A 115343-nucleotide genomic window follows, 5' to 3' on the forward strand; every position below is an offset into this window, starting at 1 on the left:
TATGCCGCAAACCGAGGACATGATAGCATTGCCGTTTACCAAATCAATCAAGAAACAGGCAAACTGGCATTCGTGGAACTGGTTTCAACCGAAGGACATTGGCCACGTGATTTTTCATTGGACCCTAGCGGAAAATTCCTGATCGCTTCTAATGAACAATCAGGAAACTTGACACTATATGCCCGGAATGAACATGACGGAAAATTAACATTATTGCAAAAAGATGTTCAAGTTCCCTTCCCTGTTTGCGTAAAATTCTTATAATCCATAATAAAAAAGGATTGAAGCTTGTACTACAGCTTCAATCCTCTTTTTTATATCCTTCTTTAATTCCATTTCTCCGCCATTTCGGGAAAATCTATATATGGGTTACGATTACCCTGCATTTCATGTATAGCGAGGTTTCTATGTTTTTCATATGTGCTGACGGGAAAAAGCCTATGCCATTCCAAAAGGAGTGCCAGGTCGATTTTGCCGCTATCGATGATTCCCTCATATCTGAGTAAAAAATACAAAGTTGCCCTCGCCACGATTCCTTTTCCGTATTCAGGCTCGAATTTACCATCGTCTGATTTCCCGCAACCCACTTTTATATCGGCAGCCGATCTTTCAGGGGTATACTCCTCAAAATCATGGTATGGATAGTTACTCCGGCTGCTATTACACGTTGGTTCACAGGCGAACAAATGATGCAAATCCCCCCTCATAGGTTCTTTTTTATCGAACCATGATTGAGGCACTACATGTTCACAATTAAGGAGAATGTTTTCCGAATTTGTTGATTCAATATCTCTTGACAATACATCCAGTATACGGATATCATCCTCAATCACTTGTACTGGATCCATCCCTTTACCGGAATACAGACTTTTCAGCTGGCCATTTTCCTGTAAGTCCACCCATGGGTAAACATGACGATGCGGTGAGTAGTTCAGCTGGTTTTTATGGGTTGCCACAAGTAGGTCCTTCATTCCTTCCCGGTCCAAGGAACCATCTTTGTAGTATGCTAGCTTAAGTTCCTGATCTTTGGTTTCATCATAGTATTCGCGGTTTTCATTGAAGTTGACCAGTGCAGCCATTGCCATTTCCCGTTCTTTTTCAAGTACTTCAAAACTATACTTCATCCACTCATCCCCCCGTTTCTATTAAAAACCTAACTTTTACCATAATAAAAGCTTAATAGAAATAGACCGAAAAAAAAAGGTGCTTTAGAAGGGTCTAACGAAGAATTTCAATAAAATGGGTAAGGATTTTTGCCGTCATTCCCCAGATTACCCTGCCATTATATAAGTAAAAATATTCTTCCATCTGTTTCGGCTGCCATTTATAGTTCTCCCCGCCAACGACTAAATCATGGGGGAAGTTTTCATGCGGTTCCACTTTATATTCGACATGGTAAATTTCTGGCGGTTTTTCCATGAAAAAGGATAGCGGGACCGTAAAAATGGTTTCTACCTCAGCTGGATTAGGTACTATCCGTTGATGGTTACGAACAAATCCTGCATAAGGATAGACGATCATCCCAAATGGAGATACCAAATAATCGATTGGAAAGACATTATCGATATCTTCTTTCCGCAAATTAAGTTCCTCATATGTTTCCCTTAGGGCAGCCGCCTGTTCATCATGATCCAGCTTGTCTACTTTCCCGCCCGGAAAACATATATCCCCCGGCTGCCTCCTCAGTTTGTGTGAACGCTCTTCGAAAAGAACATGTATTCCATCTTCTTTCTCTATAAGCGGTACCAATACAGCATACTTTGAAAAATTCCCACTCCCTAAAATTTCAGGGATATGTAATGTTAGTTTTTTTGTTATATCTTCATTATTCATGTCCCTCACCTCTTCTGCCGGTTAATAATGATTTTCTACCACTCCTCCTTATCATTCCATTTTCGAACATCTGCTATAACTAAGCAAGGAAAACGATTCCAAAACCTTGCCTTTAATTCATACTAGATTCCTTTACCGCTTATTCTTCCTTGATCATAGAAAAAGCACCGTTCAAAGTTCTGAACGGTGCTAAAACTGAACGCAGCTGTCTCATTTAAAAAGCATATTATGTGTATCAACTGGTACATAATGAATTTGATTGAATATTCAGGTTTTCATCCTTATTTTCATAGTTCTGCTAGCGTTCGCTTTACCGTCGTTATGATGAATGAAAAATCCTCTTCCGTTATACTAAGTGGTGGAGCAAGAGTCAGGACATTATTGAAACCAGCTACTGTATCGCCATTTTTACCTATGATCAGCCCCTTTTCTTTGCATGATGCAATCACTTTATTGATTTTAGAAATTTCGATCGGTTGTTTTGTCAGTTTATCTTCCACTAGTTCAATGCCTACCAACAAACCTTTCCCACGTATATCCCCAACATTGGGATGAGATTTGATTTCTTCAAACTCTTGCAGAAAGCGTAGCCCTAACTCCTTGGACCGTTCTATTAGTTTTTCATTTTCATATATTTCAATATTCTTCAAAGCGACGGCACAGGCAGCCGGATTGCCGCCAAATGTATTTACATGCCGAAAGCGGTCATAAACGTCTGAGCCAATATACGCTTCATAAATTTCACGTTTGACAGCTGTAGCGGATAATGGCAAATAAGCGCTCGTGATTCCTTTAGCCATTGTTACGATGTCTGGTTTTACATCATAGTTCATAAATCCGAATTTCTTACCAGTACGGCCAAACCCGCAAATGACCTCATCCGAAATGAGAAGGACACCATTTTTCTCACAAATTTCTTTGACACGTTTCATATATCCATCGGGCGGCATCAAAATTCCGCCCCCAGTGATGATTGGTTCCATGATGACCGCAGCCACCGTTTCGCTCAGCTCCCAAGTAATGGTACGTTCAATTTCCGCCGCACTTTTTTCACCGCTTTCATCCTCTGGATTTCGGTAAGAATCTGGCGGTGATACATGAAGAAATCCTGGGGCGAGAGGTTCATATTTATACTTTCGCTGCGCCTGCCCGGTTGCCGATAGGGCTCCCATTGAATTTCCATGATAGCCGCGATAACGGGAAATGAATTTATAACGTCCATGTTCACCTTTTTGCTGATGATACTGCCGTGCAATTTTAAATGCCGTCTCATTCGCTTCTGAACCGCTGTTCGAGAAGAAAATCACATAATCCCCACCAAGCCACTCATTTAATTTCTCTGCTAGCTTAATAGCCGGGATGTGGCTATTCGTTAATGGGGCATAAGGAAGTTCCTTCAACTGCTCGTAAGCTGCTTCAGCCAGTTCCGTGCGGCCATAACCAACGTTGACACACCATAAACCTGACATCCCATCAAGGAAACGATTCCCATCAACATCCGTAATCCATGCTCCTTGCCCGTTTTTAATCACCATTGCCCCAGGGGTGGGTTCAGCCCCTTTCATATGATGCCACACATATTTACCATCCATCGCTTTAAGATCCTGACCCTGTTTTTCAACCTGCATAAGCTACACTCCTCCTAAATTGATGTATAAAGGAAGGCCGACCACAATTTGCGCCGACCCCCTTTTTCCTATCAGTATCTTGCCGTTAACATTTTCTTTCTAGTGTAAAATTCCACGCCGTCTTTCCCATTGGCATGAAGGTCTCCATAAAACGAACTCTTATATCCGGAAAATGGAAAGAATGCCATTGGCGCAGGTACCCCAAGGTTAATACCAAGCATCCCTGCATCAATTTCTTCGCGAAATTCCCGAATGGCTTTTGCACTATCCGTATAGAGGCAGGCACCATTGGCAAATTCGGATTGATTGGTCAATTCAATTGCTTCTTCAAGGGTATTAACTCGTACTATGGATAAGACAGGAGCAAAAATTTCATCACTCCATATTTTCATGTTTGTTTTAACATGATCAAATAATGTCGGTCCAACGTAATAGCCTTTTTCCTGATCGCCTTCATTCCTGCCGTCACGAATGAGGACAGCTCCTTCTTTTTCCCCGATTTCAATATATTGTTCTGTTCTCTTTTTATGAGTATCACGGATTACTGGTCCCAGGAAAACGTCCTTATCCATTCCATTTCCAATCTTGATGTTATCCGCTGCAGCCTTTAATTTCTCAACGAGCGTATCTCCCACTTCACCTACAGCAACAACCACTGACGCAGCCATGCAGCGCTCGCCTGCAGATCCGAAAGCTGCATTCGTTATGTTCGTTACCGCATTATCCAAATCTGCATCAGGCATGACGATCGAATGATTTTTCGCTCCCGATAAAGCCTGGACACGTTTTTTATTGGCAGCTGCCGTTTTGTATACATACTCTGCGACAGGCTGGGATCCCACAAATGATACCGCTTTAATGTCTTCATGTTCCATAATCCCATTCACGACATCGTGGGCACCATGGACAATATTGACAACACCATCCGGAACACCAGCTTGTGTCAATAGTTCCACAAGACGGTTGGCTAACAGCGGTGTCCGTTCTGAAGGTTTTAATATAAACGTATTTCCACAAGCTATTGCCAGCGGGAACATCCAACATGGCACCATCATCGGGAAATTGAACGGCGTAATCCCGGCAACGACACCCATTGGATAACGATACATGCCAGATTCAATGCCTGGGGAAATATCAGGAAGCTGGCTGCCCATCATCAAGGTAGGCGCACCTGCTGCGAACTCCACGCATTCAATCCCTCGCTGAACCTCACCGTATGCTTCTGTATAGCTTTTTCCGTTTTCGATAGTGACCAGCTTTGCAAGCTCATCCCAGTGTTCTATCAATAATTGCTGGTAACGGAATAAGAAGCGAGCTCTTTTTGGAACGGCGACCTTTTTCCATTCTTTATACGCCTTTTTAGCAACCTGCACCGCTTGGTTTACATCTTCCTTTGTTGAAAGGGGTACGATTGCCAACGCTTCTCCTGTTGCCGGATTAGGCACTTGTTCATGTTTCGAAGTTGTGGAATCCACCCATTTGCCACCGATATAATTTTTCAACGTTTCTACATCATTGATAACTGTCATTTAATAAACCCTCCATTTCAACACGATTTCATAGTTTCATTATATTTTTCAAATCGACTTTTTACATTAGACGTTTTGTATAGTTTTTGATTCAATATTTGCACATATTGTTTGTTTTTGATTTTCCCATATTCATAATAATCTTGATCAGCAATTCAGGCTTTCACAACCGATGTATACTTCCTTATTACTTTCCCTTTAAACAGCTGACTTCAGCCATCACTTTATAATGGAATATAGCTTTAGGTCTTGATGCTTTCCCTTAACAAACATTCCTTTTCTTATGATTCCCTCAAAAGACATACCAGCCTTTTGCATGACTCGCTCTGAACCTGAATTTTCAACAAAGCACCGTGCTTGTATTCGAACTAGGTTCATATTTTCGAAGCCAAAGGCGATTATCTTTTGAGCTGCCTCCGTCATATATCCACTCCCCCAATATTCGGGTGCAAGCACATACCCAATTTCTGCACTATGATGATCAACCTGCCATGAAACAAAATCAATAGTACCAATCAACTTACCGCTTTCCTTGTGTTCTATGCCCCATGGAGCGATTTTCTTATCCTCATAATTTTGTAGGATAAATCGGATAAAATCTTTAGTATCACATAGGGAACGATGGGCTTCCCATGTGACGTAACGGGAAACTTCACTGTTGGATGCATAAGCGAACATGTCTTCGGCATCATTCATGGTGACTTTCCTCATGACCAAACGTTTTGATTCTATAGTAGGCAGCTGTCCATATATTTCTTTCACTTTCATGATTACACCCCATTCCATTGATTATTAGTATTATAGCAAGGTTGTTAAGCAATCGCTTTCCCAATTGAAATATTATCGAAACTTACGTATAATTCAGAAAAATGCACAGGAGGATAATTATGTCAAAAAGAAAACTCGTAATTAGCCAAAATTTGAATGAGCTCTTATTACAGAAGATCCAAGAATTGATCCCCGAGTGGACTGTTATCACTGGAAGATCTCCGGAAAATGGAGAGATCATATTGCCGATGCAGAAGTGATCGCAGGCTGGAAAGCGGAAATGTCTGTATCGATTGATGCAAGCGATGTTAAATGGATCCAGACATGGAGCGCCGGAGTGAATGCCTTACCCCTTGCAAATTTAGAACAAAAGAATGTTCAGATTACAACTGCAAACGGCGTTCATACGTATCCCATTTCAGAAACTATTTTTGCGTTAATGCTTGCCTTAACAAGAAAAGTAGATACATATATTAAGCAACAACAGACAAAGACCTGGCATCACGCACATATGAAGCAAGAAATTCATGAAAAGACCATCGGAATCATCGGTGTCGGAAAAATCGGAAAGGAAACCGCAAAAATTTCCAAGGCTTTTGGCATGACCGTATTGGGAATGCGCCATTCCGGTAAATCAGAAGAATTTGTCGATGAGATGTTCACACAAAAACAATTGAATGACCTTCTTCCTAGGTGTGATTATATTGTCGTGACATTACCTTTGACCCCAGAAACAAGGAATATGTTTGGCAAAAAGGAATTCAAGTTAATGAAGCACTCCGCTTTTTTCATTAATATAGGAAGGGGAAACCTCGTCATTCAAAACGAATTGATTCAAGCGCTTAAGGACAAAGATATTGCAGGTGCTGGTCTTGATGTGTTTGAAACGGAGCCCCTTCCTGAGAATAGCCCATTATGGGAGTTGAGCAATGTAATCATCACGCCGCACACATCCGGAAATACGGAATTTTACGACCAAAGGCTAATTCAGGATATTTTCATCCCGAATTTAAAGAACTATTTAAAAGGTAAAACACCTTCAACAAATTTACTTGATTACAAAAAAGGGTATTAAGAAATGTTCATGGTCTGTGTACATAAATAATCTTCCCTTGTAAGCTTGCAGATTCCGACATTATCTGTTATATTTAAAAAGAATTATTTTTGTTCGGGAAGATTGATAAGTGAAAAACTTTTCGTCTAATGATTGAGCAAGGGTAGTAACACAATGTGTGGATTCACACTAGGAGGCAACAACAATGGAACAAGGTAAAGTAAAATGGTTTAACGCAGAAAAAGGATTTGGCTTCATCGAACGCGAAAACGGAGACGATGTATTCGTACATTTCTCAGCTATCCAAAGCGAAGGATTCAAATCATTAGACGAAGGTCAAGAAGTTACTTTTGAAGTTGAGCAAGGTCAACGTGGACCCCAAGCTACTAACGTTCAAAAAGCGTAATTTTAAATACAATATATAACGGACCCTACTTGTAGGGTCTGTTTTTTTTGATTGAAAAAGCAATCATAAAAAAACCCTATTCACAGGGAATAGGGAACATGAAACAAGTTTAGTAAATGGTAAACCTAGTATAACACACTAAGAAAAGAAACCCTAATTTATCCGAAAAGTAAAAATTATCGCGCACTTCCGAAGCCCTGGATTTCGACCTCACCATTCATTCATTTCTTATCCGCTTCATATGTTCGATCCGTTCCCCATGGATAAAACGGAGGCATATCAGTGCTGCTTTTCATTTTGAAATCAGCTTTCCTTTTTTCGAGAAAAGCTTTGATCCCTTCTAATGCATCAGCTTGTTTTCCGGTCCAATGAATCATTTTCGATTCTATTTTGTGGGATTCAACAGGATGGTTTGCACCGAGCATTGACCACATTAACTGCCTGGATAACGTCACAGAGACGGAAGATGTATTTTCCGCAATGTCTGTCGCAATTTCCATTGCAGCAGACATCAATTCGTCTGGCTCGACGATCTTGTTTACCAACCTTCCCTCATATGCTTCACTGGCCGTAATCATCCTGCCGGTAAAAATCCATTCGGAAGCTTTTCCCATTCCGACAAGCCTAGGTAGGAACCAGCCGCTGCATGCCTCCATCGTTATCCCCCGCCTTGCAAATACAAAACCCATTTTTGCATCTGTTGAAGCAATTCTGATGTCCATGGGTAAAGTCATAGTTATCCCGATCCCGACTGCCGCTCCATTAATGGCCGCTATCATAGGTTTCTTCATCTCAAAAATCCGTAATGACAACATTCCCCCTGCATCGCGATATTCAACCAAAGGAGTGTGATCCATAAACGTTTCTGCACCTTTTTCCAAATCCATTCCGGCACAAAAAGCATCCCCAGCACCAGTTAATATGACGGCTCGTACGTCATCATTTTCATCCGCTTCATTAAAAGCGCGAATCATCTCCTCACACATCTTTTCATTGAAAGCATTCATTCTCTCAGGACGATTAAGGGTAACAATCATGATACGATCGACGATTTCACTAGTTATCGTGGAATACAATAACATTCCCTCCTTCTCTCACAAATTGAAACATTCAACGGAATTTAATTTTTACATATAATTACATATTATATGTTTTATTTTCAGATTCCTAGTTATTTATTTTGACATGCTGATTATTAATTTAAATCTGAAGGATAATCACTCTTTTCTAAAAATATTTTACTTAAATGTGTAAAAAAAGACCAGTCGCATATGCAACTGGTTTTTTTGTTTACCAATATAAATGACAAGCAACGAAATGCCCTGGTTTTTGTTCTTTCCATTCAGGTACAGCACTGGAGCATATCTCCATCGCTTTAGGGCAGCGAGTCCGGAATACACAACCGCTCGGCGGATTGATCGGACTTGGTACATCGCCTTTAAGTACGATTCTTTCCCGTTTAATAGTCGGGTCTGGTATCGGCACTGCGGATAGCAAGGCCTGTGTGTATGGGTGTAGCGGATCTTTCGTTAAAGAATCACTATCCGAAAGTTCCATCATTTTCCCAAGGTACATGACTAAAATGCGGTCTGAAATATACTTGACCATCGATAAATCATGCGCGATGAACAAATAAGTCAATCCCATTTCTTTTTGCAGCTCTTTTAATAAGTTGACCACTTGGGCCTGTATCGAAACATCCAAGGCAGAGATTGGTTCATCACAAACGATGAATTTAGGATTTAATGCCAACGCCCTTGCAATTCCAATACGCTGGCGTTGTCCACCACTGAATTCATGCGGAAAACGAGTGATATGTTCCGGACTTAAACCAACGAGCTTTAACAGGTCTTCCACCCGTTTTCTTCGCTCTTTACCTTTTGATATCCCATGAATGGCAAGTGGTTCCCCAATCAATTCCTCCACCTTCATCCTTGGGTTCAAGGATGCGTAGGGATCTTGGAAAATCATTTGTATTTCACGGCGGATATGTGACATTTCCCCGGGTTTGTAATCGAAAATATTTTTCCCCTGAAAGAGGACTTCTCCATTTGTCGGTTCATAAAGCCGAGTGATCGTACGACCTGCAGTCGACTTACCGCAACCGCTTTCCCCTACAAGACCGACAGTTTCCCCTGGGTAGATTTTGAGATCCAAACCATCTACCGCTTTCAGCGATTGAGAACCAATAGGAAAATGCTTCTTCAGATTCTTTATTTCAACAAGAGGAGAATTTTCGTTGTCTGTCTTTACTTTTACGGCCTTATTTTTCAGTGAAACCATTGGTTCTCCTCCTTTATACATTAGTAGGTTCTTGTACCTGTGCTGCCTTTGCCATTGGGTGGTTCAGCCAGCATGCGGCTGTCTGACCTTCTTCCACTACTTCCAGCTCTGGATCATGGTCTTTACACACTTTCATTGCTGACTCACATCTTGGATAAAATGGGCATCCTTTTGGCGGATCCAATAAATCCGGTGGTGATCCGATAATCGGAACCAATGGAGCCGTTTTTTCCATATCCAGCCTTGGCACCGTTTTAAGCAGACCTCTTGTATATGGATGCTGCGGGTTTGAAAATATAGCTTCTACCGTACCCGTTTCCACGACCTTGCCTGCATACATGACGACTACCCGTTCACAAGTTTCCGCAACCACACCTAAATCATGAGTGATCAAAATGATGGAAGTATCCATTCTTCGTTGGATATCTTTCATCAGTTCCAAAATTTGCGCTTGTATCGTTACATCCAATGCTGTTGTAGGTTCATCGGCAATCAGCAATTTCGGTTCACAAGCAAGGGCCATAGCTATCATCGCCCTTTGGCGCATCCCACCTGAAAACTCATGCGGATATTGCTGCATCCTTTTTTCCGGCTGAGGAATACCTACCAGTTTGAGCGTTTCCAACGCCCGTTCGTATGCATCATTTCGGGACATGTTTTTATTATGCTTTAAAATACCTTCCATGATCTGGCTGCCGATTTTCGTTGTCGGATTGAGCGAAGTCATCGGATCCTGGAAAATCATGCTGATTTCATTTCCGCGAATCTTCTGCATTTCCGTTTCACTCATTTTAAGAAGGTTTTTACCGCCAAAATTTATCGACCCTTTTCCATACTCTGCTGGAGGTGTTTCCAATAATCTCATGATAGATTTCGCTGTAACACTTTTGCCGCATCCGGACTCCCCAACAATGGCAACGGCTTCCCCTTTTTTCACTTCAAAGTTCACACCGCGAACCGCTTGCACTTTTCCTGCATAAGTATGGAAGGTGATTTGTAAATCGTTGACTTCTAAAAGATTCTCCATCATCGTCCCTCCTATTCTAGTAATTTCAAATCTTTATGTTAGATGTTAGGACTCATTTATTTCCTTAGTTTTGGATCTAGGGCATCCTGCAATCCGTCACCCGCCACATTGAACGCGAACATCGTTAAGGAAATCAATATTGCAGGGATTAAAAGTTGGTAGAAGTTCCCTACCAGAATGCTTCCCAGGGCATCACTTGTCAATGTTCCCCAACTTGCCTGAGGCGCCGGCACTCCCAACCCCAAAAAGCTAAGTGTAGCTTCGGCAAAAATAGCAGTGGGTACAGTCAATGTTAAATTGACAAGGATCGGCCCCATTGTATTTGGAATCATGTGTTTTCTTAAAGTCCAGCTCGTATTGGCTCCAGAGATTGTTGCAGCATGGATATATTCATTCTCTTTCAGCTGTAAAACCTGTCCCCGTACCAGTCGCGCCATTGGAATCCACCCCGTAATCGACATCGCAATGATGATCGGCAGAATACCAGGCTTTAATACGACCATCATCAAGATAACCATCAATAAGTATGGGATCGCATAGATTACCTCAGCAAACCGCATCATGATATTATCCGTGCGTCCACCGCGAATGGCTGAAATCCCGCCATAAAGGACCCCTATTAAAAAGTCGATCAGTGCTGCCATCAATCCAATGAACAAGGATATTCTCGCACCATACCAAGCTCGCGTAAATAGATCCCTTCCTGATGAATCCGTTCCAAACCAATGCTCGCTATTTGGGCTAAGATTCTTTTTCTCGAAATCTTGTCCATAATAAGTATATCCGTTAATATACGGACCAAAAATCGCCATCAAGACCAAGAGGATTATAAGAATGAATCCCGTCATCGCCAGCTTATTTTCTTTAAAACGACGCCAGACGTCAGACCAATATGAAACAGTAGGTCTGGCTATTTTTTCGGCTTCCTTAAAGTTGCCTTCAGCGGGTTGGAACATATCTTCGGTTAAATGCACTTTATCTGCCATTATTTCTTCTCCCCCGTCACTTTTATTCTAGGATCAATCAACGTATAGGCTATATCAACTATGAATATCAATAGGATAAGCACCGCACTATACACAATTGTGGAACCAAGAATGACCGGGTAGTCTCTGTTGGATATTCCCTTTACGAACATATCTCCCATGCCCGGAATACCAAAAATACGTTCAATGATGAAGCTTCCTGTCACGATATTAGCCGTAAGGATGCCCAGAATCGTGATAATCGGCAATAACGCATTCCGAATCGCATGTTTGATTATGACACCGCTCCGTTTCAATCCTTTGGCCTTCGCTGTCAAAATGTAATCCTGCCCCATTACTTCCAGCATGCTTGTCCGCATCAATCTCGCGATGAAAGCAAGCGGCATCATCGAAAGGGCAATGGATGGTAAAATGGTATGCTGCCATGTCGCCCATGTAGCAACAGGGAATATATTCCATTGAATCGCAAAATAATTGATTAAAATAGTCGCCAGGATAAAGTTAGGAACGGAAATCCCAACGATGGCAATGACCATTGATAAATAGTCGGGCCATTTATTTCTTTTCAGTGAAGCCACGACACCCAATATCAGCCCAAAGAAGATGGCAATCACCAGTGCTTGTGCCCCTAAGTGCAAGGACACAGGAAATCCCTTCAAAATATAATCATTCACGGAAATGGATGAGGATTTCAATGAAGGACCAAAATCAAATTGAACGACTTCCAATAAATAATTCCCATATTGGGTCAACAACGGCTTGTCCAACCCATAGTGGACTTGAAGGTTTTCATATACAGCAGGAGGCATGGCTCCTTCTTTCGCAAATGGATTTCCCGGAATCGTATGCATTATGATGAACGTTAATGTAATAACAGCCCATAAAGTAATAATCGCCCATTTAAAACGGTTTAATGTATATCTCAACATGGTAATCACCCCAATCATCGATTTTCTAAGAAGTTGAAAACGGAAATGAATTCATGAAATATTCAAATTCGCAATTGAAAAATGGGGTATGTCCTTAATCGGACATACCTCCCATTTCACTTTTATCCTTCCCTTACTTTTTATCCGCGTAAATAAAGTTCGGATATGCGTTAATTGGAGCAAAAACTCCAGTAACATTCGATTTAACCATATATGGTTTTGTATAGAAGTAAATCGGAAGGATCGGCATTTCTTCGATAAGAACTTCTTCTGCTTTATGTAAAGCAGCCATGCGTTCTTTTGGATCCATTGTGGATTTTGCCTGTTTTAATAAACCATCATATTCTTTGTTAGACCAATTTGCATCATTATAGGCACCGTCCGTTTCCCAAAGCATGAAAGTCATTGGGTCAACATAGTCACCAACCCATCCTGCACGGGAAATTTCAAAGTCGCCAGCTTTTTCACGATCAAGCTTAACCTGGAATTCTGCATTTTCAAGTGTCACTTCAACACCCAGGTTATCGCGCCACATTCCTTGAACAGCTTCAGCAATTTTCTTATGAGTATCTAAAGTGTTATACAAAATTGAAAACTCAGGTAATTCTTTCATGCCTTCTTCAGCAAGACCTTCTTTTAACAATTTCTTGGCTTCGGCAAAGTTTTCTTCAAATAGGTTACCTGTATTTTCCTGGAAATCTCCAGTTGCATCAGGAATGCCCGGCGGGATTACTCCATAGGCAGGCTTTTGACCGCCTTGAGCAACATTTTCGGTAATTTTTTTACGTTCGATAGCCATCGAAAGCGCTTTCCTAACTTTTGCATTGTTGAAAGGTTTTACTTCCGTATTAAAGTTGTAATAGTAAACGGCAAGTTCTGCGCCATTTTTGAATTCTTTGTCTCCTGAATTAACCAATTGACCTTGGACGTCCACTGGCAGCGGATAAGCGATATCCAATTCGCCACTCTGATACATTTGCCATGCTGTATTTTCATCTTCAATTAGAGCAAAGTTAACCGCGTCCAATTTGATTTTATCTTTATCGTAGTAATTTTCATTCTTTTCGATTTTCAGGCTTTCTTTATGTTTCCACTCCGTTAATTTGAACGGACCGTTCGATACGTGTGTTTTTGCATCCAAAGCCCATTTTGGATTTTCTTCCTGTACCTTTTTATTGATTGGATAGAAAGTATAGAAAGAAGTCAAGTCAAGGAAATATGGTGTAGGCTGTTCCAAAGTAACCACCAGCGTATGTTCGTCTGTCGCTTTTACGCCCACGTCCTCTTCCTTCCCTTTCTTACTGTTGTATGCTTCCCCGCCTTTAAGGTAATAAAGTTGGTAAGCATAATCAGCAGCTGTTTCCGGTTTCAAAGCATATTTCCAAGCATATTCGAAGTCATTGGCTGTAAGCGGATCTCCATTTGACCATTTCAAACCATCTTTCAATTTGAATGTCCAAGTCAATCCATCTTCACTGATTTCCCATGATTCTGCAGAACCAGGTACGATTTTGCCTTCTTCCGTTTTCTTTGTCAGTCCCTCGAACGTGTGTTCAAGGATCCATGATTCATGAGTTCCTTGAGCATTGGCAGGGTGAAGCGAACCAGGTTCACTTGAATTGTTTACGTTTAATACTTTTGATCCGGATGAGTCACCCGAGCCGCCTTCTTTTTCATTCGAAGTTTCCTTCGAACCGCCGTTGCATGCCGCAAGCATTAGCATGATGGCCATAAGAATAGCAAGCACTGAAAATTTAGACTTTTTCAAAAAATATTCCCCCTCATCTTTGATCTTTCTTAGAATATTCCCATTTAAGAGATTATCCTTCTAACACCTATTAATCTTCCGCATAGTACATATAATGTCAGCGAGGAAAGTTAGAAGCATTCATTGCAGGAATTCACCCAAAACAATTAGCGAACCGTTTGCATAAATCTGAATTTCTACCTAAAAAAAGCAATTAATGCAGTTTACTAGTTAAAAGTCACCTTCATTTCAACCTCGCTAAGGATACTATACCTCGAATTAAAGATGTTGAATTTTAAGTATATTACGAATAAATCAAAAAATCAATAAACCGATGAGTACTTTTTCACAATATAGTAATTAATTGCTAATCAATTAGATCTAGATGCTAGGTAAAAAGAAATGATCACTCATTTTATGTAAAAAGGACTTCCGACTTCCAGTGATTTTTCCAAACACTTCTATATCACTATTCATATAGGTTCTCTCGTCTATTTATTTCTAAATATTCTAATAATTCATGTCAGGTTGGTTACTAAGACAACTATCCTAGAAACCATCCCTGTTTCAATTATATATTTTAGTAGGATAATGCATTACCTCAATAAAATATAGAGTTCTATTTAATCAACTGCCGAATAATGGATATTAACTATATAGGAATAGAGATATTCCGGTTTCTCATCTTTTTGAACGCGTCAAATCCAATGAAAAATGACCCTTCCTCATTTATGATTAAATAAATATAATGACACGAAAAGCAAACAAATTCCGGCCACCTTTTTGGCATCCAATGGGATGCGTATCCCTCCAAATAAACCGAAATGGTCAATGACTGCCCCAATTAATATCTGGCCTGCTATAACCCCGACCAAAGCCGGTGCCACACCAATCTGAGGGACGACCAATACTATCACAATGACATAAATAGCCCCTAACAGTCCACCGATCAATTGCCATTTAGGTACAGACGCGACAGCGGAAATATTTCCATTCCCCGCAAACAAAACAATAAATAATAAAGCAAGTGTCCCGATTCCAAACGAAATGAAAGAAGCTTCAATAACCCCCACTTTTTTCCCTAACCCACCATTGATTTGTCCTTGTATGGCTATGGTGATTCCGCCCAGGACCGCAAGCAACGGAAATAATATCTTCACTATGATTTTCTCCTTTTTATGTCCATCCGGACGATTAATGAATTCGCATATCATTTTAACATGAAAATTATGTATATTGTCCTTTACTGATATAAAATCATCTGCAAATAAAAAAACTGGCACTATCCGCCAGCTGCAATGTTATATACCAAACTACAATCTATATGATCCCTGAACACTTTGATGTCGTAACTGGCAATACTCTGTACTCAACAAGGAAAATACCAGCGCATCATGCGACTGTTCGCGAAGAAATAGATAACTTCGGAGACTGCCTTCCTCTTTGAATCCAAATTTCTTCAAAAGGTTTCTGGATGGAATATTATCCTTGAAAGTTAAAGCTGCGATTCTGTTCAGTCTCAATTCTTCAAAGCAATAGCGCAATACTTCGTTGACAGCTTCCGACGTAAAATGATTCCTCCAATATTCAGGATGGATTTCATATCCTATTTCGGTGCGTTTGTTCGCAAGGCTCAATTGATGCAGGCCAACAGTACCGATGAATTTGCCTGAATCCTTTAAAATGACTCCCCACCGCATCCCACGTTTGTTTATATAAGCACTTTTAAACGAGTCGATTAAGCGGCGGGCATCTTCAACTAAAGTTAAACTTTCTATCCCATCATATTTGGTCACTTCATCTTTAGAGAGAATTTCAAACAGACTCTCAGCATGATGGTGGCCTATTTCGACTAAACGCAGCCTTTCAGTCTCCAATTCCTTAAACCACATCGAAGAATCCCCCCGGTATATTCAGCTGTCTACTCTATTCTATTTATGAAGTAGAGATACCTGTCTTAATTTATAATACTTTTTGAAAAATTCCTTTCCTTATGATAAAATGCCGAGTCCTCATTTCCTCCTTTTGTAATCAAATCCTGATGATTTGGGAAAGGATGACACTGTAAACCGTCCCTACTCCCGCCATAACCTAATAAGAAATAGAATTAGGATGGTTCGGATACATTCCTATTGTCGGTAAACCATCATGGGTCTCACCAAAAAAAGCTCCCCAATAATAATCAGCACAGACCCGATTTTCTAATTCTGGAGACAAATTGACAGGCTGCTTCTATAATTCAAAATCATTGAATCCCTTTTATCTAGATTACCAGTTAATTCATCAAGACCGCCTATGTTAATTTGATTCTCAGGAGTTTTTCTTGCATATAAATAAGGCCGTGCCGTTTCAGAGAATCATCATATTATCATGCCATTTAGCTTCATCGCCCATTTGATTCGTTGCGATGGCATATGAACTGAGAATCACTGCATTTTTATCCTCCACTTCTTCTTGGGCTTCTTACCCAGTTGCGAAGATGACCGCCTGTGCATGTACCGTATGACCGGTTTCGGTAAATAGCTGGGTTTGATTCTCTTTTAATATCTTTCCATTGATTTTCGTATTTGTATAGATACGTACGCCTTTCAAAACAGCCTTTTCAATCAATAAGTGTGCATGTTTATAAGGATTGATTTCAGCAACATTACCTGTAACCCGCGCTCCTGCTTTTGGAAACGAAAGTTTCCGGTTAATATTCAGTATATTATTCAACAGGGAAATTGCGGGATTTTAGATTACTATATTCTTCTTTAAGCTTAGAAACATCCTTCTTATTGGATGCATAGTATAAGCTTTTTCTAATTTTTTAAAATCAAATTTGGAACAACCTCGTTCTAAAAGTGTCCGAATGGCGTCCAAACAAAGCTGAACATGCCGTGTCCCAGCTTCTTCTCCAAAACTATGAATGAGGGAAGTTAATGTTTTATCATTTGAATACTGTAAAAGTCCAGTATTCGCAACCGTACTCCCTTCACTTATATCCCGTTTATCGATCAGGACGACATTCAGGCCAGTCTCTTCCAAAAAATAGGCACAGTGTGCCCCCGATGAACCACTCCCTACTACAAACATCACATGAAAGATCCTCTTCCAACATTGGATATTTTTTAGCTTCAAATGTATCTTTCCAAAACACTTCCCCAGCCTTTAAATCCATACAGCTCCACCCTTGAGATAATTTATTATTCCCATCATTTTTAGTTTCATATAACTATATCGTTTTGATGTACTTATTATTTACCCTGACAAACATGGCCCGCAAACGTAAAATGATTCTTTTTTTTCAGTGAATCCTCCTTCCAATTTATCAAAAAGCCCTATGATTTTGAGTTACCATATAAACTGCCAAGTTATATGGACCCGTATAGTATATGTTCTCCTACGATACCTTTTTCCTATTCAGATAAAAAATGAGAATGAGCTAATTTTACACAAAACTATTTTTATAGGATACTATACTTCCAATCCAGATATTCTACTAGGAGGAATCAAAATGAAGAAAATCATCCTTTTATCAGCACTGACGCTATCCCTTTTATCTCCAAAAGTTGCCTTGGGAGCCAATACTTACGAGGTGGCAAAAGGAGATACCTTAACGAAAATCGCTTCTGAATATGATGTCAGCATTGACGAACTACTTAAATTGAACTCCGCTATAAACGATGCAAATCAAATTCGAATTGGACAAACCATAAATCTTCCCGCATCCAATACCACGGTTAATCGCGAAGAAAGTCAATCTGTTGAACAACAGGTCCTTAGTTTAGTGAACGAAGAACGGGCAAAATCGGGCCTTCCTTCACTTAAAATGGATGCAGCCGTATCCAACGTAGCAATTCTAAAATCTGAGGATATGCGGGATAATAATTATTTCAATCATACAAGCCCCAGTTATGGATCGCCTTTCGAAATGATGAAATCCTTTGGGGTCAGTTACAATTACGCAGGGGAAAATATCGCAGCAGGTCAACCTAGTGCGGATGCCGTCATGAAATCATGGATGAACAGCCCCGGACATAAGGCCAATATCCTTAACAAGAACTATACGCATATTGGAATAGGGCATGTAACAGGAGGGAAATACGCCCACTATTGGACCCAGCATTTCATTGGAAATTAAAAACGTTAGAGACGGCAAATTGCCGCCTCTGATGAACCTCATTAGATTGAAGAAATTTGCGACACTCCTGCCGGATAACTGCCTAGCCGAGACACCATAGACGCTTGCGTCAAGGAGGCCTGGCAGACAGTCGGCGGAAAGGGAGTGGATTTCTGAAACCACTGCAACTTTTTTAAAATAAAAAACTTTAGACTAGCTTCATTTTCATCCAATTTGTCTAAAGTCTGAGAGGCGGCAGATTGCCGCCTCTTTTTATTCATTCTTATATTCCAAGTCTAATGATTGCTATTATCCGTGATTATATACCTTCCTCACTTTATATCGAAAAGACGTCATTTTAGTTTGATCGCTTCAATAAGAAAACGTTCTTGATTATTACTTAGTTGGATGGAACCCAAGGAATACACGTAAAGTAGTTATATCATACTATCTTTCAATAATCTTACTGATAAAAATTAAATTATGTTAAAATAGAATTCTAGACATAGGTACAAAGGGGCAATTGGATGAAAATAGAGGTTGGCTCTGTTATCAACGAATTACGAATAAAACAAAATCTTACAAGAGAAGAACTGGCTAAGGATATATGTGAACCTAATGCCCTGTCAGATTATGAAAGAAGCATCACTTCTCCAACCATTGATGAATTGGCACTTTTTGCGGATAAACTTAAAGTTGACCTGCCGTATTTCTTCACTACCAAAAATGAACCGATTTATAATTACATAGAAATCATTAAACTTTTGATTAACAAATACAAACGGACACGCAATTATGAAGCAATTTATGAAATCGTCCAAAAAGAAATGGCAACTGCACCGGAAAAATCGATATCATTTTATCAATTCTTAAAATGGCATGAAGGTATCTCTTTTTTTTATTTGTACAATGACAAACAAAAGGCTATAGAATTATTGAATGAGGCCATTCAGATTACCATGGGTAAACGGGTCATACTTCATCAACAGGAAATAGAAGTTTTAAATAGTATCGGGATCATCCATTTTAAAACGAAGAATTATGAAGAGGCCATCACCATCTTCAATGAAGCACTGGAATTTATCGAGAATATTCCCCATGTGAATCAAGAAGGTACCATTATCGTGAAGATCATTCATGGATTAGCACAAACATTGACTGAACTTCATTTTTATCAGGAATCATTAAATTATACTCTTAAAGGAATCAACATCTGTAATTCGATAGAATCATTATATTTATATGCGGAACTCCATCTCTTAACTGGTAGGAATCTGGTACAACTGCAACAACCTGAAGAAGGACTGCACTATATAAAGCAATCGAAGAACATTTTCAGTCTTCAAAAAAACGAAGAATTCGTACAAATTGCCGAACAAGAATTGGAAAGCATTATGCACTGCATATGAACATGAAAGATAGAAATTCCTTTAAAAAAGGAATCTCTATCTTTTTTTAGTGTCGTTAGTTCACCCTTACCTTCAATCAATTTCAAATCATTAAAACGATCATTATACTTTCAATAGCCATTCTATGTCAGCTATAATAGAAGAATGTAACCCAACTGGAGGAAAAAAAATTGTCTAATAGATTAGGTTTAGTGCTTGACGTAGAAACAACGGGTTTACGTCCCTCTTCAGATGAAATTATCGAGCTTGCCCTTATACTATTTACATACAGCAGTGAAACAGGGGAAATCATTAATTTTATCGATCAAGAATCATTTTTAAGGGAGCCTCTCTCATATGGAGCAAGAAGGAATTATGATCAAGCATACAGAATTCACGGAATTCCATACAGCGCCGTAGAAGGAAAAAGTTTTCACGATGAAAAAATTAAATCCTTCATTGCCCGTACCGATTCGATTTTCGCACATAATGCATCTTTCGATAGAAGTTTTCTCTACCAAATGTATCCGGAAATCAATGATCAAAAGTGGTTCTGTACGATGCGGAATGTACCTTGGAAGCAATATGGATTTGAGAATAGTAAACTCTTAACATTACTGCAGGCACATAATATCACCAATTTTCAAACACACAGGGCTATGGACGATATATCTTACCTAATGGAACTTATGAGAAAACCAGGACCTTCTGGCCTTCCTTATTTAAAGGAAGTCATTGCAAAAAATCCAATGAAAAAATATGCCCCTGCTTCTCAAAAGACAAGAGTATAGCCGTTTAAATAATTACTTATTGTTCATGGTGCACCAATGTTTTGTCACATACAAACCGCTGCCCATTCCATGGAACAGGAATGCATATCTTTATGATGGTTATAATTTTTGAGGCACTTTTATTTTCCTGCATTTCACTTATTACCTGATATTTTAAAAAAACAGCGACCCGTCTGGGTCGCTGTTTTTTTGATCATTATACAGTTGCTTCTTCCTGTTTTTCATTTATTGCGCCGTTCATTTTCTTATACCGAATAATAAAGTAAAGAAGTGATAATATTAATGCTGCGACGAGGAATATGGCCAATATGGCAAGATTATGCCACATGAAGCTATAATCTCCTGTCGAGATGACAGCACGAAAAGCATTAATGGAATAAGTCATCGGTAGGAACGGTGTGAATCCTTGCAAGAAGCCAGGAACTAATTCATTTGGGAATGTTCCGCCACTGCTGGTCAGTTGAAGAATCAAAATCAATAATGCTATGAACCGGCCTGGATTGTCAAAGGCTGAACCCAGGAACTGAATGATTGCCATGAATGTGCAGCTAGCAAGAATGCTTACTGCAAAAAACAGCGGCAGGCTCGTAACATTGATTCCAAGACCTAAAATTAAAATCGAGTCCACCAATATGGCTTGACAGATTCCTATGAGTGCCATGACGCTGTATTTACTAATAAACCAGCTAAATCCACTCGCAGGTTTAACAGCAGGATCTCTTAACGGGAAAATGATCGTCAGAACGATAGCCCCGATAAATAAACTTAATGAAATTAAATATGGTGCAAAACTAGTGCCATAGTTCGGTACATTATTAATTGGTAATTTATCCACTTTAACTGGGCTTGCAAACATGTCATATATTTCTTCATTGGATTTTATCTTGCCTGCTTCGTTTGCCCCATCATTCAATTCGTCATGTAATTCTGCAGATCCATCTGAAAGTTTGGCGATTCCATCTTGTAACTTGATGGCTCCATTCGCCAGTTCTCCCATGCCGCTAGTAAGGCTGGATGAACCTTCCTTCAACTTATCCGTTCCTGTAACCAGACCTTTCGAACCTTCGGAAATCTGTGAGGTACCACTTGATAATTGCTTGGAGCCATCTTCAAGCTGATCAAGCCCGCTTACCAAGTTATTGCTGCCTTCTGTTAATTGTCCAAGGCCACTCTGCGCTGAATCTATACTATCGCCAAATGTTGTCAAACCAGACACCAATTGACCTTGTCCATTTTTCAGTTCATTCGCCCCGTTGGCGAGTTTATCCTGAGCTTGCTTCAATTGCGTGAAACCGCCGCTTAACGCACTTGTGCCTTCACCTAACTGATTTGCCCCATCACTAAGGCTATTTGAGCCTTTAGCAATTTCGGTTGCACTTGCCGATAGTTTCCCTACTCCTTCAGATACCCCTTTACTACCTTCACTGATGCGGGTTAGAGAAGAAATCACTCCCTCCAAACGCTCTTTCTCTGCAGGATCATCCGTAGCTTCAGATTGTTGTTTCAACCCTGAAATAACCTCATCCAAACCTACGGAAACTTCAGCTGCCCCCGCTTTTGCTTCGTTCGATGCTGCGCTCCATTCAGACAATGAACCTGAAAGCTGAGCGGCACCAGAAGCTACACCATTTGCCCCTTCAGTCAAAGCGGGCAGCTTTTCTTCTATTTGATTGAAGCCCTCTAATGACTGCTGCAATCCAGAGGCCAATTCACCAGTTCCCGCTTCGGATTTCTTTGCTCCTTGCAAAAGCTCGGATTGGCCATCTTTCATTTGCTCAACACCAGAGCTGAACTGTTGTAACCCTTGATTAAGTTCCTTTGATCCTGCAGCTGCAGAACCGACCCCATTTGAAAAGGTCATTGATTTTTCAGCTAATTTTTCGAGGTTTTCATGGATTTCGACAGAACCTGAATGCAGGGAATCAATTCCTTCATCCACTTTTTTGGAACCTTCTTTAGCTGAGATAATCCCTTCACCAAGTTCACTGGAGCCGTTTTTCACTGTATCCGTTCCGTCTTTCAATTCTCCAGCTCCATCACTGGCACTTTTGAGTCCGTCAGCCACTTCGTTCAAATTGTCGAACATTGACTCAGCATAGGTTTTCGTAACGGCTGACGAAACCTCCCCTTTAATTCTCTCCGAAGCTGCGTCACCTATTTTAGTCGATATATAGTTGAACCCTTCATTGGATGTATAAATTAAGTCAAGTTTTTTCGGATTGTCCTCCTGTAGGGTCGTTGCATTCTTCGAAAAGTTTTTCGGAATTTCTATTTTCATGTAATAATCTTGATTTTCCAGTCCTTCATTAGCTTCTTCTTGACTGACGAAATGCCAATCGAAATCCTTCTTTTCCTTTAACTCCTTGACTAAATCTTTTCCTATTGTGAGTTCCTTTTCATTGAACTCCGCACCCTCATCCAAATTGACAATGGCTACAGGCAATTGGTCCACCTTACCATATGGATCCCAAAATGCCCACAGGAACGTGCCGCTATATAATAAAGGTATCAGTATGATCCCTATTATGGAAATGAGTATCATAGGATGTTTTATTATCGCTGAAAATTCACCCTTTAAAGATTTTAACACGCCTACCAAGCCCTCCTATACGACGAATATGCCGCTTATTTAATCTATCTCGGTGAGAACGGATTGAAGAATACAATTAAGTCTATTGCTTTTGCAATAAATATTTAACATTCTTCATCTTCACCTAAATACATATTACTTTTTAAACAATCAATAATTTATGACCAAATTGTTCATTTAGTCATTATCACGAAAATAATATAACATTTATCCTTCTTTTTATCAATATTTTTTCACAGTCTTACATCCTATATTTACTGTTTTTAACGTTAAAACCTATTTAGATTGCCTTTTAAGCTGATTAAGACTTTATCATGAATTAGCTCTGATATTACATGAAAAAAAGGGTATCCATAATGGATACCCTTTTTTTTAGCTATATTAGCATAACTAAATGAAGCGCTTTCATATCATTTTGATATAATTCCTTTTAATTTTTCCGCCTGCCCGGTCAGTTTCTTCAAAGACTCCTGATATTCTTTTTCTAATTGTTTTATGATGCCTGCAGCGGTATCTATTTTTTTAATCGCACCTACACCATGACCTGCTGACCAAATATCACGCCACGCTTTAGATTCAGATGATTTGGACATGCTGTCAAAATCGACTTTTTCTTTTTTGGCCAATTGTTCTGGGTCCAATCCTTCCTTCCTGATGCTCGGTTTAAGCATATTACAATTAACGCCTGAAAATGCATCAGTCAAAATGATGTCATCATGGTCAGAATCGACAAGCATTTCACGATATTCATCATTTGCCCTGCTCTCTTTCGCCACGATAAAACGAGTACCCATATAAGCAAGATCCGCTCCTGCCGCCTGAGCTGCCAAGATACTGTGACCAGTACTGATGGATCCGGCAAGCAAAATGATTCCGTCCCAGAATGTCCTTACGCTGTCCACGAAAGCAAAGCTATTTATCTCACCAGCATGACCGCCTGCTCCCGCTGCAACCAAGATCAATCCGTCCACACCTGAATCCGCAGCTTTTTTTGCAAAATCCACAGAGCTGACATCCGAAAAGACCAACCCGCCATAGCTATGTACGACATCCACCACATGTTTTGGTGAACCTAATGATGTAATGACGATGGGAGGCTGATGTTTTTTGACCAATTCCAACTCTTCTTCAAGCCGGCTATATGTACGGTGAACAACCATATTCATTGCCCATGGAGCTATCTTTGAGCCTGGTTCCTTATCCTTTGCTGCAATCAATGTGTCATTTATATCACCCATCCATTGATCCAGGACCTCTATCGGCCGCGCATTCGGTGCTGGAAAAGAGCCGATCACCCCATTCAAACAGCATTCTTTCACTAACTCAGGACCGGATATTAAAAACATAGGTGCTGAGATAACTGGTAAAGATAATTGATTCCACCACTGTTCAGGCAAACTACTAGTCATCCTTAAACCTCCCGTAATTAATATATTACCAAAATATAACACTACTAGATTATCATACTTCTAAAAGACACAATTTTCAAGAAATTAATTCAGCAGCTAAAATTTAATTGTCATGCAGCTCCATTTCAAAAAAACTGTATATGGAATACGTCCCATATACAGTGTCGATTCAATTTGAAAGCACCCATTTACGAATGGCCTTAGCCACACCATCTTCTTCATTTGTCGCTGTAATCCAATCTGCTTTTTCTTTCACAATTTCCTGGGCGTTTCCCATTGCCACACCCACTTTTGCTTCGGAAATCATCGCAAGGTCATTAAGGCTGTCACCCACTGCCATAACATTATCCATGGTAATATCGAGCAATGAACATACGAGCTTTATCGCTTTCGCTTTATTGACGCCCATGGCATTCACTTCAATATTCGTCGGGCTTGAATTGCTTATTTCAAAGGTTCCTTTTGATACCAGTTCATCCATGATGATTTGGCGGATGTTTTCATCATTTGTATCAAAACCGAATTTAAGCCATTGCGAATCATGGATTTTTTCAGGCATTTCAGCCCTGTAAATATTATCGCAGCTAATTGCCCAAAAATGTGTACCATGTTTTTGGCTTAATTCCCACATCCATTGTATGGATTCACTATCGACGATATTCCTTTCCACCAGTTTTCCTTGATTATCGTAAATTTCGCTTCCGTTTACTGTAATGAGGTATGATTGAAGTTCCATTGACTTTGCAAAATCACTGCATGTCGCATAGGATCTTCCTGTGCTCAATACCACAAAAACCCCTTGATTTTCGGCTTCTTTTATCGCTCTCCGATTTTCGTCAGATATCTCTCCAGCCTTATTGAGAAGCGTTCCATCCATATCAAGTGCAACTAGCTTAATATCTTGTTTCTCCATTCTTATTCACCCTTCCATAATCCTTCTTTATGTAACTAAGTCCATGATAGCTTATAATGCATACCCAAGGAAAGTACGTGATGAATTAAACAGGCATTAACATCAGTGTCATGATTTTATAATCAAACAAATATCCTCATCATGACACTTAGCATTCTGCCATTATTTCTACTCCCTGTCTTTTTTCATTTCATTCAATTCTTTTTTTATCTGACCTTCCCATTTTGGGACACCATCATTTTCATCAAATTCTATAATGACATCCGTTACCCCTCTTTCCTTGAAAATCTGATTAAACAGCCGATCTTTTATGTCGTCCGCCTGTTCGATTGAAATATGGGGATCAAGTTCAACTTCAAGTTCAACATGAAAATCTTCCCCTTCTTTTATTACGGCCAGTTTCTGTATATCCCTTACATCTGGATCATCCATGACCATCGTTCCGATTTTTTGCCGCATTTCAATATCGGCTTCCCCAAGAGCACCTGCAGCATTGTCAAGAAAAACCCTTCCAACAACATAGAACATTCCGAGACCGATCATGACGGAAGCAACTCCTTCCGCTTGGATGAAAGGTGTGAAGTTTGCTAATAAAATGGCAATTATCGCGAGTACTCCGCCACCGGTCGCTACCATATCTTCCATGAATACTAATTTCGTCGCCGGTTTTGCCCTTTTTAAACCAGAGAAGCTCTTGAATATGACGGCTGCTCCTTTAGCTTCGATTCCAGTCTCATGTACCACTTCTTTCATCGCTTTAAATAATACATATGATTCCAGCACAACCGCTAACGAAAGGACGGACAAGTTAATAAGGATACCAGTTGATTCTGCAGGATGCAAAATGTGATGGAACCCTTCTTTAATCGTTTCATAGGACATGATCCCGACAACCAATACTGCCCCTAGTAATACAAGGTTAACCAAACGTCCAAAACCATCTGGGAATCGATCAGTTGGTGACTTTTTACTAAGTGCGGAACCAATGAAGACGAAAAACTGATTCGCAGCATCGCCCAAAGTATGTAAAGTTTCAGCAAACATAGCGACATTCCCCGTCATGAAATAGGCAATCCCCTTTAGCACAGCGATGATACTATTCACACAGGCAGCAATGAACGCCGATTTATTACCTTGTTTCAATAACCGAAATAATTCTTTCATCTAAAAATCCCCCCTAATCTTTTTATTAATTCATTATCATAATGTATTATCCCCAACACTGGAAAATATGAAACCACAAAACTCAAACCCCAACCTATACGATTGGAGAATGGTTATAAGTTGTATCTCCCACAAACGAATATATTCCAGGAGTGGACGCATCTATTCTAATAAGTTCACAATGAAAAGCATTCATTTCTTTAGAAGACTGAATACTGCAACAAAAAAAGGAGTAAGCTGCGGCTTACTCCATATCATCCAATAACTTCAAGCGTTATCCTTCCTTTTTCACTAACTTAGATGGATTATTCACTTTATAGCGTATTTCTTTATTGTATTTTTTGTCGACCACTTTTCCATCAAATTCGATTGCGTCTCCTTCTTCGAGCTCAGCTTTTTTTAATGTCTTGCTATATCCACACCAAGCATCGCCAATAGTCAATTCAGGCTCCGTTGTCACTTTGACATTCTCCAAGAGTATGACTTCATCTTCTTCTCCAGTGAAATGGTTCATCTTCGCAGTGAACTCCTTGACAGTCGCGGTGAAATGCACTTTCTCCGCAGGCAAGTCCAACTTAGGTTTTGCTGTCGTCTTTTTAGTTTTGGTTTTTGCTTTTTTGGGTTCTTCATTTAGCTGATCGGAGTTTTCCGTAATTGGTGCTTCCATCACCTGATCAGTATCATTTGAATCTGCGGATGTTTTGGAAACCGGTCCACTCAACAATTCTTTTCCGAAACTGGAGCTTTGCATTTCCTTTAAATAAGAAGGGTGAATGCAGCTAAGCTTACCATTTTCAAATTCAACGACTATAGTGTCAAGACCATTTCCATATTGTTCATAACCTGCCAATTTGACTTTTGCTTGAAAACTGCCGCTTTTATATAATAGTTCCCTTTTAACCGAACGGGCAGTGAATAATTTCCATTCCAATCCTTTAGCGATATAGTCCGTATCATCTAAAAAAGGGACATACTCTCCTTTTGGTGCAATATAATGAATCAAATCTTCAGCTGGAGTTTCAGCCACAGTCACCACTCCTAATCTTTTCTATAGATTATATTCTAGCAAAGGATTTCAAAGTTGCAAATGAATGAGTATCATAATTGTTCAGAGGGGATGGCAGTCACGGTTACAATCAAGCTTAAATGCCCCCATAAAAGGAAGCAGAAAAAAGCTGCCCACTAAGAGCAGCCTTTTTGTTTGAATAGTCAATCATTTCTTTCTATAATCGGACAAAAACGACTACATCCCTTGCCCTTACTTAACATGAATTTTTTTTAGGTTTCCTTCTTGTTCAGGAGTAATTACGTTTTTCTTATGATAAAACAAAAAGTATGACCCAATAACTAGAATCGTGAGAAGGGTTGTAAGAAAGAATTGCAATCTCATGGAATCAATAAACGCCTGAGCAACGAATATAATAAATAATACGGCAATGGTCGCGTAGGTTAAATAAGGGAAAAGCCACATTTTCACTTTGAGTGTCCCCGGATTTTCTTTTTCCGTCTTTTTCCGTAAATATAGATGAGAAAAGGCGATAAAGATATACATGATCATCGTGACTCCTCCAGAGCTGTTTGCGAGAAAAGCAAACAATTTATCTGGAGAAACAAATTTAAAAGTCGTGAACACATAAGCAAAGAAAACACTTGCCATTAACGCCCAAATCGGGATTCCCCGCTTATTCACTTGGGAAAGGATTTTCGGTGCATCACCTTTTTTTGATAAAGAATATAACATACGAGAGCTTGTATATAGTCCTGAATTCAAAACAGAAAGCAATGAAGTGAAGATTACGATATTCATGATTTGACCCGCTGCCGGCAGGCCTGCCATGTCAAATACGCTTGCATAGGGGGTTTTCAGTAAATCTTCTGCCCCTTGGGGAATTACGAGAACCAACACGGTCACTGAACCAACAAAGAAAAGAAGGAGACGCCATACAACACTGTTTATGGCTCTAATAATATTTTTTTCAGGGTTTTCAGACTCTCCTGCAGCAATGGCAGCTACCTCACTTCCCGATAAAGAGAAAGTAATGAATATCACACTAAGAAGGACAGGCAGAAAACCTTTTGGTAAAAATCCTCCATCTCCAGTAATGTTTGAAAGGCCTGGTGAATCAAATCCCGGAACAAATCCAAATATCATGGCGGCACCCAGGATGAGGAATATTACAATGGCAGCCACTTTCATGAAAGCTAACCAGTATTCAAATTCCCCATAAGCTTTGACTGAATAGATATTCGTAATCATCATTAATATAGGGAAAGATAGACTGGCAGCCCACATAGGTATACCAGGAAACCAATCATGAATCATAGTACCTAATAACGTAGTTTCAATGGCAATGATGATTACCCAGTTGAACCAGTATAACCAGCCGATCGTGTAACCGGCCCAAGGACCGAATGCTTGATGTGCATATGTTGAAAAGGATCCACTATCAGGATTTACCACAGCCATTTCACCCAGCATACGCATAATAAGCACAATCATCAATCCTGCGATTATATAAGATAAAATAGCACCAGGTCCTGCTGAATCAATTATTGTTCCGCTTCCGATAAATAGTCCTGCCCCAATTACCCCGCCAATAGATATCATTGTGACGTGCCTGGTCTTGAGACCATGTTTCAATTCATTTGTTTGAAGTGCCACTATTGTCACCATCCTTTAAAACTGTCAATTTACCGTTTTGTAAGCAGTAAACCACTACTCAAGGGTAACCTAGTAGAAATCTTTCATTCAAAAACAATGTTTACAGTCCTATCCCCGTTTCATTAATAGTTTTAATTAGGCCAAATTCACAATCGTTATATGTATATTGCACAGCGTATATTCTATTAACCGTAATGCTTTTCTATTTATACTCCCTCTTTACTACATCAGCCCCTCAACTAAATACACGGAAAGTACAATGACCTTGTTGATTTTCATTTTCGCTTTTTGTTGAGTGAAGTCCTTTTATGTAAAAATATAGTTACCCAGCTCTATTCTTTCTTTACCTCACTATTCTTTTTTAAAGCACCCTCTCTCACTAAAATTTTATACATATATAATAAAAGCAATATCCATGCCAAAAAAAGGATAGTTATTTTATTAGGGTTTAACGCTTTTATGAATCCAAAACGATTCATTATTGAATCATAAATATATTTATTGATTCATATACTAATTATTGACCCTTTTTGATTCGCAATCGAATTAAAAAATGACAATTTAACTGTTTTCTTTTTTCATTTCGACAAATATACATACTAAAAAATAACAGAGATAAAAAGAAGATGCTAAAAACCAAATTATGATTTCTTGGCATCTTCCATATATTTATTTTCAGTGAGAATGGTTTTATGTAAAATACCGGCAGAGCCGGAATGCCCTTCCCTATTAATCAAAGAGCTGCGTATATGCTTCGAAAAATATCGATATGTATATAATGCTATATGTAAAGTCACTAATGAATAGTATTAAACCCTTATAAATTCATTCTGTACTTTTGGGAAATGGATGCTGAATGTGGTTGAATTTTCATTGGAGTCACAATTCATATATCCATCATTACTTTCAATGATCTTTTTACATACGTATAACCCAATTCCCGTTCCTAACTCTTTCGTTGTGACAAAGGGTTCAAAAATAGATTCGATCAATTCACTGGCAATGGCCGGTCCATTATTTGAAATTCTAATAATTCTTTCATTCGCCTCAATTAAAGAGTTAATTCTCAAAATTCTTGGATGTTCCTTATCCTTTAAGGCATCAATCGAATTTATAAATAGATTCAAGAACACTTGTTTTAACCCATCCTTGCTCGCTGTCATGACGAAGTTTGGATAAATATCTATTTCCACATTAACACTGGCATCCACAATATTTGCATATGTCAGTTCTTGTATTTCTTCAATTAACTTTAACACTGAAATTTCCTCTCTTTGTTCCTCATTAAAATCTGATTTAGAGGTATGGAGGAATTGGGTTATCCTGAAATTCAGCTGATTTAACTCATAATCAATGATATCCAAATATTTTAAGCCCGGGTTCTCCCTCTTCAGTAATTTATTGAAACCCATGATAGCTGTAAGAGGGTTTCGGAACTCATGTACAAAGCTTGATGATATCTGACCGAGTACCGCTAATTTATCTTTGTGGTTTTCACTAATATAAGACTTTTTTTCCTCAATCACTTCATTTGTAAGATTCGTATATCTCGTTACTGCATGGTAGCTGAACGTATCAAAGTGCAAGTTGATGTCATTAATGAATTTCTGCATATAATTAATTGGGACATTTGCCCCAAAGAGATTTCTGATTATGATATTTCTCCCCAAATTGATATTATAAAGAAAATCCCCAATGTTGATATTTGCTTCTAGACGTTCTTTTGCAACCTGGTAAGCCAATTTTATCAGCACATCTTCAGACAGTACCTCCTTGAACGTTTGGATGACCAGTGAGTACATCCCATAACCATTTTCTTTAACCTTTTCTTTGTAGGGGTCTATTTCATTGATCTTAATAGTCTCGTTCCATTCATTTAAAAACACAGATTCATTTTCTTCCAAATATTGAATCAATACATGTTTATACTTCTTATGTTCAGATGACAACTCCATACTATTGACCACACATCCCCTTACGGAATTTTAGATACTATATCAATAACATCATTCTAAATGAGATTTTGATTTCCTGCACTTCATTATTCATTGTTTTTCAGGTGAAATATAGCTTATAAGGAGACAAGGTATGATAGTTACTTGCAATAACAAAGAACCGACCAAATCAGGTCGGGAATCTGAGATTTTCATAAAAAACAAACTCATCATTCATCTTTTTTTATATACTAAGAAACTATTTCCTTTGAAAGTTGATTCCATATTTTTTCATTTTTCTATAAAGCGTATTTCGGCCGATGTCGAGTTGTTTCGCGGCGTTACTGATATTTCCATTTGTTCGTTCCAATGCATGTCGAATAAGTTGGGTTTCTTGTTCTTGAAAATTTCTTGGTTCTCGATCGGCATTTGCCCCTTCCTCATTTGTAATGAAAGAAACAGGACAAAGTGCAACAAACAAGTCTCTTGTAATCGGGCCATTATCAGCTAGGAATGCAGCCTGTCCGAGCACGTTTTGCAATTCACGGAAATTTCCCGGCCACGAATATTCCAAAATGAATGTTTTAGCTTCGTCAGTTAGTTCGGTATGTTCGCTCTTATAAGGTAAATCCGCTAAAATGTATTCTGCTAACAGCAATAAATCTTTACGACTCCTCAGATTTGGAAGTTTTAAAGATAATCCACAAAGGCGGAAAAATAGATCTGCACGGAATTCTCCAGCTTCAATTTCTTTTTGTAAGTCTTTGTTGGTGGCAGCAATGACCCTAACATCGATTGGAATGGAAGCATGTCCGCCGACACGCGTCACGCATCGTTCCTGAAGCACACGGAGCAGAGTCGCTTGAGCTTGAAGTGGCATGTCCCCGATTTCATCCAAAAACAAGGTTCCGCCATCTGCAGCTTCGAACTTCCCCTTATGCCCGCCGCTTTTTGCTCCAGTAAAGGCACCCTTTTCATAACCAAATAACTCACTTTCCAATAAGTTTTCAGGAATTGCGCTGCAATTGATGGCGATGAATGGCTTATCACTTCTTAAGCTATGCCCATGAATGGATTGAGCGAAAAGTTCTTTTCCCGTTCCGCTTTCTCCAGTGATTAGCAGGCTGATATCAAGCGCTGAAGCTCTTTTAGCAATGGATATGGTTTGATTCATTTGCGGATCATTACTTATTATATCGGTAAATTGATAACGATTAGTTGTTAATCCATCAATCAATTTCTGTTTTTTTAACCGCACGATCACGGATGATTGATGTTCTATATTTTTGCCAAGGGTTTGAACCAAGAACTCCTGGTCTTTAATTGAAACTCTCTGTTCTAAAACAAGTGGGTCTATTCCTGATACAATATTCGATACCGGTTTTTCCAGTGTGCCAATAACATGTGACGCCGCTGAATTAAGATCTGTAACCTTCCCCTCTTTATCAAGGGTAATTAACGGATCAGGGTATGAATCATATATAAAATAAAGGTTTTTCTCCCTTTTTTGTGTATGGGACAATAAGAGTGATTGTTTGATGCTATCAGCCACCCTCTGAACTAAGCTAATGGAAAAAGGATGATAATTCTGTTGATGACTGCTTAAGTTCAAAACACCAAGCAGGTGCCCATCTGGGTGATAAATGGGCGATGCGGCACAAGTAAGGAAATGGTTATCCTGATGAAAGTGCTGACTGCCATGAATCAATACAGGGTTTTTCTCCACAATGGCTGTTCCTATTGCATTTGTTCCTTTTGATTCCTCTAGCCAATTGGCCCCTTTCCTTAGGGAAACATTATCTGCATGTCGGATGAAAGCTGGATCCCCAACTGTTTCGATGATATATCCTTCAGGAGCAGCAAGTAATAAAATGGACTCCAAACCATTAATCGAGTGATAAACTTCTTCTAAAATGGGAGAAGAATGGTACAGGAGTTCCGCATATCGATCGTGGTATTCAGCCAACTCAAATGCACCAAGCATATCTTCCTTATCCATCATGCTTGGCTGAAGTCCCTTCGAAATGCACCGCTGCCATGATTCTTGAATAAATGCCGGTATGGTTCCTTTATCCGCGCTTATATTAACAGACATTGAATAATCCTCCCGTATGTATAATCCAGTAAATCGGCTTCTGTTTTTTATTCAATTTCTTTTAAACTCTATGTGATTCAAAGCTTCAGAGCATTCAGGGTTCGTTCATTCTATTTAATTATAACAGAAAATTCAGATATTCACCAAAATGAAAACAGCCTAAAGGGAACTACTAAACTTTTTTTGTTCCATATTGGAACACCTGCCTGCTCCAATATGGAACAGTAAGGCATCTTCCCATATCCCTCTACCATCTTCTTTAGCTGATTTCATCGGTTTTTTGTTTATGGCATAAGTCTTGCATAATTACATGTCGAGAAATTGATTCCTTTTGATAAAGGGGGGAAAGAAATCAAGTAATCCAGATTTAAAAGAGATTCAGAATTGCTGCAAGCCTGTCAAAGGGAATTGTATAAAAAAAAACATAATAGTATGCCTGATCCTTTTACTTAGAGCCATTGTCCAAACAGATATAGAACTTAAAATGCAAATGAAAAGGGGTATTATACATGGAACAAACTATTAAACTTAATCCACGGGTGCAAGAATTCTTGAAAGGCACTAAAAAGCTTTTGATAAATGGGGAATTCGTGGAAGCTGCTTCAGGAAAAACTTTTGAGACTCTCGATCCTTCAAACGGCAAGGTTTTAGCGGTTGTGAGTGAAGCAGGTCCGGAAGATGTAGATAAAGCGGTCAAAGCAGCCCGTACGGCTTTCGACAACGGTCCTTGGAAAAAAATGAGTGCATCGGAACGCAGTCGCCTCATTTATAAACTAGCGGACCTCATGGAGGAACATAAAGAGGCGTTAGCACAATTGGATACCCTGGATAATGGCAAGCCAATTGGCGAAACCACTAATGCCGATGTCCCCCTTGCAATCGAACACTTCCGTTATTATGCTGGATGGACCACTAAGATAGTAGGACAAACAATACCTGTTGCTGGGAATTACTTCAATTATACCCGTCATGAAGCGGTTGGAGTGGTAGGACAAATCATCCCTTGGAATTTCCCTCTACTTATGGCCGCATGGAAATTAGGCGCAGCCCTTGCAACTGGATGTACGATCGTTTTAAAACCAGCGGAGCAAACACCGCTTTCAGCATTATATTTAGGTCAATTGGCGCTTGAAGCAGGTTTTCCTCCTGGCGTTCTCAATGTCATACCTGGATTTGGTGAAACAGCAGGGTCACCGCTTGTAGACCATCCAGAAGTCGATAAAATTGCCTTTACCGGTTCAACCTCAGTAGGAAAAATGATCATGCGCCAAGCTTCGGGAACTGTGAAAAAAATCTCGTTGGAATTAGGCGGTAAATCACCTAATATCATTCTACCGGATGCAGATATGAGTAAAGCCATTCCCGGTGCATTAATGGGCATCATGTTCAATCAAGGACAAGTATGCTGTGCCGGTTCCCGCCTGTACATTCAAAAGAAATCCTATGACAACGTGGTGGCTGACTTAGTGTCCCATGCAAAAAACATTAAACAAGGGGCGGGTCTTGATCCAACTACCCAGATAGGGCCTTTGGTTTCCAGTGAACAATTGGAGAGAGTGGGCAGTTATATTGAAAAAGGAAAGTCTGAAGGAGCTGAGGTGGTTACCGGGGGCAATTACGGACAAGGAGAGGGTTATTTTGTAACACCTACAATATTTGCAGGCGTTGAAGATGAAATGACAATCGCTAAAGAAGAAATCTTCGGTCCTGTTGTAGCTGCCATGCCTTTTGATGATTTGGATGATGTGATAAACCGTGCAAATAACTCAGAATATGGATTGGCTGCAGGTTTATGGACACAAGATGTAAAAAAAGCCCATTATGTGGCTAATGAATTAAAAGCAGGTACAGTTTGGGTAAACTGCTATAACGCCTTTGATGCAGCTTCTCCATTTGGCGGGTATAAACAAAGTGGAATCGGTCGGGAAATGGGCAGTTATGCTTTGGATAATTATACGGAAGTCAAAAGTGTCTGGATTAACTTAAATTAAAAAAAGAGTGAACGCTGCATATGATCATTCGGCTCAGATATCGTGATTGAAATTCATGTTATCGTTCCCTTTAATAATCGCAAAAAGGTGTACCAAAGTGCGGACTTTGGTGCACCTTTTTCTTGTTTTGTAACTTATAGGGCTTAGATAAAAGAAAAGACCTTTCATTTTTGAAAGGTCTTTTTGTATCCATCATCCATTACGTTCGATTTGCATTTTTTCTCTGTTTGCTTTTTCTTTTTCGATATTTTTCTGTCTTGAAGTTCCGGCTACCAGGATTCCAATCACCACTATTGCTTCAAATCCATATTTAATGAAGGGATTTGTAAAGTAGTCGTGCATGAAGGGTTCAGCTACGATCATTTTAGCAGAAGTCCAGCCTAGTATTCCCGCACCAATTATTATGATGACTGGGAAGCGTTCGATCAGTTTCAGGATCAAAGTGCTTCCATACATCACTACTGGAATTGATACAAGTAAACCGATTACCACTAAAGTGAAATTACCATGAGAAGCACCTGCAACAGCTAGGACATTGTCCAATCCCATCAATGCATCCGCAATAATGATAGTTTTTATAGCAGCCCACATCGAGTCTGCAGGCTTCACATCATGTTCTTCTTCATCGATAAGGAGCTTATAAGCAATCCATACGAGGAGTAATCCCCCTATTAAATGCAGTCCTGGCACCTCTAATAGCCAAACAACCAGCAGCGTTGCGATGATCCTTATCACTATTGCCCCGACCGCTCCCCATATTATCACCTTTTTTTGCTGTTCTTTTGGAAGCTTTCTTGCAGCCAATCCAATAAGGATCGCATTATCACCGGCTAGAACCAAATCTATCATAATGATCGCTAAAAGTCCTGAAATGAATTCACCTGTTAAAAAATCCAACACAATTTCCTCCCTTTTACAAAAATAAAGAGACCTCTGCCAAATATGGCAAAGGTCTCGCTAAGCACTAAATGAATTAGGCCAATAAAGCCGGTGGGATTCCCACGTAATGACGACTTTATTTCAGGTTATCCCTGACGCTACTCCCCTTCACGGGAATAAAGAATATGTAATTCTTTAATATCTTTCCATTAGGAAACTACCAAGAAAAAATATCACTAATTCAGTATACCAAAAATACAAATAAAATAAAGAAAAAAATAAGAGATAGGGAGAATATTCATGAAATTAATCTTGCCTAAATCCTTTTAAAGGATAATTTCAGTCAATCATCCCTTCTAGATATTGGCATAATTCGTTTCCAAGGTTCGGGATATCGCTCAAATCCTTCCCCCAAAGATATTGATTACTTAAGGTCGCTTCTATCAATTGTCTAAGCGGGATTTCCCCATTCTCATAACTAAGCCATTGTTCACTGAAAAATTCAATTGTCTTTATATCGTCTTCAACGACATAGTCTTTACCCGCAAAGCTTTTACCAAGATAACTCCCCTTCATTTCATTAACCTTGTAAAATCGGATCAGGCCCGAAAAACCTCGTACGATACAGTCGGGCAGCCTGCCTTTCGCCCTATGATATTCCTCTAAGGTAGGCAGGAGACGAACCTTGAACTTCGAAATGCTATTCAGCGAAATATCGGCCAGGAGGTGATGTACAAAAGGATTCTTAAATCGCTCAAGAACACTTTCCCCATATAGCATCATCTCATTTTGATCAAAAGGTAATGAAGGAATTATTTCCTTTTCGATGGCATTGCTCAGAAATTGGTTGAATTCCGGATGATCGATTGCCTGTTTTACTTCTTCCAATCCAGATAAAATCCCTAAAGGAGCCAACAAGGTATGTGAACCATTAAGTATCCGTACCTTCCTCATTTGATAAGGCGTTAAATCTTTTACCCAACGCACATTCAACCCGGATTTTTGTAAAGGAAGACGTTGATCAATACAAATGTCACCTTCAATAGCCCATAAATGGTAGGGTTCTGCCGTATTTAGCAGAGCATCCTTATATCCCCATGCCGCAAATAGTTTTTCCGACTCATTGGCTGGGAATCCTGTAACGATACGGTCTACCAGCGAGTTAAGGAAGAGGTTGTCCCGGTCCAACCACTCAATGAATGACTTTGGTAAATCCCAATCCCTGCTATGCTTAAGAACACATCGCTTCAATGAATCACCATTTCTCTCTAAAAGCTCACATGGAAGCATGATCAGTCCTTTTTTCGCATTTCCATTGAAATGAAGATAACGATGATACAAAAAAGCAGTCAGTTTTCCTGGAAAAGATTCAATCGGCTTTCCTTCTACCAAAGGAATCGGCTGATATTTAATCCCTGCTTCAGTCGTGTTGGAAACTACAAATTCCAATTCAGGATTTTCTGCTAGTGCTAAAAATTCCATCCATTCTTCATATGGATCAATTGCCTTCGAAAAAACGGAAATGATCTCTGTATGTTCCACTTTCTCCCCTTGGTGAAAACCACGTAACATTAATGTATACAGTCCATCTTGCCGCTTTACTTCCTCTATCTTCCCTTTTCCGGCGGGCCGAGGCTGGGTAACTGCAATGCTTCCCTTGAAATGACCTTGTTTATTACATTCATAAATCATCCAATCAAAAAAGCCTCGAAGAAAATTCCCCTCCCCAATTTGCAATACTTTTATGGGAAAATCCATCATATGTGAATATTTGACAGCTTTTGTATCTTTACTTAGACGCTTTAGTTGACTATTATTTATGTTCATGATCAAGGAACTCCTTTCTTATTGAAATATCCAATTCAGAGTACGATTTAACATCATACCTAATGCTTATATTTCGACAATAGCCTTGATCACTTTAGCTTCAGGAGTTAACCACCCTTCAAACTGATTGATCATTTCATCCATATGTGTGCGGTGTGTAATAAACTGGCTCATATCCAGTTTGTCATTCTTCAGCGTATTCACGACATAATCAAAGTCATCCTTTGTTGCATTACGGCTTCCCATTAATGTAAGCTCTTTACTGTGGAATTCAGGATCATTAAAGGTAATATCCGCTTTAACTAAACCTACATAAATCAATCTTCCGCCGTGAGCAGGATATTTAAATGAGTCCATCATTGACTTAGCATTACCAGTCGCATCAAATACCGCGCTTGGCATATCTCCATTCGTCAATTGGGCTAATTTCTCCAGTGGATTCTCCATAACGTTCAAAGTATGATCGACATTTGCCCATTTGCAAGCAAACGCAAGGCGTTCATCATTTACATCCATTGCGATCACCTTCGCACCCTGTTCTTTAGCGAATGCCATGACTCCCAAACCAATTGGACCAGCACCAATTACTAGCGCAAATTCCCCTTTATGAATAGCAGCGCGGCTAACTGCGTGAGCCCCTATACTTAAAGGCTCTATCATTGCGGATTGATCAAGTGTGAGACCCTCTGTTCTCACCAAATGATTATAAGGAACCGTTATCCACTCACTCATGCCTCCTTCAGCATGTACACCCAACACTTTCATATCCGTACAGCAGTTCGTTTTTCCACTTCTGCAAGCAAGGCATTTTCCACATTCCATATAGGGGATGATCGATACCTGATCCCCGACTTTAAGCCCTGATTCATTTTCCGGTATGGACTCAATAAAGCCGGATAATTCATGGCCAAGTATTCGAGGATAGCTAAAAAAGGGCTGATTACCTCCATAGGCATGAATATCCGTACCGCAAATCCCTATACGCCGCACACGAATCAAAGCTTCCCCTGAGTTTGGAAAAGGTTTTTCCGATTCGATCATCTTAAATTCAAAAGGTTGTTCACAAACGATACTTTTCACTGAATAACACTCCTTTTTTATAACTTAATAGAAACCGTGTACTATTAAAGAATGACACCTTCTTTAAAGATGCTTATCTCCCTATATCCGAATTTTTCATTATTCGTTTTCTTTTTACCGGATGAAAGCTCAAGAATGTATTGGAATAACTCTTCCTTTAATTCCTCGATCTCTTGGCCTTCAATCAACCGCCCAGCATTATAATCAATCCAGTGCTTTTTACGATCGGCTAATTCCGAATTCGTAGCTATTTTTACAGTTGGCACCGGTCCACCAAATGGTGTTCCTCTTCCCGTAGTGAATAGAACGATATGTGCGCCCGCTGCTGCCAAAGCCGTCACCGAAATCAAATCATTTCCAGGGGAATTGATTAAATTCAAACCATGCTTCACCACTCGTTCTCCATATGGTCTTACATCCACTACAGTGGCATGGCCCCCTTTTTGTGTGCATCCAAGTGATTTTTCCTCCAATGTACTTATGCCGCCTTCCTTGTTTCCAGGTGAAGGGTTTTCATAGATTTCTTGATCATGGCGAATGAAATACTGTTTGAAATCATTAATAAGGCCAACGATTTTATTAAAGGTTTCTTCATCTCTTGCCCTGTTCATCAATATCGTTTCCGCTCCAAACATCTCAGGCACCTCTGTCAATATCGTGGTCCCTCCATTTTCTACAATAAGGTCGGAAACCGCACCAACCAGCGGATTTGCTGTAATGCCTGAAAAACCATCGGAACCTCCGCATTTCAAGCCGATTTTCAACTTTGAAACCGGTACGTTCCGGCGTACGAACCCTTCCGCATATTCCACTAATTCCCCCAATATACGTAAGCCGCTCTCCAGTTCATCTTGAACTTCCTGGGCTTTTAAAAATTTAATCCGATTAGGAGGAAATTCACCTATGACTTCTTTAAATGATTCGATTTGATTGTTCTCACACCCTAATCCTACAACTAAAACCCCTGCTGCATTTGGGTGTTGAGCCAATGCTGCCAATAGTTTCTGCGTATGGGTCAAATCATCTCCCAATTGAGAACAACCGTAGGGATGGGAAAAGTGATGAACCCCATCGATTTGACGATCTTTAAACTGCTCATTGCCCATTTTAGCGAGAAGTTCACATGTTTTATTGATGCAACCTACAGTATTGATGATCCAGATTTCATTCCGGATACCCACTTCCCCATTTTCACGGATATATCCTTGGAAGGTATGATTTTGACTTTGCTCTTTTGTATCTTGAATGCTAGGTTGATAGGAATAATCCAATATACCCTGCAAACCGGATGCTAGATTATGTGTGTGAATCCAATCTCCAATGGAGATATCTTCATTAGCTTTTCCGATCGAGTAGCCAAATTTGATTACGTCCTCCCCTCGTTTAACCGGTTTCACTAACATCTTATGCCCTTTGGGAATGTCGTCATTTGCTTTGATATGGATCATTCCCCTGTCTTCTGTTTGAATCTGGAGGCTCTGTCCTTTATGAATTCCCTCCAAGGAAATAACAACATCATCATTTGAATGCAATTGAACAAATTTATTCATTTTGTCCCTCCTTATCATGAGTAAGTCGTCCAGAACCAAATGTCACTTCATTCCGAAAGCCCTTTCATTTTTAAATCTATATAAATTTTAACATCAATTTTTGAAATATAAATTGCGATTTTTGCTGTAAACATACTCATTCTTGTTGTATTATACTTTCAGGAGATGAACAAATGAAAAAAATCCATAATTCATTAAATCATGATTTACTCTTCCCATTTTCTTTTGTCTATCAAGATACGAAAAGTCCCCAGAATGAATTGTCCGATCATATGCATGATCATTATGAAATTGTTTATGTTTATAATGGTAAAGGGACCTTTTTTATCGGTGATGTGTTTTATGATATGCAGCAAGGGGATGTATTCCTGATCCCGAATAATACCATTCATAGGGCATTACCGAATAAGGACGACCCTGTTACTTCCACCATTATCTTTGTCAGTCCTACATTAATATATAAAGATATGGTTGATGATTCTTTTTCATATTTACATTTGTTTGATCTGACAAAAAAGAGTAAGAATTATAAAATATCATTGCCGCAAAAGAAACAAGTAAAGATGGAGGAACAGCTACAACTCATCCTGCAAGAAACAACTAACCAATTGATGGGCTCGAGGCATGCTTGTTTGCTGACCGTTCATCAAATCATACTTGATTTATACCGTACCCGGATAAATGGCAAACAAGATTTATCCGAGGGCAATAGCTATAGTTCAGAATGGATCAAGGATATTTTAATCTATATTAATGAACATATGGATGAACCATTAACGCTGACGATACTTGCACAAAAGGCATTGGTCAGTCCCGCCCATTTCAGCAGGGTTTTTAAGGAAACGACTGGAATTGGGTTAATCGTGTATCTAAACACGAAAAGGATCATCAAGGCAAAGGAACTTTTACTGGAAACGAATCACACCATTGCCCATATTGCCGAAATGTGTGGTTTTGAAAGCATGCCGCAATTTTATCGCACCTTTAAGAAATACACTGAAAAGACACCAGCTACATTTCGAAAAGAAAATCGGATCCGCTAGGCATGCCTATAAACATGAAAAATTTTAAGTCAGTAAAAATGGAAGTGTCTTCCCTTGATATTTCTTTAGGGAGACACTTCCATTCTATCAATCTATTACGCAGGCTTGACTATCGGTCGTACAAAACGGATGACCGCAAGCGATGCAACAACTGCCAATCCACCTGCAAGCAAGAACGCAACTGTGTATGTGCCTGAGGTATCGACAATGTAACCTGTTAACGTCGGTCCGATGATTCCTGCTGTATTTGCCAAGAAATGCATAAAACCTCCAACAGATCCAACATTACCAGGGTCGACAACATCGTTGACGATTGCCCAGTAAATGGCACCAGTCAAATAAAGGAAGAAGACGGAAAGTGCGACAAGCGTTACTGCACTGATCGTTGTGGATACAAGTCCGGCAAAACCGATACATACCGCCGATAAGAACAAACATGTTACAAGCACAAGCTTGCGTGAGAATAAAACACCTTTTTGAGCGAATTTTTTATAGAAGAAATCCGACACGAATCCACCCAAAGCAAGTCCGATGAATCCAAAAATCCAAGGAATCACTGTAATGATACTCATATTTTCTACACTTAGGCCGCGTGCATCGACCAAATAACTTGGGAACCAAGTTAAGAAAAAGAAGAGAATGTAGTTGTAAGAAAAAAAGGCTAGAGCTGTAAATAAAACCGTTTTTTGTTTTAAATAAAACGTGAATTTCAATTTCCCTTCCGATGTTGCCGCTACATAAGATTTTCCCGTATGTTTCTGTTCTTTTGACTCTTCTGGTTTTTCTTTAACAAACTTCCACCAGCAAATCGCCCATATAAGACCAATTATCATTATGGCAATGAAAGAAACTCTCCATCCATATGAGATGGCAATAAATCCAACTATCGGACCTGCAATGGCGCCACCAAGCGGCGTCCCGCTATTCGTCAAACCAACGACTGATGCCCGTTGATTTGCCGGGAACCAGTTATTCACCATTTTATTGATGGTTGCCGAAAGAGGACCTTCGCCCATCCCAAACAGGATGCGGATGACTATCATACTGGCAAAACCGACAGCAAGTACAAGTGCACCGCTGAATACAGACCAAACGATCATCGCCACGAAAAGCGTGAGCTTTGCTCCCCATTTATCGGACGCCATTCCTCCAAGGAAGTTAAATATGGCATAACCAACTGAAAAGCTACTAAAGATAATTCCCATCTGTGTTGCTGTTAAAGATAAATCATCTTGGATGAACGGAGCTGCAATGGACAGTGCAGATCGGTCTAGATAATTTATTACCCCTGCCAAGAACAAGAATACGATAACCATTCCTCTACCATTTGAAAACATAAAGTACCCCCTATAATTTCTGTAAATGCAGCTGCTTTTTTGGAAACGTTTCCATTTAATAACCAAGAGTAAAGCCTATATGACCTATAACTAAATCGGTTTAGAATTCCCGTAAAAAAGCGCTTTCTTTTTCACAGGAATCTTACATCCGTTTCTAGCAAGAATTCCTTGAAAGCAAAGTCGGTTTCAAGCGATGCACCCTTGTATCCTCATTTCCTGTTTTATTAATTTGACTAAGCAGTAACTCCGCTGCCAAGTTGGCCATTTCAATGGCTGGCTGATTAACCGTTGTGATGGTCGGTGTATAGAAACTGGCATATGGTACATCATCGATTCCTATGACCGCTATGTCATCAGGTATATTGATTTCATGCTGTTTCATGTAACGCAATACTTCATTAAGTACGATATCATTTCCTGCCAATATGGCTTGAGGCGGCTTTTCCAATTCGAAAAATTCTGAAAGCGCAAGCGGAATTTCGTCAGCATTCACGGTTTTAATATATTCAGAATTAAATGGTATCCCATGTGACGCGAGTGAATCCTTGTACCCTTGAATGCGTTCGATTCGAGGACTGATATCGCGTATTATTGAAGTGGTTATGATTGCAATGTGTTCAAGACCCTTTTCAATAAACCGATCAATCGCCAACTTGGAAGCAAGGTGGTTATCGAGCATGACTGTAGCAATATTCAATTCCTGGATCGTCCTATCCATGAAAACAATCGGGAATTGATCACTCTTCATACGTTGATATAAATCAAGGTTGTCCCCTGTGGGAAAAATGATGATCCCATCCACTTGTTTAGCTCTTAGCATTTCAATATAATTCTTTTCCTTTTCAGGGTTGTCATCTGCATTGCATACGATAATATGGAACCCTTGTTCATAAAAGTAGTTTTCTATCGCTCTAATAACTTGCGTTGAAAACGTGTGAAGGATATTGGCAACCACTACCCCAACGGTAAAAGTGGACTTTTGTTTTAAACTGCGCGCTATTATATTAGGCTGATAGTTTAACTCTTCTATTGTTTCTTCTATTTTTTTCCTGGTTTTTTCACTCATATATTCGTAGCGTTTGTTCAGGTATTGGGAAACTGTGCTTTTTGATACTTTCGCGTGATTGGCGACATCAGTAATTGTAATGGTTTTCATTTCATTCATTCCTATCGTGTGATTTCAATTCTCTGCCTAACAAAAATGGCTTAGATATATAAGGAATATTCTATTATAATAAGTAAAGCTTTACAATCACCTTCTGATGCAGTAAAAAGTCAATTTCCCATACCATGGAACTAATTTAATCACGGTCACTTGTTTGCCTTTTTATTGGACCTGAATTCAGACGCCTGAGTATGCCATGAAACCACCATCGACCGGTACCGTAATTCCCGTGACAAAGCCCGAGTAGGATTCATCAACGAGCCAAAGCAAGGTACCAAGTAAATCTTCCGGCTGCCCAAAACGCTTCATGGGTGTTGAATTAATGATTTTATTAGACCTTGCTGTAAAGCTGCCATCTTCATTAAGCAGGAGATCCCGATTTTGCTTCGTCAAAAAGAATCCTGGAGCAATGGCATTCACCCGTAAACCTGCTTCGGCAAAATGAACAGCCATCCACATCGTAAAATTATTTATCGAAGCTTTGGCAGCGCTGTATGCCGGCACTTTAGTCATTGGAGCGTAGGCGCTCATGGAAGATACATTTACGATAACTGGGGCTTCCACTTGCAATAATTCTTTCCCAAAAACCTGACTGGCCAAAAATGTACCGGTGAAATTACTGGCAAAAACTTGGGAGAAACCATTTTCATCCAAATCAAAAAAGGATTTCCCAGCTGCTTCTTCCCCATATTTCTCTGGAACTGTAATGGCATCAGGATGATTACCTCCCGCTCCATTTATTAATAGATCCACTCTTCCGAATGTTTCTATTATTTTCCCTCTTGCATTATCCAATGAGGCTCTATCCAAAACGTCTGCCGCAATGGATATCGCAGTGCCCCCTGTTTGTTCAATGAGTTCAACCACTTCTTGCCCTTTTTCGGCCGTTCTGTTCAATATAGCTATCCTGACACCATGACGAGCCAATTCCACAGCCATTTTGGAACATAAAACTCCGCTGCCTCCAGTGATCACCGCTACCCTGTTCGATAAGTTTTCATGGATGGGAATCATGATACCCCACCTGATTTACCAGCTTCATATGCATCCCATAATCCAAGCAAATACATGATTCCCAATGCTCGGTCATATAAACCGTAACCTGGACGGCAATCTTCACCCCATATATGGCGGCCATGATCCGGCCTGACATAGCCAGTATAATTTTGCTTATTCAATTCTTCCACGACGCCCTGTATATTGATGGATCCATCCTGAGTATGATGGGATGTTTCCACAAAGTCACCATTTTCATAAATCTTCACATTTCGTATATGGGAGAAAGGAGAACGGTTTGCATACTTTTTAGCCACTTGGACCATATCATTTTCAGGATTTGCCCCCATCGATCCTGTACACATAGTAAACGCATTCGATGGTGAATCCGAAATCGAGATCAGTTTTTCATAGCTCGATTCTCCGGTGATGATTCTTGGCAATCCAAAAATGGACCACGGCGGATCATCCGGATGAATAGCCATTTTAATGCCGCAAGCCTCTGCAACAGGTAATATTTCTTTTAGGAATATTTCAAGATTCTTCCATAGCTGCTCCTCGTCGACAGTTTTGTAAGCTTCGAATAATTCAGAAATCCGATCCATCTTTTCTGGTTCCCAACCTGGTAAAGTTAAATCTGAAGCTTCCGTCACAGTACGAATCAAATCTTGCGGTTCTAACGTATCCACTTTCGCCTTTTCATAAAATAGGGCAGTTGAGCCATCTTCCAAAGGATGGAACATTTCCGTTCGAGTCCAATCAAAGATCGGCATGAAGTTATAACAAATGACTTTCACTCCAGCTTCCGAAAGATTTCGGATCGTCTCTTTGTATTTCTCTATATATATCATGCGGTCTTCGTTACCCAATTTAATCGATTCATGGACATTTACACTTTCTACTACATCCGTGTGAAAACCAAATGATTGGATATACTCGATTTCTTCTTTAATTTCTTCCTTTTCCCATACCTCTCCAACAGGTTTTTGGTGTAGTGCCCAGACAATCCCTTTCACTCCAGGAATCTGTTTAATGTGCTCCAATGTAACTGTATCATTGTCTTTCCCGTACCATCTAAATGTAATGTTCATCATGCACCTCCGTCATTCCGCAATCTTTTGCATGTATTTTCCGCTTAATTCCACTGCTGCTTCATGGCCGCCATTTATATAGGCTTTGTTCAAGTCACTGCCGATCCCGATTGCTACCGCGCCTGCATTCAGCCAGTCCTTCATGTTATCCAAATTAATTCCGCCGGTTGGCATGATTCTTACATTAGGCAGTGGTCCATTGACCGACTTGATGAAAGAAGGTTCAAAATGGTTTGCCGGAAATAACTTCAAAACATCACAACCTGCTTCCGTTGCCGTTGCCATTTCTTTAATTGTCATGCAACCAGGCATATAGGGAATGCCGTATCGATTACAAAGTTCGGCTACACCACTGACAAAATAGGGACTGACGATAAAATTGGCACCAGCTAAAATCGCATGTCGAGCCGTTTCAGAATCAAGTACCGATCCTGCTCCTAAGAGTGCAGCCGTATTCTGCAGTTCTTTGAAAGCATCTTCAATTACCGGTGTTGTATAAGTCAATTCTATTGCCCGAACACCGCCTTCCACAGCTGCTTTGGACAGTAGTGCCGCCTCATTCGCATCCCGTCCCCGGATAACAGCTACAACTTTCGTTTCCGTTATTCGATGAATGATTGAATGTTTTTCCATAACTCCTGCCCCCTTAATTAAAAACGATGATCGCTTTTCGAACTTGTTCGGGATGATTTTCCACAAAATTAAATGCTTCCTGGATATCATCGAGCGAAAATGTATGGGTAACTAAAGCTTCATGTCTGAGTTTTCCTTCATTTAAAAGTTTAACCACTTTTGGGAACTGATTGGTTTGCAATCTAGATCCTTTAACCGATACTTCCTTTTTAGTGATTGGTAGTTGGGAAATCGATGAAGGACGTTCATCAAAACCGAGTACTACAATCCGGCCCGCCGTTGATACGACATCAAAGGACAATTCAAATGTCATCGGCAAGCATACTGCATCAATGACAACGTTGGCCCCTTCTCCATTCGTCCATTCTTCCACCCTTTTTTGAACATCTTCTTTTCCCGCATGGACGGTGATATCGGCGCCGTTTTCTTTAGCGAATTCCAAACGCTCATCACTTAAATCCGTTATCATAACTGATGCTCCTTGAAGCTTTGCCATCTTTAATATGCAAATCCCAATAGGCCCAGCTCCCTGGATAAGCACCGTTTCCCCTTCCTCCACTTCGCCTCTCCAAACGGCCTGTGCGCCGATGGTGTATGGCTCAGCCAATACTATTTCTTCCCAATCTAAAGAGGAATCCACAACATGCAATTGTTTCTCGGGAAGGACGAACCATTCTCTCATCCCACCATCTTCATGTACGCCAAAAACGGACAGTCTTTCACAAACATTTTGACGGCCCTTGCGGCAGGCGTAACACTTCCCGCAATAACTGATGGGCTCAATAACAACGTGGTCCCCGACTCTTATTCCCTCGACGCCTTGTCCTATCTCCACAACTTCCCCCGCTACTTCATGCCCAACGACTCGCGGCAGCGTAGCAAGAGGATTCGTACCATGGTAAATATGCATATCCGATCCACAAATCCCGACTCTTTTTACTTTTACAAGGACATCCGTCGAGTTCGAAATCCGTGGTTTTTCCACTTCTTGTATGATAAGTTCATGAGCTTTCCGTACTTGAACCGCTTTCATTTCTCCCACCTACTTTGTAAGAAATTCATAAACACTTGATGCAATCGTAATACCTTGTTTCAGGTTTTTTTCTTCATTGATTTGTTCAATCTCACCCGGTACATATACGCGATCAAACCCTGGAGCAGGTTCAACCTGTTGCAGCTCTTCGATCATTTGATCCATTTGCTCTAAAAATATATCAGTATCCGTAAAGAACGAAGGATTAATTACACAAAAATAATGTCCCAGCTTCCGTTTCTTATCAAGATCGTCATACATTTTCCCAATGTGCGGGCCAAATGCCGCACCGGCCAATAATCCAGAAAACACATCTACAATTACCGATAGACCATAGCCTTTTGGGCCTCCGAAAGTGGAAAGGGAAACGACTTTATTCGGATCTGTGACCGCAGCACCATTTTCATCAACACCCCATCCTTCAGGGATTTCCTTTCCCTCTTCACGTGCCTGGAGAATTTTCCCCAATGCAACATTGGACGTTGCCATATCAAGAATAAAGGGCTTCTTCGTTTTAGCAGGAACTCCGTAAGCGATTGGGTTGGTACCAAGAAATGATGTTTTTCCCCCGAACGGGACCACGATTTTATCCGTATGTGACATCGCGATGCCAATCAACTTTGCATCAGCGGCTTTTTGAACGAAATAGCTTAGTGCTCCGCAATGGCTGCTATTAAAAGCAGTCACCATTCCAACGCCATTTTCTCTAGCCATTTCGATTGCATGGTCCATGGCCACGTCACTAATCACATGCCCAAATCCATCATCCCCATCAACTACACCGGTAACGGGCCCTGTCTTTTGGAAGGAAATCTGGGCATCGGGATTTATACCTCCTGCCTGTAAACGGTTCACATAATGCTCTGTTCGCAAAACACCATGGGAATTGACATTTCTGAGATCGGCATGAACCAATACTTCCGCAATTTTTCCGGAATTTTCTTCATTCAAACCCACTTTGGTCAGCTGTTGTATGACTAATCGTTTTGCTTCCTCGGCTTGTATCGTTACTGTTGCCATTTTCTCCCCTCATTTCTTTCAGCCATCTATCTTTCTATTACAGTCTCATTCTGTATGAAAGGCATTACTTCATCCAAATATGGTAATCCTTCATTGTCCCCTGCAACAGTGGTGACAAGAGCTCCTACACCATTTGCGAATGCCAATCTTTCATCAATCGATAAGCCATTAAGGTATCCGTAAATATAACCGGCATCATAACCATCTCCCGCACCAACAGTATCTACAGGTATAACAGGGAAGGCTTCTTTGTCATGCCATTCACTTTTGGTATATAGTTTTGAACCATGTTTCCCGTCCTTAATGACAAGCTGATCAATAGCATTCACCTTTGCAAATTCCGCCAAAGATTCTTTTGAGTCAGTACCGATGATCAATCTTATTTCATCTAAACCTGTAAGCAAAATATCAACATTTGGAAAAATATCATAATAAACTGATCTTGCTTCCTCGATGGACCATAGCTTTAAGCGGATATTCGGATCAAAAGAAACAGGTATATTTTTTTGTTTTGCAATTTCCATTACCCTCTTGGCAATATACACATTTTTCGGATCTATAGCCAAAAAAACTCCAGTAAGGTGGACTATATCAATCTCTTCAAACATCTTCTCTGTTATATCTCCCGGCTCTAAAGTTAAGATGGGAGATTGATAGCGGTAATAAAATGTCTTTCCGGAACCATCCTCCCTAATTTCTTTAAAGTTGAGAGATGTTGGATATCCATTTACATAGGCAACATCTCTCATGTCCACGCCTTCTCCACGAGCGAAATTATAAATAACTTTACCGAACTCATCCTTACCTAAACGGCTTATCCATTTTGCCCGCATGCCAAGCCTTGCACAACCAATCGCAAAATTCAGTTCAGCGCCTCCTACTTTTCGCTCAAAACGGTTAACGAATCTTAAAGGTCCTGTCTCTTCCGGATTTAGCGTAATCATGGCGTCGCCCAGCGTTAAAACACCATATTTTGATGACAATACAGTACCTCCTTCTTTCGAACAATCACAAATAAAAACAAAAACATTTGATCATATCACTTTCATTATGCTTTTAGCTAAATCGATTTAGTTATTTACTAAACCGGTTTGGTAAATCATAAGGAAATTGTAAATGAAAACCCTATCAAAAACAACAGAAAAGTTTGATAATTTATAATTTTATTTTTATTTGATATTTTTCCATATTAAATTTCAGCAAAATATATCATAAAAAACCATATTACGGAAAAACGGAAGGCACTGTTTAACCCTTCTTTATTAATGATTGAGAGTTTCCGATTTTTCCCCCGAGGGCTTTCAATCAAATTTACTCTTTGCTATTAATTTGGAGAAAGTTGTATAATATATCAATTGTTAAATAAGTTTGAAAGGTTGTTTGGAATGAGTTTTTTGAGAATATACATCTTACTTACCGGAATAATGATTACATGGGGGTTAAATGTCTCAGTTATTAAAATTTTAGTTGCCAATACGCAGCCCGTAACGATAACTTCTATGAGAATTTTTACTGCTTCTCTTATAGTCATTATTATCCTGTTCTTCTTTGGACTAATACGACTTCCTAAAAAAAGTGAACTTTTCTACGTTTTTGGAGGAGCGCTTTTGAGTGTGGTTTTTCATCATTATTTTTTAGCTGAGGGATTGACGAAGACTTCCGCCTCGAATGCTGGACTGATTTTGGGCATGGGACCAATATTGACTGTCATCTTGACCATGATTTTCTTTCGAAAAAAACCCACGTTAATCAGGCTTCTTGGCTTTATCTGCGGTGCACTGGGTGTGAGTTTTACCGTTATGGCAGGAAGCGGAGGACTTCATTCTATTAATCTTGGGGATGTGGATATTTTGCTTTCCATTCTTTCACAGGCATTGAGTTTCATACTTATTAATAAAGCCTCAAAAACAATGGATCCACGATTACTAACCGGCTACATGATGCTTATCGGGTCTTTTATTCTTTTTGCCATCAGCTTATGGAAGGAACCAGAGGGCTTATCTTCACTTGCAACGGCACCGCCATCCATCTGGGGAGCTTTCTTTTTCTCCGCTATTTTTGCCACTGCCCTCGGGCACATGAGCTATAATTATGCCATTGGTAAAGTAGGAGCAGCCGAATCTTCCATATTTCTAAACTTAAACACTTTATTCTCTTTGTTAGGGGCAGCATTTTTCCTCAATGAAGCCCTTGTTCCTGCACATTTCATCGGACTTATCTTCATTGTTTCAGGAGTATTGCTTGGCTCTGGTGCAATTGAAATATGGATTCTCCAAAGGAAAAACAAACGTTTATCTGCCTAGGGCCGGAGCAAAACCTAGATTTCTTGACTTTCTATGTAAAAAGCTAAGAGATCCTACGACACTGCCATTCTTAAAAAATGGCTTGTCATGGGGTCTTATTTTTATTGTCCAGCCCCAACCCAACTACAAATAAATAATTGCAGAATAATAATTGGAGATTCATAACCGTTACAAAATACCCCCAAAATTGCATGGACATGTCCATTGAAGTGTGCCTGTAAAGACAAGCTTTTCTGTCAGTTGGGGCCCTTTTCTTTCAGAGGAACCTCCTAGTAGTCATATTGCCGGATTGGTTTGATGAATTTATATAAAAAAGAGACTGTCTATGCGTTTAGACAGCCTAAGATTCTTCCAGTCATGCTTATAAAATAAATCAATTAGCCCAGAGCGCAAACAAGCCTTCTGTTACACCCAATTTGTATATATAATACAGTCCGAATGCAAAACTTATAGCTCCCGCCAGTTTGATGAAGATTCGGTTTAAAACGATGTCCTTTCCATTCAAAGCGAACGGTATGCCTAGTATAGTTGTAAAGCACAGCATGCCAATAATTGTCCCTGCGCCAAATATAATGATATAGATGGATCCTTCGCCTATACCGGTTACGGTCGACATCGTTAGAATGACCATTGCGGCACTGCCCGCGAGACCATGGACGAAACCAATTAAAGCAGACACCAAAAAAGGCCGAAATCTATCTTTGTCGCTCGTGATATCAGGGCAAGCTTTAAATAAACTTCTCGCCCCTAGCATAACGAGCATAATACCAACGCCGAATTCCAACGTCATGCTTAACGAAACTGGAATTTCCCCTTTCATCCAAATGAATAGCATACCTGTTAGAAACAGCGTACATGTATGGCCTATTCCCCAATACACCCCCGTAAGAGTGGAACGTGATAATTTTTTCGTATTTCCTGCCGTGGTTGCTACTGCAATTACATGATCCGGTTCTAACGAATGCTTTATCCCCAATAGGAATCCTAATGTAAGAATCGACACCAAACTCATTTCTCTTCGACCTCCCCGAGACACTTCCAAACTTCTTCATACACCCTTTTAAGAGGTATATTGTTCTGTACGGCAATTTTACGGCAATCTTCATATTCAGGTGCCTGCTGTATGGATAAGCCCTCATGGAACCCTCCCTTTATCGTCACTTCCCCCCATTGTGTATGTACTTGTAAAAAAGATCGTTCAAGCCTGTGCACGGTAAGCGGATAGTAGCGTATCCCGAGAGTCGTCGTTTCAGAAAATAATACCTTCTTAATTTTTGAAATCAACTGTTGTGAGCAGAGAAGCTGCAATAACACCCCCGGTCGATTTTTTTTCATATAGATTGGCGTATAAAATACATCATTTGCTCCTGATTCGAACAACAAATCCATTACATGGCCAAGCCATTCACCGGAAATATCATCTAGATTCACTTCCATTTTCACCATTTGTTCATCAAGATGCTCATGATCAGGCGGGCGGTTCATTGAGTCTCTCCTATGATAACGCGAAGGACGTTCGGATGATTTTCAAATGTTTTTGTGCCGGCACCATAGCCAATCGATTCGACAGTCATGGCTGGAAGCGAGCCGAATGTTTCAGCTAAAACCGAAGCTATGGCAGCACCAGTCGGCGTTGCTAATTCAGAACGAATAACGTTAGAGGCAATCGGTACCCCTTTTAATATTTCAAGCGTGGCAGGAGCAGGAACCGGATATATGCCGTGATCAATATGTATATGTCCAGATCCCGTTGGAATGGCTGATGACTGAACCGATTCAATACCTATCTGATCAATTAAAATCGCTGTACCGATTATATCTATTATCGAATCTACCGCTCCTACTTCGTGAAAGTGTACTTTTTCCAGTGGAAGCCCGTGTATACGCCCTTCCGCTTCACCAATCTTCTTGAAAATGGCGAGTGACATGTTCGTTACCGATTCATTAAAGTTTGCGACTTTGATTGCCTCCACTATTTGTTTGTAAGTACGGCTGTCATGATGGTGATGAAGCACATGGCTATGGCTGTGTTCATGAACGTGGCTGTGTTCGTGTCCTTGACTGTGGCTGTGTTCGTGTCCTTGACTGTGGCTGTGTTCGTGTTCATGACTGTGGCTGTGATCAAATGGTTGCTCTGATTTACTGGTAAGAATGACATCAAATTTAGTACTCGTAATGCCATTTTTGACGACCTTCCTCCAAGACAGAGTATATTCTTCATCCATGTTCAGCTTTTTTAACTCTTTTTCCATTTGTAAAGGGTCTGCACCTGCATCGATCAACGCTCCAATTACCATATCTCCGCTTATGCCGGAAAAGCAGTCAAAATATAATGTCCTCATCATCATTGATCTCCTTTTCATGTACAAGTTTGTAAATAAGCGCTGCATTGTATGCTGCACCAAATCCATTATCGATGTTCACCACACTTACACCTGATGCGCATGAATTGAGCATTGATAAAAGTGCAGATAAACCGTTAAAATTCGCACCGTAACCGATACTTGTCGGCACAGCAATAATTGGATTCGTGACAAGCCCTCCTAAAACACTCGGAAGTGCCCCTTCCATCCCCGCGACACAAACTGATACGGTAGCACTTCTTATCTCGTCTATATTATCAAGGAGGCGATGAAGCCCGGCAACGCCTACATCGTATATACGCCTGACGGGAATACCTAGAGTTTCGGCCGTCACGGCTGCTTCTTCAGCAACGGCCAAATCTGATGTCCCGGCGCATACTATTGCAATATATGCCCCGATGGATTTCGGCTTTTCTTTAACCCAAGCAAGTGTCCGTGCAATCTCGTTATACTCAAAATCACTACATACATTTTGTACAAATACTGCTTTTTCCAGGGAAATGCGAGTCACAAGAACAGAATCATTCCTTATCCGCAGCGATTGGACAATCGTTAAAATCTGTTCGGCAGTTTTACCTTCTCCAAACACGATTTCGGGAAATCCTTGTCTCCTTTTACGATGATGATCGATTTTTACAAACCCTAAATTTTCATATGATTCAAGTTTTTTCTTGGCCTCCACTGCTGTCAATGAACCATTTTGAACCTGCTCCAAAATATCGTCAATCATGACATTTCTTCCTTTTTAAGAGCTATATTCATACTTCCGCTTGTATATCCAGTGAGATCCATTGATACATACTTATAACCAAATTGCTTTAGTCGTTTTGTGATCGCCACATGGTATTGAAGCACTCGCGGCATATCAATGGGTTCAACCTCAATTCTGGCAGTATCCTCTTGCGTCCTGACTCTTACTTGGTGAATATCCAACGATTTTAAGTAAGACTCTGACTTATCCACTTTCGTCAATTTTTCCTTTGTAATGATATCGCCGTATGCAATACGTGATGAAAGGCAAGCAAATGAAGGTTTATTCCAGGTTGGCAATCCGGCTTCCTTGGATAATACTCTTATTTCTTCTTTGAATAAATCGGCTTCTAGAAGTGGTCCCCTGATTCCTTTTTCTTTAGCTGCTTTCATGCCTGGACGAAATTCGTTAGCATCATCAGCAATAACCCCATAAATAATATTATTGAATTCATATTCTTCAAGAATAGGAAGCAGGTTGTCAAATAAACTACTTTTACAAAAATAACAGCGATTTTGATCATTTACAGTGTATCCAGGGATGGCTAACTCCGAAGTTTGAATGACATGATGTTTGGCACCAATCCATTTTGATAGCATAAGGGCTTCTTTTAACTCACTCGATGGATAGGTTTCCGAATCTGCTGTAATGGCTAACACATTTTCATAACCCAAAGTATCGATAGCGACCTTGAGCAAAAACGTGCTGTCCACCCCTCCTGAAAAAGCGACCACAACCGACTCCATTTTTTGGAGAATATCCTGCAGATTTCTGTACTTTTCTAGTAACATAGCACTTTTCCCCTTTCTGGTTTGTCTGAATTTATCCCACTGTCCACAAGCAATAACACCCTTGATGGACCACAAAAAGATTGAAAAGGAGGAAATATCACAGTCGTACTTTCATTTCCGGCTCTTATTGAACTGGTAATCATATAAGCGACGGACGACTTTAGCTTTGTACGATAGCTGAAAATTTTTTTGCCGTTTCTGCCAGCCTGTCGTAATCTTCACCTGTATTCAATTTCGCGGGATTGATCAATGAACCACCGAGTCCCGCCGCGATGGCCCCTGCCTTAAAAAAAGAAGCGAGGTTGTCAAGGTTGACCCCGCCAGTTGGCATTAGAGGGATGTGAGGAAGCGGCCCTTTAAGATTATTAAAATAGCTAACACCAAGTGCATCTGCCGGAAAAACTTTAATAATGTCAGCTCCATGCTCATAAGCAGTCAATATTTCGGTTGGTGTGAGTGCCCCAGGGATACTAATAACGCCATAGCGCTTCGCCATTTTAATCGTTTGGACATTGAAGGTTGGAGAAAAGATGAATTCCGCTCCCGCCATGATGACCGCACGGGCCGTTTCAGGATCCAATACTGTTCCGGCACCCGCAATTATATCATCACCGAACTCCTCTTTTACTCTATCAATTAAACGGCACACTTTGGGTGTTTCTACTGTAATTTCGAGAGTTCGGATGCCTCCTTCCTTCAAGGCTCGAGCGATTGGTATAATTTGATCGGGGCGTGCACCGCGAATGACGGCTACCAGCTTCCCATGTTTAAGCTCTTCTAGTTTAGTCATTTTTTCCACCTTTCTACCTCGTTACATCATCTGTGACGCCACTCATGAACAAATTGAGGTCTGCACGGAACGGCAAACCCTCCACATCGCCATTTACCATCGTAACCATTGCTCCCATGGCATTTCCACGTCTTACGGCTTCATCTAGCGGCAGGCCATCCAGCATGCCTGAAAGTACACCGGATGCAAAAGCATCCCCAGCACCGATGGGATCAATGACCCGTTCAACAAAGAATCCAGGAACGTATGTTTTCGGTACAGACGGGGCAGAAATTAAACAGCCTTCTTTGCCCAATTTAAGTAAGACTGTTTCGACACCGAGTTCATGGAAGTGATCGACAAAATCTTCCGGAGAATGGGAACCGTATAAAAATTCAGCTTCGGTCACCCCAGGCATGACGATATCACTTTCCGAGGCGTACTTTGTTATGATGTGACGTGCTTCATTTTCATCACCCCATATTTTCAAACGAATATTCGGATCGAAGACGATTTTTGTTCCGGTTTCTTTAGCAATGCGGATTGCTTTATCCAAGAGCGACTGACACGAATTCCCCAGTGCAGGGGTAATCCCGGTAATATGGAGATAAGCGGCGTCTTGAATGGCAATTTCCGATAGTAATTCTGCTGTCATTTTGCTAGCTGCCGAGTCTTTCCGGTAATAATAAACTCTAGTATCATTCAGCCGTCTGAATTCTTTAAAAAAAACCCCGGTAGGTGCATCAGGGTCACGAGTTACATATGACACATCAACGCCTTCTCCGCGAATAAACGATTGCATGGCATCTCCAAATTCATCCTCGCCGAGACGGCTTATCCAGCGTGACCTATGACCGAGTCGGCTTAACCCGATTGCAACATTGGATTCCGCACCGCCAAACTTCATTGAAAACGATCGGGCGTGGCGAAGTGGGCCTTCTTCATTCGGGGTAAACACTGTCATTGTTTCACCGATGGTTACAACATCCATATCATCATCCTCTTTCTCTTATCATGCTTTTACGTGATTAGAAAGCGTGCCGATCTTCTCAATGCTAATGTTTATCCGGTCACCATTTTTCAACCAGATTTTCGGATTCCGCCCCATTCCAACGCCAGGTGGCGTACCAGTTGCAATCAAATCACCAGGCATTAGTGTCATGGACTGTGATAAAAATGATATGATTTTCGGAACCGTAAAAATTAGGTTACTTGTATTTGAATCCTGCATAATTTCACCGTTTAATTCAAGCTTAATCGCTAGTTTGTGGGGATCGCCCACTTCATCATGTGTAACGATAACAGGACCTAATGGTGCAAATGTGTCTGCCGTTTTGCCCCTTGACCACTGCCCGTCCTGAAATTGCAAATCTCGCGCACTTATATCATTCATAATTGTATAGCCAAAGACGTATTCAATTGCCTCATCTTCTGATACATGTTTCGCTTCTCTTCCAATGACAAACGCAAGTTCTGCTTCAAAGTCGACCTCGTTTGAATTAATTGGGATTTCAATCGCATCATTATGACCTGCAATCGCATTCGAATATTTTGAAAAAATGACTGGCGAAACAGGCGGCTCCATCCCCGTTTCCTTGCAATGATCAAAATAGTTAAGTCCTACGCAAATGATTTTATCCGGCTTTGCGATTGGCGGCAGGATTTTCACTTCTGACGGTTTGAATATAGCATCCTCATTCATCCGTTGCTCGATTAACTGTTCAGCACGTGTGCGTAACTCGCTGCTTCGTTCTATGAATTTTTTCATGCAAGCAGGAAATTCTTCTGGACCGAGAGCCGTTAAGCTGATAATTTGATCATCTTGAACAAGACCGATGTGCTGTTCGGTTTGCACGGAAAAAGTTGCTATTTTCATATTTTTCCCCTTTCTTAGGTTAATGCGTATGGTGTTTTTTCCCCTTTTAAGACCTGAATGATATTTCTTGCTGCTTTTTGACGAAGTTCAACCATCGCTTCCTCAGAATACCAGGCGCTGTGCGGCGTAATGATGACATTGTCCATTGTGAGTAGCGGGCTATCGATTCGGACCGGCTCATTTTCTGTCACATCAAGTGCTGCACCTGCAATGATCCCTTTTTCAAGTGCATCAGAAAGTGCTTTTTCATCGATTATCGGTCCACGTGCCGTGTTAATGATGACCGCATTTCTCTTCATCTGTTTAAGGCGCTCCTCATTGATCAGGTGGTATGTATCATCAATTAAGGGCACATGGATCGACAAATAATCGGCTTCGCCTATAATTTCGTCGAGATCCATTTTTTGAACCCCGACAGCAGCCATGTCTGCCGCCGATACGAAAGGGTCATAAGCAGCGGTTTTAAAACCGAGCGGTTTCACCTTTTCAATGAAACGGCGCGGAATCCGGCCAAAGCCTAGAACCCCAACCGTTTGTTCGTTAAAACGGTGAATCGGGACACACACTTTGAAGTCCCAGTTACCTTTTTTCACTTCCTTATTTAACAGTGTCACTTTCCGCGCCGACGAAAGTAAAAGTGCCAATGCATGATTCGATACTTCTTCCATGCCATAATCCGGTACATTGGCGACAGTAATCCCCTTTTCTTTAGCCGCATTGAGATCAATTGTATTGACGCCAACCCCATAGCGGGAAATGATTTTGGTGTTTTCAAGCGACTCGATGACTCGCCGTGAAATAGGAGCATATTGATTTAAAATTGCATCCACTTCTTTTGCCTGCTCCGTTACTTCTTCTTCAGTTTTGCATTGCGCTTTGATGAAATCGATTTCCAGACCGCTTTTTTGAAAAATCTCTTCTTCATATTTCAAATGGTCAAATTCGTAATCCGTTAATAATATTTTAAAGGGCATTTGGGCTCAACTCCTTTCTTGTAATACCAGACATCTATTTCGCTGCTGCCTTTTCAATTTTTGCAATACCGAGTCCTTCTGCACCGAGTTTCGATGTTTTGGCTTCTGGAAAATATCGTTCGATCATTTGAATACCAATTGCGGCACGACGTACACGTTCTTGAGCGAGTGAGATGTTCGTACTTTCCCATTGTTTCCCTGATGGGTATACATCCGGGTGATTACGAAGACCGAATTTGATATATACAGGCGCCAATACACGGATAATTTCCGGTATTTCATAATAGCGAAGAAAACCGCCGAAGGTATCCGGAACTTCAACGTATAAATCAATTGGAATGTTTATTGATTGCCGGATTGCTGCAAGTTTAGGCAGCGTTAATGCAGGTGGCACGTTATAGGTATCCGCTCCGATGTCTTCCATTAATTTAACGGATACTGGATTGGATGAACCCATTTGAACCGATACTTTTACAACAAAGTCTTCCGGAAGCTGTCCGAATTTTTTCATTTCTTTCGTTAAAAGGAGGAGTCCTTCATCCGCAACCAACGCACCGCGAAGACCAAGTGCAGCTCCTCTTTTCAAGTCTTCCATGGCATAAACAAGCTGGTCGGATCCTTCATGGCGGATTCCCTGGGATTTTCCTCCTGGCGTAAGCGGTCCTGCGCTGACATCCCATGAACCCCTGGGACCGACAAACAAACTGAGCTCCATGCCGCGCTCTGCTGTCATTTCACACATTTCTTTAATCTCTTCATCCGTTTGAAGCATGATGCCGCTGCCCTGAGATATTCGGTGAATGGTCAAACCGAGTCGGTCAATTTCTTTCAATGTTTCTTTTAGTGCCGCTGGACCTTCTACACTTGGCAGTTCAACGCGGTATTGAGCACCGTCCGGAAATGTTTTCGTTGATGTAGGAAGTTCTTTAAGATCAGTTGATGGGTAGCCTAATTTTTCGAGCAAGTCGCGTGATTCTTTCATTTTTGGACGCCTTCTTTCATATTTATATTTTTTAAAAGAGCAGCTACTTTGTCACTCAAATCATCAGGGTATACATCGCATGGGGCACGGTGTCCAGCCGCAACGTCAAACCAGCGCTGATGAACCGCTTCTTTCATGGCTGTAAAAAATGTCGGACCGTAATTGTACACATCCATCAGTTTTGAAATCACTTGATGATTTTTCTGTGCTTCAGCGAGATCACCTTTATGATACGATTCATATAAATGTACGGATATTTCCGGGGCAAAGACAGCGCTTCCATTAATGCTTCCCGCTGCACCAATCATTTGAGCCGGAAGCAAATGCTCGTCAAACGCGGAGAAGACTCTGAAATCACTGCGAACTTTCTTCACTTCCGCCAGCACTTGACGAAGGTGGCCGAAATCACTGACCGTCTCTTTAATACCTGCAATGTTTGAATGATCTTGGGCTAATTTTTTAATCAATTCGATTGATAAATTTTGTCCGGTCAAGAGCGGGATGTTATAAATGAAAACTTGCAGATTAGTATGATTCGCTACGCTGGAGAAATGTCGATATAATTGCTCGTCAGACAGCTTCCAGTAATATGGGTTTACTACCAGAACGCCGTTCGCTCCATGCTCTTCTGCATATGAAGTCAGTTCTTGCACCTCTTTTAATGCGGTATGCCCAACGCCGACCATAACTGGCACTCGTCCATTAATGTGCTTTAACATTTCACGTACATATAATTTCCTTTCTTCCGTTGTAAGTGATGAGAACTCACCTGAACTACCCATTAACAAAATACCGTCAATATTCCGTGAGATTAATAGGTCGATATACCTTCTGTTCAACTCCATATCCAAGTTCCCCGTTTCATCAAATAAGGTGACTACCGGTGGAATGATGCCATAAAAGTCCATTATTTCCCCTCCTTTTATTACCATTCAGCGATACTCCCATCTTCATTACGCCAAATTGGGTTTTTCCAATCATGTCCAGTCTCTGCTGCCTGCATCACTTTCTCCTCATCGATTTCCACCCCGAGACCCGGATTATCCGGAATGTTCACATAACCATCTTCATAGTCGAATAATTCTGGATTTTTCATATAATCGAGGATGTCCATGCCTTCGTTGTAATGAATACCAAGGCTTTGCTCCTGAATAATGAAATTTGGTGTCGTTGCGTCCAAATGAATGGATGAAGCAAGAGTCATCGGACCGAGCGGGCAGTGCGGCGCAATCGCTACATCATACGCTTCCGCCATTGCGGCAATTTTTTTTCCTTCTAAAATACCACCTGTATGAGACAGATCCGGCTGAATTATATCGACATAACCATCCTGAAGTAGCTGCTTAAAGCCCCAGCGCGTATACATCCTTTCACCCGTTGCAATGGGACACGTAGTATGCCAGGCAATCTCACGAAGTGCTTCATTGTTTTCCGGGAGCACCGGTTCTTCAATGAACATTGGACGGTATGGTTCGAGTTCTTTCACAATCACCTTTGCCATCGTTTTATGAATCCTCCCGTGAAAATCCACACCGATGCCAAAGTCTTTGCCAACCGCTTCCCTAATTGAAGCAACGCGTTCGATGACCGCTTCCACTTTTGAAAAGCTATCTATGTAATTCATTTCTTCTGATGCGTTCATTTTGACTGCAAGGAATCCCTTCTTCTGTTTTTCTTTTGCGGCAGCAACTACATCCATAGGTCGGTCTCCTCCGACCCATGAGTACACTTTAATTTTTTGACGTGCTTTGCCGCCGAGCATTTGGTATACAGGGATATTGAAGTATTTTCCTTTTATATCCCATAGTGCCTGTTCAATTCCGGAAATGGCACTCATTAAAATTGGCCCCCCACGGTAAAATCCACCTCGATATAGCGTTTGCCAGATGTCTTCAATATCGTTTGGATTTCTTCCGATCAAATAATCGGTCAATTCGTTGACTGCTGCTTTAACCGTTTCAGCTCGCCCTTCCACGACAGGCTCTCCCCAGCCGGAAATGCCTTCATCCGTATCGATCTTTAAAAACAGCCAGCGGGGTGGAACTTTGTATAAAGATATTTTTATGATTTTCATCAAGCACCTCGCATAAATTTTTTGGAAGAAAGAGAGATTTTGGAAACCTCTCTTACTCTAGTTAAGAACCTTTAATAAAAACCGTTTTTATGGCTGTATAAAATTCTTTCGCCGCTTCACCTTGCTCTCGCGAACCCGTGCTCGATGCTTTCATACCCCCGAATGGGGCTTGCAACTCTACGCCCGCGCTTTCAGCGTTAATGCGGACAAGACCTGCTTCAATTTCATCAATGAAATCCAAAATTGAGCTAATATTTGATGTGAAGATTGATGCACTCAATCCGTATTTCGTATTATTTGCCAAGTCAATCGCTTCAACAAGATCGGTTGCTTTCATAAGCGCGATAACTGGTCCAAAAATTTCTGCCTGTGCAATCTCCATTTCGGACGTCACGTCTTCAAAAATCGCTGGTGTGATGAAAAAGCCCCTACCATAGTCTCCGCCAGTTAATATCTCCCCGCCATATATGAGTTTTGCGCCCTCCTGCTTACCTTTTTCAATGTACTGCGTCACCGTATTGAACTGACTTTCGCTTGCACAGGGTCCCATCCAAACTCCATCTTGAAGGCCGTTGCCAACCGTTATTTTCGCTGCTGCTTCTACCAGTTTTTGCTTAAAAACATCATAGACCGATGATTCAACAACAACACGACTTGAAGCTGTGCATTTCTGGCCGGAAGAACGAAATCCACCGCTGATGACCGCCTCGACAGCTTGGTCGATGTTTGCATCTTTCGTTACGATGACTGGATTTTTTCCACCCATTTCAAGCTGATATTTTATGCCGCGGGCGGAAGCTGATTTTGCGACGCTCTGACCGACACTTTCAGAACCGGTAAATGTGATCGCATTCAAAAGCGGATGATCGATGAGTCCTTGACCGATGATCGACCCTTTACCGGTAATAAAATTCACAACACCCTCAGGGAAGCCTGCTTTGGTAAAGCATTCCATGACTTTCGCAGCTGTAACGGCTCCCTCCGTAGCAGGTTTCCATACGATTGTATTGCCATAAACAAGAGCTGGAGCCATTTTCCAGATCGGTATTGCAACAGGGAAATTCCAAGGTGTGATTATCCCTACAACACCTAGGGGGGTTCGTTTCGTAAACATTAGGGCATCTTTATCGGATGATGGTATAACATCCCCGTCTTTCCGCATCCCTTCCCCAGCATAGTAACGCAGGATTGCAACACCTCGTGCCGTTTCACCCTTTGCTTCCGGTAACGTTTTACCCATTTCGCGAGTCATGGTTTCAGCAATTTCATCCAGATTTTCTTCCAATATATTGGCCGTTTTATAAAGGATTTGTCCACGTGCAGATTGCCCGAGCCTGCGCCAATCCCTTTTTGCCTTGTGCGCTGCAGCTACAGCTTTGTTCAAGTCATCTTCGGTTGAGCTTTGTACGTAGCCAACCGGCTCTTTGTCCGCAGGATTAATACTTTCGATTGTATTTCCAGAAGATGCATTCACCCACTCATTATTAATGAAATTTTTATATGTTTTCGTTGCAAATGTAGTTGATATCATAATCATTAGCTCCTTTTACGTTTTAGAATGTCGGTCCAATTCTCCAAATACCAAAGTCATGCTGCTTTAATATCTCCGCTTTTGTTAGTTTTCCGTTTGAAACGTGTTGAATTTCTTCCATAATGCGCCTGCCCACTTCATCAACGGTTTCTAATCCATCGACAATCGTACCAGCATTTAGATCCATATTTTCATTCATCTTGTCAAACATTGGTGTATTAGTTGAGATTTTAATGACGGGTGAAATAGGAGAACCTGTTGGCGTGCCTCTTCCACTAGTAAAGAGAACGATTTGGGCTCCGCCTGCGACCATGCCTGTCAATTGCTCAATGTCATGGCCAGGCGTATCCATCCATACTAGCCCTTTTTTTGTGGGCACCTGGGCATAATCAATGACTTCTTCCAATCTTGTTGTACCTGATTTTGTCGCTGCACCCAGGGATTTTTCTTCTAGTGAGCTGAGACCTCCCTCAATGTTTCCCGGACTTGGATTTCCGGTGCGGATGTCTACGCCCATTTGAATCGAGCGGTCTTCCATCATTTTAATAACCGCATAAGCTTTTTTTGCTACCTGGTCGTTTGCCGCCCTGTTTGCGATCAAATGCTCTGCACCGATGAGTTCAGTCGTTTCCGCTAATATTGCGGTTCCCCCTTGCTGAACTACCAAATCGCTTGTACGTCCGACTGCCGGGTTCGCCGATAAGCCGGAGCATGCATCCGACCCACCGCATTCTGTGCCGACAATCAGCTCGCTAAAATCACATAATTCCCGTTGCACCATCGAGGCATCCTGGACCATTTTGACCGCAATTTTAGATACTTCGGCAATTGTTTGAAGAGTGCCGCCATGATCCTGGATCGATACAGTTTCCACTGGCTTACCGCATTTGGCAATTTCATCCCCAATACGGTGCGCCTGATGTGTCTCACAGCCAAGCCCGAGTACTATGACACCATATACATTTGGATTCATTCCCATCCCCGCATAGGTTCTGGCCGTTTGATCATAATCAGTGCCCACTTGCGCACAGCCATGCTGATGAATGAATGTGACGGTTCCGCTCACCAATTCTGTGACGCGCTGTGCTGTTTGAGTTGCACATGTTATCGTTGGCAAAATCAGTACGTGATTCCGTACACCGACGCGGCCATCCGGACGACGGTAGCCCCAAAACTGCACTTTTTCATTCAGCAATTTTGTCACCTCTTCCTCTTTTGCCTTCTAAATTGTGTACATGAACATGTGCACCAGCGGGAATAAAAGCTGAGGCTGCACCTATGACTTCCCCATATTTAATTATGTCTTCTCCTTGTTCGATGGCTTTGACTGCGAACTTATGCCCAAAACGAATCGGTTCAAGAATGGGTACGACAAGTTCTTCAAGGTCTGACTTCACAACAACTGATGTATTTGCAGGGATTTCGGATAAAGCGACAGCTACACTATCTTTCCTACTTAAGTAAAGTGTTTTATATTCGCTCATTTTGTCACCCCTTAAATGGTTTGAACTGCTTTACTTTGGATAACCGGGTTGTTTAATACCCCAATCCCTGGTATTTCGATTTCAATCCGGTCATCGCCTTTCAATGTAAATTCATTTGGCGGAACCACGCATGTACCTGTAAGTAAAACCGATCCATCAAAAATAGTGTTATCTAAAACTAAATAGTCGACAAGCTCTTCCAATTTTCGTTTCAATTGGTTTACTTTCGCTTCACCTTCAAATACTTTTTCTTCATTTCGAAAAATCCGGCACATGATTTTAAGCTCATATGGATCCTGAACAGCCTCTTTTAACAAGATGGCCGGTCCAATGGAACAAGAGTTTTTCCAAACTTTTGCCTGTGGGAGATAAAGCGGATTTTCACCTTCAATATCACGGCAGCTCATGTCATTACCTGCGATATATCCGAGTACCGTTCCCTTTTTATCGATGACAAGACCAAGCTCAGGCTCCGGAATTTGCCACTTTGAATCTGAACGCAAGTATACCGGGTCATTCGGGCCTACGGTTCTTGCTGCAGTCGATTTAAAGAAAATCTCAGGACGCACTGCATCATAAACTTTGTCATAGAAAGTTTGGCGGTCCAGCTTCCCTTGCGTAGCTTCGTAGTTACGTGCTTCCTTGCTTTTCTTATACGTAACGCCAGATGCCCATACTTCCGGTGCGTCGATAGGCGTAGTTAATTGAAGACCTTCCAATGGCTGCTTTTCCCCTTCGGCGACAACTTGTTTTACAATGTCAAACGCAGTTCTGTTTTCATGGCGTGCCGTTGAAATCAACGACATAAAATCCATAAATGGAAGGTCCACCACATTGTTTTCGTTTGTCACGGCAGCAAGTTGTTTTTTGTTTTCATTTACATAGCGAATAATTCTCATTTGCTAGTTCCTCCTAATGGCAGACCTCTTTTTATATTTTTTGATATTCATATCCGAGCTCCTGCGAAATTTTACTGCTGCATTCCTTTAAGAGACGTACATAATACTCATGTGTTTCTTCGTTTACTTTCGAAGCAGGCATCGATACACTCATTGCAGCGATTACCTTTCCTGAATAATCTTTTATCGGTACGGCAAGACAGAAAATGCCCGGTTCATTTTCTTCATTATCTATTGAATACCCATTAATGCGTACTTTTTCGATTTCTACTAAAAACTGCTCCTTGGATCTAATCGATCTTTCTGTCGGTCCCGTATAATCATAGCCTTCCAAGAGCAAATCCAGTTCACTATCCGTTTTCGTTGCAACAAGAGATTTGCCAACTGCACTTGTATGAATTGGAACACGCCGGCCAATACGGGAATACAGGACCGTTACCCCAGTACCTTCCACTTTATCGATATAGACACCTTCCTGCCCGTCCAATATGACAAGGTGCAGCGTTAAATTCGTTGTTGCTGAAACCCATTCAAGATGTTTTCTGGCTACGTTGCGCAAATCGAGATGGGTCACAACAACGCTTCCCCTCTCCATTAACTTTAATCCCAGCGAGTATTTTCCATTTTCTTCACCTTGTGAAATATAGTGATGCTCCTGTAAGGTTTTTAAAAGTGAATGAACCGTACTTTTATGTAAATTCATTCGTTTACTTATCTCCGTGATAGTTAGTTCGCGCTCACGCTCATCAAATAAATCCAATATTTTCAAGGCACGCTCCACCGATTGGATGATAGGCATCGTTCCTCACTCCTTTAATTATTCTGTCTACCTTTATATTATCGGATTTTTGACGAGCATTCCTCACTTTATTTCTACTTTTTTTCCTTGGAGAAAAATATCCTGTTCGTAATCAAGTACTGCATCCTCAATGACAGCGATTGGAACCACACCATTTGCTGCATCTGTATGTCCTAACATCCTGTTGCTGGCCGCAACCATTTTTTGTCTAGCTTTCATCCGTTGCTTGCGTTCAGCTGCTAACGATTGTCTTTCTTTTTTTAAATGATCAGTAAAATCATGAACAACCTTTCCTGAATGAAGTTGAGTAGCATCGACTAAATCAATCCGTCGATCACGAAGTTGAAGGTGAATTACATCCCCTGATTTAAGTAAACCAATTCCGCCACCTTCATACGATTCCGGTGTCATATGTCCTATAGCAGCACCATATGTGACTCCTGAATAGCGGCCGTCGCTTATGATTGTAGCGATTTTTTTCATAACACGATTTGCATTGATGTGTTGCATTGGTGTAAACATTTCCGGCATTCCAAATGCCACTGGCCCCTGTCCTGAGATAATAACCGCAATTTTCAATGTGCCTTCTTCAACCATCCTGTCAAATAACTCCCCATAGGTAGCAGTTTTTAGAAGCGACCATTCAGGCTCATTGTTGTATTTAAGAGATTCGAGCAATAGATTATGTCCGAATAGCTTTTGCTCTTTTATCTTTGAAAGCAGATTAGAATCGAGCAGGCTTTTATTTGCATCATCTTCATTTTCGTAATAAAGGACAAATGCCAGTTTATCATCGAATTGGTCAAGCTGTGGTGTCGGCATTCCGCTGATTTTTACAACGGCGCTTTCAAAAAAGTTTCCTTTTAATACATCAACACCACTGAATCCACGGCGTGGGCTGGATAAAATCACCTGATTTTCCTTTACATTAACCGCTTTTAGGCTTTTTGTAATCGAAAGACGTTCTTTCCAAGTTTTTGCGGCGACAGTCGGTGCATCATGATCCATTGGTACACCATTCTCAATGAGTTCATAAAAAAGTGTTTCCATTCCCCTGCTTGTCCCGCTGCAACACTGCATTGCAAGTGAATAAATGTCCCTACCTTCTGTCAAACTGTAATCAAATAAGTCAGGAATTGGATGTAAATGGTGAATGCGGTCAAGGTCCCATAAACTGAATTTGTATCCCGCATAAAGCATGCCTGCGACAATATGCATCATTAAGTTAGTAGAACCACCCGAAGCGCTGTGAATGCGGATTGCATTTTTTATGTTCGCAGCGACAATGTTGGCCACACCGTAGCGCTCTTCGTTTATCATGCCGGCAAAACTATCAAGTACAGAGTTAATCTGGCGTTGTGTTGGAGGATCGGTTAACAGCTCAACGGCTGGATGGACGAGACCCATGCCTGCCACTAAATGACGTGAACTATTCCCCGTACCATTGAAGGCACATACACCTCCCTGCCCGTCACATGTTGCGACTGCAAGTCTCATTTCAAAATATTTATGCTGTTCCTTCGTCAATATTCCTCGTTCATAGGCCCGTTCAAACACGCCCTGGAATGCAGTATTCGATGAACATTGCAATATATATGCCATCGTATCTCGTAAATCAATGGCTACATCGGCTGCGCCTTTACTTTCCGCATTTTTCGCAAGAGTTTCCAATTCTTCAATCACGTCTTCTGGAATCGAACCGCCTTCTAAAACGTGAGCAGGTGCGAATGTTGCGAAAAATGGTGCTTCACCTCGGTTGCGGCGAACTCGATCAACATGTGCTAGTGCACTTACAACACCAAGAGGCTGCTTATCACACCCTTGAATGACAAATGCACCATGATAACTGTGAGCTTCTAGCTGGTTGACAACCATTTGTGCAACTGCGTTTCGGCTCTGGAGAGAGTAACTCATTCCTTGATTGTTTTGCGCAGTGCCATCACACATTACCGGTGTCGAGAAATGAAACGGCACGCCGCCGTTTTGCCAGATGCGGATTGCTGCCCGTGCCGACGTTTGGTAATCCATTATATGGGCCGGGTGATCGGACGAGCCACCGATAATTGCGATACGCGGGGCATTCCTTTCTAGCCGCAAATAAATTTCTTCAAGCGTCCAATCAGGCTTGCCCCCTTCATATGTGGCTCCAAGCGTCAGCTTCGAGCGGTCCAACAGCCCCGCAACCGTAATGGGTTCATTTGCTTTTCCCTGTACATTATCGCGGTAAGGGTTTATTTCGTTATCAATGAGGGGATATAGGTGTGTCATTTCAGCACTCCTTTTCTGGTTTCAAATGAATTCTTCCGTTCTATAAAGATCAGTTTAAGTCCAGTACCAATTCTTCTGGGTCTGACAAGATCTCTATATCTTTAATTTTTAAAGCTTCTTCCATCATGCTTTCAGAAATCCAAATTTCACCGATTTCAAGAGTGTTTTTAATTCTTACTACTCTCACTTTATTCAAATCGAAGGCATTGCACGTTTTGATGGCTGCTTTTACAGCCAATTCCTGCGTATCCAAAAACATCGGGAGCTTTACTACATCTGTTACTGTGCTGGTGAGTGCATTTGCATACCCTTTTTCCCATTCTATTTCATTCATGACGGCTTTTGTCGTCATATCTGCCATGCCGATGCCGTTAGCATTACCGTGAGTTTTTTCAGTAAGTCCGAGTACAACGGTCCGTTTAACGTCTGGCCCCCCGGTAGCATATGGTGTGGCGAAGTTACCCGTTATATTCGGGTCCATTCCATCCCCCGAAATGTCCTTTCCGAGTTCATTTACAATAAGTACGTCCATCGAATCGAAATGTATTTTCGGCATCAATGATTTTGCTTCAAGCAATAGTCCCGGCTCCACTTCCCCCAGTTCCTCTGCTGGGACTGCGACGATTTTCGCTGGTTTATCATAAGCATTTTCAATCGTCGCGAGACCAAATATGATAGGAGCTTTTGACAAGGAAATCTTCGCCATTTCAGGGACATGTTCCGCCATATACTTAAAGCTGTATGCATGTGCAGCTTCGGCTCCCTTTTGCTTGCCTAAACCGATTGTAATCATTTTCATAAGTCCGCTTTCAACTGGTCCGCGAAATGCCGTATGCGGTTTTATCCGATTAATGACTATGATTTTATCGGATTCATATGCAAGCTTATCAATATAGACAGGGAGGCCATTTGGCAATTCATCCAGTTTAATAACTTCCATCGATGACCTGATTGGCGCTCCAACCGCCTCTTCTGAAATACCCAGCTGAAGCAACACATCGATTTGCCCTTCCGCCGTGGCACCACCATGGCTTCCCATTGCAGGTACGATGAAAGGATTGCCACCAGCCTCCATAACGGCAGCCACCGTTTCTCTTACTAAAGTAGGAAGGTCCGCTACCCCCCTGCTGCCTACTGCAATTGCCACCCTGTCATTATCTTTTATTCTTGATAAGACACCTGCTTCCTTAATCGCTTTCTCCACCTCACCAGCTACATCAGCGATTTGTGGGGTACGAAATTTCTGCCTCACTTTGACCATTTTCGGTAATTTGATTTCACGTAATAGTTCAGAGATGATATCCATTTTCGTTCCTCCAGACAGAATGGATTATTTACCGCGTACTTTTTCAACTTCGCTCATCATTTCTTTTACTAGATCTTGTCCAAATTTCTGAGCATATTCATCCGTCACTGGTTGGATGGCTTTCTTCATTTTTTCCATTTCTTCCGGCTCTACTTCATTGATTTTCATTCCTTCTTCTTTTAGATACTTAAGTGCTTTTTCATTTTCTTTTTGGTTAACTTCCCGTTGATACTTTCCAGCCTCCTGTGCGGCCTCACTCATGATTTTTTGCTCTTGTTCTGAAAGGTCATCCCAGAACTTTTTACTTACAAGGAATACAAATGGTGTATAAACATGATTTGTAAGACTTAAGTATTCCTGCACTTCATTATATTTTTGCGTTTGAATCGTTGCGAGTGGGTTCTCCTGACCATCAACAGTGCCTGTTTCCAAAGCAGTGAATACTTCAGAGAAAGCCATCGGCGATGGATTAACACCCAACTTGGAAAATGCATCTAAATGCACTTCATTTTGCATGGTACGAAGTTTAAGTCCTTTGAAATCCTCAGCCGTTTTAACAGGGTGTTTGCTGTTGGTTAAGTTTCGGAACCCGTTTTCCCAGTATCCCAAACCTACTAAATCATGTTCCGGTAATTTATCCAAAAGCTTTTGGCCTACTGAACCATCAAGTACTGTATAAGCTTCCTCTTCATTATTAAAGACAAATGGGAAATCATAAATTCCAAATTCCTTAATCATACCGACAAGTGGAGAAGTTGAAGGTACTGTTACTTCCTGTAAACCGCCTTGAAGTGCTTCTGTCATTTTCTGATCATCTCCAAGGGTGGCATCAAAAAAGTTTTTGACTTTCATTTTCCCGCCGCTTTTTTCTTCAAGGAGTTCTTTAAATTTTTCCATCCCCTGCCCTTGTGGGTGCATTTTACTATTTCCGATTCCTGCTTTAATCGTTCTTTCCTGTATACCATCAGCTGTGGCGCTTTCATTTTGTCCGCTTCCGCAAGCGCTTAATAGTAGTACTGAAGGCAGTAAAACTCCAACCGCCAAACGTTTGAACAATTTATTCATTTTCATTTTCCTCCTATAAAATAAGATGAATACCAGGATACAGACCCAAATATTTGTTTAATTCCGTTAGGAGGTAAACCATTCTAGAGGAACCAGCACTATGGAAGGAAACAAAATCAACAAGATCAATACAATTACTTCCACGAGCAAGAAAGGCCAAATCCCCTTCATGATTTCTTCCATACTGATCTTACTTATGCCGCACATGACATTTAACACGGTTCCGACCGGTGGTGTAAGTAAACCGATGGCATTATTCAGGATAAACAGGACACCAAAGTAAACGGGATCAATCCCTGCAGCGACCACCAAAGGCATCAAGACAGGTGTTAGAATAAGGATTGTCGGCGTCATATCCATAGCGGTTCCAACAACGATAACCAATAAGTTTATCATTATTAATAGAAGGAATGGATGCTCCATAAATGGCTCCAGTAATCCAATTACCTGACCAGGTAAATCGGCTACAGTTATCAGCCAGGATGATACGAGAGCTGCAGCGACCAGAAACATGACAACACTCGTCATTTTTCCTGCATGTACAAAGACCTCATACAAATCTTTCACTTTCATTTCACGATAGATTACAAGACCGACAAAAATTGCGTAGACTGCCGCCACCACTGCCGCTTCAGTCGGTGTAAATAAACCGAATTTCAATCCACCAATGATAATGACGGGCAGGAATAGAGCCCAAATGCCTTGACGAAGTGAAGTAAGTATTTCTTTTGTTGAAGCACGGGGGTTAACGGCGACTTTATCTTTTCGTGCGACAATGGCCCAGGTAACCGTAAGTCCAACCGCCAGTAAAATTCCTGGAACGATTCCTGCCATAAACAGCTTTGTAATGGACACACCACTCGCGACACCAAAAATGATAAAGCCAATACTTGGCGGAATGATCGGGGCAATGATACCACCTGATGCAATCAATCCACTTGATCGGTTCACATCATAACCGGACTTCACCATCATTGGAATTAATATAGCCCCAAGCGCTGCAGTATCGGCAACAGCAGATCCTGATAAACTCGCAAACAGCACACTCGCTATGATCGCAACGTAGCCTAGGCCTCCCTTGATATGGCCAACCAAGTTCATTGCCATCTCAACGATACGCCGTGATAATCCGCCCCTATTCATCGCCTCTCCTGCCAGCATAAAGAACGGTATGGCCATTAGAGGGAAGTTATCGGCGCCACTGATTAGATTTTGTGCGATTATTTGACTATCAAAAATACCAAGGAAATACATTAACACTACGCTACTTACAAGTAAGGCAAAGGCAATCGGTATTCCAAGTCCCATGGCTCCCAGTAAAGATCCGACAAATACACCTATCATCCCTGTTTCTCCTCCTTACCGATCCTAATATCTGAAGCGAATTCATCAGCATGGAGAGAAATTAGCTCTTCTGACTCACTTATCATCACCAATTCATCGTCTTTAATTTTATTGAAGAAAACTCGATACAAATTGAAAATGATCATGCTGCCCATTGAAACACTCACAAGAATACCTGTCCCATATACAAATGCCAGTGGCATGCCAGTGGCCGGTGCAGTACTATCAATGTTTATCAATGTCATTTTCCAGCTGCCATCCAAGATCAGGATAAGAACGAATAACATCATCAAATCACTAATAACAAGAACCACTTTTTTCATCTTATTCGGGAGCCGTTTGATGACCATATCGACACCTAAGTGTTCTTTGTTTTTGAAAGTTCCGATGGCGCCAAGGAACGTCAACCAAATAAAGAGATACCTTGACATTTCTTCTGACCAAGTAATTCCTGAATTAAAGAAATAACGAAGAACTACATTACCAAACACGAGTACGACCATTATTGCTAAAGCAACTGCCATAATAATGTTCAACGAATTTTCCATGATTCTGGATATTTTATTCACCTATACATCTCCCCCTTCCTATCTAGAGCGCCTTCTTCATTCTGCTTTTATTTTTCCGACCAGCTCCTCCGCCCAGTCATTTTTCTCAAAGACTTCATCATAAACAGGTTGAGATGCTTTTAACATTTTTTGTGAAAAGTCTTCGTCAGGCTTAGTGAATTTGATTCCATTATCCATTAGATATGCTTTGTCATCTTCATAACTTTTTTCCATCAAATCAAACTCATATGCTGCCGACTCCTTTGCTGCTTTTTGAATGATTTTTTGTTGCTCCTTTGTTAGCCCTTTGTAGAATTTGCTATTGATAATGTAAATATTGGGGCTGAACATATGCTTGGATTCCAGTACATCACTTTGAACTTCATTCCACCCCGAGGATCTCAGCGTGGCAATGGGATTGTCTTGGGCATCAACAACCTTTTGTTCAAGTGCGGTAAAAACTTCTGAAATAGGCAATGGGCTAACGTTTGCCCCCAATGATTCACCTAATTTTATGTAATTCGGGATGTTCGGCATTCTGAGTTGAAGTCCGTCAAAATCTTTCATACTCTTAATTTGACGATTACTCGAAAACATCCTAAATCCATTTGCACTCCATGCAAGCGGTGTCACTCCATGCTTTGGATCAAGCTCTTCTGTTAATTCCTCTCCGATAGGTCCATTCAATACCTTCTTTACATGATCGTAATCCCTAAATAGGAAGGGCCATTCCGGAACACCCATTTTAGGAATGTCCGACTGCATAATAAGCCCAGGGACACCCATTTCGATTGTTCCGTTTCTGACGCCGTCATAAAATTCTTTTTCTGCACCTAATGTACTGTTCGCATAAATCCGAACCTCTAGTTCACCATTACTCTCCTTTTCAACCACTTTTTTGAATTTTTCTTTCAAAGCAATGTTTTGAGGATGATTTTCAGCAAAATAATGTGCCACTTTAATAGTTTTCTTTTCTACTCCAGATCCACTGGTTTTTTCTCCTTCACTTCCACTACATCCTGATAAAAGGAATGCCATTGCAAGAGTTAAGCTTGTGGAAAATACAAAAAGCTTTCTTTTTTTCAATAAAAACCCTCCCCATTTTTTGTAAGCGTTATCATTATGGCTAATCTTAAAAACTTCTCCTCATCCTTGTATAAGCAAAAAACAAATTGTTTTATAATATAAAACTCTGTTCTTGTTTTATTCGGAGTAAGGAAAAAACAATTCACCTCTAATTACGTTTTCACAAGTTGATTCAACTTTTAAACGATTACTTTAATAAAATAAAAGGTAATTTGTTCTATAATATAAAACTCAGTTTTTATATTTGAAATCTTACGTTGATTATAAGCTTCCATTTTTACTAATGTCAAACCATTTTTTGAATTTTATAACAATTTAACAATTACCCTATTTCACTAATTAATATTTACAGGATTGGCATTCATGAGATTTATTGAATGAGAAGGGAAAGATGAAATTCGTTCATTACTATACTAGGATATTTATAGGATAGAAAAAATCAAATAATTTCAGGTTTTCCTTAAAATACATTCATTACGCCCCCCTCTTACAACAGGTTAAAGAATAAAGCCATAAAAACTCCTTCCGAAGGTTTTAAAAGATCTCATTAAATATATTTAATTATTACCGATATATAAATTATGGTTAATATATAACACGGGGAAGGAATAAACAAAGATGAATAAACTCAGTACGAAAATAGGTTTTGTTCTTTTGACAGGCATGATCATTACATTGATTGGAAGTTTACTATTAATGTATAAAAGTACAAATGATACAGTTGAGAAAACAATCGCCATGAGCAGCTTAGACATAGCAAGCAACATCTCTCAAGGAATAAATCCAACATCTTATGCTGATTTTTTAAGTAATCAATCCGAAACCTCTACATATTGGGAGATACGCGGGCAGTTAAATGATTATAGACAAAAAACTGGAGCATTATATGTATATACATTGGGGATTAACGAAAATAGCGAAAAAGTCCATATTCTTGTAGACGGAATGGGTAAGGGAGATAAAAAAGCATCTCCCATTTTAACGCCCACAACCGCTACTTCATTTCAGGATGTAGAAAGCGTCATGAAGGGAAAGGTTTCTACCACTTCCATCATTCATGATCCTGAATATGGTGACTATTTATCCGTTTTTGTTCCCATAAAGAAAGGGAACGAGGTTATTGGTATTCTAGGGGTGGATATTGATGCCAGCAAAGTCGATGCTACGGCCAGCAAGGTTCTGGGTGGCATCCTTCCCCTGACGATAATAATCAATGTAATCTTAATGGCGATTGTGGTGGGGGCCTTAATATGGTTCTTGACTAGGAAGTTAAGCCCGCTTCTCAAGGTCAGCTTGGCTGCAAAGGAAATTTCAAATGGGGATTTATTAACAGCCAATAAACTGATTAGCAACACAAGGGTTAAGGGAAACGACGAAATCAAAGTTTTAGTTAAATCCTTTGAGGAAATGATCACCAATACAACTATGATCGTCAACTCCATGAAAAGCTCATCATTCCAGCTATTGGAATCATCAAGTGATATCGAACACAAAATTAAAGAAATGGATACTTCCACGCAATATATCGTTAATGGGATTCAGCAAGTTGCAGGAGCTGCGGAAGTACAATTGCACAGAAGTGAAGAATCATCGAGGGTCATCGAGGAAATGACTATAGGTATACAAAGAATTGCCGAAGCTTCTTCAGAAGTCAGCGAACAGACAAATCATGTTTCAACTAGGATGTCCATTGGAAATGAAGATATAAATGAACTCTCAAATCAAATTCTGCAAGTAAAAGATGTGATGCGGCAAACAAGTTCAAAAATAAAGAATTTGGACGAACAAGCAAATGAGATTGTGAATATTGTACATTTAATTACAGGAATTGCCGAGCAAACCAACCTGCTATCCCTAAATGCAGCCATTGAAGCTGCTAGAGCCGGTGAACAAGGTAAAGGTTTTGCGGTGGTATCGAACGAGGTACGGAAATTGGCAGTAGGTACGAAGGAATCTGCAATCAATATTCAAGAGTCTCTACTTCATTTTAAATCCATCATAAATGAATCAGTGAAAATGATGGAAACTGGAACTAAAGAGGTAGAGGAAGGGACAAAATTTGTGCTGAATACAAGAGAAACTTTTAAACAGACTATAAAATCTTTTGAGCATGTTAGTGATCAGATTCAAGAAATATCAGCCATTACAGAGCAAATGGCAGCAAGTTCTCAGGAAATCAATGCTTCGATAGAAGATTTTGCAGGATTGACAAGGGAAACTGCAGTGGCTTCAAAGCAAGTGGCACAATCAACCGATCAACAAGCGAAATCAATGGAGGACATTTCCTTCTCCACCTCTTCGATGGTAAAGCTTGCTAATGACCTGGAAACATCTGTTGAACGGTTTAATGCTTAAACATCTTGAACCACCATTCTATTACTATATTAAAAAAGGGATTTTGCTATTAATGCAAAATCCCTTTTTTAATATTTTACTTAGTTGATTTTAGTTTCAAATCACCTTCATAAGGTATATGTTCTACTGTTATCGTTATATCTTTTCCCTCTTTATCTTTACCGATTCGTTTATAAGTGAATTTATTTTCATTAAGCTCTGTAAGTTCAAGAACTGCGCCATATTTATTTTCCCCTAGTGAAACATGGGCTCTTATCTTATTTCCGTGAACTACATCGTAATACCCGTAATCACCACGGCTTTCACCGGTTTTAGCATCAAAAAATTCATACTTATTTGTTTTTTCATCATATTTTGCTAGACCTAAATAATTCGAGTTATAGCTTGATACATCATTTCCCTTTTCATCCAATGCCACTGTTCCTTGCCATGGGGTGCTTGATAAAATTTTATCTCCATCAACATCTGTTTCTACGTCCCCTGTGTAAGTTTCCAAATCTTTGTCTGGATCTGTAAAGGAAAGTTCTGTTTCAGTATAAGGAATATGATCAACAAACACCTCTACGTCATTACCCTTAGCATCTTTACCCATTCTTTTATAGGTGAACATATCCTTATTCAGTTCTGTTATTTCAACAACGGCCTGGTAACCCATCGATTCTGAAATTAACACTCGCATCTTCCCATTGGTAATAAAGAAAGTTCCCTTATCTCCACGACTTTCTTTTGTATTTTTATCAAAAAATTCATATCTGGATGTTTCACTGTCATATTTCGCGAGTCCAATAAAGTTAGCATTCTCCTTTGTTAAGTCATTATTATTCTTATCATAAACTTTTGTACCTTGCCAATTCGTGCTACTAAGAATTTTAGTCAATTCCTGTCCTGCTGTTAACTTGTTTTCTTGTTTACTTTCTTTGGCAGTTTGTTCCTGCTTCTGGGCACTATGATTTTCTTGTGCGTTTGTGTTACATCCTGTTAGGGCCAATGTTAATCCAAGTAATATAGATGATGAAATTTTTGCTTTTTTGTTCATTTTTTCGTCTCCTCATATCATATTGTGGTTTTAATTAATTAGTAAGCCAATTGACATTACAAATTGAAAGTATCAGCGATCTGGTTATTTTGCTCCAGCTGTTAGTAAAATCTGTTCAATCTCTTTAAATCCTTTTTCGCGGGCATGTTGTAAAGGGGTCACATTATTATTATCAGGAATGTTGACACCTGCCCCATGATCTATTAACAATTGGACTGTTCGCTGCTGTTTTCCATCACCATTATTTAAAATGATAGCTTCTAGCAAAGCTGTCCAACCGAGATCATTTACATGATTCACATCAATATCAGTTTTAGTTAGGAGTTCTTTAATAACCTCTACATATCCATGTTCCGAAGCAGGGATTAAAGCCGTTCCTCCATAACGGTTGGTTATAGACGGGTCTGCGCCTGCTTCAATTGCAAGTTTAAGTATATCTAGATAACCTTCAGCACCGGCATACAAGAAGGGGGTATTTTTCATGTCATCCTGAATGTTGACGTCTGCACCCGCTTTAATAAGGATTTTTGCAGACTCTACGTCGTTGTTATAAGTCGCAATCATAGTGGCGGTTCGCCCCACCGAATCCTGTGTATTAATATCTGCACCTTGCTCAATCAAACTTCTTATTCTTTCCGTTTCTTTTCGTTCTACTGCTTGAATCAGTAGTTCATTCATTCCCTTTCCTGACCCCTTTTGTTGTTTTTTTGGCTCTCTTTCGCTATCTAAGACACACCCTTGAAGGATGAATAGGCATCCGATGACAATCGTTAGCCGTCTCCACATGAAACACACCATCCTTTCTCAATCCGTCTCCATTATATTAGTGCCTAATATTAAACTCCCTCTAAACAATTTCTTAAAAAATGATTAACTTATTCATAAAGTTTCTTAATGTTTATAAAAAAATCCCGTCACCTTCGTGACGGGTCATAAAACACTCTATTTAAACATTAAAGCGATACCCTGCTCCCCAAACGGTTTCCAAAAATTTAGGATGGGCAGGATTTCTTTCAATTTTTTCACGTAGTTTCCTGATATGGACAGTGACAGTCGAAACATCTGCAGCCGATTCCAAACCCCAAATATTTTCATAAAGCTGCTCTTTGCTTAATACTTGATTCGGATGCATGACTAAAAACACTAAAGTATCGAATTCCTTTGTTGTAAACGGGACCACCTCCCCGTTTATGTGAACCCTGCGTGCTGACTTATCTATTGAAATTCCATGGACATAGATTGAATTAGATTTGGGGTGACTTCCTGATAAACGTTCATAACGCGCTAAGTGTGCTTTCACTCTTGCAACTAGTTCACTTGGACTAAAGGGCTTTGTAATATAATCATCTGCCCCTAGTCCAAGCCCCCGAATTTTATCAATATCTTCCTTTTTCGCGGATACAAGCAAAATCGGGATATTCTTGACAGCACGTATTTGTTTGCATATCTCAAATCCATTCAACCCTGGAAGCATGATGTCCAAAATGATTAAATGATAATTTCCTTGAAGTGCCTGTTGGAGACCTGCATCACCAGTATGTTGAATATCGACACTAAAATCACTAATTTCCAAATAGTCCCTTTGTAATTCAGCAATACTGACTTCGTCTTCAATAAGTAATATCTTTTTCACATTTCCTCACCTTTCTTTATGGAAAAGAAGACACTTGTACCTATTCCTATCTCACTGGTAGCCCAGATATCCCCTCCATGCTCGTCGATAATTTTTTTTGCGATCGCAAGTCCTAAACCACTTCCGCCTGTCAGGGAATTTCTAGATTGCTCAGCACGATAAAAGCGGTTAAAAATATAAGGCAAAGCAGAAGATTCTATTCCATAGCCATTATCTGTGACTTGTACTACTACATCATATAGTCCTTCATGCAGAGAAATGGAAATGTGTTTTTCATCTTTATTCATATACTTTACACAATTGCTGATCAGGTTGGCCAATACGCGTTTCAGTTTCTCTCTATCCGCCGTTACGTATATCGGTTTATTCAGCTGTTGAAGGTCAATCTGGATTCCTTGTTGAAGTAAATCCAATTGAAGTTCTTCTACGTAGTCTTTCAAATATTTATCTAGTCTGAGCGTCTCAAAAGTGAATAGTTCCTTTTTTAAATCCAGCTTGGAAAATAAAAACAATTCATCTATCAATGAATCCATATCTTTTGCTTTTAGGTATACCGTCGATAAATACTTGTCCATTTTCTGTGGGGTGTTTGCTACTCCGTCTTTTATCCCCTCAACATATCCCATAATCGAAGTGATAGGTGTCTTCAAATCATGAGAAATATTGGAAAGTAGTTCTTTGCGATTTTCCTCATACTGAAGCTGAAGGTTTACGGACTCTTTTAACTTTTTTCTCATTTCCTCAAATTCCCTATTCAATTGTCCGATTTCATCATTCGAAGCCGCTTTGATTTCAAAGTTTAAATCTCCTGATTTTATCCTCTCTGCTCCCTCTTTAAGTATTGAGATAGGTTTGATGATGCTTCTTGAAACTAAATAATTTAAAAGTCCAATAATCATTACAAACAGTAATAACAATAGAGCGAATAAAATGGGAAATGACTCCCGAGTCAGCTCGGCATAGGAACTTGCCTTTCTCATTACAAAAATACTTCCTTCACTTTTATCCGAAAAATAAAAATCAAACTTCACATAGGTGAAAAAAGAGTCTTTCATTTTGATTGTGTCCCGTGTATTGATGTTCGTTTCTTCGAAAATGGGAAGTGATTGAACCAAACCTAGCTTATCAAGTGCGGGGGACGCATACTCAATGTTATTACCTTTTCTAACGACAATCTTAATATCTCTATGTTCAAGCTTCTTCAGCTGTTCTTCGTTTAGAAGCTGCTCAGGGTTATTTTTTGCCAAAAGCTTTAAATCGAGAAACACACTTTCTTCTACTGCAGTCAAAGGTTTTTGGAGATAAGAGTTTTTATATAAATGCTCTATCGATTTTACATCACCTGTTATTGCAAAAATAAGTAAAAATCCAGCTGCTAAAAATAAAGTGATGGAAATAAGAATTACGCCAACGTAGGACAACAGAAACCTCATTTTAATTGACAAATATGTTCACCCCGTTCGATCTCTCGTTTTCTCTTATATAGAAAAGTTCACCGTTTATCTGCTGTTCCTGCATATGCATGATAATTTTTCTTTGAACTTAAAAAACATATCACACAAATCTTAAAATTTTCTAAAATACATAGAAAAATCCTAATTCATTTTCGGTCTACAGTTTTTTATTTAAAAAACTCCAGCTTGATTTCAAAAATCCGCTCCCTTTCCGCCGACTGTCTGCCAAGCCGCATCAAAGCAAGCGTCTGTGGGGTCTCGGGTAGCCAGTTTTTCGGCAGGAGTGTCACATATCTTCAATCCATTGGGTTTTCAGTTCATTTAAAACAAAAATCATGCAGTAAAACTAATTCCTTATTCAGTTTTGCCTACAGTTTTTTATTTAAAAACGTTCCCTTGATTTCAAAAATCCGCTCCCTTTCCGCCGACTGTCTGCCAAGCCCCCTCGACGCAAGCGTCTAGCGGGGTCACTGCTAAGGTTGTTTTTGTTAAAATATTTTTTTAACCTACCTTTTATAATAATGAAATTATTTATAAATTATCCAAGAATTATATAAAGCTGCACTTCAGCATTTATTATCTTCACAAAGATACGAAATTAATTTAGCGAAACCTTTATCAAGCACACGGAAAAGACCATGAAGGTTTAATAGTTTACTATTTTTCCAGAGTTTGTGAGACATAGAGAAAAAGCGAACTTCCTCCATAGGGAAAGTCCGCTTTTTACTTATACAAATTTTAAGAAATGCTCATCTGTTCTTCTCATTAATTTGGTGAGACGATCATTTGGTCATCCAATCTAATATCGTCAATCGACCAAAACCAATTATTTTTCGCATTATGCATTCTCCATTGTAATTTAATAGAAGATGCACCTTCAGGAACCTTAATCGATTTAACTTCATACTTATTCAAAACATGTCCATTTTTATTATCAGAAGCAGCTTTATTGTCATAAACGAGAACTTGTTGTTTTACCCCATTATCAAAGATAGCCGTTACTTCAGCTGTTTGCGTTCCTTCTTGTTTATAGTGAGATGCAAATCCTAAGAATAGATCTTTTGCACCATCAACTTTTACAGAAGGGGAAGTTAATGTACTATCAAAAAAGCCTTTTGATGCTGGTGAACCGTTATCATCCCATTCATCAGGATCCGCTACAGCTATAACACCTTGGCCAAGCTCAAATTTGTTCCGATCTTGGTCTTCTGCCTTTGTCCAAAAGTCCTTTGTTGTAAAGCTCCAACCTTGCCACTCCTCTGTACCAGCTGGCATATTCGAGCTATTTGTAACCGACCAGCCGTTAGGAGCTGTATGGCTCCAACCGAGAATGGAACTTGGAATGTTTTCATTCACTGCTGGCTTTAATGCAGACTCTAATTGGTCAAAACTTTCTCCAAGCATCATGTTTACGAATACATTTATATTCTTGGAGCCGATTATTTGGCCGTCCTCGTAAGCACTGATCGTGAATTGTGATGAACCGGAACTTTCCTTACTAGGTGTAGCTTTTATTTGCAATATTTTTTCTTCAGATCCTGAAAGCTCATACTCAAGTTCATTTTGCTCCACACTCCATCCTTCGGGTGCATCAACTTTAATTTTCCCTTTCACACTGCCATTTCCAAAACTTTTCATCTTCACTTGGAGTGTAGTTGATTCTCCTGTCGTTACTAAAGAAGGAGAAGCTTGTGCTGAGACCATTTCCAATGCTTTTGTCTGACCACCAGCCAATAACATCTTTTTACTGCTATTGTTAAATGAATCCAGTGCTTGTACTTTAATTTCATAATCAGTACCTGGCTTAAGTCCAGCTACCGGGAACTCTATATTCTTGGGCACAGGATCATAATAGAATTCAGAAAATGCGGTGAAGTCTGCGTCTAGCTCCCCTGTTTCCTTGTTTTTGGCCGTAATGTGATAAGAATGTACGAGCACGTTATCTTTTGCCTGAGGAAATGTTACATTTAAACTTCTTAGTGTCGATTTTTCTTTTACAATCGAAGCCTTGTCTGTAACTGCAAAAGACGGGGGCAACTGATCTCGGTCGTCTGTATATTTAAATTTATTTTTTTTAGAAGGATTTTTTATTACCCATGGTTTTCCTGTCCAATCGTCTTTATGAAAGTCACGTTTTTTAATGACAACTTCATTATTATAAACTTCTACAAGCATTCCTTGACTAATATCCCTATTTCCTTCTGGATGAAACCCTTGAAGTTTGCCCGGTTCTAATTCCAAATAACTTACAGAAGACGTGCCAACAGACGTAAAGTCTTTTTGATGAATCGTTCTGGGGTCTTCAAGTGGATAATGAGAATGCCCTGAAAATGTAATAACTTGTGGATGTTTCTTTAATGTATCATATAAAAGTTCTTTGTTTTCCTGAGTTCCCCACAAGTCACTTCCATACACAGTGTCTTTAATGTGTTGATGAAGAAAAACAAAGATTGGTTGGTCCGGATTCTCTTTTTCTGCTGCAGCTAACTTTTCACCTAGCCAGTTAATTTGATTAACAGAATATAAACCATGGGTATTCCCATTTTCTGGACTTAACGTAATAAAATCATATCCATTTACTTTTTTATGATAGTAAAGGGAATCCATTCCTGTTTTCTCAAGAAAACGTTCTTGTGCTTTTTCAACGGAAAGTCCATTCCAATAATCATGGTTTCCCATTGTAAACATGGATTGAACATCACCTTGTTTCTTCTCATTATAAATGGAGAAGAACTTATCATATTCAGTAGCGTATCCATAGTCCGTTAAATCCCCAACGACAACAAAAGCATCCTGTTTAGGCGCTGCTTTGTTTAATTGATCCATGGCTGTTCTAAACTTGTTCATATCAGCAGTTGATCCATCATCAATATGTACATCACTGATTACAGGAAAAACGAGCTCCGGCTTACGTTTATTATCTAAATTTGAAGACTCCGAGTATGCTTGTACACTTGATAAAGAAGTTGTTAATCCTAGCGTTACAACTGTCAACATTGCAGCAAATTTATTTTTCGCTTTCAAAATCAATTCCTCCTACTTATCGTTTAGCCCCTTAAAACATGTAATCATTTTACAAAAACACAAAGATCCTCCTTATTTTAAAATTTTTATGGTAATTTCCAATTAAAATAGTAACTTTATATTATTAATAAAATATAACCACCGTGTAATTTATATATTAATAAATCAAAAAAAGGCCTATGGCCAGTATTCACTTTGTTATCGTTTTTCGTATTTGCCTTTGTTTAATCGGAATGGGGTACTTTCCCTTAACTAGGTGATTACCCATAAAATGGTGAAATTTATACAGGTGGTAATTGGTTCCAAAGTACATGGAAACACCAATTTTTGTATGTTAACGTCTAGAAGAAGGAAAGGGGAGAGTATATTATAAAAAAAATATTAAATATTGGCTTGGCAGTAACACTTGTTTTTGGACTGTTTTGCGATTGCACCCACGAATAAAACTTATGCCCTATCCTATGATAATACAAATCCTTATTCAACAGGCTGTGTGAATAAAAGTCCAATCACCTATGAAACAGAATATATTTATAAAAACGGTGTGAAAATTGGATATGCACAGCTAAAAGGAAGTGCGTATTGTCATACAGCTTGGGGATACTTAAAGTTTTATTCTGCTGCTCCGTACGATTATTATGCAAATGTTTGGGTGGATAGTTTTAATGGCACGACCAAGAGAGCATTTACAAGTTGTGCTAGTTCCGGTGGTAACGGTTGGCTAATGAAAGGTCAGACGTCCTGTTATACTGCACAATTATGGAATTTAGATCCATATAATGCTTTGGCAAAAGCAGGTATTTATTCTCCAAGTGGGGCTCTCATTATTTCTGCGAACACCGGTGGTTATTAATAGGTTATAAAAGGGGTCCTGACAGCAATTAATGCGTCTATAACAGCGATTCCCTATTGCTGATTTTATTGACAAAAGGCATTCGGAAATAATTCATTCCGAATGCCTTTTATGAATTTAATCGCATACCATGCTTTTTTGCATCAGCGAAAATACGGCAGCGAGCTTAATAGATAATTTTTAGGTAACTACTTAGTTTGAACCAAGACAATTTCGTCAATAATCGGAATCTCTCTTATTAATAAAGATAAAAGATTTTCTTCGATTGTATTGTCGATTATAAGAATCTTCTATTACTGGTCCAGACATGAACGTTCACCTTTTTTACAGGGATTTTACCACTGCCCATAAAGGCTTTAGCAAATCATTATCATACGGCATTTTTATGTAAAAAGATGGATAATCAACTCTTTTAAAAAAAAGCAGCTCCCTGCTTACTGAAGTGAGGCAGTTAGCTCAATAAGCGATGACCCATAAAACAGTCACATATAAAAGTATGTGATATAAATTTCATAACCAGTGTTTTGGATATTGTCTTGTTTGAAATAAATTATTATAAATCATCGATATAAAAACTAATAAGAAGGTACCTATAATAATTGAAGTCAGGAATCCCCAACCAACTTGAGAATTGACCGAAACAAGGGCACTAGCTGCTGCAGGAGGATGAACAGTTTTTGTAAGAGTCATTATAATTAATACAATGGCCAATACTAGGCCGATAATGAATAAGCTTTTACCAAAGATGCTCCAAATGATAAGAGCTATCGTTGTGGAGATTATATGTCCTCCAATAACATTACGGGGTTGTGACAAGAGACTTTTATGGGCACCAAAAACAATGACACAGCTCGCCCCAAGAGGAGCTAATGCCATAGGATATCCTAAATAAACAGCTATAAAACTAATAATGATTATTGCAATGAGCCCACCTATAGCTGAAACAATGGAATCTATATAATCAACTCTGTCCTTTTCTCTAGCTTCGCCCTTCATTTTCTTTAAATATGCTGTTAAGCCTATGTTTTGTTGATTGCTCCAACTTTTTTCAACACTTTTTTCTAATTCCATAATTTATTTTTTCCTCACGTATTCTAAGTAAGTCGACAAGTCGACAGGGTTTTTATATATTGTTATCTTACAGGAAAACCATGAATTTTTAAATATATATCTGAATTTCCATTTTTGCATCTCAAAAACACCTATGTCTGTGAACCTATCATTTTCCTTGGCAAACCTTTAGGCTTTACCGTAAAAGAGAGTATAGATAAGTATCAAATGAAACATCATTTTGGTACAAATAATTTCTCAATATCCCTTCTTTTTTGAAACCTAAATTTGTCAACAACTTATTGGATGCTTTATTTTCGATAAAAACAATTGCTCCAATGCGCGTTAATTCAAGCTCTTTAAAACCATAAGAAATCACCTTACTGACAGCTTCTGTTGCATAACCGTTACCCCAATATTTTGGGAAAAGCGCATAGCTCAGTTCTGCTCTTTTATGTTCTTGAGACCATTCTTGAAATCCAATCGTTCCAATGATGCCATCCTTCCCTTTCAATTCAATTCCCCATTTGATTCCATGTCGTTCTTCGAAATTCTTTGAAAACTTCTTAATCAATTTCTTCACCTGATCTGTATTTGTTAATGGAGTTTGCCCATAATATCTTAATACATCTGGATTGGAAAAACATTTTAATATATCTGCTGCATCACCTTCAGCCATTTCTCTCAGGACCAACCGTTTTGTTTCTAAAATCGGAAACATTTTTCCACTCCCTTTGCTATAACTAGATCTATTTCGTTCCAAAAACGCACCTCAATAACAACCTTACGAAATGCCTCTTCCATTTTTAAAAAAGGTCAACCAGTATACCTGCTGACTTTATACCTTAAGAACACACCCCTTAGCTTTATAAGTGCTTGGTTGTTTCAGCAGGATTATCTATTATATTCCATAGTTATTACGCATTTCCCTTCTTGCGTCCTTTCTCTACATACCTATGGGCTTGAACTAATTCTTCAAACGCATAACATCTGTCAATGACCACTTTTAACTTCCCTGCTTCAACAAGTTCCTTGAGGAAGTTTAGAGCTTCGGGGATTTCAGGTGAGCTTGGAATCAAGTGGCGATAAGTACCTTCCTGAGAATTCCCTGTACTTGATCCCATTTAATATTAATCTATCTTCATCTTTTGTATGGAGAGTTCAAGCATGTTTTACAGGAGATACTGTGTTCCAAGAACAGGTTTTATCCCTGTTTTCAGCGGGTCAAACTGGCTAAAGATTTCTTCGGCATCACATGCCTAATAATCGGCTCACCTGCATGATTTCGGCCGACAACTTTTTTTATTGAAGTTTTACTCCAATTTATATTTCCATTTCAATTCCTATTATTATAAGAAAAAATCCATTCGTATCGAATGGATTTTAATCAATCGTGCTTCCCTGATGCTTAACAATAAAAATTAATTCCTCTCTTGTACTTGCTATCAATCTACAACAGTTTTAGATTGATTTTGATCTAAAACCTAAGAATATATAAGCCTCTCTGTCCATGAAGCACTTTTATGATGTTCAGCATATATTATTATTCTGAATATCAAATTACATAAAGTTCATTATGCTTTTATTTGTCTCCCCCGACACTTTCATGTTTTAGATTCAATAAAAGCGGCAGCTCCAGCAACAGCAAAGACCACTATGATTGGAAAAACAGCAGGAAAATAATAATAAGTAAGTACAGTAATGAGGGAACACCAAAACCCTACACACCAATAACAACTTAAAAGCGAACCAATGAAATAACGAAGTCCTGATCCTTTTATTTCAATGATTTCCTCCAGTTGTCCTGAGGCATTTTCTTGGATGGTGGCAGTCAAGAAAGGTTTTCTGATGAATGAAGTGATTTCGTCAAATACAATTAAATGAGTTAACCGGAAGGTAGCCAATATTAAAATAAAAAAATCAAGCCATTCGATAGCCAACACCTATTCACCTCCTAATCTTTCTTTTCATATTTTATGATTTGGATTTTGATTATATAAATATACATTTATAAATCCATAAAATTTTATTAGCCCATTTTCTAAGAAAAATGTACCCATAAAAAGATATCCCCATAGTATGTTAATGTGTTCAAAACCTGATACTGAAGGGAAAGATGTTTGATGAAAAAAAGGAACGTCAAATCTATTCAGGGCCGACAAGTGGTACCGAACCCCATCGGACCTGAATGTATTCGTGTTACAAAAGTATATGACTGGGTTGTTCTAACAAATCGTGATCGCAATAAAGTTCAAATACCTGAGGAATGCTTTGCAGCAATTGAAGATGCACGTCATGATGGTAACACCATAACAGCTACTTGTTCGGAAGTAGTTGGTACACGAAGCTGTGATTTTATCGGAGCCATTCCAGCTAACATTCCTAGTGTTCCAGGGGCCCAAATTGTTTCCCTTGCCTTCCATGTCCATATCCGCGTTCAATTCTTTTGCAATGGAGAACCACTACCAGGTTGTAATTTCGTAGTACCTGTTAGTTTCATGGATGAAGTAATCCTATGTTTCCCAGAGGGAACAGAAATCAACTGTAATATTTTCGATGTTCAATGTACAGTTGTTTTAAATCAAATGCTTGGTGATATGGTTGTACTTGATGTGACCATGTGTAAAGATGTTCAAGTTGAGGCTGAGGTTAAGCTAGAAGTCGAGGCTAAGTTCTGTGGACCACGTCCTGTCATCCCAATTCAAGAAGAAGGGGTCGTGTGCCCAACACCACGATTCCCGCAACAATGCCCAACCTTCTTCCCTACATTGAACTGCGACTGCCAAGGTTCAGCAGACTTTACTGGCGAAGCATCCATCCTTGTATTTGAGGACGGTCTAGGAGGTCCAACAACAGGAAACTTAGATTTGACTGCTCTAGTTTGTGACCAATGTACCCTTTCTGGTAGCAGGATTCAAGTTACCTACATCGATACATTAGGACCTACTCCTACTCCAACTGGAACCCCAGATGCTGATATTGACCAAAGCTTCACGTTTACAGCCAATGACTTTAACCAGCCTACATGTGTTACAGATCCTGTTACTGGATTAGTAACTGGGCTTACTGTAACTGGTACCGGTATAATAACACCAGCCGGAGGTGTACCAGAAAATGCGACATTCACACTAACTCTAACTGATGCTGATCCTTTAGGAGATGCTGCTACACTTTTAATAACTGGTGCAACTTCAACTGTTACTATTGCTCTGACAGATGCAGCTAACCCTGCATTAGAGGTTGAAGTAGGAGATTGCGAACGTTTCCCTGTATAATACTAAAAACCCGAGGGATATTCATCTCTCGGTTTTTTTTTGTAAAGAAACTTGGGTAAGTCCAATTCCATCATTTACTTCAACACTTAGTAAATGTATCCCACATTTTAGGCCACCCATTTATTAATTATTAGGTTACATAAAGATTCATGTTTTCATATTTATAGAGCATACCTATAAAAGGAGAGAAAAAAATGGCATCTGATAAGCTAAGACGTAAAGTAAGAAGAAAATTAGGAATGCCTAACCCGCAGTCCCAACAACATCAGTTAATCACTCCCTCTGCCCTCCAGGTTCGGCCAGTACGAGCAAAAGGTTGCTGTGGAAAAAACAAATGATCCAGGTTTAACATTCGGTACTTTTTACATGACCAATCATGTTAGGCAAAAAATGATTTCTCATTGCAAACGAGAGCTTCCTATTGAAGCATGTGGACTGCTTTCAGGGGAAAATGGGATTGCAGAAACAATTTGGCCAATGGAAAATGTCAATAGGAGCTCCTTTTCCTACTCGATGGATTTAGATCAAATTCGTCATGTATTTGAACTTATCGATAGGAGGAATGAAGACTTTATTGGCATCTACCATTCCCACCCAACAGATGCTGCTTATCCGTCAGAAGGAGATATTACTTTAAATAACTACCCAGAGGTAGGTCACCTTATTATTTCTTTTGCAAACTCGACCCCTGAATTAAAATGTTTCCAATTAACAGGAAAAAAAGTCTTTCCGATACAATTAAAAGTCGTAAACTGAATTTAGTAAATAAGATACTCGCACCTCTTCCTTATGAATTCAAGGTTGAATCTGCGAGTATTATTTTTTTCTTTATTTCCCTATAATGATTAAATTAGTTTTTGTATTCCTATTTAGGAAAACTGATCATTCCACTTTTTTACTAGGTCGGAAAGTTTGTATTCTTTTCCATCAATAATCATATCAAGGGCATGACCGAAATCAATGGCAACCTTCTGGGTCAATTTTGCAATTCTTGGAGCTAAAATGGTTGCCGGGATCCCGGCGGAAATTAACGCTATTTCCCATTCCTGATCAGACTGTAGCTCATTTTGTACTCTATTTAACTCTTCATACCCATTTAAATCTATACTGCCAGTAATTTGTACGCCTTGTTCTTTAAAAACGATTTCTGCTTCTTTTGAACGGCGTCCAACAAGAAAAACCTTCTTATTACTCAGCCAGGGCCATAATGTCCCCTCGTCCAAGAGGCTCTGCATGATCCAAGCACAACAAGCTTTCGAAGGCATGAACTTCAGTTGTTGAAGTACAGTTCGGGTTTGTTTTGCCCAAGGATCCAGCCGCCAAGGAGCTATCAAACCAGCAATATCAGTATCCCGCAATGACTTGACCAATTCCCTCCTGATTATCTCTGGTGCATTGGATACTCCCGCATAAGATACATAGCGTTTGAATTCCTGTACAAATAATCCATTGGCTGGATAGCTTAAATAGCTTATTTCTCCGATTCCAAAACGAGCAAGAGAAAAGCCTTTATTCTGTTTTATCGCTTGGTCCAATAATTCTATCACTTTCATATTATCTAATAAGGATTTCTCATAGTGATAATTCCCATCAACCACCCCATTCCACCCCCGGTATGCTCTGCCATTAAACCTTTACCTTATTGTTTCTTCGTTAATAATAAGGAAATTTGATTGCTTGAACTGATTTCCAGATCTTGTTCTTTAAAAAACACAAAAGCCTCTACACGAATATTGCTGTTTTCTTCAGGTTGAAGGACGCTTATTTGTAAGTTAGTTAAAGATTCTGTTTGCCTAGGGTTTATATTTTTAGATTGAATTGGACATATCCAGGTTTCACCTCTCTCCATTTCCTCAAACCATTCATCATTCATATATTTCCACCCTTTTGTTTCTTCATTTTTCATTACCCCTAAAGTTTCGGCAACATTGGGAGGCAATATTTGCCCAGATATTTTTATACTTTCTGAAGGGCTGGAACGCAAGCAGATAACTGGATTCCGCAAAATTTCCGTACCTATATTTTTAATATGAAGATTTCCAATAAGCTTGATTTTGTTACGTTCTTCAAGTTCTTCAATAAAAATATGATAATCTAAAAAAACTTCCGCTTCTTTTCTTTCAGTAATAGTTGGTTTCTTTAATAAAAACTTTTTCTTTTCTGGTAACCTTTTTTCTTTTTGCATGGCAGGCTCTAAATTTATCTCAGTATTTTCAGAATGAACAAACATGTTTGAGAAAATTTCAATTGGAACTAATGACAAAACAGATAAAGGCGAACTTTCGTGAAATCTAGCCAATATTCCTATTGTTATGGACATCGCATATTTCTCACCAAGTTTTTCCCAAAAATCTTCACCCTTAATAAGAGGATACATAATCTGTATATTGATAAAAGGGTTATTTGCGCTTCTGACTACCTCATTAGATTTGAATTTTGTTCCAGTTCTTGTACATTCATAATGAAAAATATCCAATAACTTTTTATTAGCTGATTTCGAATTATGGATTAATTCAAGAATGGGCTCTTTTATTCCTGGAATTTCAAAGAGTGAAAAGTATACATGAAAATCAGCCCTTTCTGATTCCTCCTTTTCATCTATAAGTATCACCTTTGCCCCACATGCAGATAGGAAAGTTTGAATATACTCCAGCACCTTCCTTTCTAGAAGGTGCTTTCTAAAGGTGTTGTATTTAACATCATAGTCGGAAGAAATGACAATTCTTTTACCATGCAATGCAGAACTTAACTGTACCTTCTTATTTTCAGTATCTGGCTGCACATCAAAACCCAATTCCCTGAAAAGATAAGTAAATGCCGGGAGAGACTCATAGGGGATGGCTCCTGCCCTTTTATCCCCAACTTCTACTTTAATATCCATTTATGTATCCCCCTTTATGTTAATCCTGGTAACAGATTTACTATTCAAAAGGATTAAATACTACCGTTCGGCACTTTTCTCACAACCCTTATACCACCCAATATTTATAATATGTAAGAGTAATGAAGAAATGATAAAGAATACACTTAGCAGACTCTAATTGCTTGTGTAAGTTTGTATATACAATATTAAAAGGAAATGCAGTGCCTCCATCCATGTAAATTCTTAAGGATTTTATGAGGGAATCAAAAAGGGGATAAATATAATCACCAATTTGAAATACGGTACATATAACTATTATGGAATCATTTATAAAGGGATCAGTATTTGATTAAAACCAGTCACATGAATATTGAAAAATTGAAATCAAAGATTATTCGGTCAAGATGATCATTTTATGAGGAGGAATTTTCTTTTGTCTACCTTACCCCTTCAATGATTTGGATGTCACTGTGTTCCTAATCTTGAAGCAATACAACACTCTCACGAACGGTACTCCACACCCATAAAAATCTTGATAAACATCTCCGCATAGGAACTTCTTGGTCATTTACAGTCGCTCAATCTCATCCTGTCTAATTGATTCCTTATTAGTAATGGCCGGAGATTGCCGCCTGTCACACGTGATCAAAAATAAGGAGTGGTTATTTTGTACACAGATGATGAAAAAGGCAATGAAATACAAAAAAGTAAATTGAATAAAATAACTCCAGTTCAACTTCAGCAAATGATCATTCATCTTAGATCTGAACTTTCCCTATACAAATCAAAAGTCAATGAATACGAAGTCGATTATAGTAAAAAGAAAATAAGAAAATTAATAAAACAAAATGAAGAAATGATAAATGAACAAAGAACATATCAAGACCTAATCAATCGGAAGGAACATGAAAGGAAGAATGTAGAAACCAAAGTTCAGAAATTGGAAGAAGAAATTAAGAAATATAAGGCCGAACTACAGTACTTTAAGGAAACCAAAACAAACGACGAAAAGAAAAAAAATGACATAAAAACTCTTGGAGATAAGAATAAATTATTACAAAGTGAAATTGCTTCTCTTCAAAAGAAAGTTCAAGAATATGAGTCTGCTCAAAAACAAAATGTTAAAAATGAGGAATTTAAAAGCCATGATGGTTTTCAAAAAATGGCGGATGGGCTTACAGAGGTGAAATCACTTCTTGCTCCAGTAAATAAAAAAATAACTAATTTAGATGTACAAAGCATAAATTTAGAGATTGAGAAATTAGTTGAAAAAGTTATGTTTTATTTTCACGAGCAAAATATTTTCAAAAATGAAATTCAAGAGTTAAAAGGAACCATTAATTCTCTCAACGAAAAAGAAATGAATTATATAAATGAAATGAATCAGCTTACTAAAACCATTGATCTTTTATACGATCAAGAAAAGCAATATAAAGTGGAGATTAATAAGTTTGAAAAAGCACTTTCAGATAAGGAAGAACAACATAAAAAAGATATAAAAAAATATAAACATGAAATTGATAATTACATTTCTAAGATTGGCCAGCTATCCGAACAGGAAAGTCAATATAAAGTGGAGATTAATAAGTTTGAAAAAGCACTTTCAGATAAGGAAGAGCAACATAAAAAAGATATAAAAAAATATAAACAGGAAATTGATAATTACATTTCTAAGATTGGCCAGCTATCCGAACAGGAAAGTCAATATAAAGTGAATATTGAGAATTTGGAACAGGTGATTACCGATCTAAGGGAAAAAGAGCACTACCATCAACAAGAAATCAATCAGTTAAATCAAACGATCAGTGTTGTATCTGAACAAGAAAATAAATATAAAGCGGAGATTGAAAGTTTAGAAAAGGCCATGATCGAGCTTTCCGAAAAGGAAGAGCAGCAGAAACAAGTTATCGAAAGCTTTAAACATAAAATTGAAAATTATACTCAAATAATCGGCCAGCTATCAGAACAGGAAAGTCAATATAAATTGGAGATTGAAAGTTTAGAAAAAGCTATGATCGAGCTTTCCGAAAAGGAAGAGCAGCAGAAACAAGTTATCGAAAGCTTTAAACATAAAATTGAAAATTATACTCAAATAATCGGCCACCTTTCCGAAAAGGAAAGTCAATTTAAGGTGGACATTGCAAATTTAGAACAGATGATTTCCGAGCTAAATGAAAAAGAGCACTACCATCAACAAGAAATCGATCAGTTAAATCAAACGATCAGCGATGTATCCCAACAAAAAAATAAATATATAGTGGAGATTGAAAATTTAGAGAAAGCCATGTTCGAGCTTTCTGAAAAGGAAAAGCATCATATACAGATTATCGACAAGTTTAAACAGGAAATTGAAAATTATACTCAAACGATCGACCGCCTATCCGAACAGGAAAGTCAATATAAAGTGAACATTGAGAATTTGGAACAGTTGATTTCCGAGCTAAAGGAAAAAGAGAACAGCCATCAACAAGAAATCAATCAGTTAAATCAAACGATTAGCGTTGTATCCCAACAAGAAAATAAATATAAAGTGGAGATTGAAAGCTTAGAAAAAGCCATGATTGAACTTTCCGAAAAGGAAAAGCAGCAGAAACAAGTTATCGACAACTTTAAACAGGAAAATGAAAATTATACTCAAATGATCGACCACCTATCGGAACAGGAAAGTCTATATAAGCTGGACATTGCAAATTTAGAACAGTTGATTATAGATTTAAAGGAAAAAGAAAACTACCATCAACAAGAAATCGATCAGTTAAATCAATCGATTAACGCTGTACCCCAACAAGAAAATAAATATAAAGTGGAGATTGAAAGCTTAGAAAAAGCCATGATTGAACTTTCCGAAAAGGAAAAGCATCATATACAAGTTATCGAAAACTTTAAACAGGAAATTGAAAAATATAATCAAACGATCGACCACCTAACCGAACAGGAAAGTCATTACAAAGTGAACATTGAGAATTTGGAACAGATGATTTCCGACCTAAAGGATAAAGAGAACTACCATCAACAAGAAATCGATCAGTTAAATCAAACGATTGCCCTTGTATCCCAACAGGAAAATAAATATAAAGCCGAGATTGAAAGTTTAGAAAAAGCCATGATCGAACTTTCCGAAAAGGAAGAAAAGCAGAAACAAGTTATCGACAACTTTAAACAGGAAATTGAAAAATATACTCAAATGATCGGCCAACTATCGGAACAGGAAAGTCAATATAACGTGGAAATTGCAAATTTAGAACAGATGATTATAGATTTAAAGGAAAAAGAGAACTACCATCAACAAGAAATCGATCAGCTAAATCAAACGATTAGCGTTGTATCCCAACAAGAAAATAAATATAAATTGGAGATTGAAAAATTAGAAAAAGCCATGATTGAACTTTCCGAAAAGGAAAATCATCATATACAAGTTATCGACAAATTTAAACAGGAAATTGAAAATTATACCCAAACCATCGACCACCTATCCGAACAGGAAAATAAATATAAAGCCGAGATTGAAAACCTAGGGCAAATGATTATTGATTTTAAAGAAAATGAAGATAACCATCAACAAGAAATCGAACAATTAAATCAATCGATTGCTCTTTTTTCAGGACAAGAAAATAAATATAAAGCCGAGATTGAAAACCTGGAGCAAATGCTTATTAATTTCAAGAAAAATGAAGATAACCATCAACAAGAAATCGATCAGTTAAATCAAACGATTGCTCTTGTTTCGGAGCAAGAAAATAAATATAAAGCCGAGATTGAATATTTAGAACAGACGATTATCAATTTAAAGGAAAATGAAAGTCAACATCAACAAGAAATCGATCAGTTAAATCAATCGATTGCTCTTGTTTCGGAGCAAGAAAATAAATATAAAGCGGAGATTGATAATTTAGAAAAGACGATTAACAATCTAAAGGAAAATGAAAATCAACGTCAACAGGAAATCGATCAGTTAAATCAAACGATCGCTTTTGTTTCGGAGCAAAAAAATAGATATAATGCCGAGATTGAAAACCTAGAACAAATGATTATAAATTTTAAGGAAAATGAAAATCAACAACAACAAGAAATCGATCATTTAAATAAAACGATTGCCCTTGTTTCAGAGCAAGAAAATAAATATAAAGCGGAGATTGATAATTTAGAAAAGACGATTATCAATTTAAAGGAAAATGAAAGTCAACATCAACTGGAAATTAAGACCTTAACCGAATCCATAACAGATTTAACAGATAAAGAAATTAATTATTTGCAAAAAATAGAAATTATGAATAAAACAGTAAATGATCAAAAAGAAAAAGAAAGACATGATAAAGATGAACGAACAAAATATATAACACAACGAGAAAAAAATAATAAGCAAGCAACAGGAAAAATGGAAAAACCTTTCAATAATAATGGAATACAACAACAAGTTGGAAATACTCGTGTTAATATGGGAAATTTCAATTCGCCAAATAACAAAGAAGTAATTAATCAACCAAGTGCGTTTCGATTCTCGAATGAAACAAACCAACAAAAAAATACAACCCAAAATTTTAATATGCAAACATCACATTGTCAAACACACTTTACCCTAAATAAACCGAGTTACACAGAAATTGATAGAGCACAACAAAATTATAATTCCGGGATCATGTCATCGTATCAGAAAAAAGATTACCAAGATACTAAATTTAAAAACTCTAATACAGATTCATTTTCATTAGATATGTTTTATAAAAATCATCCTTTATATAATTTACATTCTGGAGCGCAAAAAACAGCGATTGATCCCTTTAAGAATTTTAGAAAGCGTCAATAAAAACCTATATTTAGAGTATATATACACTCACTTTAACTCATTGAACTATAAACAGAAACTTAATTACCACTTTCAACCGAAAGATCAAGGATTGTGATAATCCCCCGTTTAAAATTAATATCACAGTCCTTGAATTTTTCTTAATAATGAAAAATCGTTACAAAAGGAGAGATAAATGAAGTGAAAAATCATCCTTTAATTTCAATAATTTTTCCAGCCAAAAATGAAGGGGAAAATGTGAAAAACACTCTCGATTCATTATTTTCTGTTGATACAAATTATCCCTTCGAAGTGATTATTATAAACGATGGATCATCAGATGATTGCTGCGATTTTCTTAAAACGTATAATCACGCAAACCAGGTTAAACTTTTTGAAACAGATGGCATAGGAGCTGCAAACGCACGTAATTTAGGAGCAACGAAAGCTTCGGGAGAATTTCTGATTTTTTGCGATGCCCATTTACAGTTTGAAGATTTATGGATCGATCATATTGTAGAGCCCCTGCTTACAGGAAAATCTGATGCAGTAACCCCAGCAATCGCTTCGTTTGGCAATTCCGATTTCATTGGCTATGGTCAGACCTTAAAGTCAAACCTTAGAATCAAATGGAACTCTAAACAAAATGGTCTCTTTGAAACTGCTGTATTACCCGGAGGATGTTTTATTATCCCAAAAAGAGTGTTTGAAGATGTGGGCGGATTTGAAACGGGATTTAAAACTTGGGGACATGAAGATGTAGAACTTTCTATTAAGTTATGGCTGTTCGGATTTCGCTGCCACGCGCTGCCTGATGTAAAAATAATCCATTTATTCAGAAAAACTCATCCCTATGAAGTTAGCTATGATGAAGTTTACTATAATTTATTAAGGATGGCATACTCACATTTTAATACTCATCGCATACAAAAGTGCAAAAAACTTATGATCCATGTAAAAGCAAACCCTATTGAATCCCAAGTGCTCCTTGATGGAGTTAAAAAGCAGAGACGGGCTTACTTTCAAAAACGAAAATATGATGATGATTGGTACTTTGCCAAATTCAATATAGTTTTCTAGATTTTACAGATCGTCCTTTCAAATCATGTCGTTTTTTTAATTCCTTTCTAAATTAACAAAATGATGAAAGGTGAGAATGTAAATGAAAGAGCTATTTACAAATATTTATAAGAAAAACAGGTGGAGAAATTCTGAGTCTGTATCTGGTACGGGTTCAACACTTACTCAAACCAAAACACTCATTCAGGAATTACCAAGCATAATAAAACAACTTCAGATAAAAAAAATGATAGATGCACCATGTGGTGATTTTAATTGGATGAAAGAAATATACAAAAATACAGAATTATATATTGGGATTGATATCGTCGATGAGATAATAAAAAGAAATAAAAAAAAATATCCATTAAACAATGTACAGTTTTTTCATATGGACATTACAAAAGATCGTCTACCTACAGGTGATTTAATCCTCTGTAGAGATTGTCTCGTACATTTTAGTTTTTCTGATATTCATTCAGCTTTAAACAATTTTAAAGCAAGCCAGTCGAGGTATTTATTAACGACTACATTTACAAACCATTTGTGTAATCATGAAATAAGAACAGGAAGCTGGCGCCCTCTTAATCTAGAGATTGAGCCATTCAACTTTCCAAAACCTATCTTGATTATTAATGAGAATTGTACGGAAGGAGAAATGAATTTTGCTGATAAATCACTAGCTTTATGGGATATGAATCTAATCAATTTTTAAAATCTATATTTCTACTTCCGCTTACGCATGATATTATCCCCTTAGTTAGACTGTATAAAAAGCCCTTGAAATAACATGGATGTTAAACAACTGCTTGGATAGATCTTATTTTGCCTAAAAAAGGGGATACATATCAATTTTTTTCCAAGGAATTTAAGATACAGGTTGTACAAAGTTATTTGTATAATGAGGGTATCCAACTGATTGGTGCGGAAATATTAAAATACAGACGGCTTTTCGGACTTAAGCTGGATAAAGCACTGTACCGAACAAAGGCATAACTAAACCCCTTGTAAGGACTTCCTCATATGCACCCGATAGGATAGTAGTTGTGCCTTTTGGTAAGCCTTCCCCTTTTTTCTTCATGCCCCCATTCTGCCACCTCAGCAGAATGGGGGCATGTCTTCAACGAAGCCATATTCATACATTTTTCACAGTAAAAGCTATGTTCAAAAAACAATGATTTAATACCTATTTCTTTAGGGTCAAACTGGTTGAAAACTTCTTGTGCATCATACGTTCCATAATAGTTTCCTACCCCAGCATGATCACGGCCGACAAAAAAGTGTGTACAACCATAATTCTTTCGAACAAGCGCATGAAAGACCGCTTCCCTTGGGCCGGCATAACGCATAGCGGCTGTATAAATTGCAAGTCGGACCCAGTCCAATGGATAGTAATATTTTAATAAAATTTGATAGCTTTCCATCCGGACATCTGCTGGTATACATCCTTTTTCGTTTCACCCACAAGAGGATTCACTATTCATGAGCCCGTTACACTGGATTTCTGGTTTGAAATCCGTCTACAGTACTCCAACCTAATTCGTTGAACATTTTTCTAAGTTTCGTTTGGACTCAAATAAAATTCTTCAAATCGTTTATGTGAAGGCCTATTCACTTGAAAAATAGGCCCAGCAATATAGATGCCCCCTTGCTCAAATAGCTTTTTGACCCCAGAATGGTTAGAATCTATTGTTTTATAAACGAGTCTAGCTTCTTCCTGTATATCGTATTCAAACATTTCTTCTATCTGAATGCCCCCGCACAGTTCTCCTCATAACTGTCTAGAGCCACTTCATCCCCCACATTTATACTCTTCGCATCTGCCTTTGTAACAGGAAGAGTAACCGGAAGCGTCCATGGTAATCCGTTTGCCAGATGCATATATTTTTAGACGCTCTGGTAAACTTTTTCCCCCATAAATCCAATAAGTGGACTAACCCCGCCATTTGACATCATTTCCATATCCGAAATAATCCATTTTGAGATATACAAGGATGAAAGGGATTTTCACTTTTCCAAATATTCTTTTCGATCAATTCCTGTTAATTCACGATTAATCAACTTGCCTCCATGTGGTTCAATGATGATTCTTTGAACATCCATATATAACACCTCAATCATTTGTACATTCATTTGTCACTTTTTCATGCCTAAATATGGACATCCCCTAAATGCCCATTATTTTTTAAGAAGTTCATGATCTGCATCGCACATTCTTCAATAGAATATTGACTGGTTTCAATAATGATTTCAGGGTTTACCGGTTCTTCATAAGGGATCCCTGTGAATTGAGTAATTTCTCCAATTCCAGCTTTCTTATATAACCCTTTGGGATCTCTTTTCTCACAGGCTTCTAAAGGACATTTTACATATATCTCAAGAAATTCACCCTGTTTTACCTTTTTTCTGACATCTTCTCGGTCACTAAGGCGAAATAAACGTGGCTAATACTACAATCCCGCTATCGACAAAAATTTTGGCCACTTCCCCTATGCGGCGTATATTTTCCTTGCGATCTTCCATTCCGTAAATTATCACCATCCAATATATGTCGAGATCCCCTTTTCATGAAGTCTTCCCTCGACCATATTCACTATGGTTGACTTACATGAACCTGATAAACCTGTAAACCAAAGAATCAAGCTTTTATGTCCATGTAAAGCTTGCCTAAGTTCTTTTGTAATAGAAAATGAATGATGATGGATGTACTCATCTTGCCCCATATGATCTCCCCTTTATTCTTAAGTTATGGAACAGGATTTTTGTTATTTCGGATGGCATGGACTAAAGAAACTGTCCAGCCAATTAATATGAGTATATAAATAACGAGAGACCAATTATCAAGAAACGTCCAAGTGTTAATCAACGTTCGTGCATTGGTCAAAATAATAAATCCCCCTACGAGGACTCCCAATAAATAAGATGGCAATTTAGTAACGATCCAGGCAGCGGTGGGTGCGGCAATAATTCCCCCTGCCATAAGTGCAATTACCCAAAACCAATTCACTTCCTGCCAACCTAATGCAATAAGAAACCCCAGCGTTGCAGAAACAGCAACAGCAAACTCACTCGTATCCACCGTACCAACCACTTTTCTAGCAGGAACACCTTTTTGAGATAAAAGGACTGGAGTTGTAATCGGGCCCCACCCTCCCCCACCGGTGGCATCTGCAAATCCAGCTATTAACCCCAAAACGATTGATTTTTTTCTTGATATATTAATTGATTTTCTTTCATTTCTTGTTTTAGAAATATTTAAAAAACGAAAAAGTACATACACGCCAAGAATAAATAAAAAGATCGAAATATAGGGTCTCACTACATTTCCTGGTAAATTACTCAAAAAACACGCCCCTACAAATGCCCCAATTGAACCAGGAATGATTAATTTTAAAAGCGCTTGACGATCAACGTTCCCGAATTTCATATGAGATATACCAGAAGCAGCAGTAGTCACTACCTCGGACAGATGTACGGATGCAGAAGCCACTGCAGGGGCAATTCCAAATGTCAACAACAGCGATGTTGAAGTAACCCCATATGCCATACCTAATGATCCATCAATTAACTGAGCCAAAAAACCGATAAATGCAAATATGATGAGTTTTCTCATGTTCCCCTCCTATAAAAAGATTCCTTTTTTTATTAAAAGTGACCTTCTATATTCGTATAGAGATCTTGTCGCATTGTAGACAATCCAAAACACTTTGCAAACGGATGCTCGTCTTTTATTGATTTAAGTAATACCTAACAAAAACATTACTTTTTCTGAACCTAAAAGTCATATTCGAAAAAAGGAAACAACCACATATTAATAAGATGGAGATTAATTTCTATAAGATATGCAAAAACATCCTTACTTGCTATATACGTATAAGTCAAAAAATCCACTTTACCGCTTCCAGGGTATGTTCAACCATTCTGGAAATCATCAGTCTAAACAATACTTAATTTCCAATTTCCTAACCTGAAAGTAAAACGGATTTATTCTATTAAAATAGGAAAAGCCCTTGTTAAGACACAAGGACTTCAACTTTAGCAAAACAAGGCTAGTTACATATTTAGTCTGAATAATTATTTTTTTCTGAGTTTTAACATTAATTGCCTCATTTTAGCTTGGTGTCGATTAATAACGAGGAAAGTTTCTTTTTTGATACTAACTGCATGCTTATTCGAGCCCATTTGTGGATGAACCCTATAAAGTAATAAAGGTTGAGACAAAAACTGTATGTCAAATTTTTGTACGATCCTTATCCATAAATCATAATCGTGAGTATATCGGAGTGTTTCATCAAACACTCCAATTAGATCAAATATCTTCCTATTAATCATTACGGTGCAGCCATTAATAATATTTCCCCTGATCATTGTTTTAATTATTTCAAATTTATTAGGCAGGTGTATACCCAGGCTAGGAGTGATAATTTCCCCATTTTCATTTATACAATAATAAGAAGTATAACTAAATAAAGCTCGATTTTTATTCATAAAGTCTAATTGAACTTCTGTTTTCTCAGGGTAAAAGATGTCATCTGAACTAAGCCAGCAAAAATAGTCACCAGTCGCATTTTTGATGCCCATATTTAAGGCGCTTGCTGTTCCACCGTTTCCCTTTTCAATGTATTTAATTTTATCTAGATACGGTGTGATTTTTTCCGAATATTTTGTAGAGCCGTCATTCACAACAATAATTTCAATATTTTTATATGTTTGATTCATCAAACTTTCCAATGCTTCATCAATGTAGGGACAATTATAAAACGGAACAACAATGGATACTTTCTTCACATTCGCCCTCCTTCAAAGATCAAAGTTCCTAAAAACCCTTAAATAGAAGCAGATCCCTACTCGTAATATATGAGAATGGTTTAATAATAGTATAGACTTAAGGGTTTTCCGAAAAATTACCCCCTTACAAGTAAGACAATATTAACAAAGATCATACTTTTAATTTACTGCTTGATTTTCTTCTGTCTCCTTTCTGTTATATATTCCAATACTTGGATAATGTACATATGTTGATAAAGGCTTTCCACCTTTTATTGCGAGCTAAGTACTGAATTATATGTATATTAGTAGTTCCACCTATTTTGAAAAGGAAAACGGCGGTACATCCAGCGTTCTTAATTTAAGGAGCAAGAATGCTTCAGGTGAATACTTTGCCTGGCTAAACTCAGATGACCATTTTAATGAAGATAAAGTTTCCAAACAAATAACCTTTATGAGAAAACAATTCCTATATTAGCTACACAAACTATTCATTTAATTGATGCATCTAGGGCCGTATTGCACAAAGAAGCAGCCATCCACTTCCCATACATAATTGACTCCTTAAAAAAATTTACGTAAGGGATGTAATATCAATGGCTGTACTGTAATGATGATAATGGATTTATTTTCAAAGTTAGGCCTATTTGAAGGGTTTATTTTTTTAGTGAATTTAGTTGAACCATCATTAACGACAATCACTTCTATATCTGGATAGGCCTGATTTAATGCGCTTTCAATGGGCTGGTCCACAAAGAGCAATTAAAGACAGGAATAGATAAGTTATATCAGGACCACAAAAGGAATATACATAAACATCAATCATGTTTTCAAATTATGTTAAGTATATTTTTATGAAATGTGAGGAAATATCTTTGAAATGTGAAGGTAACTTAAGGGAGGTAAGATAGCAAATGAACATTCTATTTGTCTACTATTATCCAAGCGGGGGTGTAGAAACATTAGCACGTCAGAGAAGTTATGCATTAAAAAAACATGGAGTGAATTTTCATTTTTTATATTATAGAAAAGGTCCTGGACTTCAGAATATCGAAGAGACACCAACTTTTATAACGGATACCAATAAAGGAATTCAGGCGGTTATAACGAAAGGGAATTATGATGTTATTATTGTTTGCTCTGACCATTCACTTCTACCTCGAATTAGGAACATGAACTTTAAAGGCAAACTTATTTATGAGGTACAAGGTCTAGGTTCATTTGCCGATGCAAAAAAATGGCTAGAAAGAGCACAGCCATATGTCAATAAAAATGCAGACGTCATTCTTTTTCCTAGAGCCCCCCATTTAATCAATTTAATTTACACATATTATCCATCAATCAGGAAATATTCATTTCATAATTGTATTGATACTGATTTATTTACGCATAAAACAAGAGGTCCTTCGGAACCTAATCCGATTATTGGTTGGGTAGGCAGAATAGAAGAAAATAAAAACTGGAAAGGATTTTTAGAAATTGGTTATGAAATGGTTAAAATTAATTCTTCAATAAAATTATGGATGTTTATAGATGCTACGTTGACCCATCCGGATCAAGGACAACAATTCGATGATATGCTCACAAAATATCAATTAAATGATAATCTTAAAATCTTTAATAATATCCCCCATCAAAAAATGGCGGAATATTACTCCATAATAGGTGATTCAGGAGGATTTTTATGTTCTACATCAAAAGTTGAAGGATTTGGTTTTGCGATAGTCGAAGCCATGAGTTGTCGATGTCCTGTACTTACAACGGATTCAGATGGTATCAAGAGTTTTATTTTTCACAATAAAACAGGGAAAATATATCCACATGATAATTTACAACTAGCTGCAACAGAAGCTCAAAGTTTATTATTTGATAATTTAGTTAGGGAAAAAATATGCTTAAACGCACAGAAACATATTCATACACATTTTAACCCTGATACTTATGCAAATAATTTTTTAAATATGCTAAAGGACTTGGGAGTGTATAAAGCTTAAAGCCTATTTCAAAATACTCCTTTATAAACTGGTATAAAATGTCCACCCTGATTTGAAGATGGGTGGACACTATTAGGTTTTCTAAACAACATTGATAAATATGGTCCTAATATTAAAAATCCACTATTATCTTCCTTAGCTTGTCTGAACCATTCCAGAAAAATTCATACTATCTATAAGAAAATGAATTGTCCAAAAAAGTAGGTGCACCTTATACCCATAGATGATTGTAATTTCAAGCTGCATCATAAAGCCGGTCTTTATTTAGTCCAATTTAAACCACAAATAAAAAAGGTTTTAAATGTTGAATCCAGAGGTATTACAAAATACGGCAGTTCTTTTGTGGTAATTTCAAATTTGCCACATCAACGATAAATATATCGCAAGTGATTAGCTATATGTATCATATGTTTCATATCCTCCAATGAAAAATCCCCTCTCTTTCGTAAGTTATTTCCCTAATAAAACAATCCACCAAGGTGTGATCCTAGAATATTCTAAGAAAAGTGGTTAAATATTGTCATGATACATTATGCTATTAAACAATATTATTGTGTTTTAGGTGAATTCCTAGCAAAAAGAAATGAGGAAGATATTTTAAATGCCTTGGTTATACTTGCGGTTTAGCAGTTAAGAATCAAACGATCTTTATTGGGCAAAGTGAGATTAGAAAAATCTAGTGGTTTTAATAAAAACACACGAACCTATTGCTAGATTGCGGGATTTATTTTCATGATATCTTACGAATCTTTCATCTTTTATCCATATACAGTCTGAAGAAATACAGTAGACATATATTTTTCTGTTGATAAAATGGCCATTTACCAGCCCTTTTTAAGCGTTCTGGTTTGTTTAAAAGATAACCTTGTACTAAAACAGTGGAGGAATTGAGGAATCTAGATTAACAAATTTGACCTTCACTGGTTGGTTGGGTGGGTCTGACCCCACCTACCGGACGGTTTTCAATCTGTCGGGTTGACGAAATGGCCATTCATTCATCCCTTCTATACTTAACGTGTGAAACTCATTAGGTTAAATCTGGGAACGGTTCTTTTCTCTTTAATTAAGCGTAAATCTAATGAAGCAACTTTTTAATACAGGCAACGATAGACACTTTGGCAGGTTTTCCTTCTAATTTTTCTTATCCATAGAATTCTCTAAGCTTTTTGTACCTTGAACGTCTAATTCCACTTAATATGCAAAGAGTGAATGACGTAGCCTGCTAATCTCTTTTAGTAATACAATTAATTGTTGCCGTAAACTTACCCGATGAGTGAACACTTCGATCTATTCCAGCGAAGGCAAATAGTTTTCGGATGATTAAACCGATGGATTTCACCAATCTCAGAGATAATCGTGGCTACGCGTTTTCTCCTATACCGGAAATTGTTTGGATTATCTTATACTCTTCCATTTCAATCGCCAGGGCCACTAACAGATCTTCAAAATCAAATGGTGTCCCTGGTTGAAAAAACAACTCAATTTACATACGAAGATTGATTACGTGAACTTCATACCCTTTTTCGGAATGGATTTCGAGATGCGAAGTCCATTATTTTTCCACTTTTCCCCATACCCATTTGACCCGATCATCTAAAACTGAACTCTATAACACACTCTGCTAGTCTACTTTCTCCGGCTGTTAATACCGGATATGCTTTTAACAACTATAAAGAAAAACTTGATCTAAAATAGTGTGAAACTGAAGTTTAGCTTCCACATACATATTTGTTACGCTTTCCCAGAAGGTCTAAAAGCTGAATTCCTCTAATTTTATGAGGTCAAATTCCTCTTTATAATACAATGCAACTGGGTACGCATCGATCACGTCTGCTTTTACCTTTCCTAAACTGGTTTTCTTTGCCTGATTAGAAATAGTAAGATATATAGAATCCCTTTTTACTCCAGGTATTGAATAAAGGGAGAATGGTAATGCCCTGTAATTCTAAAATGACCATAGGCATCTACCTTGTCACCTCTTCGATCTCTTTTAGAATGTCTAAAAAATGATTTAATTCTTTTTTGATGTGCTTCATTGAAAAGCTCTTCCCATACGTTTTTGATTGAATATTTGTATCTGTCTTTGAATTCAGGGTTTATTTTTTTTACGATAAAAATAAAGAATATCCTCTAAGGATGACTTCAATGAAAAAGCTGGTTTCCAACCTAATTTCACGATTTCCAAAGGTAAGATTTCAACCCTGCCTTCCTCCTGATCCTTTACTTTAGACTTTATTTCAAAGTCAATAGTTGTTAAGGCTTTAAACCCGCTGATCACTTCTCCTAAAGAGTGACTATTCCCAGAAGCAATATCATAGATTTCCCCTGGTTTCCCCTGGGTTAAAATAATTTCATATGCATTTACCGCATCTCTTACATCTACAAAATCCCGTTTTGCTTGAAGATTACTCACTTCAAGTACTTTTTCAGCTTTATTTTCTTCCATATCGACTATTTTTTTTGCAAATATGGAACAAACACCATTTGATATTCCGGGACCAATCAAGTTTGAGGGCTTAGCAATTACGATATTCATGTTGTAGAGTACTCCCCATGATTGGGCAATAAGTACTTGTAGAGTTTTACTTAAACTATAAGGGTGTGTTAGGGTTGCAATATTTTGAGGGTCAAATTCCAGGGCTGAACCGACTGTAACCACTTTACAGGCTGGATTTTCTTGCCTTAGTGCCTCAATTAAATATAGGGTTGACATTGCATTTGCTTCCAGAGAAGAAACAGGATCAATCCATGATGTTCCTACATGGTTTTGCCCTGCTAAATGAAGAAGATAATCAGGTTTCACCTTCTTTATTAACTTACTTACATTTTCCTTATTTGTTAGATCACATATCTCTGTCTGAACTTTATCATTTACGAAATTCTTTCTAGTCACTGCAGTTACAGCATAACCTGCGTTAACAAAGTGATTACACGCATGCTGACCTGTGAATCCGCTTGCCCCCGTAATTAACAATTTAGGAATCTGACTCATTACTTTTCCATCCAGCTTTTTAATTCTTTAAGCATTTGTTCATAAGGGGGAATCTGATAATAAAAATCGTTCCTTGTATTTTTTATTGTTCGATCCAGTACCATTTGTGAATCAGGTAAAATCTCAACATCTGTTTTATTGAAGGTCCTCTTTATTAATTTCAATAGATTATATTTTGACACTTTATTCTCACAACCTAAATGATATAAGCCAGTTACTTTATTCTCAATCAATACTTCAATGGCTTTAGCTAATTCCAGCGTTGTTACACCATTCCAAAGCACTTTTTCATATCCTTTAATTTCTCCCTTTTGCTTCATGAACCAAAGAAATAAACCAATTCCATCTTCTTTTAGTTCCGGGCCTATTATGGAGGTTCGTATAGTCAAATGTTTTTGACTAATGATTTCTCCCAAGTGCTTTGATTGGCCATAAATTGTGGTACTATCAGGGATATCGTCCTCGGTATAATCCCCTTTTACACCTGAAAATACACAATCTGTACTGATATGAATCAATTTCCCATTATTGCGTTCGGTCAATTTAACAAGCTGATGGGGAAAAACACTATTAACCTGAAAAGCGAGTTTCGTATTATCACTTGCATGCTCATTTAAAATGCCGATACAATTAATCGTAATGTCAGGTTTAACTTTATCCATGATTTCCTCTAGACTTGTTAAATCGGTTACATCCAGATATAGGCCCTTTTTATCATTTATATCCCTTGAAGTATAAGTCACCTGATACTTCGGGTCCTGTGTGAAATACTCCTTTATTACATGGCCTGCCATCCCTTGTCCACCAAGGACTAATACCTTCATGTTAAATAAAGCCCCCATTCTTTAACATTTCCTCAATCTGGGCTTTATTCATTAGTCCTGTGCCTGAGTTATAGTCTTCTAAACTAACAGGCTGGTAATTAGCGTAATGTTCTTTAATCCCATCTATGTGAATGGCTGGAAGTATTACATAATATTCATCATCATAAGCGATTGCCGTTGTACTTTCATATTCTGATAGCAGGATCTCATGGAGTTTTTCACCAGGACGGATGCCAAGGACTTCTACACCTACATTTGTTTTATTGGATGCTTTCATCAACACTTCAGCTAAGTCTATAATTTTACAGGACGGCATTTTCATTACGAATATTTCTCCACCAATGCTTTCAAAGGTTGCTTTAAATACCAATTTAATCGCTTCTTCAATGGTTAAAAAGAATCTCGTCATGTTTAAGTCCGTTATGCCGATTTTTCCTTTTTCTTTGATTTGCTTTTTAAATACATGGATGACGCTTCCATTTGTTCCTAAAACATTTCCGCCTCGGATGCAGACGAATCTAGTTTTCGTGTTTAATGTATTAGCATGGATGATCAATCTTTCTGCCATCGCCTTTGAAAGGCCGTAAAAGTTAGATGGATTTGAAGCTTTGTCTGTAGAAATGTTCACAACTGAATGAACATTACAACTTATAGCAGCTTCTATGACATTCTGTGTTCCAATTACGTTCGTCTTTAATGCTTCAATGGGCTGATCTTCACAAACAGGCACATGCTTTAATGCAGCCAAATGAAAAATATAATCAACACCTTGGCATGCTTCCACTAGAGCTTCCTTCTCTTTTACATCCCCGATTATGAAATGTAATTTCGGATTGTTATCAAATTCCTGCTTCATTGTAAATTGATTGGACTCATTTCTTGAAAAAATACGTATTTCACTTGGTTCATACTCAAGAAGCTGCCTAACCAATTCATATCCCCATGAGCCTGTTCCACCTGTCACTAAAATGGTTTGATTCTTAATCAATTTCATGGCCTCCCAGTATTATTTTAAGTACTTTATCTGATACGTTTTTATGGTCGTAGCCTTCTGGAAAAGTCCATTCCTTTTGCTGGTTAACCATAACCTTCACACAATTGACGATTTGTTTAGCGTTAATTCCAGATAATATATTGCTGCCCGACTCAATGGTTTCTGGCCTTTCAGTTGTTTTTCGTATCGTAACGGTCGGTACATGGAACAAACAGCATTCCTCTTGAACGGTTCCACTATCGGTCAGCACACAAAAAGCGTTTTTTTCAAGCTTTACGAAATCAAAGAAACCAAATGGCTCATGAAATTCAATTAATGGATGCACTTCTAATTTGGGACTGAGTTCAATGCGGGATTTTGTCCGGGGATGTAAACTGCATATGATTCTTTTTTGATAGGTATCGGCAACTGAATTAATGCCTTTCATAATTTCCAGCAATCGGTACTCATGGTCAACATTTTCAGAACGATGGGCTGTAACGAGGAAATAATCCTCCTTATCCAGATTCAATTTTTCCAAAATTACACTTTGCTCAATCTCATTGTTGTAATGGTTCAAAACCTCGTAAATTGGGTTTCCCGATAAAAATATTCTTTTACTTGGGATACCTTCATTCAAAAGATTCTCTTTACTTTGAGGAGTATAAGGTAAATTAAAGCTTGAAACAGCATCAATAATACGACGATTTTTTTCTTCAGGCACTTCCAAGTCAAAACAACGATTTCCTGCTTCCATATGAATGACGGGGATGCCCATCCTTTCTGCTAAGATAGAGCTGAGCCCAGAGTTTGTATCACCTAACACTAATACCTTGTCAGGCTTTTCATTTAAAAAAATGGTCTCTAATTTTTTAAATATGGCTGCTAGCTGTTCACCGAGAGTTTGCTGTTGGTTCAGCAAGACATAATCGGGTTTCCTTACCTGTAACTGTTGGAAGAATATTTCACTTAAGGTTGAGGTGAAATTTTGTCCAGTGTGCACTAGAATATGTGAATCGGCATATTGATCCAGTTTCTTTATGATTAGACTTAATCTGATAATTTCAGGTCGAGTCCCTAAAATAGTCATTACTTTCACGATTTACACTCCTTAATCTTTTCTGGTTTATGGCCCCACCGTCTACCCTTATTGTATGCACAGCCAATTCTATTGTTATAGGCTAATCTATTAGATTTCGCCTCAATTTGAATGGATAACCGATTAATAAGCCGCCATTCCCGAGCAACCTGTGTTTATTAAAAGACTTTTATTCCTTATTGAAATATTAATTAGACATTATGTTATACCGAAATCAATATTGATTGAAATCCTTTCCATTCTATTAAAAAAGCTATATGTCCTTGTGAGGACATATAGCTTTTCATCATTTTTGGAATTGTAATTGATGCAGATTGGCAAAAATGCCCCCCTGCTTAAGTAAGTCATCGTGACCGCCTTCTTCAGCAATTCCTTCTTCCGTAACAACCACGATCTTGTCAGCGTTTCGAATGGTTGCCAATCGGTGTGCGATGATTAACGTAGTTCTGTTTTCAGCTAGTTCCGTAAGAGCCTGCTGAATGATTCTTTCCGTCTCCGTATCGAGTGCAGAAGTTGCCTCATCGAGAATTAATATTGGCGGATTCTTCAAAAACATCCTTGCTATTGCAATTCGTTGTTTTTGTCCTCCGGATAATTTCAAGCCGCGTTCACCTATTTGAGTTTCATAGCCTTCTGGAAGTCCTTCAATGAAAGTCTCCAAATGGGCTTTCCTTGCGGCTTCTTGAATTTGTTCATCCGATGCGTCAAGCATTCCGTATGCAATGTTCTCTTTAACTGTTCCTGTGAAAAGGAATACATCTTGCTGGACTATCCCAATTTGTGAACGCAATGACTTTTTCGTCATCTCACGAATATCAATTCCATCAATGGATATTGAACCGGACTTAACATCATAAAAACGTGGGATCAAAGAACATATGGTCGTTTTCCCAGCTCCTGAAGGCCCGACAAAAGCGATGGTTTCACCAGCTTTAACTGTTAGATCAATACCTTTTAAAACTGGCTTTTTGTCTTCATAGTTAAAAGAAACGTCTTTAAAGGAAATATCCCCTAAAAGGGTGGTCACCTCAATTGCATCCTTTTTATCCACGACATCAGGCGCGACATCCAGAAGTTCCGTAAAACGCTTAAAGCCGGCCATCCCTTTTGGATAGAGTTCCATCAACGCACTGATTTTGTCAATCGGCTTAAATAATACGTTTACATATAAGACGAATGCAACCAGTTCCCCATAAGAGAGCTGCCCATGAAAAGTTAGCCAAGCTCCAATCACCAACACGGCAAGGGTCATAAACCTCGTCATCATGTAAATGCCTGATAAGCTAAAGGACATAACCTTATATCCTAGTAGTTTCGCTTTACGGAATCTGCGATTATTAGTAGCAAATCTTTTCATTTCATATGTTTCATTAGTAAAGGATTGTACAACCCTCACTCCAGAGACGCTATCTTCCACACGGGCATTTACATCCGCAACCTCTGTATACATTTTCTTCCACGCATTATTCATCTTCAAATTACTTATGACAATCAATAACACGAGGAACGGTAAAATACAAACCGATACGAGTGCCAGTTTCACATTGATTGTCAACATAATCCAAAATGCACCTATAAAAGTCATGAAGGCAATGAATAAATCTTCGGGACCATGGTGAGCAAGTTCACCAATATCGAACAGATCATTGGTTATGCGGCTCATGATATGGCCGGTTTTCGTGTTATCAAAAAAACGAAAAGATTGTTTCTGCACATGCTCAAATAATTCCTCACGCATATCAGTCTCGATATTTATACCTAATTTGTGACCCCAATACCCTACGATGAACTGTAGGAAGGTACTAATGATATAAAGCAGGAACAAACCGGCACTTACCGAAACAATTGCAGACCAATCGTCGCCAGGCAGCAGTGTATCAATAAACCACTGAACTGCTAACGGAAATGCAAGTTCAAGAACAGCCACGACCACTGCACTGAAGAAATCAATAATGAATAACCGCTTATGTGGCAGGTAATATGAAGCAAAACGTCGAATCATCAAATTTTTCTCCTTTTTTACATATATTAAGGAGTATAAATCCCTATTCAATATTCAGCAAGCATTTCAGAACCCCCATGCTCATATTTGGTAAATTCATCATATAAAACACCCCAACCCGGCACATGCAATCTATTGAATTACAGAGTGAATCCAGTGTAAAAAAATAACCATTCTAAATATCCATGAACTTTATTTTAGAAAAAGGTTGGTATGAATGAAAAACTAGTCGTTTCGATACCTGTGGAAACCAGTTGTGTTTGTATATTTAATAATAGATGAAAGTCGTCATTTTTATAGAAAGGAATTTGGTCTCAGTTGACTGCGCGCTCTTAAAAGATCCATTTCGAAAATGGTTTAATGATGAAAGATAGGAAAAATTTTCAGATTAAAAAGATTTTCCATACCTACATCTAATTCCTGTATGCTTACTTAACTTCTTCTTTTTATCTAGTCAAAGTTCAATAGATGGAGCAGAGTTCATCTGGATGACTTCTTTCTCCAAGCACAGAGTATTCCCTGCATGAAAACTATCAACACCTTCGCTGACTTGACACCTGCCAAGTGGCATCCAATAATTAGAGATAATTGATAAGGAATAGCTTGCTTCGTAATGCCCTCTCTAATTTTCCAGTCTATAGAGTTAGTGGCTGCTTAATTAACATATTCAAGATTTCATCAGCAGAAAAAACAGGAGTTGGAAGATTGATTTCTTCCAACTCCTCTTCATACCGCCAAATCATGATTTATTCACCTTGTGTGCCGAGAAATTAGGTAAAACCTCTTCACCTAATTCATGAATCACTTCTTCAGCAGGTCTCTTACTATCGAACAATGCAAAGAAAAGATGATTTACGCCTATTTCTTTATAGATATTTAACAGATCAATTAAAGCGTTACGCCCAATCCGGAAGCCCAGCATGTATAGGAGTTGGGCCTTCGTTTGGATTTTCAGATAAGTCAAGATGCATAGGCTGAGAGAAGGGCTTGAATAAGCCGGTATGATAGTAATCTACTAATTCTCTCCACTGCTTAATAGATTCCTAATGGTCGCCATCTCTTTTGCTACACGCAAAGGGTGACGAAGAGATAACACGACAGCTGAAGTCCCTAGTGCAATCTCTTTTGCAGTTTAACTATATAAAGGGCCAAAGTTAGTAATTTTTTATTGAATATCACATGAAGCTATTTTCGTTTACTTTATGTCACTAGACTTTTTAGTAAGATGATCTTCGATTCTTTTACAAAATTCCTATTCCAGTTAACTTAGCAGAAATTCGTCTTTCTTGTTCTAGAGGTTGTTTTAGCTACGACTTATTGTATTCTAGTGGCAAACTGTTGCACTTCTTTCTTCATCCTAAAACTAAATTACTTATCTAGCGCTTCTAATGCAGAAGCAATTAGGGTCATGAAGTCATAACTTTTTTGGGTTAAGATTATTTATTATGATTTGCATACTCCCAATGCGATTCACGATAAAAAAGGAGCCTTGGTTTTTTATGTTTCAAGGCCCGTCGAACAATATTGCTTCTGTTAAAAGTTGTACAACCAAACAATGGTAATAAATATATAACTTCTGTTCACCGCCTGCACCCATTCATTCTATTTGATAATCCAAATATTATTATTTATAAACTCCCAATTCTGCGGGAATTCCAAACCAATCTGCCAATAAGTTGCACCTATCAGTTCATATGCATCAATCAGTTCATATTTTGCACTTATCGATCGTATATCTTCAAACCAAACGACATGATTCGAATTCTCTCTTCGATAGGAATAGGAAGGTGAAGCCGCTGCGGTGTCAAAAGTTATTTCAGCACCAGTTGCAATGGCAAGATTTTGGGCATTTTGAGCTGATAAAGCTTTCGTCTCGTGGCTCGGTACTATCCAATCGTATCCATACATAGGAAATGCCGACTGCAGTTTATATTCAGGGATATTCAACAAAGCATAACGAAGAACCTCTCTCATCCACCAAAGTGGGGAAATGGGTTCAGGCGGTCCAGTTGGATACCCATAGTCAATGGTCATCACGGCAACAAGGTCGGCTGCCTCTCCGATTCCCCGATAATCATGCCCGCCTACAATTCGATTATCAGGATTATCCGCTGTTTTTGCATGTACGTTCACATGCAGGATCAGTTCGTTCAACCCCTCTTTTAATTCTTTTAAAAAAAGCACATAATCGGAACGCCTGGCAGGTGGGATGAATTCGATGTCCATACTGACACCCCCATAGCCTTTCTCCCTAACGAAATTCAGCATACTATTGATTAAATTCGTTCTGTATTCTGAACTAGCAAGGACATCACCAGCCAAATCAGCATCAAAATCACCATCTTGAAAGTTTCGGATCATCAGAAGCGGGGTCACCCCTGTCTGTTCGCATTTCGCGATAAGAGGGAGATCATCCCCATCTACGTATGCATTTCCTTCCCTTGTAAACGAATAAGCCACAATGGCTAAATAGGATAATTTATCACCATTCTGCTCAAGTGTTTCAAATACTACTCCACCTGAAGTCGGGAAGGCAAAACCCAGCGTAATCAATTGATTTTTGTATGGTGACGGTATCAAAATTTCCGTACCGACTTTTAGCGAGTTTGCAGAGATTCCTGTGTTTGCCTCCATGATTGCCGCTGCACTCGTACCAAAACGACTGCCGATTTTAGTGAGGGTATCCTGACTTTTAATTAGATACCTTCGATTCACCGATTTTTCATTAGGTATATACAATGCCAAACCAGGAACCAAAGCTGTTGATTCCAATCCGTTGACTTCAATTATCCTCGATGGGGCAACTTTATTTTTCGAGGCAATTTCCCAAAGGCTGTCACCTTTTTTCACAATAATGATCGTCATTCAAAACCCTCCAAACTCCCTCCAAAAAAGTTTATGTTATTCAGGTTATGGGATAGAACGAATTATCACATTTCCTCAAGATGATATCCTGGTTTTTTAGCCGTTATTTTAAATGGAATAAAGGAGCACTAAAAAAGAGGCTGTCCAAAGGGACAACCCCACGCTATAAGCCATCAGTTGATTTTTCGATTCATATTCTCTTATACATCAAAGTAAATTCTTTATGTCGTAGAACTTCCCATTCTCCAAATCTTCCGCTTCAAGCAGCTGCAAAAGTTTATTTGCCACAAATTCGGGGCTTCTTAATAAGCCCTTCTCTTTATATTCATGAAATTTGTCTCGATCG

Annotated in this window: 97 protein-coding genes and 5 pseudogenes (2 of these 102 cut by a window edge); 18 read left to right on the plus strand and 84 right to left on the minus strand. The window is 38.9% G+C overall.

The features are described 5' to 3' along the window. Positions 1-264, plus strand: partial view of a lactonase family protein gene (locus ACIQYG_RS09455; protein WP_402837387.1) — the end only. Its footprint begins 795 nt before the window's first position; the window shows 264 of its 1059 coding nt (coding positions 796-1059); its start codon lies beyond the left edge, outside the window; its stop codon occupies positions 262-264. A 62-nt stretch (positions 265-326) separates the two neighbouring features. On the opposite strand, the gene ACIQYG_RS09460 is transcribed toward ACIQYG_RS09455, so the two are convergent. The 5 genes from ACIQYG_RS09460 to ACIQYG_RS09480 form a co-directional block, all read right to left on the minus strand. After that, on the minus strand, positions 327-1124 hold the full coding sequence (locus ACIQYG_RS09460; RefSeq protein WP_402837389.1) for an endonuclease I family protein: 798 nt from the start codon (positions 1122-1124) through the stop codon (positions 327-329). A 94-nt stretch (positions 1125-1218) separates the two neighbouring features. Continuing rightward, the gene (locus ACIQYG_RS09465) at positions 1219-1833 is read right to left on the minus strand and encodes an NUDIX hydrolase (RefSeq protein ID WP_402837391.1); all 615 of its coding nucleotides are present in this window, start codon (positions 1831-1833) and stop codon (positions 1219-1221) included. 287 nt (positions 1834-2120) lie between these two features. Next, the gene (locus tag ACIQYG_RS09470; RefSeq protein WP_402837393.1) at positions 2121-3461 is read right to left on the minus strand and encodes an aspartate aminotransferase family protein; all 1341 of its coding nucleotides are present in this window, start codon (positions 3459-3461) and stop codon (positions 2121-2123) included. A 71-nt stretch (positions 3462-3532) separates the two neighbouring features. After that, a complete protein-coding gene (locus tag ACIQYG_RS09475) occupies positions 3533-4990 on the minus strand; it encodes a CoA-acylating methylmalonate-semialdehyde dehydrogenase (protein ID WP_402837395.1) in 1458 nt (485 codons plus the stop codon). Positions 4991-5209: 219 nt separating this feature from the next. Next, entirely contained in the window at positions 5210-5758 is a 549-nt protein-coding gene (locus tag ACIQYG_RS09480; RefSeq protein WP_402837397.1) for a GNAT family N-acetyltransferase, read from the minus strand. A 119-nt stretch (positions 5759-5877) separates the two neighbouring features. Between ACIQYG_RS09480 and ACIQYG_RS09485 the strand changes: the two are divergent. Together ACIQYG_RS09485 and ACIQYG_RS09490 are read left to right on the plus strand one after the other, a co-directional pair. Next, positions 5878-6833, plus strand: a pseudogene (locus tag ACIQYG_RS09485) (D-2-hydroxyacid dehydrogenase). Positions 6834-7017: 184 nt separating this feature from the next. Further along, on the plus strand, positions 7018-7218 hold the full coding sequence (locus ACIQYG_RS09490) for a cold-shock protein (RefSeq protein ID WP_029714163.1): 201 nt from the start codon (positions 7018-7020) through the stop codon (positions 7216-7218). A gap of 221 nt (positions 7219-7439) precedes the next feature. Here ACIQYG_RS09490 and ACIQYG_RS09495 read toward each other — a convergent pair whose 3' ends face one another. From ACIQYG_RS09495 to ACIQYG_RS09540, 10 genes are all read right to left on the minus strand, one after another. Beyond that, complete coding sequence (locus tag ACIQYG_RS09495; protein ID WP_402837399.1) at positions 7440-8294, minus strand: crotonase/enoyl-CoA hydratase family protein; 855 nt, start codon at positions 8292-8294, stop codon at positions 7440-7442. A gap of 214 nt (positions 8295-8508) precedes the next feature. Beyond that, positions 8509-9501, minus strand: a complete 993-nt coding sequence (locus ACIQYG_RS09500) for an ABC transporter ATP-binding protein (RefSeq protein WP_402837401.1) — start codon at positions 9499-9501, stop codon at positions 8509-8511. 13 nt (positions 9502-9514) lie between these two features. Beyond that, positions 9515-10528 carry an ABC transporter ATP-binding protein gene (locus tag ACIQYG_RS09505; RefSeq protein ID WP_402837891.1) on the minus strand — a complete coding sequence of 338 codons (1014 nt, stop codon included), beginning with the start codon at positions 10526-10528 and terminating at the stop codon, positions 9515-9517. 56 nt (positions 10529-10584) lie between these two features. Further along, the gene (locus ACIQYG_RS09510; RefSeq protein ID WP_076369602.1) at positions 10585-11514 is read right to left on the minus strand and encodes an ABC transporter permease; all 930 of its coding nucleotides are present in this window, start codon (positions 11512-11514) and stop codon (positions 10585-10587) included. Beyond that, a complete protein-coding gene (locus ACIQYG_RS09515) occupies positions 11514-12443 on the minus strand; it encodes an ABC transporter permease (RefSeq protein ID WP_402837404.1) in 930 nt (309 codons plus the stop codon). Before ACIQYG_RS09515 ends, ACIQYG_RS09510 begins: the two co-directional genes overlap by 1 nt. A gap of 133 nt (positions 12444-12576) precedes the next feature. After that, entirely contained in the window at positions 12577-14211 is a 1635-nt protein-coding gene (locus ACIQYG_RS09520; protein WP_402837406.1) for a peptide ABC transporter substrate-binding protein, read from the minus strand. Between the two features lie 704 nt (positions 14212-14915). After that, the gene (locus tag ACIQYG_RS09525; protein WP_402837408.1) at positions 14916-15350 is read right to left on the minus strand and encodes a DMT family transporter; all 435 of its coding nucleotides are present in this window, start codon (positions 15348-15350) and stop codon (positions 14916-14918) included. A 153-nt stretch (positions 15351-15503) separates the two neighbouring features. Beyond that, positions 15504-16082, minus strand: a complete 579-nt coding sequence (locus ACIQYG_RS09530; protein WP_402837410.1) for a GNAT family N-acetyltransferase — start codon at positions 16080-16082, stop codon at positions 15504-15506. 571 nt (positions 16083-16653) lie between these two features. Further along, positions 16654-16905 (minus strand): NAD(P)/FAD-dependent oxidoreductase, encoded by a 252-nt coding sequence (locus ACIQYG_RS09535; RefSeq protein ID WP_402837412.1) that lies wholly within the window; start codon positions 16903-16905, stop codon positions 16654-16656. Between the two features lie 18 nt (positions 16906-16923). After that, the gene (locus ACIQYG_RS09540) at positions 16924-17265 is read right to left on the minus strand and encodes an FAD-dependent oxidoreductase (protein ID WP_402837893.1); all 342 of its coding nucleotides are present in this window, start codon (positions 17263-17265) and stop codon (positions 16924-16926) included. A 421-nt stretch (positions 17266-17686) separates the two neighbouring features. Here ACIQYG_RS09540 and ACIQYG_RS09545 point away from each other — a divergent pair, with 421 nt between their 5' ends. From ACIQYG_RS09545 to ACIQYG_RS09555, 3 genes are all read left to right on the plus strand, one after another. After that, on the plus strand, positions 17687-18313 hold the full coding sequence (locus ACIQYG_RS09545) for a CAP domain-containing protein (RefSeq protein WP_402837414.1): 627 nt from the start codon (positions 17687-17689) through the stop codon (positions 18311-18313). 506 nt (positions 18314-18819) lie between these two features. Next, positions 18820-19701, plus strand: a complete 882-nt coding sequence (locus tag ACIQYG_RS09550; protein WP_402837416.1) for a helix-turn-helix domain-containing protein — start codon at positions 18820-18822, stop codon at positions 19699-19701. 170 nt (positions 19702-19871) lie between these two features. Next, positions 19872-20471: an exonuclease domain-containing protein gene (locus ACIQYG_RS09555; RefSeq protein ID WP_402837418.1), complete on the plus strand. Its 600-nt coding sequence runs from the start codon at positions 19872-19874 to the stop codon at positions 20469-20471. 196 nt (positions 20472-20667) lie between these two features. On the opposite strand, the gene ACIQYG_RS09560 is transcribed toward ACIQYG_RS09555, so the two are convergent. The 8 genes from ACIQYG_RS09560 to ACIQYG_RS09595 all read right to left on the minus strand — a co-directional run bounded on the left by ACIQYG_RS09560 (position 20668) and on the right by ACIQYG_RS09595 (position 33238). Beyond that, complete coding sequence (locus ACIQYG_RS09560) at positions 20668-23061, minus strand: YhgE/Pip family protein (protein ID WP_402837420.1); 2394 nt, start codon at positions 23059-23061, stop codon at positions 20668-20670. Between the two features lie 410 nt (positions 23062-23471). Further along, positions 23472-24470, minus strand: coding sequence for an NAD(P)H-dependent flavin oxidoreductase (locus ACIQYG_RS09565; RefSeq protein ID WP_402837422.1), 999 nt, complete (start codon positions 24468-24470; stop codon positions 23472-23474). Positions 24471-24639: 169 nt separating this feature from the next. Then, on the minus strand, positions 24640-25383 hold the full coding sequence (locus ACIQYG_RS09570) for a Cof-type HAD-IIB family hydrolase (RefSeq protein WP_402837424.1): 744 nt from the start codon (positions 25381-25383) through the stop codon (positions 24640-24642). 168 nt (positions 25384-25551) lie between these two features. Further along, positions 25552-26547 carry a cation diffusion facilitator family transporter gene (locus ACIQYG_RS09575; RefSeq protein WP_402837426.1) on the minus strand — a complete coding sequence of 332 codons (996 nt, stop codon included), beginning with the start codon at positions 26545-26547 and terminating at the stop codon, positions 25552-25554. Positions 26548-26821: 274 nt separating this feature from the next. After that, positions 26822-27574 (minus strand): hypothetical protein, encoded by a 753-nt coding sequence (locus ACIQYG_RS09580; RefSeq protein WP_402837428.1) that lies wholly within the window; start codon positions 27572-27574, stop codon positions 26822-26824. Between the two features lie 231 nt (positions 27575-27805). Continuing rightward, positions 27806-29218, minus strand: a complete 1413-nt coding sequence (locus ACIQYG_RS09585; protein ID WP_402837895.1) for an amino acid permease — start codon at positions 29216-29218, stop codon at positions 27806-27808. 800 nt (positions 29219-30018) lie between these two features. Then, positions 30019-31164, minus strand: coding sequence for a histidine kinase N-terminal domain-containing protein (locus ACIQYG_RS09590; RefSeq protein WP_402837430.1), 1146 nt, complete (start codon positions 31162-31164; stop codon positions 30019-30021). 238 nt (positions 31165-31402) lie between these two features. Beyond that, the gene (locus ACIQYG_RS09595) at positions 31403-33238 is read right to left on the minus strand and encodes a sigma-54-dependent Fis family transcriptional regulator (protein WP_402837432.1); all 1836 of its coding nucleotides are present in this window, start codon (positions 33236-33238) and stop codon (positions 31403-31405) included. A 509-nt stretch (positions 33239-33747) separates the two neighbouring features. On the opposite strand from ACIQYG_RS09595, the gene ACIQYG_RS09600 reads away from it, so the two are divergent. After that, a complete protein-coding gene (locus tag ACIQYG_RS09600; protein WP_402837433.1) occupies positions 33748-35229 on the plus strand; it encodes an aldehyde dehydrogenase family protein in 1482 nt (493 codons plus the stop codon). Positions 35230-35421: 192 nt separating this feature from the next. Here ACIQYG_RS09600 and ACIQYG_RS09605 read toward each other — a convergent pair whose 3' ends face one another. The 4 genes from ACIQYG_RS09605 to ACIQYG_RS09620 form a co-directional block, all read right to left on the minus strand. Next, positions 35422-36126 carry a TerC family protein gene (locus ACIQYG_RS09605; protein ID WP_402837435.1) on the minus strand — a complete coding sequence of 235 codons (705 nt, stop codon included), beginning with the start codon at positions 36124-36126 and terminating at the stop codon, positions 35422-35424. Between the two features lie 321 nt (positions 36127-36447). Further along, a complete protein-coding gene (locus tag ACIQYG_RS09610; RefSeq protein WP_402837437.1) occupies positions 36448-37935 on the minus strand; it encodes a tagaturonate reductase in 1488 nt (495 codons plus the stop codon). Positions 37936-38001: 66 nt separating this feature from the next. Beyond that, positions 38002-39015 (minus strand): zinc-binding alcohol dehydrogenase family protein, encoded by a 1014-nt coding sequence (locus tag ACIQYG_RS09615; RefSeq protein ID WP_402837439.1) that lies wholly within the window; start codon positions 39013-39015, stop codon positions 38002-38004. A 44-nt stretch (positions 39016-39059) separates the two neighbouring features. Beyond that, a complete protein-coding gene (locus ACIQYG_RS09620) occupies positions 39060-40565 on the minus strand; it encodes a UxaA family hydrolase (protein WP_402837441.1) in 1506 nt (501 codons plus the stop codon). 173 nt (positions 40566-40738) lie between these two features. Here ACIQYG_RS09620 and ACIQYG_RS09625 point away from each other — a divergent pair, with 173 nt between their 5' ends. After that, positions 40739-41608 carry a helix-turn-helix domain-containing protein gene (locus tag ACIQYG_RS09625; protein ID WP_402837443.1) on the plus strand — a complete coding sequence of 290 codons (870 nt, stop codon included), beginning with the start codon at positions 40739-40741 and terminating at the stop codon, positions 41606-41608. Between the two features lie 95 nt (positions 41609-41703). Here the strand turns inward: ACIQYG_RS09625 and ACIQYG_RS09630 are convergent, their stop codons facing one another. The 8 genes from ACIQYG_RS09630 to ACIQYG_RS09665 all read right to left on the minus strand — a co-directional run bounded on the left by ACIQYG_RS09630 (position 41704) and on the right by ACIQYG_RS09665 (position 49866). Continuing rightward, on the minus strand, positions 41704-42945 hold the full coding sequence (locus ACIQYG_RS09630; RefSeq protein ID WP_402837445.1) for an MFS transporter: 1242 nt from the start codon (positions 42943-42945) through the stop codon (positions 41704-41706). Between the two features lie 154 nt (positions 42946-43099). After that, positions 43100-44101, minus strand: coding sequence for a LacI family DNA-binding transcriptional regulator (locus tag ACIQYG_RS09635; protein ID WP_402837447.1), 1002 nt, complete (start codon positions 44099-44101; stop codon positions 43100-43102). Between the two features lie 186 nt (positions 44102-44287). Beyond that, the gene (locus ACIQYG_RS09640) at positions 44288-45124 is read right to left on the minus strand and encodes an SDR family oxidoreductase (RefSeq protein ID WP_402837449.1); all 837 of its coding nucleotides are present in this window, start codon (positions 45122-45124) and stop codon (positions 44288-44290) included. Beyond that, positions 45121-46197: a mannonate dehydratase gene (uxuA, locus tag ACIQYG_RS09645; protein ID WP_402837896.1), complete on the minus strand. Its 1077-nt coding sequence runs from the start codon at positions 46195-46197 to the stop codon at positions 45121-45123. The genes ACIQYG_RS09640 and uxuA overlap by 4 nt, the downstream gene beginning before the upstream one ends. A 12-nt stretch (positions 46198-46209) precedes the next feature. Further along, positions 46210-46830 carry a bifunctional 2-keto-4-hydroxyglutarate aldolase/2-keto-3-deoxy-6-phosphogluconate aldolase gene (locus tag ACIQYG_RS09650; RefSeq protein WP_402837451.1) on the minus strand — a complete coding sequence of 207 codons (621 nt, stop codon included), beginning with the start codon at positions 46828-46830 and terminating at the stop codon, positions 46210-46212. Positions 46831-46843: 13 nt separating this feature from the next. After that, positions 46844-47863 (minus strand): zinc-binding alcohol dehydrogenase family protein, encoded by a 1020-nt coding sequence (locus tag ACIQYG_RS09655; protein WP_402837454.1) that lies wholly within the window; start codon positions 47861-47863, stop codon positions 46844-46846. 9 nt (positions 47864-47872) lie between these two features. Further along, positions 47873-48883, minus strand: a complete 1011-nt coding sequence (gene allD, locus ACIQYG_RS09660; RefSeq protein ID WP_402837456.1) for an ureidoglycolate dehydrogenase — start codon at positions 48881-48883, stop codon at positions 47873-47875. Positions 48884-48909: 26 nt separating this feature from the next. Beyond that, on the minus strand, positions 48910-49866 hold the full coding sequence (locus tag ACIQYG_RS09665) for a sugar kinase (RefSeq protein ID WP_402837458.1): 957 nt from the start codon (positions 49864-49866) through the stop codon (positions 48910-48912). Positions 49867-50268: 402 nt separating this feature from the next. Between ACIQYG_RS09665 and ACIQYG_RS09670 the strand changes: the two genes are divergently transcribed. After that, complete coding sequence (locus ACIQYG_RS09670) at positions 50269-51186, plus strand: DMT family transporter (protein WP_402837460.1); 918 nt, start codon at positions 50269-50271, stop codon at positions 51184-51186. Positions 51187-51559: 373 nt separating this feature from the next. Here the strand turns inward: ACIQYG_RS09670 and ACIQYG_RS09675 are convergent, their stop codons facing one another. The 23 genes from ACIQYG_RS09675 to ACIQYG_RS09785 all read right to left on the minus strand — a co-directional run bounded on the left by ACIQYG_RS09675 (position 51560) and on the right by ACIQYG_RS09785 (position 74096). After that, positions 51560-52198 (minus strand): DUF4833 domain-containing protein, encoded by a 639-nt coding sequence (locus ACIQYG_RS09675; RefSeq protein WP_402837462.1) that lies wholly within the window; start codon positions 52196-52198, stop codon positions 51560-51562. Beyond that, the gene (gene larC2, locus ACIQYG_RS09680; RefSeq protein ID WP_402837464.1) at positions 52195-52671 is read right to left on the minus strand and encodes a nickel pincer cofactor biosynthesis protein LarC2; all 477 of its coding nucleotides are present in this window, start codon (positions 52669-52671) and stop codon (positions 52195-52197) included. The genes ACIQYG_RS09675 and larC2 overlap by 4 nt, the downstream gene beginning before the upstream one ends. Continuing rightward, entirely contained in the window at positions 52668-53528 is an 861-nt protein-coding gene (gene larC / locus ACIQYG_RS09685) for a nickel pincer cofactor biosynthesis protein LarC (protein ID WP_402837898.1), read from the minus strand. The genes larC2 and larC overlap by 4 nt, the downstream gene beginning before the upstream one ends. Continuing rightward, positions 53509-54279 (minus strand): nickel pincer cofactor biosynthesis protein LarB, encoded by a 771-nt coding sequence (gene larB, locus ACIQYG_RS09690; RefSeq protein ID WP_402837465.1) that lies wholly within the window; start codon positions 54277-54279, stop codon positions 53509-53511. The genes larC and larB overlap by 20 nt, the downstream gene beginning before the upstream one ends. Next, positions 54276-55091, minus strand: coding sequence for an ATP-dependent sacrificial sulfur transferase LarE (gene larE, locus ACIQYG_RS09695; RefSeq protein ID WP_402837467.1), 816 nt, complete (start codon positions 55089-55091; stop codon positions 54276-54278). The genes larB and larE overlap by 4 nt, the downstream gene beginning before the upstream one ends. A gap of 160 nt (positions 55092-55251) precedes the next feature. Further along, positions 55252-55881 (minus strand): bifunctional 4-hydroxy-2-oxoglutarate aldolase/2-dehydro-3-deoxy-phosphogluconate aldolase, encoded by a 630-nt coding sequence (locus tag ACIQYG_RS09700; RefSeq protein ID WP_402837468.1) that lies wholly within the window; start codon positions 55879-55881, stop codon positions 55252-55254. Between the two features lie 13 nt (positions 55882-55894). Then, positions 55895-56851, minus strand: a complete 957-nt coding sequence (locus ACIQYG_RS09705) for a sugar kinase (RefSeq protein ID WP_402837469.1) — start codon at positions 56849-56851, stop codon at positions 55895-55897. A 21-nt stretch (positions 56852-56872) separates the two neighbouring features. After that, entirely contained in the window at positions 56873-57736 is an 864-nt protein-coding gene (locus ACIQYG_RS09710; protein WP_402837471.1) for a fumarylacetoacetate hydrolase family protein, read from the minus strand. 14 nt (positions 57737-57750) lie between these two features. Continuing rightward, positions 57751-58710 (minus strand): C-terminal binding protein, encoded by a 960-nt coding sequence (locus ACIQYG_RS09715; protein WP_402837473.1) that lies wholly within the window; start codon positions 58708-58710, stop codon positions 57751-57753. Positions 58711-58744: 34 nt separating this feature from the next. After that, positions 58745-59692 (minus strand): hypothetical protein, encoded by a 948-nt coding sequence (locus tag ACIQYG_RS09720; protein WP_402837475.1) that lies wholly within the window; start codon positions 59690-59692, stop codon positions 58745-58747. After that, positions 59689-60600 (minus strand): dihydrodipicolinate synthase family protein, encoded by a 912-nt coding sequence (locus ACIQYG_RS09725; protein ID WP_402837477.1) that lies wholly within the window; start codon positions 60598-60600, stop codon positions 59689-59691. The genes ACIQYG_RS09720 and ACIQYG_RS09725 overlap by 4 nt, the downstream gene beginning before the upstream one ends. A gap of 17 nt (positions 60601-60617) precedes the next feature. Continuing rightward, positions 60618-61766 carry a galactonate dehydratase gene (gene dgoD / locus ACIQYG_RS09730; protein ID WP_402837479.1) on the minus strand — a complete coding sequence of 383 codons (1149 nt, stop codon included), beginning with the start codon at positions 61764-61766 and terminating at the stop codon, positions 60618-60620. A 61-nt stretch (positions 61767-61827) separates the two neighbouring features. Continuing rightward, the gene (gene gucD, locus ACIQYG_RS09735; RefSeq protein ID WP_402837481.1) at positions 61828-63297 is read right to left on the minus strand and encodes an alpha-ketoglutaric semialdehyde dehydrogenase GucD; all 1470 of its coding nucleotides are present in this window, start codon (positions 63295-63297) and stop codon (positions 61828-61830) included. Positions 63298-63319: 22 nt separating this feature from the next. Continuing rightward, entirely contained in the window at positions 63320-64492 is a 1173-nt protein-coding gene (locus ACIQYG_RS09740) for a UxaA family hydrolase (protein ID WP_402837483.1), read from the minus strand. Next, complete coding sequence (locus tag ACIQYG_RS09745; protein ID WP_402837485.1) at positions 64482-64781, minus strand: UxaA family hydrolase; 300 nt, start codon at positions 64779-64781, stop codon at positions 64482-64484. Before ACIQYG_RS09745 ends, ACIQYG_RS09740 begins: the two co-directional genes overlap by 11 nt. A gap of 11 nt (positions 64782-64792) precedes the next feature. Next, a complete protein-coding gene (locus tag ACIQYG_RS09750) occupies positions 64793-65680 on the minus strand; it encodes a fumarylacetoacetate hydrolase family protein (RefSeq protein WP_402837487.1) in 888 nt (295 codons plus the stop codon). A gap of 31 nt (positions 65681-65711) precedes the next feature. Beyond that, entirely contained in the window at positions 65712-66479 is a 768-nt protein-coding gene (locus ACIQYG_RS09755) for an IclR family transcriptional regulator (RefSeq protein ID WP_402837489.1), read from the minus strand. 63 nt (positions 66480-66542) lie between these two features. Beyond that, positions 66543-68747: a dihydroxy-acid dehydratase domain-containing protein gene (locus ACIQYG_RS09760; protein WP_402837491.1), complete on the minus strand. Its 2205-nt coding sequence runs from the start codon at positions 68745-68747 to the stop codon at positions 66543-66545. A gap of 49 nt (positions 68748-68796) precedes the next feature. Next, the gene (locus ACIQYG_RS09765; RefSeq protein ID WP_402837493.1) at positions 68797-70053 is read right to left on the minus strand and encodes a nickel pincer cofactor-dependent isomerase, group 22; all 1257 of its coding nucleotides are present in this window, start codon (positions 70051-70053) and stop codon (positions 68797-68799) included. Positions 70054-70077: 24 nt separating this feature from the next. Further along, a complete protein-coding gene (locus ACIQYG_RS09770; protein WP_402837495.1) occupies positions 70078-71124 on the minus strand; it encodes a TRAP transporter substrate-binding protein in 1047 nt (348 codons plus the stop codon). A gap of 60 nt (positions 71125-71184) precedes the next feature. Further along, entirely contained in the window at positions 71185-72462 is a 1278-nt protein-coding gene (locus ACIQYG_RS09775; RefSeq protein WP_402837497.1) for a TRAP transporter large permease, read from the minus strand. Continuing rightward, complete coding sequence (locus ACIQYG_RS09780; protein WP_402837499.1) at positions 72459-73031, minus strand: TRAP transporter small permease; 573 nt, start codon at positions 73029-73031, stop codon at positions 72459-72461. The genes ACIQYG_RS09775 and ACIQYG_RS09780 overlap by 4 nt, the downstream gene beginning before the upstream one ends. Before the next feature lie 36 nt (positions 73032-73067). Continuing rightward, complete coding sequence (locus ACIQYG_RS09785; protein WP_402837501.1) at positions 73068-74096, minus strand: TRAP transporter substrate-binding protein; 1029 nt, start codon at positions 74094-74096, stop codon at positions 73068-73070. Between the two features lie 618 nt (positions 74097-74714). On the opposite strand from ACIQYG_RS09785, the gene ACIQYG_RS09790 reads away from it, so the two are divergent. Continuing rightward, entirely contained in the window at positions 74715-76451 is a 1737-nt protein-coding gene (locus ACIQYG_RS09790) for a methyl-accepting chemotaxis protein (protein WP_402837503.1), read from the plus strand. A 76-nt stretch (positions 76452-76527) separates the two neighbouring features. On the opposite strand, the gene ACIQYG_RS09795 is transcribed toward ACIQYG_RS09790, so the two are convergent. The 5 genes from ACIQYG_RS09795 to ACIQYG_RS09815 all read right to left on the minus strand — a co-directional run bounded on the left by ACIQYG_RS09795 (position 76528) and on the right by ACIQYG_RS09815 (position 83598). After that, on the minus strand, positions 76528-77487 hold the full coding sequence (locus ACIQYG_RS09795) for a DUF4822 domain-containing protein (RefSeq protein ID WP_402837505.1): 960 nt from the start codon (positions 77485-77487) through the stop codon (positions 76528-76530). Positions 77488-77571: 84 nt separating this feature from the next. Next, positions 77572-78273, minus strand: coding sequence for an ankyrin repeat domain-containing protein (locus tag ACIQYG_RS09800; RefSeq protein ID WP_402837507.1), 702 nt, complete (start codon positions 78271-78273; stop codon positions 77572-77574). Between the two features lie 160 nt (positions 78274-78433). Further along, a complete protein-coding gene (locus ACIQYG_RS09805) occupies positions 78434-79120 on the minus strand; it encodes a response regulator transcription factor (RefSeq protein ID WP_402837509.1) in 687 nt (228 codons plus the stop codon). Next, positions 79117-80565, minus strand: coding sequence for a sensor histidine kinase (locus ACIQYG_RS09810; RefSeq protein WP_402837511.1), 1449 nt, complete (start codon positions 80563-80565; stop codon positions 79117-79119). The genes ACIQYG_RS09805 and ACIQYG_RS09810 overlap by 4 nt, the downstream gene beginning before the upstream one ends. 774 nt (positions 80566-81339) lie before the next feature. Further along, positions 81340-83598: a metallophosphoesterase gene (locus ACIQYG_RS09815; protein ID WP_402837513.1), complete on the minus strand. Its 2259-nt coding sequence runs from the start codon at positions 83596-83598 to the stop codon at positions 81340-81342. 412 nt (positions 83599-84010) lie between these two features. Here ACIQYG_RS09815 and ACIQYG_RS09820 point away from each other — a divergent pair, with 412 nt between their 5' ends. Next, positions 84011-84451 (plus strand): DUF2690 domain-containing protein, encoded by a 441-nt coding sequence (locus tag ACIQYG_RS09820; protein WP_402837515.1) that lies wholly within the window; start codon positions 84011-84013, stop codon positions 84449-84451. Between the two features lie 510 nt (positions 84452-84961). Here ACIQYG_RS09820 and ACIQYG_RS09825 read toward each other — a convergent pair. The 4 genes and pseudogenes from ACIQYG_RS09825 to ACIQYG_RS09840 all read right to left on the minus strand — a co-directional run bounded on the left by ACIQYG_RS09825 (position 84962) and on the right by ACIQYG_RS09840 (position 87444). Then, entirely contained in the window at positions 84962-85522 is a 561-nt protein-coding gene (locus ACIQYG_RS09825; RefSeq protein ID WP_402837516.1) for an HPP family protein, read from the minus strand. 175 nt (positions 85523-85697) lie between these two features. Further along, positions 85698-86222, minus strand: coding sequence for a GNAT family N-acetyltransferase (locus ACIQYG_RS09830; protein ID WP_402837518.1), 525 nt, complete (start codon positions 86220-86222; stop codon positions 85698-85700). Positions 86223-86395: 173 nt separating this feature from the next. Continuing rightward, positions 86396-86565: pseudogene (locus tag ACIQYG_RS09835) on the minus strand (zinc-binding dehydrogenase); the annotation flags it as partial. A 540-nt stretch (positions 86566-87105) separates the two neighbouring features. After that, the gene (locus tag ACIQYG_RS09840; RefSeq protein ID WP_402837520.1) at positions 87106-87444 is read right to left on the minus strand and encodes a DUF1360 domain-containing protein; all 339 of its coding nucleotides are present in this window, start codon (positions 87442-87444) and stop codon (positions 87106-87108) included. Positions 87445-87624: 180 nt separating this feature from the next. Here ACIQYG_RS09840 and ACIQYG_RS09845 point away from each other — a divergent pair, with 180 nt between their 5' ends. Next, on the plus strand, positions 87625-88776 hold the full coding sequence (locus ACIQYG_RS09845) for a BMQ_0737 family morphogenetic spore coat protein (protein WP_402837522.1): 1152 nt from the start codon (positions 87625-87627) through the stop codon (positions 88774-88776). Between the two features lie 321 nt (positions 88777-89097). After that, a complete protein-coding gene (locus ACIQYG_RS09850) occupies positions 89098-89532 on the plus strand; it encodes a M67 family metallopeptidase (protein WP_402837524.1) in 435 nt (144 codons plus the stop codon). A gap of 113 nt (positions 89533-89645) precedes the next feature. Here ACIQYG_RS09850 and ACIQYG_RS09855 read toward each other — a convergent pair whose 3' ends face one another. Beyond that, entirely contained in the window at positions 89646-90374 is a 729-nt protein-coding gene (locus ACIQYG_RS09855) for a GT-D fold domain-containing protein (RefSeq protein WP_402837526.1), read from the minus strand. 41 nt (positions 90375-90415) lie between these two features. Further along, positions 90416-91657 carry a hypothetical protein gene (locus ACIQYG_RS09860; protein ID WP_402837528.1) on the minus strand — a complete coding sequence of 414 codons (1242 nt, stop codon included), beginning with the start codon at positions 91655-91657 and terminating at the stop codon, positions 90416-90418. A 649-nt stretch (positions 91658-92306) separates the two neighbouring features. On the opposite strand from ACIQYG_RS09860, the gene ACIQYG_RS09865 reads away from it, so the two are divergent. The 3 genes from ACIQYG_RS09865 to ACIQYG_RS09875 all read left to right on the plus strand — a co-directional run bounded on the left by ACIQYG_RS09865 (position 92307) and on the right by ACIQYG_RS09875 (position 98196). Continuing rightward, entirely contained in the window at positions 92307-96443 is a 4137-nt protein-coding gene (locus tag ACIQYG_RS09865; RefSeq protein WP_402837530.1) for a hypothetical protein, read from the plus strand. A 171-nt stretch (positions 96444-96614) separates the two neighbouring features. Continuing rightward, positions 96615-97502, plus strand: coding sequence for a glycosyltransferase family 2 protein (locus tag ACIQYG_RS09870; protein WP_402837900.1), 888 nt, complete (start codon positions 96615-96617; stop codon positions 97500-97502). Positions 97503-97584: 82 nt separating this feature from the next. Further along, positions 97585-98196, plus strand: coding sequence for a class I SAM-dependent methyltransferase (locus ACIQYG_RS09875; RefSeq protein WP_402837532.1), 612 nt, complete (start codon positions 97585-97587; stop codon positions 98194-98196). A gap of 304 nt (positions 98197-98500) precedes the next feature. Here ACIQYG_RS09875 and ACIQYG_RS09880 read toward each other — a convergent pair whose 3' ends face one another. The 6 genes and pseudogenes from ACIQYG_RS09880 to ACIQYG_RS09905 all read right to left on the minus strand — a co-directional run bounded on the left by ACIQYG_RS09880 (position 98501) and on the right by ACIQYG_RS09905 (position 102269). After that, positions 98501-98905 carry a hypothetical protein gene (locus ACIQYG_RS09880; RefSeq protein ID WP_402837533.1) on the minus strand — a complete coding sequence of 135 codons (405 nt, stop codon included), beginning with the start codon at positions 98903-98905 and terminating at the stop codon, positions 98501-98503. 67 nt (positions 98906-98972) lie between these two features. Next, on the minus strand, positions 98973-99032 hold the full coding sequence (locus tag ACIQYG_RS09885) for a hypothetical protein (RefSeq protein ID WP_402837902.1): 60 nt from the start codon (positions 99030-99032) through the stop codon (positions 98973-98975). A gap of 4 nt (positions 99033-99036) precedes the next feature. Next, a pseudogene (locus ACIQYG_RS09890) lies at positions 99037-99443 on the minus strand (hypothetical protein). Between the two features lie 188 nt (positions 99444-99631). Further along, positions 99632-100204 (minus strand): annotated as a pseudogene (cysC, locus tag ACIQYG_RS09895) (adenylyl-sulfate kinase). A 23-nt stretch (positions 100205-100227) separates the two neighbouring features. Next, positions 100228-101094: a sulfite exporter TauE/SafE family protein gene (locus ACIQYG_RS09900; protein WP_402837535.1), complete on the minus strand. Its 867-nt coding sequence runs from the start codon at positions 101092-101094 to the stop codon at positions 100228-100230. Between the two features lie 461 nt (positions 101095-101555). Beyond that, entirely contained in the window at positions 101556-102269 is a 714-nt protein-coding gene (locus ACIQYG_RS09905; RefSeq protein WP_402837537.1) for a glycosyltransferase family 2 protein, read from the minus strand. A gap of 277 nt (positions 102270-102546) precedes the next feature. Between ACIQYG_RS09905 and ACIQYG_RS09910 the strand changes: the two genes are divergently transcribed. Continuing rightward, on the plus strand, positions 102547-102726 hold the full coding sequence (locus tag ACIQYG_RS09910) for a glycosyltransferase family A protein (protein WP_402837539.1): 180 nt from the start codon (positions 102547-102549) through the stop codon (positions 102724-102726). Between the two features lie 86 nt (positions 102727-102812). On the opposite strand, the gene ACIQYG_RS09915 is transcribed toward ACIQYG_RS09910, so the two are convergent. After that, positions 102813-103001: a glycosyltransferase gene (locus ACIQYG_RS09915; protein WP_402837541.1), complete on the minus strand. Its 189-nt coding sequence runs from the start codon at positions 102999-103001 to the stop codon at positions 102813-102815. 161 nt (positions 103002-103162) lie between these two features. On the opposite strand from ACIQYG_RS09915, the gene ACIQYG_RS09920 reads away from it, so the two are divergent. Next, the gene (locus ACIQYG_RS09920) at positions 103163-104242 is read left to right on the plus strand and encodes a glycosyltransferase family 4 protein (protein ID WP_402837542.1); all 1080 of its coding nucleotides are present in this window, start codon (positions 103163-103165) and stop codon (positions 104240-104242) included. 2089 nt (positions 104243-106331) lie between these two features. On the opposite strand, the gene ACIQYG_RS09925 is transcribed toward ACIQYG_RS09920, so the two are convergent. The 8 genes and pseudogenes from ACIQYG_RS09925 to ACIQYG_RS09960 all read right to left on the minus strand — a co-directional run. After that, positions 106332-107234: an NAD-dependent epimerase/dehydratase family protein gene (locus ACIQYG_RS09925; RefSeq protein WP_402837544.1), complete on the minus strand. Its 903-nt coding sequence runs from the start codon at positions 107232-107234 to the stop codon at positions 106332-106334. Further along, positions 107234-108058, minus strand: a complete 825-nt coding sequence (locus ACIQYG_RS09930) for a dTDP-4-dehydrorhamnose reductase family protein (protein ID WP_402837546.1) — start codon at positions 108056-108058, stop codon at positions 107234-107236. Before ACIQYG_RS09930 ends, ACIQYG_RS09925 begins: the two co-directional genes overlap by 1 nt. Before the next feature lies 1 nt (position 108059). Continuing rightward, on the minus strand, positions 108060-109046 hold the full coding sequence (locus tag ACIQYG_RS09935; protein ID WP_402837548.1) for an SDR family NAD(P)-dependent oxidoreductase: 987 nt from the start codon (positions 109044-109046) through the stop codon (positions 108060-108062). Next, positions 109039-110130, minus strand: a complete 1092-nt coding sequence (gene wecB, locus ACIQYG_RS09940; protein WP_402837550.1) for a non-hydrolyzing UDP-N-acetylglucosamine 2-epimerase — start codon at positions 110128-110130, stop codon at positions 109039-109041. Before wecB ends, ACIQYG_RS09935 begins: the two co-directional genes overlap by 8 nt. A gap of 286 nt (positions 110131-110416) precedes the next feature. After that, positions 110417-112132, minus strand: coding sequence for an ABC transporter ATP-binding protein (locus ACIQYG_RS09945; protein WP_402837552.1), 1716 nt, complete (start codon positions 112130-112132; stop codon positions 110417-110419). Between the two features lie 739 nt (positions 112133-112871). Continuing rightward, positions 112872-113172 (minus strand): annotated as a pseudogene (locus ACIQYG_RS09950) (LLM class flavin-dependent oxidoreductase); the annotation flags it as partial. A gap of 562 nt (positions 113173-113734) precedes the next feature. After that, a complete protein-coding gene (locus tag ACIQYG_RS09955; protein ID WP_402837554.1) occupies positions 113735-114997 on the minus strand; it encodes a glycosyl hydrolase family 18 protein in 1263 nt (420 codons plus the stop codon). A gap of 207 nt (positions 114998-115204) precedes the next feature. Beyond that, positions 115205-115343, minus strand: partial view of a (S)-benzoin forming benzil reductase gene (locus ACIQYG_RS09960; protein ID WP_402837556.1) — the 3' portion only. It continues 611 nt past the right edge of the window; 139 of the gene's 750 nt are visible here — the last part of the coding sequence; its start codon lies beyond the right edge, outside the window — the gene reads right to left on this strand; it ends in the stop codon at positions 115205-115207.

It is taken from the genome of Peribacillus sp. NPDC096622 (assembly GCF_044762665.1).
GTDB classification, from domain to species: domain Bacteria; phylum Bacillota; class Bacilli; order Bacillales; family DSM-1321; genus Peribacillus; species Peribacillus frigoritolerans_B.

Bases quoted from the DNA above. Each gene is read 5' to 3' on its own strand.
- larC (WP_402837898.1), bottom strand. From the start codon at position 53,528: ATGAGGACATTATATTTTGACTGCTTTTCCGGCATAAGCGGAGATATG.
- ACIQYG_RS09725 (WP_402837477.1), bottom strand. From the start codon at position 60,600: ATGGACTTTTATGGCATCATTCCACCGGTAGTCACCTTATTTGATGAA.
- ACIQYG_RS09675 (WP_402837462.1), bottom strand. From the start codon at position 52,198: ATGAGTTTGGTGTCGATTCTTACATTAGGATTCCTATTGGGGATAAAG.
- ACIQYG_RS09755 (WP_402837489.1), bottom strand. From the start codon at position 66,479: ATGCCTATCATCCAATCGGTGGAGCGTGCCTTGAAAATATTGGATTTA.
- ACIQYG_RS09925 (WP_402837544.1), bottom strand. From the start codon at position 107,234: ATGAGTCAGATTCCTAAATTGTTAATTACGGGGGCAAGCGGATTCACA.
- ACIQYG_RS09635 (WP_402837447.1), bottom strand. From the start codon at position 44,101: ATGAAAACCATTACAATTACTGATGTCGCCAATCACGCGAAAGTATCA.
- ACIQYG_RS09515 (WP_402837404.1), bottom strand. From the start codon at position 12,443: ATGTTGAGATATACATTAAACCGTTTTAAATGGGCGATTATTACTTTA.
- ACIQYG_RS09845 (WP_402837522.1), top strand. From the start codon at position 87,625: ATGAAAAAAAGGAACGTCAAATCTATTCAGGGCCGACAAGTGGTACCG.
- ACIQYG_RS09945 (WP_402837552.1), bottom strand. From the start codon at position 112,132: ATGATTCGACGTTTTGCTTCATATTACCTGCCACATAAGCGGTTATTC.
- ACIQYG_RS09900 (WP_402837535.1), bottom strand. From the start codon at position 101,094: ATGAGAAAACTCATCATATTTGCATTTATCGGTTTTTTGGCTCAGTTA.
- ACIQYG_RS09625 (WP_402837443.1), top strand. From the start codon at position 40,739: ATGAAAAAAATCCATAATTCATTAAATCATGATTTACTCTTCCCATTT.
- ACIQYG_RS09880 (WP_402837533.1), bottom strand. From the start codon at position 98,905: ATGGAAAGCTATCAAATTTTATTAAAATATTACTATCCATTGGACTGG.
- ACIQYG_RS09595 (WP_402837432.1), bottom strand. From the start codon at position 33,238: ATGTCTGTTAATATAAGCGCGGATAAAGGAACCATACCGGCATTTATT.
- ACIQYG_RS09460 (WP_402837389.1), bottom strand. From the start codon at position 1,124: ATGAAGTATAGTTTTGAAGTACTTGAAAAAGAACGGGAAATGGCAATG.
- ACIQYG_RS09775 (WP_402837497.1), bottom strand. From the start codon at position 72,462: ATGATAGGTGTATTTGTCGGATCTTTACTGGGAGCCATGGGACTTGGA.
- ACIQYG_RS09510 (WP_076369602.1), bottom strand. From the start codon at position 11,514: ATGGCAGATAAAGTGCATTTAACCGAAGATATGTTCCAACCCGCTGAA.
- ACIQYG_RS09750 (WP_402837487.1), bottom strand. From the start codon at position 65,680: ATGAGAATTATTCGCTATGTAAATGAAAACAAAAAACAACTTGCTGCC.
- ACIQYG_RS09670 (WP_402837460.1), top strand. From the start codon at position 50,269: ATGAGTTTTTTGAGAATATACATCTTACTTACCGGAATAATGATTACA.
- ACIQYG_RS09800 (WP_402837507.1), bottom strand. From the start codon at position 78,273: ATGTGGAGACGGCTAACGATTGTCATCGGATGCCTATTCATCCTTCAA.
- ACIQYG_RS09550 (WP_402837416.1), top strand. From the start codon at position 18,820: ATGAAAATAGAGGTTGGCTCTGTTATCAACGAATTACGAATAAAACAA.
- gucD (WP_402837481.1), bottom strand. From the start codon at position 63,297: ATGATATCAACTACATTTGCAACGAAAACATATAAAAATTTCATTAAT.
- uxuA (WP_402837896.1), bottom strand. From the start codon at position 46,197: ATGAACATTACATTTAGATGGTACGGGAAAGACAATGATACAGTTACA.
- ACIQYG_RS09875 (WP_402837532.1), top strand. From the start codon at position 97,585: ATGAAAGAGCTATTTACAAATATTTATAAGAAAAACAGGTGGAGAAAT.
- ACIQYG_RS09710 (WP_402837471.1), bottom strand. From the start codon at position 57,736: ATGAAAATAGCAACTTTTTCCGTGCAAACCGAACAGCACATCGGTCTT.
- ACIQYG_RS09700 (WP_402837468.1), bottom strand. From the start codon at position 55,881: ATGACTAAACTAGAAGAGCTTAAACATGGGAAGCTGGTAGCCGTCATT.
- larC2 (WP_402837464.1), bottom strand. From the start codon at position 52,671: ATGAACCGCCCGCCTGATCATGAGCATCTTGATGAACAAATGGTGAAA.
- ACIQYG_RS09650 (WP_402837451.1), bottom strand. From the start codon at position 46,830: ATGGAAAAACATTCAATCATTCATCGAATAACGGAAACGAAAGTTGTA.
- ACIQYG_RS09545 (WP_402837414.1), top strand. From the start codon at position 17,687: ATGAAGAAAATCATCCTTTTATCAGCACTGACGCTATCCCTTTTATCT.
- ACIQYG_RS09600 (WP_402837433.1), top strand. From the start codon at position 33,748: ATGGAACAAACTATTAAACTTAATCCACGGGTGCAAGAATTCTTGAAA.
- ACIQYG_RS09465 (WP_402837391.1), bottom strand. From the start codon at position 1,833: ATGAATAATGAAGATATAACAAAAAAACTAACATTACATATCCCTGAA.
- ACIQYG_RS09795 (WP_402837505.1), bottom strand. From the start codon at position 77,487: ATGAACAAAAAAGCAAAAATTTCATCATCTATATTACTTGGATTAACA.
- ACIQYG_RS09790 (WP_402837503.1), top strand. From the start codon at position 74,715: ATGAATAAACTCAGTACGAAAATAGGTTTTGTTCTTTTGACAGGCATG.
- ACIQYG_RS09930 (WP_402837546.1), bottom strand. From the start codon at position 108,058: ATGAAGGTATTAGTCCTTGGTGGACAAGGGATGGCAGGCCATGTAATA.
- ACIQYG_RS09760 (WP_402837491.1), bottom strand. From the start codon at position 68,747: ATGACACACCTATATCCCCTCATTGATAACGAAATAAACCCTTACCGC.
- ACIQYG_RS09620 (WP_402837441.1), bottom strand. From the start codon at position 40,565: ATGAATAAATTTGTTCAATTGCATTCAAATGATGATGTTGTTATTTCC.
- ACIQYG_RS09610 (WP_402837437.1), bottom strand. From the start codon at position 37,935: ATGAACATAAATAATAGTCAACTAAAGCGTCTAAGTAAAGATACAAAA.
- larB (WP_402837465.1), bottom strand. From the start codon at position 54,279: ATGATTGACGATATTTTGGAGCAGGTTCAAAATGGTTCATTGACAGCA.
- ACIQYG_RS09655 (WP_402837454.1), bottom strand. From the start codon at position 47,863: ATGAAAGCGGTTCAAGTACGGAAAGCTCATGAACTTATCATACAAGAA.
- ACIQYG_RS09500 (WP_402837401.1), bottom strand. From the start codon at position 9,501: ATGGTTTCACTGAAAAATAAGGCCGTAAAAGTAAAGACAGACAACGAA.
- dgoD (WP_402837479.1), bottom strand. From the start codon at position 61,766: ATGAAAATCATAAAAATATCTTTATACAAAGTTCCACCCCGCTGGCTG.
- ACIQYG_RS09470 (WP_402837393.1), bottom strand. From the start codon at position 3,461: ATGCAGGTTGAAAAACAGGGTCAGGATCTTAAAGCGATGGATGGTAAA.
- ACIQYG_RS09910 (WP_402837539.1), top strand. From the start codon at position 102,547: ATGTATATTAGTAGTTCCACCTATTTTGAAAAGGAAAACGGCGGTACA.
- ACIQYG_RS09480 (WP_402837397.1), bottom strand. From the start codon at position 5,758: ATGAAAGTGAAAGAAATATATGGACAGCTGCCTACTATAGAATCAAAA.
- ACIQYG_RS09475 (WP_402837395.1), bottom strand. From the start codon at position 4,990: ATGACAGTTATCAATGATGTAGAAACGTTGAAAAATTATATCGGTGGC.
- allD (WP_402837456.1), bottom strand. From the start codon at position 48,883: ATGGCAACAGTAACGATACAAGCCGAGGAAGCAAAACGATTAGTCATA.
- ACIQYG_RS09705 (WP_402837469.1), bottom strand. From the start codon at position 56,851: ATGGATGTTGTAACCATCGGTGAAACAATGACAGTGTTTACCCCGAAT.
- ACIQYG_RS09490 (WP_029714163.1), top strand. From the start codon at position 7,018: ATGGAACAAGGTAAAGTAAAATGGTTTAACGCAGAAAAAGGATTTGGC.
- ACIQYG_RS09830 (WP_402837518.1), bottom strand. From the start codon at position 86,222: ATGTTTCCGATTTTAGAAACAAAACGGTTGGTCCTGAGAGAAATGGCT.
- ACIQYG_RS09505 (WP_402837891.1), bottom strand. From the start codon at position 10,528: ATGGAGAATCTTTTAGAAGTCAACGATTTACAAATCACCTTCCATACT.
- ACIQYG_RS09715 (WP_402837473.1), bottom strand. From the start codon at position 58,710: ATGCCCTTTAAAATATTATTAACGGATTACGAATTTGACCATTTGAAA.
- ACIQYG_RS09825 (WP_402837516.1), bottom strand. From the start codon at position 85,522: ATGGAATTAGAAAAAAGTGTTGAAAAAAGTTGGAGCAATCAACAAAAC.
- ACIQYG_RS09570 (WP_402837424.1), bottom strand. From the start codon at position 25,383: ATGGAGAAACAAGATATTAAGCTAGTTGCACTTGATATGGATGGAACG.
- ACIQYG_RS09540 (WP_402837893.1), bottom strand. From the start codon at position 17,265: ATGTTTGTAGTAGGGAGTGGTTCATCGGGGGCACACTGTGCCTATTTT.
- ACIQYG_RS09720 (WP_402837475.1), bottom strand. From the start codon at position 59,692: ATGAAAGAATCACGCGACTTGCTCGAAAAATTAGGCTACCCATCAACT.
- ACIQYG_RS09770 (WP_402837495.1), bottom strand. From the start codon at position 71,124: ATGAAAATGAATAAATTGTTCAAACGTTTGGCGGTTGGAGTTTTACTG.
- ACIQYG_RS09640 (WP_402837449.1), bottom strand. From the start codon at position 45,124: ATGATTCCCATCCATGAAAACTTATCGAACAGGGTAGCGGTGATCACT.
- ACIQYG_RS09590 (WP_402837430.1), bottom strand. From the start codon at position 31,164: ATGGAGTTGTCATCTGAACATAAGAAGTATAAACATGTATTGATTCAA.
- ACIQYG_RS09630 (WP_402837445.1), bottom strand. From the start codon at position 42,945: ATGTTTTCAAATGGTAGAGGAATGGTTATCGTATTCTTGTTCTTGGCA.
- ACIQYG_RS09955 (WP_402837554.1), bottom strand. From the start codon at position 114,997: ATGACGATCATTATTGTGAAAAAAGGTGACAGCCTTTGGGAAATTGCC.
- ACIQYG_RS09745 (WP_402837485.1), bottom strand. From the start codon at position 64,781: ATGAGCGAATATAAAACACTTTACTTAAGTAGGAAAGATAGTGTAGCT.
- ACIQYG_RS09765 (WP_402837493.1), bottom strand. From the start codon at position 70,053: ATGGATATCATCTCTGAACTATTACGTGAAATCAAATTACCGAAAATG.
- ACIQYG_RS09860 (WP_402837528.1), bottom strand. From the start codon at position 91,657: ATGGATATTAAAGTAGAAGTTGGGGATAAAAGGGCAGGAGCCATCCCC.
- ACIQYG_RS09565 (WP_402837422.1), bottom strand. From the start codon at position 24,470: ATGACTAGTAGTTTGCCTGAACAGTGGTGGAATCAATTATCTTTACCA.
- larE (WP_402837467.1), bottom strand. From the start codon at position 55,091: ATGTTACTAGAAAAGTACAGAAATCTGCAGGATATTCTCCAAAAAATG.
- ACIQYG_RS09530 (WP_402837410.1), bottom strand. From the start codon at position 16,082: ATGTGGTTTAAGGAATTGGAGACTGAAAGGCTGCGTTTAGTCGAAATA.
- ACIQYG_RS09575 (WP_402837426.1), bottom strand. From the start codon at position 26,547: ATGAAAGAATTATTTCGGTTATTGAAACAAGGTAATAAATCGGCGTTC.
- ACIQYG_RS09920 (WP_402837542.1), top strand. From the start codon at position 103,163: ATGAACATTCTATTTGTCTACTATTATCCAAGCGGGGGTGTAGAAACA.